Genomic DNA, 102,584 nt, shown 5'->3' with positions numbered 1-102,584 from the left:
AATTCGGACGCGGGGTGGAGCAGCTCGGTAGCTCGTCGGGCTCATAACCCGAAGGTCGTCGGTTCAAATCCGGCCCCCGCAACCAACTCTTTCGTCAGCTTGCGATTGTATAAACAGTCGAAGGCAGACAAACGCCACCAAGCTACTGCTCGGCTTGAGGGTGACAATTCGGACGCGGGGTGGAGCAGCTCGGTAGCTCGTCGGGCTCATAACCCGAAGGTCGTCGGTTCAAATCCGGCCCCCGCAACCAATTTTCTGTACGTTCCCTTCCTGCATTGCCAATCATTGAACAATCCTTCTTGATGCTCGTCACCATCTGGTGATTGCTGCTATTTCTGACGCTTTTTCAAGACCAAAACTGGTCGTATCAACCATTTGTTGGGTATCATCAGGTATCTCTTCATGGATGAGGCACGCGCCTGTGATCACTCCCTTCACCTATCTTCCTCCTGCTATTGAAAGCCGGGATGCCACGCTGGCCGAAGCCCTTGCCCAAGGGCTGCCGTTGCAACTGCTGCTGATCGCCGAAGAGCAGAAGGAGTCCTTGCTTTCGCTCCCCGCCCTTGCGGGTCTCCAGACCCAGCTTGCGCTGGGGAAAAAAGCGCCCTTTACCCTGATGCACGGCAATACCCTGTTGCAGGTGATGTTTGTGACCGGCAGTGTGACGCGGGATCACCGCCTCTATAAACAGATCAGAGGCTGGATTGCTCCTCTTTCTGGGCTCAATGTGGAGCGCCTCGGGCTGCATCTGGAAGGTTTTTCCCCCTCCGAGCGAGTGATGCTGGCCGAAGTGATGCTGTCGGCCCTGCTTGCCGCCAATATTTCGTTGCCCACCAGCAAGCGCCGCAGTGAAAGCAGCTGGAGCTATCAGCAGATCAAGGTTTCACCCGCGGTGGTGCTGGACTTGGCGCGCCTTTACAGCGAAGCGGGGGGCAACGGGCTGGCTCGCCATCTGGCGGTGTTGCCTGCCTCCGAGCTGACGGCTGCCAGCTATCGCGAGTTTGTCAGCAAGCTGGCGCAAGATGAGGGGTGGCAGTGCCATCACTATGATCAGGCGCAGCTGGCCGAGTTGGGGGCGGGGGCGTTTCTGGCAGTTGCTCGTGGCTCGGAAGACAATCAGGGAGCCATGGTCAAGCTCAGCTACTATCCACCCAAGCCGGTGCGCCGCATTGCACTGGTAGGCAAGGGGATCTGTCACGACTCCGGCGGTTACAACCTCAAGGTCTCTGGCAGCATGTATGGCATGCATCTGGACATGGGGGGCAGCGCGGTGGCGCTGGGGGCCCTCTACGCCATCAGCCGAGCTCAGCTACCCTACGAGGTACACTGCTGGTTGGCCATTGCCGAGAACCATATCGGCCCTCACGCCTATCGCCCCGGCGAGGTGGTGACTGCCATCAATGGCACCTCCATCGAGGTGGTCGATACCGATGCCGAAGGGCGAATGGTACTGGCCGATACTCTGGCAATGGCGGTGCAGGATACTCCGGATCTGCTGCTCGATTACGCGACCCTGACAGGGGCCTGCAAACGGGCGCTGGGTAGCCGCTACAGCGGCGTCTTTACCAATCGCAGCGAATGGATGGTATCGCTGGTCAATCTGGGTCAGCGCAGCGGCGAGCGGATCTGGCCCTTCCCGCTTGATGACGATTATGACGACAACATCGAGAGCGAGTGGGCCGATCTGTTGCAATGTGCGCCGGGCAGTTCGCCGGATCACATCGATGCGGCTCGTTTCCTCGCCCACTTCGTGCCCGAGCAGACCCCCTGGCTGCACTTCGACCTGAGCGGTTTTCGCAACAAGGGAGGCAATGGGGTGGTCTCCAGCGAAGTGACCGGCTTCGGCGTGCGTCTCACGCTGGATCTGCTGGCCAGCCCGCTTGGCAGAGTTGGTCGCCAAGCCTCTGAACAATCTGAATGATAACAAGGATTTCTGTGAAACAACCAAGCTATGATTGGGTGCTGTTCGATTTGGATGAAACCCTGCTCGATTTTCCGGTCGCCTCTGCGCTGACGCACACCTTGCAGATCTATGGCGTACAGGCTGATGACGCCAGCATGGCGCAATATCACGCCCTCAACCATGGGCTCTGGCAGCAGTACAACGACGGCGAGATCGATGCAACGGCGTTACAGCAGACCCGCTTCTCCCTCTTTGCCCAGCAGGTTTCCGCCGATCCCATGGCGATGAACAACACCTTTCTGGAGCAAATCATTGCCCTTAGCATGCCTCTTGAAGGGGTGGTCGAGACCCTGCAGCAGCTGCGCAGCAAGGTGCGGATGGGGATCATTACCAATGGTTTCAGCGTGCCTCAGCGGGGGCGGCTCGGCAAACTGGGCTGGAGCGAGTGGTTCGAGCCGCTGGTGATCTCCGACGAGATCCGGGTGACCAAGCCGGCGCCAGCTATTTTCCAGCACACTCTTTCCTTGATGGGGCAGCCGGATCCTGCGCGGGTGCTGATGGTGGGGGATAATCCGAAAACCGATATTGCCGGGGCGGCGGCGCAGGGGCTGGCAACCTGCTGGTACAACCCGGCGCGGCAAGCGGGCGAGTGCGATGCCACACACGAAATCCACCACTTCGCCCACCTTGCCGACATTGTGCTGGGACGCTGATAGCCAAGTTTAACTATCACGTTATCGGTGACCAAAACGTCCTGGCAAGTTGCAACCAGAGCTGTTTGAGTCAGTATTGGGTTTGCTTGAGACTGCAAGGGGAGCATATGCTCCCCTTACTTATGAGTGTTTTCCTGTGAATGCAGGGATCTGAACTGGTAGCGATCGAGGATCTGCTGATAGTCGGGGCTCTGTTTCAATTGATCGATAGCCTGATTGATCCGCTGCAGTTGCGCTTCTGTGGTGCTCTCTTTGCTAAGCATCAGGTGAACCGGTGTCTGTTCGATATGCAGCAGAATATACAGCTTGTCCTGCACGCCATCCTTACCCTGCCACTCCTGCAGTCCGTGGGGATCCAGAATAAACCCCTGGATCCGTCCCCCTTGCAACATCTTCAGCAACTGATCCAGCCGCAGGCGCATCTGCAAACGGGGCTGCAGCTCGGGCCTTGCCATCAACTGGCGGAAGGTATTGCCGTAATCAAAGCCCTTGAGCACCCCGATATGAAAGTCAGGGGTGTTGATCAACTGCTCCAGGGTGGTAATCCCGCGCCAGCGATCGGCATCTTGCCGACGGATGACGATGGCCGTCTCCTCTTCCCGATAGGGGTGGCTGAAGCGGGCATATTGCTGCCGCTCGGCGGTGATATTGGCTGACATGGCCAGTTGAACCGTGCCGAATTTCAGCTCGTGCAACACGCGAGCCCAGGGCATTTCACTGAATTTGGCCTGATAACCGGCCCGCAGGAAGATGGCGTTGAGCAGCTCCACATCCAGTCCGCGGAGCTGTTGCTGTTCATTGCGATAACTGAAGGGCTGCCAGTCGACCCAGCCCACGACCAATGACTCTTGTGCCGTAGCCTGGCAACACAAACACCATAACAACAAGAGTCTGTACACAACGCATACCCTCGAACAGGCTGATACGGTGAGTATTGGACAGGAACGACGGAGTAACCAGTGCTGAGGGTTGAGCGGATGCACAGATGTGCATCCCTCACAGTTCGTGGGCGTGGAATCCCTTGCGATAGCGGGCTTCGCAGCGCGGGCAGCGTTGCAGGGTCGGATCCTGTTCCAGCTGTTCGATGGAAAGCGGCTCTTCACAATCGGAGCAGAGGCCATAGAGGCCGAGATCCATCTGGCAGAGTGCCGCATCGATCCGCTTGAGGCGGGCCACGCTCTGCTCAACCTTCGGCAGATCCAGCCGGCTGGTCAGTTCCACCAGTTGATCCTGCTCGCAGTGACCGACCTGTTCGGCCCACTCGTCACGGCGGCAGGCTTTGAGCTGACCGATCAGCGTTTCTCGTACTTGGGCCCAGTCTGACAGCAGGCGATTACGCCAGACAGTCAACTGTGCTTGCGTCATTTCACACACATTATCCCCCACAGGACAGACGACAGATTCGGGGCAGTATAGGGATCCGATAACTCTATCAAGATGATATGCGTCAAGTTAAACGTGGTTAGCCGTGGCTTTTGGCTGCTTGCAGCAGGGCATCGCGGATCGGATCTGTCTCTTTGAGCACCCGGATCTCCTGAAACAGCTGGTCCGCTTCGGGATATTCCCGCTTGAGATAGCTGAACCACTGTTTGATGCGGCTGGGGTAGTAGTCGGCTTTTTCGCTGGCCAGATCCTGCTCGGTATAGCTCACCATCAACTGCAGCACCTCGGCCCAGCTCATGTGCGGGCAGCCGGTTTTCATCACGTTGGCCAGATTGGGCAGGGAGATGGCGCCGCGCCCGACCATCAGGGCATCGCAACCCGAGACCCTGGCGCAGGCGAGGGCATCTTTGTGATCCCAAATTTCGCCGTTGGCGGTGACGGGGATGGGCAGGGCGCGGCGAATGGCATCCACATACTCCCAGTGGGCGGGTGCCTTGTAGCCTTCGCGCTTGGTGCGGGCATGAACGGCCAGCTCGTTGGCGCCCCCCTGGAAGACCGCCTGGGCGTTCTCCAGATAGAGATCCTTGTCGTCGTAACCGAGGCGAATTTTGGCGCTCACCGGCAGATGGGCGGGCACCGCCTCGCGCACCGCCTTGACGATGCGGTAGATGGTCTCTGGCTCTTTGAGCAGCACCGCACCGCCCTTGCTCTTGTTGACCGTAGGGGCGGGACAGCCGAAGTTGAGATCGACCCCGGGGGAGCCCAGCTCGATGGCGCGCACGGCGTTCTCGGCCAGCCACTCGGGGTGTTGCCCCAGCAGTTGTACTCGCACCGGGGTGCCTGCGCGGGTTTTGCCATCTTGCAGCAGTTCAGGGCAGAGGCGGTAGAACACCTTGGCGGGCAGCAGCTGATCGACGACCCGGATAAACTCGCTCACGCAGAGATCGTAATCATTGACGGAGGTGAGTACCTCCCGCATCAGGTGATCCAGTACCCCCTGCATGGGGGCCAAAATAACGCGCATAACGGCTTTCCGACGAGAGTGGGGAGAAAAAAGAGCGCAGATTGTAGTGGGGTTGCGGCCCGCTGTCAGCACCCGCTCAATCTCTGTTAGGCTAGAGGGAGATAAATCACGCAAGGAGAAGGAATGAAGCGTTGGTGTCTGATGGCGCTCGGGTGGCTGGCATTTGCCACCGGTATTGTGGGCATTGTGCTGCCGCTATTGCCGACTACCCCCTTCATGTTGCTGGCTGCCGCCCTGTTTGCCCGCTCGTCGCCCCGTTTTCATCGCTGGCTGTTGACCCATCCCTGGTTTGGCCCGCCCATCGTGGATTGGCAACAGTATCGCGGCATTCGTCGTCAGGCCAGACGGCGCGCCATTATCTTCATTTTGCTCACCTTTTCGGTGTCGCTGGCGGTGGTGCCACTGCTGTGGGTCAAGGGGTTGCTGGTTATCATAATGGTGATCCTGCTCACCTGGTTAATGCGTCTGCCGGTGCTGGAGCCAGTTGCAATGGTGAAGTGAAGTCCCTAAGCTATTGCAGCAATAATGCTATGGAGTCGGCCTGTCATTTTTGCGTGACAGGCTTTTTTATTTCCCGCAGAAGGGAATTGAGAAAAAATGGCCACCCCTGGGTCAAAAAAATAAGCGGTCAACACATGAATCCGGAAACCCTGAAATTTATCGAAGCAAGCATCAAGACCATTCCCGACTATCCGAAGCCGGGCATTCTGTTTCGTGACATCACCAGCCTGATTGAGAACGCCGAGGCCTTCAAGGCCACCATCGATCTGCTGGCCAATCATTATCGTGATCAAGGGATCACCAAGATTGTTGGCACCGAAGCTCGCGGCTTCATCTTTGGCGCGCCGGTTGCCTATGCCATGGGGCTGGGCTTCGTGCCGGTCCGCAAGCCGGGCAAGCTGCCGCGCGAAGTGATCGAGGAGTCCTATGCCCTCGAGTACGGCACTGACACCCTGCAACTGCACACCGATGCCATCGTACCCGGTGACAAGGTGCTGGTCGTGGACGATTTGCTGGCGACCGGCGGTACCGTCGATGCGACCGTCAAGCTGATCCGCCGTGCCGGTGGTGAAGTTGCCGATGCGGCCTTCATCATCTCCCTGCCGTCTCTGGGGGGCGATGCCCGCCTGACTGCCGCTGGCATCAAGGTGGTCTCACTGGTCGAGCTGGCCGGCGAGTAATGCCTCTTCGGCCCGATCCTCTGCATCGGGCCTGCATTGAACCGGTGCCCTTGCGGGCATCGGTTTGAAAATCAAGCGATCCCTCCCGCTCTCACCGATAGCCGATACAGCCAGCCCGCCATTTGTGTTAGCATCCGGCCTCAATGCCCTGTCTTCCCAGCATGATGGATTTATGAGCTATCAGGTTCTGGCGCGTAAATGGCGCCCCCATACGTTTGAACAAGTGGTAGGCCAGCAACATGTGCTGACCGCCTTGACCAACGCCCTGGATCAGGGACGGCTGCATCACGCCTATCTGCTGAGCGGTACCCGCGGGGTCGGCAAGACCACCATCGCCCGTATTCTGGCCAAGAGCCTCAACTGCGAGCAGGGGATCAGCAGCCACCCGTGTGGCGTCTGCGATACCTGCCGCGAGATCGATCAGGGCAACTTTGTCGACTTGCTGGAGATTGACGCGGCGTCGCGAACCAAGGTGGAAGATACCCGCGAGCTGCTCGACAACGTGCAGTACCGTCCGGCCCGCGGCCGCTTCAAGGTCTACCTCATCGATGAAGTGCACATGTTGTCGCGCCACAGCTTCAACGCGCTGCTGAAAACCCTGGAAGAGCCGCCTCCCTATGTGAAGTTTCTGCTGGCCACCACGGATCCGCAGAAGCTGCCCATTACCATTCTCTCGCGCTGCCTGCAGTTTCATCTGAAGAGTCTGGATCAGACCCAGATCGCCAAGCAGCTCGAATGGGTGCTGGATCAGGAGGGGCAGCCCTTCGAGCCGCGCGCCCTGCTGGCACTGGCCAAAGCCGCTGACGGCAGTATGCGTGATGCCCTGAGCCTGACCGATCAGGCGCTGGCCCACGGGAATGGCAGCGTGCGCCTCGACAGCGTGCTGGCGATGCTGGGCACGCTCGATCACCGCCATCTGCACCAGCTGCTGGAAGCCATTTTGCGGCAAGATGCCCCCGCGACTATGGCCAAGATCACCGAGATCGCCACCCTGGGCCCCGATTTTGATCAGCTCCACGCCGAGCTGGAAGGCTTGCTCCATCGCATCGCCATGGCACAGCTGCTGCCTGCCAGTGTGCAGGAACAGGGGGCGGATGCTGATTCCCTGCTGCAACTGGCCAAGGCGATGAGCCCAGAAGAGGTGCAGCTCTGCTACCAGATTGTGCTGGGTGGCCGTAAAGATCTGCCTTGGGCCCCCGATGGCCGCACCGCGCTGGAGATGACCTGCCTGCGGATGCTCGCCTTCTCCCCAAGGCGCGATGCCCTGCATCCGGCCAGCCTCACTGCGCTGCCCCCGTCACTGACGAGCAATGCCACTCCGGTAGCCTCCTTGCCGGGAAAGCCCCCGGCCGCTGAATCGGCCGCAGTGGCACCGATCAGCGGCGCCGTGCCTGCACCGCTAGCCAGCCCTGTTGCCAGCACGCCTGTTGCTACCAGTGCAGTGCCCGCGGTTGATGTCTCCCTGCCTGCGATGACGGATGACATCGGCAACCCCGCCGACAGCGAGGAGGAGGCGCAAGCCGCCGAGCTGTTCAGTCAGCAGGATGAGTTGCTGCGTGAAGCTGCGGGCATGGGGTATCAACCCGAGCCCGAGTTGCCCCATGCGCAGCCCGATGTGTCTGCGCACTCAGACGCACAGCCCGCAGATGCGGATGATCGAGCGTCTGCCGCAGCCGATACCGACTATTCCCGTGGCGAGCCGCTGACCGCCCCCTTCGAGCCCGCGCTCGCAGCGACAGCAACGCCTGTTGCCGCTGCTGAACCGGTATCAGCGGTATCGAGCATGCAGAGTCTGCTTGGCAAGCGAAATATGTTGCGCAGCCGCCAGCGAGGTCAGGATGCCCCGGCGGCGCCTGCGCCGCGTGCAGTACCAGTTGCGCCAGCTCGCCCTGTTGCGCCCGCTACTGCACCGGCCGTCGCGCAACAGCCTGTCTCTGTCAGCCAACCGGCCGGGCAGGGGATGGCGGCGATGGGTCACGATGATGAGCTGCCACCGGTGGATCTCTATGGCGACGGTTACGAGCCGCTGGGTGACAACGGGGAATACGAGGAGTACCTCAATCAGGGCTTTGCCGAGCAGACTCAGGTGATGAGCCACGCCCCTGTCACGGCACCGGTCCAGCCAACCGATCTGCCACCTTGGGATCTCGACGGGCAGCCGAGCTATCGGCCCGGCGAGCGCAGCGCTGCGGCGCCAGCGGTGATGCCAGCCCCTGCGACCCAGCCGGTGGCGCCCGTTGCTACCATGGCGGTGGCTGCTGCACCCGTGACGCAGAGCGAACCCCCTCAGCCTGTGATGGAGACCATCGACTGGGATGAGCTCGAAAGCGACAGCGAGCCGCAAGAGGGAGAGGCGACTCGCCTTATCCCCTCCTCGCTACTCAATGGTTGCGGTGACGCTTGGGCCGAGTTGATCGCCCACACTCAGGTGGGAGGGCGGCTGCGCCAGCTGGCCATCAACTCGGTGATGACGCGGGAAGGGGACAAGGTACTGCTAACCCTCAAGCCCGAGCAGCGCCATCTGGTGAGCGACAAGGCGCGCGCCGATCTGGCCGAGATCATCGGGCCCGCGCTGGGGCAACCGGTGCAGGTCGAGGTGACGCTTGGTATGGTGCCTGACCAGGAGACCCCCCTCGAGATCGAGCACCGCCTCTATCTCGGGGTGCGCGAGCAGGTGACCCGGGATCTGGAGCAGGATCCCAACGTGCAGTTTTTAGTTCAGCGGTTTGGTGCCGTGCTTCATCACGAGAGCATCGAGCCCCTCAACCGCTAAATTCCGTGGCCGGGAGCTTGCTTCCGGTTGAAAAGCAGTTTGGCTGTCCCCATCTAGGACAGACAAGCCCACAGCCCGGCGCTGGATGCCGGATTTCAAGACGAGAGACGACATATGTTTGGTAAAGGTGGAATGGGGAACCTGATGAAACAGGCCCAACAGATGCAAGAGCGTATGCAGAAGGCGCAGGAGCAGCTGGCTCAGATGGAAGTGACCGGTGAAGCCGGTGCTGGCATGGTCAAGGTCACCATGACCGGTAGCCACAGCGTCCGTCGCATCGAGATCGACCCCTCCCTGATGGAAGATGACAAGGAGCTGCTGGAAGATCTGGTTGCTGCCGCTTGCAACGATGCCGTGCGTCGTGTGGAAGAGCAAAACAAGGCCAAGATGGGCGAACTGACCGGTGGCATGCAACTGCCGCCAGGCTTCAAGATGCCCTTCTAAGACGACTCTCCCCGCGCATTCTTGCTCCCTTGTCGCTAGCCATTCGGGTCACGGCAAGGGAGACGGCCGAGAGACCCAAAGACGCAGCGTTATTGCTCAGGCGATAAGCTGCGTTTTTTTATGGGCGCCATGCTGGCGCGGGCGGGCTCTAACTACCCCTTCTGGGGAGAGGTTGCCACAGCGAAGGCCGATTACGCCATGAAACGCAGCGCCTTGTATAGGCGGCACTATTTGTCGATACCCGCTATCGGATATCCCGGTTTGGCGTGGCCGGGCTGGATCGGCATAATGGCGGCTTGCCGTATCGAGGAGATTGTATGAAATATATCGGAGCCCACGTCAGTGCGGCCGGCGGGGTGGAGAATACCATCGCCCGCGCCCAGGCTATCGGGGCCAACGCGTTTGCCCTCTTTACCAAGAATCAACGTCAGTGGCAGGCCGCCCCCTTGTCGGATGCCACCATCCGCGCCTTCAAGGCGGCCTGTGACAAGGCCGGTTTTCTGCCGGAGCAGATCCTGCCCCACGACAGCTATCTCATCAATCTGGGCCACCCGGATCCCGATGGTCTGGCCAAATCCCGCGATGCGTTTCTCGACGAGATGAAACGCTGCGAGCAGCTGGGGCTCTGTTATCTGAACTTCCACCCCGGTAGCCATCTCAAGCAGATCCCTGAGGCGGCCAGCCTCAAGTTGGTGAGCGAGTCCATCAACTGGGCGCTGGAGCGCAGTGAAGGGGTGACGGCGGTGATTGAGAATACCGCAGGGCAGGGGACCAACCTCGGCTGGTCGTTCGAGCACCTCGCCACCATCATCGAGGGGGTGGAGGACAAGAGCCGGGTCGGGATCTGTTTCGATACCTGCCACGCCTTTGCCGCGGGTTACGATCTGCGCACCGCAGAGAGTTGCGCTGCCGTCTTTGCCGAGTTCGACCGTACGGTGGGTTTTCACTATCTCAAGGGGATGCATATCAACGGCGCCAAGTGTACCTTCGGCAGCCGGGTCGATCGCCACCACAGCTTGCGGGAGGGCAATCTGGGGGAGGCAGTATTCCACCACATCATGAATGATGAGCGCTTCGATCGCATTCCGCTGATCCTCGAGACCATTGACGAGTCCATCTGGGGCGAGGAGATCAGCTGGTTGCGCAGTCTGGCGAAGTGATACTCAGAAGCGAATCAAAGAGAGGGAGCCGTGGCTCCCTCTCTGCTTTTTCCGTCATTGGCGGGCGGGTCTGCCAGCGGCGCTCCGAGCGGGCGTTACTCTGCGCGGCTCACCTCGGCATCCTTCACCTGAGCCCGGCAGAAGTGGATAAAGTGGCGCAGGGAGGTGGAGTGGTACTTCTGCTTGTGCCAGATAAGGGAGAGCTGACGAGGGAAGCGGCGGGAGAGGGGCAGGGCGATCAGCCGCCCATCTGCCAGGCGATCCGAGGCTGCCAGCCGTGAGATAAAGGAGATGCCAAGCCCCTTCTCCACCGCCAGCATCACCGCCTCCAGGGTGTTGAGTTCAAGCCCTGGTTGCCAGCGGGGCAGCTCGGGCTGGATCTGCTGGATAAATTGCTCGCGGCTGCCCGATTGTGCTTCACGCAATACCCAGGTCTCGCCCCCCAGTCGGGAGAGGGAGAGCTCCTTCTTGTTGGCAAGCGGGTGACCGGGTGGGGCCACCACCAGCATCTCGTCCTGCAGCCAGGGTTCGGCGAGAAGGTCGGGGTGGTGGTTCTCCCCCTCGATCAGTGCCATATCCAGCTCGAAGTTGGCCAGCGCATGACAGAGCAGGTGAGTGTTGTTGATGGTCACCTTGGGGGGGAGTCCCAGCTCCTGTTTGCTGCTGGCGAGCAGGGTGGGGAGCAGGTAGTTGCCGATGGTCTGGCTGGCACCAAGGCGAAGCTGGCCGCTCGGCTCGGCATCGGGGCTGAACAGGTTCTCGATATCCTGCATCCGGGTCAGCAGCTCTTCGGCGGCCGGTTGCAGCAGGCGCCCCTCGTTGTTGAGCTGCAATCTGGGGTGAATGCGGTCAAACAGCGGGGTAGAGAGCTGGCGCTCCAGCTCCTGCAGCGACTGGGAGACAGCCCCCTTGCTCAGGCAGAGCTCGTTGGCGGCAAGGCCAAGGTTTCCATAGCGGGCAATGGTGGCGAACACTTTCAGCTGCTGCAGGGTCAGTTTCATCGTGTTTGGTTTTCCTGAATGATTGATTTAATTCATTTAGATATCGTAAACGATAAGGGGCCATTATCCTATCGCCATAGTCATCAATAGAAAGGTGTCATCATGATCGCAAGAACCCGTAAATCACTGGCTGCCGCCCCAACCCCCATGGCGGGTTTGGCGCTGGGCATCGCCAGCCTTGGTTGGTGTTGGGAAAATGCCGGTCACTTCGATGGCCGGATGCAACTGCTGGGTGCCGCCATTGCGGCTGTGCTGCTGGTGATCCTGACCTTCAAGTTTCTGCTTCACCCCCGCCTGCTGTTGCAGGATCTCGCTCACCCCGTAGTCGGCAGTGTGGTACCGACCTATGCCATGGGTACCATGGTGGTCTCCAAAGCGCTGGGTATGATTGCGCCACAAGCGGGCGAGGCCCTCTGGCTGTTTGCCGTGGCGGTTCACCTGCTGTTCCTGGCCACCTTTATCTGGCATCGCGCCAAAGAGTTTGAAATCCACCACATGGTGCCGAGCTGGTTCGTGCCGCCAGTAGGCATCATCGTGGCTGACGTCGCCTTCCCGGGTGGTCAGTTTGCCCCGCTGGCCAACGGTCTGCTCTGGTTCGGGATCATCTGCTACGGCCTGATGCTGCCGCTGATGCTCTATCGCCTGATCTTCAGCCATGAAGTGCCGGATGCCGCCAAACCGACCATCGCCATTCTGGCTGCCCCTGCCAGTCTCTCTCTGGCCGGTTACCTGACCGTCAGCCAGGAGCCGTCACTGCTGCTGGTGGCCGTGCTGTTGGGGATCGCCATCCTGATGACCGGCATCATCTATCTGGCCTTCATCAAACTGCTGCGTCTGCCCTTCTCGCCGGGTTATGCCGCCTTCACCTTCCCGCTGGTGATCGGTGCCACCGCTCTGTTCAAAGTGGCTCATCTGGTTGAAGGGTTTGCGCAAGGCAGTCACTACGTCGAGCAGATCAGACTGCTGGCTCACTTCGAGCTGGGGGTGGCTACTGTCATCGTCGGGTATGTGGCACTGCGTTACCTGATGTTTTTTCTGCCGCAGCGTGATACAGAAATGAACAACGGCATGGCTCGCCAAGGGGCTCACCGATAAACCTTGGTGATGTGACATCGGGAAATGGATAAGCAGTGCGCTCCGAGAGCGACGGGATAAACGACCAGTCATACGATGGATGGACAAAGAGCCTCCACCCTGGTTGTGTAACGAGCAAAATGCCCCGCAGTGCGGGGCATTTTTTTATGGTTTTTTGATGTGGCGCCCGTGGCGGGCTATTTGCCATGGATTTAACTGGTATTACCTGTCAGGACGACTACAATGCAGCACCACTTTTTCGCTCGACCCCAATACATGTCGTCCCAAGATCCCGTATTTGACTCCTCTTTTGAAGCCCGTTTTCTGCATCCCCGCTACTGGTTCAGCTGGCTGGCGCTCGGTGTGCTGATGCTGCTGGCCTTTGTGCCGGTGCGATTGCGCGACCGTTTGGCCGAAGCCTTGGCACCGCTGGTGTTTCGTATCTCGAAAAAACAGATTTATATCGCCAGAACCAATCTGGAGATCTGCTTCCCGGACAAGAGCCCGGAAGAGCGGGATGCCATTGCACTGACCTCGATCCGGGTCGGCCTCAAGAGTCTGTTGGGATTTGGCGAGTTCACCATGCGCAGCCAGCGTTATCTGATGAGCCGGATGCAGGTGATCGGTTGGGAGCATATCGAGGCGGAGCGGGCGGCCGGCCGCCCGGTGATCCTGGTAGTGCCCCATACCTGGCCGGTGGATGCCGCCGGTTACTGCTTCACCCAGCGCGGGGTGCCCATGTGCACCATGATGAAACGGGCGCGCAATCCGGTGTTTGATTGGCACCTCAACCGTGCACGAGCCAAGAACGGTTGCCGCGTCTATGAGCGCAGCGCCGGGATCAAGGCGGTGATCAGGACCATCAAGAGCGGTCGCAGCTTCTTCTATCTGCCGGATCAGGATCATGGCCGCGAGAAGAGCATCTTCGCTCCCTTCTTTGGCTATCCCAAAGCGACCCTGCCTGCCTTGCCCCGTCTGGTGCAGGTCAGTGGCGCCAAGGCGGTGCCGCTGCTCGCCTGCTATGACGAAGCGAACCACTGCTACCGGCTGGAGATTGAGGCACCGTTCGACAACTATCCCACCGAGGATGTGATGGCCGATACCTGTCGTATGAATGACATGGTGCAACAGCAGCTGATGCGCCATCCGGGTCAATACATGTGGTTCCTCAAGATCTTCGATACCCGTGAAGATCAGGAGGGGCTGGATGGCCTCTACGAAGAGGGGATACGCCGGATCCGCAAGGGATTGTCTCCCCACAGCTGACCCAGAATTTGAATTGATTGAAATGGCCCCAGGTGGGCCATTTTTTTATGATAACTCGTCTGATCAGTGCCTTGCAGGCTGATGGCCAGCCTCCCCAGGGTAGAAAAAAATGTCAGGATAACTACAATAACCGTTTGTTTTTGATGACTTGATGGCCGCCATGTCTGCGTTAGATCCGGTATTTGATACCTCATTTCATAGCCGCCTGCTGCATCCCAAATGGTGGGGCAGCTGGTGTGCGCTGGGCCTGCTTTCCCTGCTGGCATTTACCCCCGCGAGACTGAGGGATCGCTTTGCCGATCTGGTCTCACCGACCCTGCTGCGTTTTTCGAAAAAGCAGGCCTATATCGCCGATACCAACCTCAAGATCTGCTTTCCCGAGCTGGATACCGCCGCACGTCAGGCGCTGCTGCTCAAATCGATCCGGGTCGGGCTCAAGACCTTTATGGGCTTTGGCGAGCTCAGTTGGCGCAGCAAGGCGCGGCTGACCCGCCGCATCAAGGTCACCGGCTGGGAGCATGTGCAAGCGGAGCAAGCTGCGGGCCGTCCGGTGATCCTGGTGGTGCCTCATACCTGGGCGGTCGACATGATTGGCCGTTACTTCTCCATGATGGGCATCGAGATGTGCACCATGATGAAGAGCCCGAAAGATCAGGTGTTCGACTGGTACATCAACCGCGAGCGGGCCAAAGCAGGCAAGGTCTATGAGCGCAGCGCCGGCATCAAACCGGCGATCAAGTCGATCCGCGCTGGTGCCAGTTTCTTTTACCTGCCGGATCAGGATCACGGCCGCGACGCGAGCGTGTTTGTTCCCTTCTTTGGCCGCCCCAAGGCAACCCTGCCAGCCTTGCCCAAGCTGGTGAAGCTGACCGGTGCCAGAGCCGTACCCATCTTCGCCAGCTATGACGAGGATGAGGGGCGCTATCTGCTGGAGATCGAGCCGCCGTTTGACCCTTATCCCACCGCCGATCTGCTGGCAGACGTCAACGCCATGAATCGGGTGGTGGAGATGCAGGTGGCGCGCCATCCCGAACAGTACATGTGGTTTCTCAAGATCTTCGAAACCCTGGAGCATCAGGAGGGGGATGACGGCCTCTATGAAGCTGGGATCCAGCGCATTCGTCAGGGTTTGCCGCCCGAACCTTGAAAATTGGCCCGCTTGCGGGCCATTTTTGTTGGGACAGGGGTCTCGCGCTTATGGCCCGCTGCTGGTGGTTTTTAAGGCGAACGGGTGGACAAAAACAGCGCAAACAGGGGATAACAGGGTGTCTTATGAAAGGGAGAGGCAGGTGAGCGTGCGCGGAGCTATCTTCGAGAGCGGAAATAGGGTAAAAGGGCGGCCATGAAAATTCCAAATCGAATCCAACCTCTGGTTGATGACGGCCTGGTCGATGAGGTCGTCAGCCGGTTGATGAGCGGCAAAGAGGCCGACGTCTATGTGGTGCGCTGCGGCGACGAGATCCGCTGCGCCAAAGTCTATAAAGAGGCGTCCAAGCGCAGCTTCAAGCAGGCCGTGGTCTATCAGGAGGGGCGCAAGGTGCGCAACAGCCGCAGCGCTCGCGCTATGGAGAAGGGCTCCAAGTACGGCCGCAAACAGCATGAAGAGGTGTGGCAGAACACCGAGGTCGACGCCCTGTTCAAGCTGGCGGCGGCCGGTGTGCGGGTGCCGCAGCCTTATGTCTGCCTCGATGGCGTCCTCTTGATGGAACTTATCACCGATGAGGATGGCAATGTTGCGCCGCGCCTCAACGATGTGGCACTCACCCCCGAGCAGGCGGTCATCGATCACCACAAAGTGATCCGCTATGTGGTGCGGATGCTCTGCGCCGGTCTTATTCACGGCGATCTTTCTGAGTTCAACGTGCTGGTGGATGAGCAGGGCCCCGTGATCATCGATCTGCCGCAGGTGGTGGATGCCGCCGCCAACAACCAGGCCAAGGCGATGCTGGTGCGGGACGTCAACAACATGCGCAACTACTACGGCATGTATGCCCCCGAACTGCTCAAGACCCGTTATGCCCAGGAGATGTGGGCGCTGTTTGAAGATGGCAAACTCACCCCCGATAGCGAGCTGACCGGTCGCTTTGAAGAGAGCCGCGCCGCCATCGATCTCGATTCGGTGCTGCAGGAGATTGAGAGCGCCGAGGAGGAGGCCTATGCCCGTCAGGCCCGGATGAAGGCGGAGCAGGAAGACAGCTACTAACGGTCTTGCCACGTTCGCAAAAAGAGCGCCTTCGGGGCGCTCTTTTTATTACTGCTGCGGCTATGGTCGGCTGGGGCAGGGGGCTAGCTGATACATCTCCAGCCAGTTGCGATCCCCCGGATGGAAGCGCCGCCCCAGCAACATGCCACCGGCGGCCGTAATGACCTTGCGGGAAGCCAGATTGTCTTGGTCACAGCAGATCAGCACCGGCTCTGCCAGCACCTGTTGTTGCACCCAGCGCAGCAGCATGGTCGCGGCCCCTTCGCCACGGCGAGAGGGGCGGGTTTCGTAACCAATATGACCCAGCCATTGGTGGGTTGCCTTATTGTCACCGTGACGCAGACGCAGGGTGGCGATGATCTCCTCGCCATCCAGGGCAAAATAGGTGATGGTCGGCAGGTATCCACTGGGCAAGTTGCGCCCTTCTGCGTGATCCAGCAGGCTCTGCAGCCAGCCGTCCGGGTCAAATTGCGCCACCTGATAGAGCGGCTGTCCGTCCTCGGCGCATTCGGTGACATAGCGCCGGTAAGCCGGGGCATCTGCCAGCCTGGCCGGTCGGCACTGCAGAGTGAGCACTGCGCTCATGACAGGAGCGCGCAGGGCGGCAGCGGCTGCGGCTCGTTGTGGTGGAGCTCCTGCACGCAGGCCCGTTGCCTCCCAGCCTGTTTGGCGGCGTAAAGGGCCTGATCCGCGCGCAGGTAGGCCGCTTCAAACCCCTCGTCAGGGTGCAGCGAGGTGAGGCCGATGCTGAGGCTGATGGGGCCACCGGCCAGCGCCCGGGTCGCCTCGGCGATCTGCTGTTGCAGGCTGTGACAGTAGTCGGGCAGGTTCTGCGGGTCCACCATCAACAGCAGGGCCAGCTCATCGCCGCCAAGCCGGCCGGCCATGCCCTCAGAAGGCAGGGTATTGGTGATCACCCGACCCACGACCCGCAGCATGGCATCACCGGCGGGGTGGCCGTGGCGGTCGTTGATCTGTTTGAAGTTGTCCAGATCGATCAGCAGCAGCTGGCTAGGGCTTGTCACCTCGCGGGCACGCAGGGCAACCTGGCGTTCGAAATAGTGGCGGCTGAACAGGCCGGTCAGCTCATCCTGATTGGCGCGCCGCTCCAGCGTGCGCTGGGTGGCCAGCAGGGCTTGCTGCTGGCGGGTGTGGACCAGGCTCAGCAGCAGATAACTGCGGGCGATGGTAAAGAGCAGGCTGAGCAGGATCACAGGCCCGAGCAGCGGGTCGGTGAAGGAGTTGGCCGCCAGCTCCGGCTGCCAGAGATGTTTGGCGATCCGCAGTAGTTGCAACAGCAGTTGCAGGCCGAGCAGCAGAATGGCAAAGCGCAGCACCCGATAGACGGGGGCCAGCCGCTGGTAGCGCCAGAGCTGCCAGATAAGCAGCGCAATCTGCAGCGAGAGCACGCCGGAGAGCACGATGATCCGGCTGTGCACATCAAAGAGGGGTTGCTGCAGGGCGGTCAGGGCAAACAGGACGAAACCGCCGAGGGTAACGGCGGGCAGCAGCCAGCCCAGTTGGTCGGCTTCACGGCGAAAGAAGTGGCGCATACCCCGTTCATAGAGCAGGGTGGTCGACATCAACAGCAGATTGGTGCAGAGAATATTGGCAAGGGATGCATTTCCCTCGAAGGGGCGCAGCAGCAGGCAGCAAAAAGCCCCCGCGATAACCAGTTCCCCCGCTGACCAGTAGATCAATGCCCTGATCTGGCGATGGGTGTGCCACATGGCGGCGAAAATGGTGGCGACCCCCACATGTGACAGCGTGACGAACAGCACCAGACTCAACAACTGGGCCGAGGAAAACAGACTTGGCATCAAGGGGCTCTCTGGGAAGTCACCTGTGAACGAACAGGCGATGGGGTATCGCCCGCTGGCAGTCGCCGATCACAACATGAATCCAGCCTATTATCAATTGGTTAAATGGCCGAATGTGCTCACCTCCGACTTCTTGCAGGATGGCGACTGCTGACTCGATTTATCAGCGCACAAGGAGCCATTTTATTGTCTTGTCAGTCAATTTCGCTGCGTGAAAGGTGGTTGTGTTGGCGGCGGGCAGGTCGGGCAGCAACTTGCTCGCCTCCTCACAGGTAAACACCGGGGGATGGTCAAAGCGCTGGTAGGGGATAGCCAGCTGATCCAACAGGGAATAGATTGCCACAAAGACTCCTTTCGTCGGCGAAGAGTGGTCAGAACGGGATGGGCGGGAATAACGACCGGATCGAGCTTACCAGACTCCCGCCTCGCAGCCAGCGTGACGATTGCGAGCAGGCACTGTATGAACGTACAATAGTCCCATTCTCGGACAGCCCCTTTACGCTTCATGACTGCAACCCAGCCCACCGTACCCGCCACCCCGCCCCTCAACGGTTTTATCCTGACCCGCCACGGTCGGGACGTGCGCGGCCGCAACGGGCAGCCTGCCACCACCGAAATCGTGATGTGGCTCTGGAGCGAGCAGGGACCGGTGCGGGTGGTGGTGCCGGGGCAGGAGCCGGTCTTCTTCCTGCCGCAGAGTCATATGGAAGAAGCCGCGGAGCTGTTCAAAGGGGTCGGGGTGAGCGGTCGGTTTCGCCGCCTGCCGATGCACACCTTCGATGGCCGCGCCGTGGTGGGCTGCTACTTTGCGACCCTGAGCGCCTTTCACCGCGCCATCGAGCTGCTGCTCATCCGCGGGCTGGAGCACTTCGAGGCGGATATCCGGCTGCCGGAGCGCTACCTGATGGAGCGTTTCATCACCGCCGGCGTGCGCTTCGAGGGGCGTACCCTCAAGAAAGGGGGCAAGCACGGCTACTGGGAGGTGAACGAGGCGCGCTGCGCACCGCAGGCGGTGACGCCGACCCTCTCCTGGGTGTCGCTGGACGTGGAGTGTGCCATGGATGGGGCGCTGTTCTCGGTCGGTCTTTACAGCGAGCAGGATGCGCGGGTCATCATGATCGGTACGCCGGAGGCCGACGCCGACAGCTGGAGTACCCGGGTCGAATGGGTGACGGACGAGAGCGCCCTGCTGAGTGCGCTGGAGAGCTGGTTCAGTCTGCATGACCCCGACTTGGTGATTGGCTGGAACGTGGTCAATTTTGATTTTCGCCTGCTGCTACGCCGCGCCGAGCTTAACAAGCGGCGGCTGCGGCTCGGGCGGGGTCGTGAGCTGTGCTTCTGGCGCTCGTCACGGGGCGATCCCCAAACCGGCAACGTCATCATTCCCGGGCGCATGGTGCTCGACGGCATCGATACCCTGAAAAGCGCCACCTGGCAGTTGGCCAGCTACAGCCTGGATGCGGTGGCGAGCGAGCTGCTTGGCCGCGGCAAGGATATCGAGGATGTGGCCAACCGGGGCGAGAAGATCACCGAGCTGTTCCACTCCGACAAGGAGGCGCTGGCCCGCTACAACCTGGAAGATTGCAAGCTGGTGTGGGAGATCTTCGACTACTGCCACCTCATTCCCTTTGCCATCGAGCGTGCCTCCCTCACCGGCCTTGAGCTGGACCGGGTAGGGGGCTCGGTGGCGGCGTTTACCAATCTCTATCTGCCGCGGCTCCATCGCGGCGGCTACGTGGCGCCTAATCTGCCGGCCGACGGCGGGCTGGCGAGCCCCGGCGGCTATGTGATGGACTCCAAACCCGGCCTCTATCGCCATGTGCTGGTGCTCGATTTCAAGAGCCTCTATCCCAGCATCATCCGCACCTTCTGCATCGATCCCATGGGGCTCATCGAGGGGCTGCTGCATCCCGAGCACGCCATTCCGGGCTTTCGCGGCGCCCTGTTCTCCCGCGAGCGGCACTTCCTGCCGGATCTCATCGCCACCCTGTGGGCGGCGCGGGATCGGGCCAAGGCCGCCAGCAACAAGGCGCTCTCCCAGGCCATCAAAATCATCATGAACTCCTTCTACGGGGTATTGGGCTCAGGGGGCTGCCGCTTCTACGACCCGAGGCTTGCCTCCTCCATCACCCTGCGCGGTCACGGCATCATGCAGCAGACCCGCGAGTGGATCGAAGGGGAGGGTTTCGAGGTGATCTATGGCGACACCGACTCCACCTTCGTGCACCTCGGCAAGGAGACCAGTCCCGCACAGGCGGACGAGATTGGCCGGCGGCTGGCGAAGATGATCAACGACAACTGGGCTGCGCTGATCAGGCGCGAGTTCAACCTGCCAAGTTATCTCGAGATCCAGTACGAGACCCACTACCGCCGCTTTCTGATGCCCACCATTCGCGGGCTGGAGAAGGGGAGCAAGAAGCGCTATGCGGGGCTGGTTGGCAAGGCCAGTGAGGGGAGTGAACAGCTGGTATTCAAGGGGCTCGAATCGGTGCGCACCGACTGGACCATGCTGGCCAAGCAGTTTCAGACCCGCCTCTATGAGCTGGTGTTTCACGATGAAGATCCCAGCTGCTATGTGCGCACCATGGTCGATGAGACTCGCGCCGGTCGTCACGACGATCTGCTGATTTACCGCAAACGGCTGCGCCAGAAGCTCGAGGAGTATCAGAAGAATGTGCCACCCCATGTGCGGGCGGCGCGGCTGGCCGATGAGGAGAACCTGCGCCGTGGTCTGCCCCAGCGCTATCAGCATCGGGGCGCCATCGCCTATCTGATGACCCTCAATGGCCCAGAGCCGCTGGAGTACCGGCGCAGCGCCATCGATTACGAACACTATATCGACAAGCAGTTGCGGCCGATTGTCGATGCCATCCTGCCGTTTATTGGCGAGTCGTTCGACCGGATCTGTGGTCAGCAGCTGGATCTTTTCTGATTGGTGCAAGTTGGCACTTTACTTCCCATGAATACTGGATAAAAATACAGTTATAAATCATGGAGAAGTTTCCTATGCGTCTTGAAATCATCATCGACAGAAAACATCAGATCCCGACCTCGACCATGGAGGCGCTGCGTCAGGAGCTGCTCAAGCAGCTTGGCGAAAAATTTCCCGACATCCATGTGCGGGTCGCACCGGGCAGTGCCATGGCCCTGACCGTCAGCCGTGCCAGCAAGGAAGACAAAGAGCTGGCCGAAGCCATGGTACAGGAGGTGTGGGAGAACGCCGACAGCTGGATGCCGGAAGAGAACGTCGCCTCCTGATCCCGCACGGTCAGTGGATAACACGGGCGTTGGATAAATGGGCGGCGGATAAACAGGCATGCCCGCTAATGCACTGCTGATACCCATACAACAAAAAACGCAGCCAAATGGCTGCGTTTTTTGTTGGTGATGAGTTCGCGATGGCTTGTCTGGCTCTGGGTTGAGCCATGCCCGTTACAACCCCGCCCAGCTTTTCAGGCTCTGCTGCTGCACCCGGCGATTGGCTTCGCGGATCTCCCCCCTAGCGCGCAGGTCGGCCAGCGCAATGGGCAGTGCGGCGCGGATCTCGTCACTGCTCATTCCGGCTTTGAGGGCCGGGTGATAGGCCATCTTGAGCAGCACATAGTCCAGCCCGGTCAAAAAGCTGTCGATGCTGTTGTCATTGAAGATGGAGGGAAACACCTTGTCCGAGTCGTTGGGCAGCCCCATCACCTGGGTGAACTCCTCCACCACGCAGTCGAGAAAGCGTCCCTTGGCCCGGCTGTAGTCTACCGGAATGATGATGGTGGCACGGCTGATCTCGTGTTTCGCATTGGTTGCGAAGTTGGCAAGGCAGAGCCCCTCCTTGAGCGCCATCTTGACTGATGGATCGCTCCCCATGGTGCGGTTGGCCCAGCTCTTCATCTTGCTGTAGTCGGTCATGATCAGGGTGAGGTTGGGCTTTGCGGCCACCATGCTGATGGGGTGGCCGGTGATGCGGGCCAGATGGGCCGCTTGTACCTTCACCACGTCGGCCTGCAGCGGCTTGTCACCCGACTCGTTGATAAGTTGCAGCCGGATCGGCTGCTGCCAGCGGGCAAAACGGGTCTGCCTGGCTTCGCCATACTCCCGCTCCATGGCGATGGCCATAAAGCTCTCGACCAGATAGCTGTCGTTCTGCCAGCGCTCATCGGCACGGGCGCTGTGGCCTGCTAGCAGAATTAGCAGCGCCAGCAGCCCGTGTGATGCGCGGCGGGGACGGGCAGCGCAACCCAAGTTGGCCATTACCAAAGTGGCAATAAAGCGGGTGGCACCAAAGGGGATGGCGGCAAATGGCATGTTTCCTCCCTGAAACGGTTGTCAGCCTAGCGGTTGGCCTTGTCGATATCGCGCCAGGTGAGCCAGAGCCTGAGATCAAACTCCAGTTGATGATAGTCGGGCTCCATGTGCTGGCAGAGCTGATAGAAGCACTTGTTGTGATCCTTCTCTTTGATGTGGGCCAGCTCGTGCACCACGATCATTTTCAGGAACGGGGGCGGCGCCTCCTTGAACAGGGCGGCGATGCGGATCTCGTTCTTGGCCTTGAGCTTGCTGCCCTGCACCCGGCTGACGTAGGTGTGCAGGCCGAGGGCATCCTTGATCACGTTGATCTTGCCATCGAACACAACCTTTGACAGGGGCGCCGAGCTCTTGAGGTAGCGGTTCTTCAGCTCCATGGTGTAGGCGAGCAGCGCCTTGTCGCTCTGGATCTGGTGGCTCTCCGGGTAGCGTTTGGCCAGCATCTCCCCCAGCTTGCCTGCCGCAATCAGCTGCTGTACCTGTGCCTTGAGAGGGTCGGGATAGCCGCCCAGATAAGTCAGTTCCGCCATGGTGTCACTCGTTACATCAAAAAGAGCGTCATTGTAGTTATCTCGGGCGGGCTTGCCTACTGCGGGCCGCTGCTGCAAGGGGCACTGGCGCAAGAAAAAGGGCGGCCATTGCAACAATGGCCGCCCTGCGGGGCGTATTGACGATCAGCGTCGGCGATAGAGACCCGGATCCACCTCTTCGTAGTGGCTGGTCAGGTATTGATAGAAGGCGAGATGGGAAGGGGGGCTCGGTTTTTTCAGCTCCTCGCTCACCCGATCCGGCTTGGCGATGATGAACTTCGGATTCTGGCGCTGGATATCGGCCAGCACCCGCTCGCGCACGTCATAGGGCGGATTGACGTTGGCAAAGAAGAGGTAGGCGGACGCCGGCTGGCGATCGGTCCAGAGATAATATTGCGGCTGGATACCATCGACCCAGATCTTGTCGCTCGGGACTGTCTCGGCCTTGATGCGATCGACCCGTACCTGCGCGGCCGGATTGAAAGGGCGACCCTTGAGGGTCCCTTCCCAGGCGTTGTTGATCATCAGCAGCAGCATGGCCAGCGTCGCCAGCCAGGGGGTGGCACTGCGCACATCCCAGGCGCGCCAGAGGGGGATGAGGATCAGTACAGGCAGCGCCCACAGCAGGCTGGTGCCGAGCACCTCGTTGACCCGCTCGAGGGACCACTCCTTGGTGCTCCAGCCAAAGGCGAGTTGCTGGGCCAGCAGCCAGCTGGCGGTGAGTACCACCAGCGAGATGCAGAGCAGGCCGATCGCATCAGCTTGTTGTTCGCTGCGATCCAGCAATACCGCCAGCGGTAGCACCGCCAGTTGCAGATAGAGTACGTCGTAGTGATCGAACACATGGCCGGAGACCGAGTTGGCGATCAGGGTAAACAGCACCCCAAACAGGGTCGCCAGCAGGGCGGGCAGATACCACTCCTGACGGCGGCTCAGCATCAGAATGATGAAGGCGGGTAGCAGCATGATAAGGCCGGTGCGCAGCAGGCCGACGGCGCCCACCATGGGCGAGAAACCATTGCCGTAGCTCCCCTCGAAGAAGATGTCGAAGGCGTAGTATTTGAAGGCCGCCAGCAGATCATGTTGCTGGAAGTAGGCGTAAAGCGGGCCGCCAATCAGCGCCAACCCCAGCAGGCTGGAGATGAGCAGCAAGATGGCGTCACGCCACTTTTCGTGCAGACACCAGTGGCAGAACAGCACCAGATACCAGGCCCCCCAAAAGGCGCCGTTGTTGGTGCGCATCCAGGCGACGATGGCGAAGGTAAGGGCCGCCACCAGCGCCGGCCACCAGCGAAATCCCTTGTCCAGCAGCAGGGTAATGAAGGCCCACTGGGCGATGAGGGCGAGGTGGAAGGTCCAGTCCTCGGTCATGTTGCCGTAGTAGTAACGGGTGCCGTAGAGAGCCAGCACCGCCAGCATGGCGCCGAGGCGCGCCTTGAACGAGAGTCCGAGCTGGGCAAAGGCCTGCCAGCTGGCCAGCAGTCCGAGCCAGCAGAGCACCCACTCCAGTGTCCAGATCCCGACAAATCCCCCCATTCGATAACCCAGCGCGTCGAGGGCGAAAATCATCGGCCCCTTGATGTCGATCATGTCGCGATAGAGCACGCCCCCTTCGCTCCACATCTTGCCCATCACCGCGAACAGCGAGGCATCAAAGCCCGGCGCCATGGCGTGGAAGAGCGGGTTGCGCAGACAGAAGAGCAGCGCCAGCAAGGCGGTTAGCAGCACAATGGCTGGCTTGATACCCGGGTTGACGCGAGGGGGAGTGAAACGGATGGAGTGATTCATGAAGTCGCCTGTTCCTGCAGCTGGTCTTGAAAGCGGGCCTATCTTGCCGAGCTAGTGAGTGCGATGCAATGGGGCGGGCCCGTGTGGGGCAAATATTCTCGAAAAAGCCCGGTTCTTGCAGGGAACCGGGCGCTGGCTGCGGCAATATTGGCCGTCAGGGGGATGTGGCAAAGCCATTCCCCCTCTGCATCAATGGATGTACTCAAGCAGGGGCGGCTGCGCTTCCAGTGTCGGCAGGTGACGGGCCCAGCGGATAAAGGCGTCGGCCAGGGTGATGCCGAGCTCCTGATTGTGCTGGGTCAGGGTCCGCGCCAGTGCGGTGTAGCCCTCCTTGCCGGAGGCGGTATAGGCGCTCGATACTCCGCGATAGACCTGTTCGGCATTGACCGCTTGCCACTGGCCGGGGGCGGCTTCCCACTCCAGTCGGGTGATGCGCTGACCCTTGGGCCGATCGGCCTGATAGGTGAATCGCACCCCTGCGGTGTAGGGGAAGCTGCCGTTGCCATTGCCGACCACGCCGTTGTTGGTGGCGTTGTCGATGGCATTCTCCAGCGCTTCCGCCAACTCATGACCGTGCACTCGATAGAGGGTGAGGGGAATGGCAAACGGTAGCAGGCGACCGGCGATATCCGCTTCGCTCAGGGGGCCCGGCTCCAGCGAGCAGCGCACGCCGCCGGCGTTGTGCAGGGCAAAGTCCACCTCGCCTACCTGTTCACGGGCGGCGGTCAGCATGGCGCAGGCCACCAGCGGGGCGAGCAGGCTGCCGTGGGGCAGGGTGGCATCCGGCAGCCGTTGATGGGGCAGTGGCGCCGCCAGGCGGGTGACGATGCGCTGGCTCATGGTCTCAATCTCCGGCCGGTAGCGTTTGGCCAGATGCTGTTCCAGTTGTGGATCCGGCTCGCAGAAGGTGAGCCCGGCAGGTGGTGTGTAGGCAAACGGCCAGGGCTGCCAGGGGAGCCACTCCAGTTGCCCCTGACTTTGCACGACGCGGCCCGCCTCATCGAAGGTGAGCTCGCAGACACCGAGGCAGAGGGCGCTGTGGCCAGCGTGCAAAATGGCCACCCCGTTGTTCATCAGGGGGTAGGTACCTTCGCTTGGCAGACCCAGCGGCGCGAGATCGCCGAGCAGGCTGTGGGTGTGGCCACCGATGATGAGACTGAGCTCGGGGAAGCGCTCGGCCAGCAGCTTGTCCTGATCCAGCCCGAGGTGGCTCAGCAGCACGATATGCTGGATCCCTTCGCGCTTGATCTCCCGCAGCACTTTAGTGAGGGTGTCGGCGACCGCGTGGAAACGGGTGTGGGGATCCGGGTTGGCGATGGCAGCCATTTGGGCGAGGGTGATGCCGAGCAGCGCAAAGGGAACGCCGTCGATCACCCGACGGTGCCAGGGCTGATGGGCGTCGTAGAGGTGGGGAATATCCCACAGTCCGAGGGCTGTGTCGGCAGGCTCCTGACTGTTGTCCAGATTGGCGGCCAGCACCGGAAAATCGAGCTGGCGCAAGAACTCCACCAGCGGGCTGTTGCCCAGATCGAACTCGTGGTTGCCGAGCACCATGGCATCGGGGGCCAGCATGGCGAGCAGGTCGGCGTTGGCGCGCCCTTTGAAGCGGTTGAAATAGAGAGAGCCCTGAAAGGAGTCGCCACCGTGCAGAAACAGAAAACGCTGGCCGGCTGCTGCGGCTTGGGCACGCAGTTGGGTCAGTCGGGTCAGGATCCGGGCATAACCGCCGCACTGGGTGCGCCACTGACTTTCACCGACAGGGGAGAAGCTCATTGGCGCGCCATCGAAGTGGGAGTGGCAATCACTGAAATGGGCAAGTTGAACCGTAATACTCATCTCGGTCCTCCTTAGGGGGAAAATGAGCACCGAGTCTACTGCAAAGGGGGGGGAGGATACCAGCCCGGCAGGGTGCCGGGCTGGTCAATGATCAGGCGGGTACCATGATCTGGGTGGCGACAATCACCACCAGCAGGCCGACGGCGACCGGCATACTGGTGCGCTTGACCACCTCGAACGGCGAGAGCTTGCCCATCCCGGCACAGGCGACCACCACCCCGGAGACCGGAGAAATGGTACGACCCAAGTTGGAGGCTTGCAGCATCGGGATCACCAGATAGGCCGGGTTGATGCCAAGGCTGCTGGCCAGGTTGGGGATCAGTTCCACGAAGGCGTAGAAGGGGGCATTGCCCGAGCCGGTAGTGAAGGCGGCCAGGGTGGTGATCACCACCAGTGACAGCATCATGATCAGGCCGCCCGAACCGAGATCCTGCGCGTGAGCCAGCAGGGTGTCGATAAAGCCGATGGTCATCAGGCCCTGGGCAAAGACACCGGCACCGACCAGCAGCATGACCACACCGGCAAAGGCGTCAGCCATGTTGCGCCAGCAGACCTGCAGACCGTCCAGCAGATCCTTGCCATTGCGGATCCGCACCAGCTCCAGCAGGCTGGCCAGCACCATGCACATGACGATGATGGTGACGATATCCAGCTGCGGACCCCATTTGCCGTCAAACACCAGCACCCCGATGATGGGGGTAAAGGGCAGGATGGCGTAGAAGGCCGGCGCAGTCGTCACCAGATCACCCGGTGCGACCTGCTCGTTGTGCTCACCGGATTTCTGGTCAAGATAACGCTGCCAGAAGAAGTGGGTCACCGCCATGCAGGCGATCGCTACCAGCGAGATGGGCAGGGTCAGCTTGAAGGCAAAATCCAGCAGCGGCATGTTGGCGGCCTGAGCGGCCATCACCACGTCCCCTGAGGTCGGTGCCAGAATGATAGCTGCTGGCGAGGCGCACACGGCCGCAGCCGCGCCACGGGAGATCCCCATGTTGACCATCAGCGGGAACAGGGTGGCCATCAGCAGCACGCCGAGGCCGGTAGCGGAGCTGACCGCCAGCGACATGGCGCAGGCCACCAGATAGGCAGCCACCAGCAGGATATAGGGGGACTTGATGATGCCGAGCGGTTTGCTGGCCAGCTTGACCAGAATGGTGTTGGCGCCGATATGGCTCATGTAGCCGGCGAAGCCGCACAGCACCATGATCAGCATCCCCAGTCCACCGCCACGGTCATTGAGCAGGAAGCGGACGTATTCGAAGATATCGGTTGCGATATAGCCGGTGCTGACCACCTTGCTCGGCAGTACCGGCTTGCCCATCATGGCGGTGATGACCAGCAGCAGCAAGCCGCCGCTCAGCAGCACCCCGGTCGCGGAGTATCCTTTGAAAATGGCACGGCCCACCACCAGGGTGACCAGGGTGCCAACGATGAGTTCCAGCATATGTTGCCTTCTGATTGGATGAGAGTGGAGGGAGTCTATTCCGATAGGGGTAGAGTGGCGACTGGAAACAGGATGTTGTGTGAGCTAAATCAACGTTTAACCCCATGAACAGAATTAAAGAAAGGTAAAGGTACTTTACCCAGCGGGTTTGGCTACCTACCCTTGCCAGCCTTGGTTGTCTTTTGAGGCTTTTATATGGTGTTTGGTGATTTTTTAGGCATTAAACGCTCTATTTTCCTGCTTGCGATGCTATTTTCACCTACTTGCGTGTTTGCGGTAACCAATGACGGTTTTCATCAAACCGGTCCTCATCAGGCGGTCGCCATGCGGCGTCTCATGGCTCCTCACTCTTACGGCGTTCTGGTGGTTGCCGAGGGGAACAGACCCCGTTTTGCCGCGCTGGCATCCAAAACCACGGAAGCAAACTGCCTGGCCCGTCATGCCATCCGGGTAGATGGAGTCGCGCTGCTGGTTACTCCGAGATTCTATGCCAAAGAGGGAAAACGGGGACTTTGCGAGCTGTGGCTCAATGAGGGGGCAGATCAGGACTTTTTTGCCAACCGCCTTAAAAATGATCATTTTATTCAGATAGATGGTCATGACATCAATGTGAAAAACTATCACCTCGACTGGCAGCGCATCAGCCGTCATGCTCAATAAAAATACAGTTTTGGCCTTGTGCCATACTCTGCTCACGCAACCTGTGAGCGTGCTCTGATTTCTGGGCGCATCATTGTATTGCGCCGCCTCGTCGTCACACATAGGCTATACCCGTCATCTGTGTGGCGGTGGGGTTCACCAAGGTTGGTACTCCGCCCGTGCAATCAAGGAAGGTAGTCTGGCATGGTCAGCAAGGTTTATGGAGTAGTGGGGGTCGGGTTGTTGCTGTTGCCCCTGATGAGTCAGGCTCAGCCGAGCCGGCCGCAAGTGGTGCCAGAGTCCCGCATCAATGTCCGTTTTTATGAGGTCAATGCAACCAGTCCGGAGCAGCTTGCCCGGGCGATTGCCCAAAGTGCCCCCAAGGTGAATGGCAAGCCCGTACTCGGCAAGGCGAGTTATCAGGTGGACTGGCAGCTGGATACCGAGCAGTTGCCGGGGCGCTGCCAGCTCAACCGGGTGACGGTGACCACCAACGCCACCGTGTTGCTGCCCCGCTGGCGTCAGAGTGCGAACAGTAACGAGCCTGCCCGCCAGCGCTGGGGGCGGCTGCTATCCAGCATGTTTGACTACGAATCCCGCTTCAAGGAGATGGTGCTGCAAGGGGCCAATCAGGTGGGCGGTGCGATTGCGGGATTACCCGGTCATGCAGATTGTCAGGCACTGCGCTATGCCGCGTGGGCAGCAGGTAGTGGCGAGCTGAGCAAGGTCAAGGGACGGCTCGACGGATTCCAGCGTCAGACAGGTTACGGCGAACAGCTCGGGGTGCACTGGCCCAAGTGAGCGCTATCTCAAGACGCAATATCCAGCATCGCACGATTTGATAAATAGAATGGCCGCCCGATGGGCGGCCATTCTATTTGCTTGCAGAGTCCGGTTCAGACCAGCGCCTTGCCTTTGAGCAGTTTGCGCACCCAGTAACGGGCTGGGTGGAGCGCTTCCAGCAGATCGGCGGCCAGCGGTAGGGGATCGCCGCAGATCTCGCTGGCGAGCAGCTCGCCACAGAGCGGCGCCGAGCAGAGGCCCCGCGAACCGAGCGCCCCCAGCATATAGAGGCCGGGGTGAAGGGGGAGCGGCTGGGCGTTGTGTTGATCATGCTGCAGCTGCGCATAGTGATCCGCCAGACCTTGCAATCTGGCCACTGGCCCTACCACCGGCAGGTGATCCCGACTGGCGCAACGCACCCCCACGCGCGCCTCGTTGCCGCTCACATCCACCTCGGCGGGCCAGGTTTGTTCCGGCAGGCAGGTTTGCAACCGCACCTGATTCTGGGTTTGCTCCTCGGCACGAAACTCAAGGTTGCTCTGGTTGCGGCCATAACTGGCACCAATACAATGTTGATCGTTGTGCATGGGCGTGAGGTAGCCATCGTAGCAGAGCACTGTGTTGAGCTGACTCAAGCTGGCCGTGGTCGGCACATGGCTCACCTGACCGCGCACCGGATAGAGCGGCAGCTCGGCGAAGGGGAGCAGTGCTGGCAACTGGTGACCGGCAGCGACCACCAGATTGGGGGCCTGCCAGTGGCGGCCGTCCTGGCTTTCTACTTGCCAGCCATCGGCCAGCTCGGTAATGGCGCTTACTTGGGTGTGGTACTCCACCTGCAGCAGACCACTGGCTTGTGCTTCTTTGATTGCAGAGCGGGTGAGATCCGCAGGGCAGAGCCAGCCCCCCAGCGTGTAACTGACGCCGCTGTGGCCGCAGGGCAGGCCAACCACCTGCTCTACCTCTGCTGTAGAGAGGGGATGCATCAGCTCGGGTGGGAAGGGGCCCTGGCTCATTTTCGCCAGCTTGGCTGCCGATTTGTCGTCATAGCCGAGCTGGGTCACTCCACATAATTCGAAAGCGATAGGATGGCGTTCGGCCAATGCCAGCAGTCGTTGGCGGGCATAGCCAAAGGCGAGGGAATAGAAGCGTGACAGGGCATCGTGCTCGCCGTTAAGCAGTGGATAGAGCGCGCCCTGGCGATTGCCTGAGGCGCCGGTAGCCGGTTCGCCATCTGCGCACAGCAACGTCACCTTGCGACCCCGCTCCACCAGAGAGAGCGCCGTCATGGCCGAGGCGATGCCGCCGCCGATGATCACTACCTCGCCAGCGCGTCCGGCAGGGCGGGCATACCAGGGGGCGATGGTCTGCTGCGGCTGCTTGTCGGAGCGATCCCCCACCAGCATCTCCCGCTTGCTACCGTGGCCCTTCACCTTCTTCATGGCAAAACCGGCGGCAATCAGGCCGCGACGGACAAAACCGGCACAGGTAAAGGTGGCAATGGAGCAATCGGGACGGGCGAGGCGAGCGAGACCATCAAACAGATCCTGTGTCCACATCTCCGGGTTCTTGGCCGGGGAGAAACCATCCAGATACCAGGCGTCCACCAGACCTTCTGCCCGGTGAGGCACCTGCGGCAGCATATCCTTGATGTCGCCAAACCAGAGATCGAGGCGAATGCGGCCACCCGCAAAATGCATGCGGTGGCAACCGGAAACCGGCAGCGGCCATTGGGCGACAAGATCCTGACTCAAGTGGCCAAGTTCAGGCCAGGCGGCCAGCGCCTTGCGCAGATCGTCTTGGGTCAGGGGGTATTTCTCGAAACTGATGAAGTGCAGACGGGAGCCGTTACCGGATTGGGGCGCCTGTTCCAGGAAGGCTTGCATTGTCGCCAGAAAGTTAAGGCCTGTGCCGAAACCTGTTTCACCTATCACGAAACTGTCACTATCGTGGTGCGAAAATCGCGCAGGCAGCCGGTTTTGCTGCAAAAAGACGTAGCGGGTTTCACCTAGACCGTTATCATTGGAAAAGTACACATCCCCGAAGTCACTGGAGACAGGAGTTCCCGCTTCATTCCAGTCCAATCGGGCATGATGTAAGGATGTTTGACTCACGTTTTCCTCGGCTCGCGTCACAAAATCGCGGGCATTCTACGTGAAAGCAGACCAGTTTGGCAGCCGAAAGCGGGTAGACTTGGCGCCAGTTTTTCCAGACGAGATGAATTAATGAGAAGAGCAGTGATCACCGGTATCGGCGTCATCTCCAGTATCGGCAACAACAAGGAAGAAGTGCTGGCCTCCCTGAAAGCAGGTAAATCCGGCATCACCTATTCCGAGCAGTTCGAGCAGCACAACCTGCGCAGCCGTGTCTGGGGTAACATCAAACTCGATCCGTCTGAACTGATCGACCGTAAAGTCATGCGTTTCATGGGCGACGCTGCGGCCTACGCCTACCTCTCCATGCAGCAGGCCATTGAAGATGCTGGTCTGGCGGAAGATCAGGTCTCCAACGAGCGTACCGGCTTGGTGGTCGGTTCAGGTGGTGCCTCCGGCAAGAACACCTCGGAATCTGTGGACATCGCCCGCGAGAAAGGGGTCAAGCGTGTGGGCCCTTACATGGTGCCGCGCACCATGTCTTCCACCACCTCTGCTTGCCTCGCGACCCCGTTCCAGATCAAGGGTGTCAACTACTCCATCAGCTCCGCCTGCGCCACCTCTGCTCACTGCATCGGTCACGCGCTTGAGCTGATCCAGCTTGGCAAACAGGATGTGGTCTTCGCCGGTGGCGGTGAAGAGCTGGACTGGTCCTCTACCATCCAGTTTGACGCCATGGGCGCCCTCTCCACCAAGTACAACGACACGCCGGAAAAAGCGTCCCGTACCTATGATGCGAACCGCGATGGTTTCGTTATCTCCGGTGGCGGTGGAATTCTGGTGATCGAAGAGCTGGAACATGCGCTGGCCCGTGGTGCTCACATCTATGCCGAGCTGACCGGTTACGGTGCTACCTCCGATGGCTATGACATGGTCGCGCCGAGCGGTGAAGGTGCGGTGCGTTGCATGAAGATGGCAATGCAGGGGGTCGGCAAGGTTGATTACATCAACACCCACGGCACCTCCACTCCGGTGGGTGATACCAAGGAGCTGGAAGCTATCCAGACGCTGTTTGGCGCCAACGGTCCCAAGATCTCTGCCACCAAGGCGATGACCGGCCATGCGCTGGGCGCTGCGGGCGTGCACGAGGCTGTCTACTCCCTGCTGATGATGGAACACGGCTTTATCGCCCCCAGCATCAACATCGAGACTCTGGACGAGAAGGCCGAAGGTCTGCCCATCGTGCGTGAGTACGAAGCGGCCGAACTCAACACCGTCATGTCCAATAGCTTCGGCTTTGGCGGTACCAACGCCTCTCTGGTATTTAGCAAGTTCAAAGGCTGATTATCCGGTTGATATAAAAAAAGCGCCTCAGGGCGCTTTTTTTGTCTTCGGGATCTGCCATCACTCATTGCAGAGCAGAGCAGAGCAGAGCAGAGCAGAGCAGAGCAGAGCAGAGCAGAGCAGAGCAGAGCAGAGCAGAGCAGAGCAGAGCAGAGCAGAGCAGAGCATCGGCCATTGTAGAATAGGAAGAGTGGGTTGGTGGAGATTTCAGCGCAGATGGTGGGGGCGGAGGTGACGCCACACCAATGAGCCTGCTCTACATCTCTCTAGCGGGGTAGATAGCAAGAAGGGAGCCTGAGGCTCCCTTCTTTGTTAGCGGTAATGTGATGGCTGCTGGCTAGAACCAGAAGCCGATGATAAAGGAGCCCGCCAGCGTCAGCATCACGTTGGCCACCGCATAGGTACCTGCGTAGCCAAGCGCCGGAATGGAGCTATTGGCTGCCTCGTTGACCACATCCATCGCCGGGGCACAGGTACGGGCACCTGTGATGGCACCGAGCAGCAGCGCCGGGTTCATCTTGAGCACCCAGACCCCGAACAGGTAACCGACCAGCACCGGCAGGGTGGTGACCAGCATGCCGGAGAAGAGCACTACCGTACCCACCTCGCTGAGGTGGTCGAGGATGCCGCCACCGGCTTTCAGGCCCGTGCTCACCATAAAGACCGCCAGACCAAGATCCTTTGCCAATCTGAGCGCACCGGGCGGCACATAGCCGACCGTCGGGTGGTTGGCCCGCAGATACCCCATCAGAATACCAGCCAACAGCAGGCCGACGGCGTTGCCGAGGCCAAACTCGATCTGACCGAACACCAGCGAAACGGAGCCGATCAGCAGGCCCAGCACGAAGAAGGTGGTGAAAGCCACCAGATCTGTGGTCTGGCTGTGGATGCTGATAAAGCCGATCTTGTTGGCCAGCAGTTTGACCCGCTGTTTCTCGCCACTGATCTGCAGCACGTCGCCCTTTTGCAACATGATGTTGCGATCGAACGGCATCTCGATTTGGGAGCGCACCACCCTGTTGAGGAAGCACCCTTTCTCGGTGAGGTTGAGCTCCACCAGATGGCGGCCGACCACGGAGTCGTTTTTCACCACTATCTCTTCGGTGACGATCTGCAGGTCAAGCAGGTTGCGATCAAACACCTCTTTACCGTTGCGGTAGTTGACGTCCAGCTTCTCGTGGCTCTCGGGATAGCCCACCAAGGCGATCTCGTCCCCTTCCTGAATGACGGCATCGCCATCGGGGCTTGCGAGAATGCCGTTGCGGCGGATCCGCTCTACATAGCAACCGGTATGGGGATAGATGCCGGTCTCTCGCAGGGTACGACCACCGATCCATGCTGCCAGCTCGGGACCAACCCGATAGGCGCGGATGATGGGCAGATAGGTCTTGCGACTCTCGCTGTCGGAGAGACCCCGCTCGCGGGCGATTTTTTGCGCCTCGGTATTGAGGTCGAGGCGTGCCAGCGATGGGAGATAGCGCACCACCAGCATCAGGCCCACCAGACCCACCAGATAGGTCAGGGCGTAGCCGATGCCCATATTGTCGAGCACCGCCTGCATGTCGGTCTGATGGGGCAGGTTGAGAAGACCGCTGCGCAAGGCATCCTGGGCGCCCACCAGCGCCGGGGTCGAGGTGAGGGAACCCGCCAGGATCCCCGCCGCCATGCCCGGCCCCAGATTGAAGAACTTGGCGAGCCCCACCGTCAGCAACAGGGCGGTCAGCAAAATCACCAAGGTCAAGGTGATGTAGTGGATGCCGTCGCGCAGGAAGACGCTGAAGAAGTGAGGGCCCGCCTCGATCCCCACACAGAAGATGAACAGCATAAAGCCGACGTTTTCAGTGGTGGCTGCAAATTCGAAGCCCATCTGGCCGAACAGCAGGGCGGTAAACAGCACACCTATGGTGTTGCCAATCTGAAAGTTGCCAATTCGCACCTTGCCAAGCAGCAGGCCGAAGGCCAATACCACGAACAGCAGCAGGGAGTCGCTTTGATGTAGCAGTGTCACGAAATCTATGGTCATGCCCGGAAAAACCGAGGAAAAAAGTGGGGTCGATATTGTGCCGGATCTATCCCCAATAAAGAAGCGCAAGGGAGCGATTAATCGGACGTTATCGGACGCTATTTGTGGAACCGGCGGCGTGATAGGGAGACAAGCGGATGAAATCTGGCAATTTTTGCTGTAACCGTCGTTGTCAATTAGTGAAATCTGCTGCCCGCGACCGAAGCGCTCTGGCGCAGGACGATTTTTTAGATTCTGCTGTCCGACCGCTTGGCGGGGATCAGTTTCAGCAGATTCAACCGATGGCCGCCATGGTTGGCTGAGGGGCAAATCAGCTTGATATTTACCCGCTCGCCCACGGGGCATGGGTTGGCAAAAAGATGCTTCTGAAAAGTGCCAATAGAGCCTGTCACTAGGTGGTTCCGGAGGGAGCAAAAAAACAGCATAAAATCAGGTTGGCCAGCAAAATGACTCTTCGCCGGGGGCCATCAAGAGCAATCCCGCGTCCTGACAGGGCTTGCTGCACTTACCCACAGAATCTGTGGATAACCCTGTTCATGAAACTTGTTCATCGCCTTGAAAGCCGCGCCAGCACTGGGATGCAAGGGCTGTTCAAAAAATACCGGAAGAAAAATGTTTTTATAAAAATCAAATAGTTAGATGCGACAGGAGAAAACTCTGTCGAGCCAGAACGGGTAACAAAAGGCAGCGTCAGCAGCAAGAAGGATCTTGTGCATTAAAATTGGCAGGAGATGGCACTAAAGTGGATAACTTGCACCGAGATGGTGAGGAATTGGCTCCCCCGACTGGACTTGAACCAGTGACATACGGATTAACAGTCCGCCGTTCTACCGACTGAACTACGGGGGAACATCAGGCAAGGAGGAGCATCATACAGAAGGTGTCCTGGGTGGTCAAGCCATTCGCGGGATGATGGCACGGGTGTACCGCTGCCAAACCCTCGGTTACACTGCTCCTCTGCTGTTTTGTGTCGGGAGTGTTCATGAGCAAATTGTTCAAGTTAGCCAGCCAGTTTCAACCCGCCGGGGATCAGCCCACGGCGATTGCCCAACTGCTGGATGGCATCGAGTCGGGGCTGGCCCACCAGACCCTGCTCGGGGTGACCGGTTCGGGCAAGACCTTCACCATGGCCAACGTCATCGCCACCCTGAACCGCCCGACCATGATCCTGGCTCCCAACAAGACCCTGGCCGCCCAGCTCTATGGCGAGATGAAGGAGTTCTTCCCTGACAACGCGGTGGAGTATTTCGTCTCCTACTACGACTATTACCAGCCCGAAGCCTATGTGCCGACCACCGACACCTTTATAGAGAAGGATGCCTCGATCAACGATCACATCGAGCAGATGCGATTGTCGGCCACCAAGGCGCTGCTGGAGCGGCGCGACGTGGTGATCGTTGCTTCGGTGTCGGCCATCTACGGTCTGGGGGATCCCCAGGCTTATCTGAGCATGATGTTGCACTTGAAAGTGGGGGATGTGATCAACCAGCGGGATATCCTGCGTCGCCTCGCCGAGCTGCAGTACACCCGTAACGACATGGCGTTTCAACGCGGTACTTTCCGGGTACGCGGTGAAGTGATCGACATCTACCCTGCCGAATCGGACAAGCTGGCCCTGCGGGTAGAACTCTTTGATGAAGAGGTGGAGCGCCTCTCCCAGTTCGATCCCCTGACCGGCGCCATCGAGCAGACGGTGGTGCGCTATACCATCTACCCCAAGACCCACTACGCTACCCCGCGCGAGACCATTCTGGGGGCTATCGAGCATATCAAGGAGGAGCTGCGCAGCCGCCGCGAGCAGCTGTTGTCCCTCAACAAGCTGGTTGAAGAGCAGCGCATCAGCCAGCGCACCCAGTTCGACATGGAGATGATGCAGGAGCTGGGTTACTGCTCCGGCATCGAGAACTACAGCCGCTACCTCTCCGGCCGTGCGCCGGGGGAGCCGCCGCCCACCCTGTTTGACTACCTGCCGGGGGATGGCCTGCTCATCATCGACGAGTCCCACGTCACGGTGCCGCAGATTGGCGCCATGTTCAAAGGGGACCGTTCCCGCAAGGAGACCCTGGTGGAGTACGGCTTCCGGCTCCCCTCGGCGCTGGACAACCGGCCGCTCAAGTTCGACGAATTTGAAGCGCTGATGCCGCAGACGGTGTTTGTTTCGGCGACTCCCGGCCCCTACGAGCTGGAGAAGTCCGGCGGCGATGTGGTGCAGCAGGTGGTGCGCCCAACCGGCCTGCTCGATCCGGAGATCGAGGTGCGTCCGGTGACCACGCAGGTGGACGATCTGCTCTCCGAGATCCGCAAGCGGGTCGCCGTCGAGGAGCGGGTGCTGGTTACTACCCTGACCAAGCGGATGGCGGAAGACTTGACCGAGTATCTGGCGGAGCACGACGTCAAGGTGCGCTACCTCCACTCCGATATCGATACGGTCGAGCGGGTGGAGATCATCCGCGATCTGCGCCTTGGCAAGTTCGATGTGCTGGTGGGCATCAACCTGCTGCGGGAAGGTCTCGACATGCCGGAGGTGTCGCTGGTGGCGATTCTGGATGCGGATAAAGAGGGCTTCCTGCGTTCGACCCGCTCGCTGATCCAGACCATCGGCCGGGCGGCGCGTAACCTCAACGGCAAGGTCATTCTCTACGGCGATACCATCACCAACTCGATGAAGGTAGCCATTGAGGAGACCGAGCGGCGCCGCGCCTTGCAGCATGCCCATAACCTCAAGCATGGGATCATCCCCAAAGGGCTCAACAAATCCATTGGCGATGTGATGGACATGGGGGGCAGCCGCACGGCAGGCAAACCAGGCAAGGGGATGCGCAAGGCAGCCGAGCCGCAAGGGGAATACCATGTCCGCTCAGCCAGCGAGATTGCCAAAGAGATCAAGCGGATGGAGGAGCAGATGTTCCAGCATGCCCGGGATCTGGAGTTCGAACAGGCGGCGGCACTGCGGGATCAGATCCAGCGGCTGCGCAGCGAGTTGATCGAATCATGAGCCGCAAACGCTGGCTTGTCTGGCAACGACTTCGTCGTCTCTATCAGGGCTTTCGCCATCCCGGTACCCCCTGGTGGGCGAGAGCCCTGGTGATCCTTATCCTGCTCTATGGCATCAGTCCGGTGGATTTTATCCCCGACGTGGTGCCCTTGCTGGGCTGGTTCGATGATGTGACCCTGCTGCTGGTGTTGCTATGGGGTTGGGAGCGTTGTCTTCCCCCTGCAGTGCGCAGCGATCTGGAACAGGCCTCCTAGTTCACCTTTTCAACACCACGCTCGACATCACTCTGTGCGCTCCCACCCTCGAAGGAAGCGGAAAAACGGTTTCATTTGAAGGTGGGCTCTGCAGGATGAAAAAGAGGCTGGCCGGTGATTGTCGCCCGAATGGCATTGGCGTAGACTCCACGCCGTTCACTTTATGGGTATGGAAAAAATGGATCTGATCCTCTTTGCAATCGACTTTATCCTGCACGTTGACGTGCATTTGAAAGAGCTGTTCGAGAACTATGGCGTCTGGGTTTACGCCATCCTGTTTCTGATCATCTTCTGTGAAACCGGGTTGGTAGTGACGCCGTTCCTGCCGGGTGACTCCCTGCTGTTTGCCGCCGGTGCGCTTACTGTGGGCAGCGTGCTGGACGTCCATACCCTGGCGGCCGTGCTGATCATCGCTGCCGTGCTGGGCAACGTGGTCAACTACACCATTGGTCACTTCTTTGGCGAGCAGCTGTTCCGCAACCCGGACTCCAAAATCTTCCGCCGGGATTATCTGGAGAAGACCCACGCCTTCTATGCCAAGCATGGTGGCAAGACCATCATCATCACCCGCTTCCTGCCAATTGTGCGTACCTTTGCGCCGTTCGTGGCAGGGATGGGGGCCATGACCTATCCGCGCTTCCTGGCGTTCAACCTGGTTGGCGGCCTGCTGTGGGTACTCTCCTTCGTCTATGCTGGCCACTTCTTTGGCAATCTGCCGGTGGTGCGTCATAACTTTACCCTGCTGATCTTCGGCATCATCGGTATCTCCCTGTTGCCCATGGTAATTGGCGCAGTCAAGGCCAAGATGAGCACAGCCAAGGCGTAACCAGAAATACGGTCAGCCAGAACGAGAAAGGGGGAGCCATTATGGCTCCCCCTTTTTATCTCCACGTGGTTATCTCCACGTGGGCATGACACTCAGTTGCAGCAGCGTCCTTTCACCAGATTGCCGATGGCCACCACGGTGAAGACCAACAGGTAAGCGGCGAAGATGACAACCAGCCACTGGGGCATGGAGTAACCGAAGAACTGCCAGGTGATCTGGGCACAATCCCCTTCCGGCATAAATAGCCAGGGAAGCCACTGATCGAGCGGAGCCCAGCTCGGGAAGTCGGCAAACGGGCTGCAGACGTTGAACGGGGAGGGGTTGACCTGATAGTCCACATGCTTGAGGGCCAGCTGGAAGCCGCGGAAGGCACTGTAGCCCCACAGCAACATGGCACTCCAGCGAACATACCACTTATCCGGCGCCACCATGCCGAGCAGACCGGCGGCCAGCACCCCCAGGGTCGCCAACCGTTCGTAAACACACATCACGCACGGGGAGAGGCCCAGCACATGCTGGAAGAAGAGGGCGCACAACTCGAGGAACAGGGCTGATGCTGCCAACAGACCCCAGGCCAGCCGATGGGCGGCAATACGGCGGAGAAACTCGATCATCTCATTGATCTCTCAGAAAAAACAGTGGCTGAATTAGAGCAGAGCGGGGCAGAAAAGAAAAGGGCCCTGAAAGGGCCCTCGGAAACCGTCGCAACGGATTAATGCAGCGCTGGCTGTACCGCTGGCAGCGTACTCTCCATCACCAGCCATCCGTGCTGATAGAACCACTCGGTGGCAGGACCAAGCAGCAATTCGACAGAGAAAAAGCCGATCAGCCCCAGCACCAGGGTGTAGGGCAGCGCCATCCAGACCATGCGGCCATAGGAGAGACGCAGCAGCGGCGCCAATGCCGAAGTGAGCATAAACAGGAAGGCGGCCTGACCATTGGGGGTGGCGACCGACGGCAGGTTGGTACCTGTGTTGATGGCTACCGCCAGCAGATCGAACTGGGCGCGGTCGATGGCACCATTGAGCATGGCCGTCTTCACCTCATTGATGTAGACGGTGCCGACAAAGACGTTGTCACTGACCATGGAGAGCACCCCGTTGGCCAGATAGAAGAGGGCCAGCTGGTTCTCTGGTTTGGCTGCCAGTACCAGCTGGATCACCGGCTTGAACAGCTGCTGATCGATGATGACGGCGACCACGCTGAAGAAGACCGCCAGCAGGGCGGTGAAGGGGAGTGCCTCCTGGAAGGCTTTACCCAGCGAGTGCTCCTCGGTGATCCCGGTCAGGGAGGTGGCCAGCACGATGACCGAGAGGCCAATCAGACCAACGGCAGCCAGGTGCATGGCCAGACCGACGATCAGCCAGACCGCAATCAATGCCTGAACGATCAGCTTGGCCTTGTCTTGCGGGCTGCGTTTTGCCTCTTCGTAGCGGTTGTACTCCTCCATGATGGCACGCACCGTGTCCGGCAGGCGGGCGCCATAGCCAAACCAGCGGAACTGCTCTACCAGCACGCATGTCAGCAGACCGCAGATAAAGACGGGGACGGTCACAGGGGACATACGAATGGCAAATTCAGCGAAGTTCCAGCTGGCTTGCTCGCCGATGATGAGGTTTTGCGGCTCGCCCACCAGAGTGCAGACACCACCCAGCGCGGTACCGATGGCGGCATGCATCATCAGACTGCGCAGGAAGGCGCGAAAATCATCGAGATCCTGGCGATTGAGCTCGGCGACTTCCTTATCATCGGTATGGTCATGGCTGTGACCAAACTCCTTGCCGGACGAGACCTTGTGATAGATAGCGTAAAAGCCGGTGGCGACGCTGATCACCACGGCAATCACGGTCAGGGCATCGAGAAAAGCCGACAGGAAGGCGGAGACCAGACAGAAGGAGAGGGAGAGCAGGATCTTGGAGCGTACGCCGATCAGCAGCTTGGTGAAGACATAGAGCAGCAGCTGCTTCATGAAATAGATGCCTGCCACCATGAACACCAGCAACAGCAGCACTTCGATATTCGCGACCAGCTCGTGCTTGACCTGATCGGCGGAGGTCATGCCGATCAACACGGCTTCGATCGCGAGCAGACCACCCGGTTGCAGGGGGTAGCACTTGAGGGCCATGGCCAGGGTGAAGATAAACTCAACGACCAGTAACCAGCCCGCAATGAAAGGATCAAGGTGGAAGGCAATCGGATTGATCACCAGAAATAGCAAGATGGCGCTTTTATACCACTGTGGTGCATTGCCCAAGAAGTTCTTGGCGAATGCCTGCCCTAGGCTTATTGGCATGATAATGGGTCTCAACTTTGTTGTTAGGATCTGCTTCTATGCAGTCAAGGATGATTCGACCTGTGCCTCCGGATGTTGGCCTTTATCTGTCTGATTCCTCGTGATTTTAATCAAAAAGCGTGACGATTATAAATGATAGCCGATGGATCTCTGCCCATGTGTCTGTTTTATAACCACCTTGTCGGGGTTGGCTGGCTCCCTCGTGGCGATTAGATACATATTCCCAACACTATATTTGCCATATGTGAGCAGAGGACTGACCTTATGCTTGCCAGCCATCATCGCTTTGATATCATTCGTCAGCCTTTTTACGCATTACAACAGAGTCAATTCATGGTTATAAAAGCGCAGAGCCCAGCTGGGTTTGCCGAGGAATACATCATCGAGTCCATCTGGAACAATCGCTTTCCTCCCGGATCTATTCTGCCCGCCGAGCGTGAATTATCCGAGTTGATCGGGGTGACGCGGACGACCTTGCGGGAAGTGCTGCAGCGACTGGCCCGTGATGGCTGGTTGACCATACAGCATGGCAAGCCGACCAAGGTGAACAATTTCTGGGAAACCTCCGGCCTCAATATTCTGGAGACGTTGGCTCGTCTGGATCAGGACAAGGTACCTGATCTGATAGCTCAGCTGCTCTCCGCCCGTACCCACATCTGCACCATCTTTATCCGCGGGGCGATCCGTCACAATCCGGAACAGGCCGCCGAGATCCTGCGTGGCGCCGATGGGGTCGAGAACAACGCACAGGCTTATGCCGAGTTCGATTATCGCCTGCACCACCAGCTGGCGTTTGCTTCCGGCAATCCGATCTACGCTTTGATCCTGAACGGTTTCAAAGGGTTGTACAGCCGGGTTGGCAGCTACTACTTCTCCGACAAGCAGGCCCGCGAGACCGCAGATGCCTACTACAAGACCCTGCTCAATCTGGCGGAGACCAAGAACCACGAAGCCGTGTTCATGACGGTGCGTCAGTATGGTATCGAGTCCGGCAAGCTGTGGACCCGCCTGCGTCAGGACATGCCAAGCGATCTGTGCGACAACTGATCCCTTGCCTGTGCTGTCCAAGAAACGCGCCATCCGGCGCGTTTTTTTATTCTGTCGTGTTTGTGTCTATCCTTGATTGGCGGTGGTAATTGCTTGAACTGCATGGATATTTGGCCAAAAAGCTTGATCCAGCGCAAATGAACCCTGCATTTATCACTTTGGTGGCATAGGACCCAACCGCTGATTGAGGTCAAATGGAGGCATCAAGAGCGGAGCCAATATCCGCCAGAAGGAACACACCTTTCACCGGATGAAGGACACAACAATGAGTCTTCTTGAACACACCATCTGGACAGTACTGGGATATGGGGCCATGCCCTTTATCTTTCTGAGCGGATTCGTGGCGGTGGCAGTGACCTGTTGCATGCTGCTGAACGCGTTCGGGGTACAGTCCGCCGAGAAGTGAGTCGCTTCTCCATGCCGCCAAATGCCAGTCTTCGGACTGGCATTTGTTTTTTGTGTCTTTTAAAGCACTTATCCCGGCAGGGAAGGGGAAATCTTTGGTCAGGATGGTCGAACCTGCCGCCGATTTTGATTACACTGGCGCCCGTATTTCCCACTCACCCTTCTCTTATCAGGTGTTCAAGGTTTTCTATGGCTCTCAAGGCAACCGTATTCAAGGCCCAAATCAGTTTGTCTGATATGGATCGCAATCTGTATCAGGACTTCTCCCTCACGCTGGCGCGCCACCCCTCCGAAACCGATGAGCGGATGATGATCCGGCTGGCGGCCTTTGCCTGGCACGCTGCCGAGCGACTGGAATTCACCAAGGGATTGAGCGCCGATGATGAACCCGAGCTCTGGTGCAAGAACTACTCGGACGAAATAGAGCTCTGGATCGAGCTGGGCCAACCCGATGAAAAACGGCTGAAAAAGGCCTGTAACCGCGCCCGTCAGGTGGTGCTCTACCTCTACGGCGGTCGTGGCACCAGCGTCTGGTGGAAGCAGAACCAGGGCAAGCTGAGCCAGCATGACAACCTCAGCATCATCGAACTCTCCGACAGCCAGACTCTGCCGCTAACCGCCATGGTCGAGCGCACCATGCAGCTCACCTGCACTATCTCCGATGGTCAGCTCTGGGTCAGTAAGGGCGCGCTGGAAGTGACGCTGGATCCGGTGGTGCTGATGGGCAAACCGGCCCGCGAACTGTAACGGACGCCGCCCATGTTCAGCGCCCTGCTCAATATCGTCATCCCGGTGTTCGGTGTGGTCGGGCTCGGCGCCCTCTACGGGCGATTGCGACCGGGTGCTGCGCTCGGTTACGTCAATCGGGCCAATATCGAGCTGTTTACCCCGGCGCTGGTCTTCTCCGCGCTGGTCAAGTATCCGCTGGCGCTGGCGGAGCATATGCCGCTGATTGCTGCGGGGGCACTGGTTATTCTGTTACCCGGTCTGCTGCTCGCACTGCTCAAACTCAAAGGGATTGTGCGGGCAGCGCTGATCTTGCCCGCCATGTTCCGAAATACCGGCAATCTCGGTATCCCCTTGATGGTGCTGGCATTTGGCGAGCAGCAACTGGGGGCCATCGTGATCCTCTTTGTGCTCTCCAATCTGCTGCACTTTTCGGTCGGCATGTTTATCCTCTCGGCCAATACCTCCCGCTGGCTGTGGCTGCGCAGCCCGGTGCTGTGGGCCGCGCTGGCCGGTTTGCTGGTGGCCAACCTGCACATTACGCTGCCGGAATATGTGGTGACCACGGCCTCGCTGCTCGGTCAAATCTCGGTACCTCTGATGCTCTTTGCGCTGGGTATTCGCCTGATGGAGGGGGAGCTCGAGCACCTAGGCCTCGCGCTCAAGTGCAACCTGCTCTATCTGCTGGCGGGGGGATTGTCGCTGCTGCTGGCGATCTGGCTGTTGCCGCTCAAGACGGAGTGGATCCCGCTGTTGATGTTGTCGGTTTCCTTGCCCCCTGCGGTGTTGAATTACATGCTCTGCGAGCAGTATCACTGTCAGCCGGACAAGGTGGCCAGTATCGTGCTCGGCGGCAATGCCCTCTCTGTGCTGGTGATCCCGCTGGCGGTCTGGCTGGCACTTCATCTGCCCGGCTAAGCCAGACTGCATTGGTGCGACTCACTGGCCAATTGCTTGATCGAACCGAGTCACAGTCGTTCGCATCTCATCCTTGCAGGGGAAAGTTAGCCTATCAGGATCAGCAAGCTTTTCCATGCCATCTCTGTCCATCATTGCCTCCGTGATACATCTGTCGTCCCCGTATCCGGCCCTGAGCCCCAGGCCTAACGGCGACAGCTATAGTATGAAAAAGAGCTGACTGACACTGTTTAACCAATGCCAGTAAGGGAAACCGGATGAGCACAAGTGAGCAATCTGAGCCTGTGGGGCAGGCAAAATCGCGCTATGACCCGGCATTGCCTACCGGTTATGACTGGCGCAGACACCGCCGTTTTATCCTCAGTGGCGGTGGTTACAAGGCGGAATGTCGCCGTCGCAACTGGTTTCTGGAGTTGCTCAACCCGGTGCCCTATGTGGTGGTGCGCGACATAGCCATCGGCGGCATCGGTATTCTGGGGGCCATACGGTTGAAAGAGGGGGATGAGCTGGTGATTGCCATTCCCTCTGGCGAGAAACTGCGCGGTCTGGTCGTGAGATCCCAGCCAGACCCACTCTTTCCCAAACTCTATCGCACCGGTATTCGTCTGCATCGTTATCCAACGGCCGAGCTGTTTGCCCGCTGGCAAAGTTACATTCAGCCGCAAGATAAAGCGGATTTCGACCATGAGTGCCAAGTCTTGAAACAGGTACACGGCGCGTGAGCCAGATGCCATTTCAGTGGCTGTTTTCCCCACCTTCAGCATGATTTGTCGATGGATTCCGCAGATCAGCAGGCTTGGCTGTCCCGAGTGGTTTATCTTGCTGCATGTGTTTTCATCTTTATGTTTTTATTGAATTTTATCTGTACCTCGGAAGTTGCGGAGGATGCAAATCATTTTCCCTTTTCGTGATCCCCCCCGAAGTAGTTCCCCCTGATATCCCTTAGTATCTGGCCAGCATGACTCCCTTTAGGGGGAGGATAACAAGAACAAAAAGGAATGATGGATGAGATCCGTGAGCAACCAGTGTCTGTTGATGCAGATCCAGCCGACCATCTTGCGCTTTGCCAAGATGCTGGCGAGTGTGCTGCAGCTTGAGGTCGAAATTGTGGATGCCGATATGGTTCGGGTGGCTGGCACCGGGCCCTATGGCAAGTTCTTCGGACGTCAGCTGGAGGGGGATTCCCGCCTGCTGCGCTATGTGATTGATAACCAGCGGGAGAAGATCGTTACCCACACCAGCGATGATCCCGTGTGTGACGGCTGTACCTGCAAGGAGAGCTGTCGTGAGCGCGCCTTCCTCGGGGTGCCCATCATGGTGGACGAGCGCTGTATCGGGGTGATCAGTCTGGTGGCCTTCAGCGACGAGCAGCAGGCGCGCCTCAACAACAATCTGCAGGATGTGTGTGACTATGTGCGCCATATCTCCACCATCTTTGTGGCCAAGTTGCTCGATTCGCGCGGGCTGTCGGACGGGGTCAACAAGGTGTTCCTCAATCTGATGACCAACATGGATCAGGGTTGCCTGCTGCTCGATGAGAAGAGTCAACTGCTCTACGCCAACGAGGCGGCGCTCCATCATCTGGGTTGCCAGCAGGAACAGCTGCTGGGGCGCGAAGTGGGGATCCGCCCGCTCACTTTCTCCCAACAGGGGCTGAGTGGTCATCTTCAGCACATCATCACCTTTGAGGGTCGTCAGGAGCTGATCATCGGCCAGCTACACCATGTGCAGGGGCAGCAACTCTTTCTGATGGCGTTTCACCAGTCCCATTCCGGTCAGGTGCAGGAGCCGGATCCGGATGTGCGGATCGATCAGCTGATCGGCGAGAGCAAGCCGATGCGCACCCTCAAACGACTGCTGCATCGCATCGCCCAGAGTCCCTCCAGCGTGCTGATTTGCGGCGAGAGCGGCACCGGTAAAGAGGTGGTGGCCCGCGCCGTCCATCGCCTGAGTCCGCGGCAGGACAAGCCGTTCATCGCCATCAACTGCGCCGCCATTCCCGAACAACTGCTGGAGAGCGAGCTGTTTGGCTATGTGAAGGGCTCCTTTACCGGCGCTTCCAGCGGTGGCAAGCAGGGCCTTATTCAGGCGGCCCATCAGGGTACCCTGTTCCTTGACGAGATTGGCGATATGCCGCTCACCATGCAGGCCAAGCTGCTGCGGGTGCTGGAGCTGCGGGAGGTGACCCCCATCGGTGCCAGCCGACCGGTGCCGGTGGATATCCGCATCATCGCCGCCACCCACCAGCATCTCGATCAATACATCGCCGAGGGGAAGTTTCGTGAAGATCTTTACTACCGCATCAACGTCATCCCTCTCAACCTGCCGCCGCTGCGGGAGCGGGAAGGGGACGTGGAGCTGCTGACCCACTACTTCCTCAACCTGCACACCAGCCGCATTGGCATCGTCTATCCCGGTCTGGCGCCCGAGGTGATGGCGCTTCTCAAGGGGTATCGCTGGCCGGGCAACGTGCGCGAGCTCAGCAACCTCATCGAATATCTGGTCAACGTCAGCCAGGCGGGCGAAGTGATTGACGCCAGTCTGCTGCCCCCCAATATCATCCGCAATCAGGAGCCCCATCGTGTCACCGCCCAGTCGATCCCGGTGACCAATCTGGATGCGTCGTTCAATGTCCCTGCCACCGCTCCGCTCGCCGCCACGCCGGAGAAGCTGCCTGAACCCGTTCCGGGTGAGAGCGGCCTTGAGAGCATGGAGAAACAGATGATAGAAGAGACCCTGCAGCGGCTCGGCAACAAGAAACTGGCCGCACAGGCGCTGGGGATTGGGATTGCCACCCTCTATCGCAAGATAAAGAAGTACGAGATTGCCGTTCAGAGCTGAGGCGCTGGCGGCATCTATCCGGCCCGTGTCGTTTATCGGATGGCACGGGTTTTTTATGGGAACAAGGTTCTGCGCCATTGCCGAATTGTGCTGAACGGATTGGCGGGGCAGGGGAGTGGCTGCATGGCAGAATGCAAAAAGCCCGCTCGATGAGCGGGCTTTTTTAATCTGGTGCGTCCTAGTGGATTCGAACCACCGACCCCCACCATGTCAAGGTGATGCTCTAACCAGCTGAGCTAAGGACGCAGGGTGCGCAATGCGACTTTTATTTCTTTATGCAGAAGTGGTGGGTTTAATTGGATTCGAACCAACGACCCCTACCATGTCAAGGTAGTGCTCTAACCAACTGAGCTATAAACCCACATCTGGAATATCTGCAAAGTTTTGAAACTGAATGGTGCGTCCTAGTGGATTCGAACCACCGACCCCCACCATGTCAAGGTGATGCTCTAACCAGCTGAGCTAAGGACGCATAATCAGTGTTCTGCAATGGTGCGTCCTAGTGGATTCGAACCACCGACCCCCACCATGTCAAGGTGGTGCTCTAACCAGCTGAGCTAAGGACGCATCACAGAAAAAGTGGTGGGTTTAATTGGATTCGAACCAACGACCCCTACCATGTCAAGGTAGTGCTCTAACCAACTGAGCTATAAACCCACTTTTTCTTACTTCACTACGCCAGCGCTACTGACGTGGACGGCATACTACCCATGCCCCCCAAGGCTGTCAACAGGCCATATGCACAAAGGAGACTGTTTGCCCAGTTCTTGCGCAGCCTGTTGATTTTGCAGGCTAGTTGTCGCTTGCCAAGCCCTGTTACTGGGCTCGCGACAGGGTAGTGCAGGCTTCCGGAGTGGCAAAACGGCCATAGATGTAGCGCAATCTCGCCCCCAGCATCAGGGCCGCACTGGTGAGGCCGACGATAAAGCCGATCCAGAAACCCTGCGGCCCCATCCGTGGCACCAGCCAGTCGGTGAGACCCAGGATCATGCCGGTGGGCAGCCCCAGTCCCCAGTAGGCGACGATGGTGACGTAGAAGATCGCCTGGGTATCCTTGTAACCGCGCAGTGCGGCGGCCGCGACCACCTGCACCGAGTCGGAGATTTGATAGATGGCGGCGAAGAACAGCAAAATGGCCGCCAGGACGATCACCTGCTGATCATCGGTATAGATGGAGGCGATCTGCTCGCGCAGCAGTACCGTCATGGCGGCAGTGGCAGCAGCTATGGCCATCCCCAGCATCAAGCCGGTGCGAGCCGCCACCCGGGCGTGATGGGGTTGCCCTTCACCGATACTGTGGCCGACCCGGATGGTGACACCCACCCCGATGGAGAGGGGCAGCATAAAGACCAGGCTGGAGAAGTTCAGCGCAATCTGGTGGCTCGCCACCGTCTCGGCACCGAAAGGAGCCAGCATCAGGGCCACCACGGTAAACAGGGTCACCTCGCAGAAGATCGCCATGGCGATGGGGAAACCTAAGCGGAACAAGCGCCAGATCCGGCTGCCGTTGGGGCGAGCCAGCTGGGAGAAGAGCCGGATCTCGGTGAAGTGACGGGAGAGCTTCACATAGAGGATCATCGCCAGCAGCATGGCCCACAGCACGATGGCGGTAGCAACGCCACAGCCGACCCCGCCGAGCTTGGGCATGCCGAAGTGACCGTGAATGAAGATGTAGTTGGCGGGAATATTGACCGCCAGCCCGACAAAGCCGATCACCATGGTGGGCATGGTGTGGGAGAGCCCCTCACTGAAGTTGCGCAGCACCTGGAACATCACGAAGGCGGGCAGGCCCCACAGAATTGCGTGCAGATAACCAGTGATCTTGGCCGCCATTACCGGCTCCACATCCATGAACTGCAACGCCAGCGGGCTGTAATAAAGCGCAATCATTGCCAGCGGGGTGACGATCAGTGCCAGCCAGAAGCCCTGATGAACTGCCGGACGGATTGCCTCCCGTTTACGGGCGCCATTGAGCTGGGAGACGATGGGGGTGAGCGCCATGATGATCCCCTGCACCAGCAGGATCACCGGAAGCCAGAAGCTGGATGCCACCGACACGGCAGCCAGATCGACCGCACTCACCTGACCCGCCATCACGGTATCGACGAAGTTCATGGCGACCTGGGCCACCTGGGCGACCAGAATGGGGCTGGCTAGACGGACGAGCTGCTTCGCCTCGGACCAATAACGTTGCACTGACACCTCCGAGTGGATCAGATAAGAGTAAAAAAGAGCGGAAATCGGGAAGAGCCTTTGCACTTTCGGACGAAAGTGCAAAGGGTGGGGGAGGCATTCTAGCCTGAAATTCAGCCAGGACGAAATAGTTGCCGCCCCGGGGGGCAGGATCAAGCGTCTTCGTGATCGCTGATCAGCAGGTTGGCTGCCGCATAGGCTGCCTGTTCACGCAGTTCGGCGGGCACCCGTTCATCGGCGGCGACCGCATTGAGGGCGCGGATAGTGGCGGCGATGGCCTTCGGCACATAGCCCTGCTCGCCGGAGCCAATCTGGTTATAGGCGATACGGATCGCTTCACAACATTGATATACCTGCATTTCTTTTTCCTTGTTTACCCGGATGTGAACGGCGTCACTATAGCGATCGGACGCAAGCTTGTCAGCCTGTACCCTTGTCTCACCCTCTGCCCGAGGTTAACCTGCCCTTTTTGCCGTAACAGGAGACGAGAGATGTTCACTGGCATAGTGCAGGGGACCGCCGAACTGGTGGCCATCGAGGAGCAACCCAACTTCCGTACCCATGTTATCCGCATGCCAAGCCCGGCATGGGGGGAAGGGCTGGTCCTCGGCGCCTCGGTCGCCCACAACGGCTGCTGCTTGACCGTTACCCGGGTAGAGGGTGAGCTGGTCAGCTTCGATCTGATGCAGGAGACCCTGCGTCTCACCAATCTCGGCCTGTTGCAGGTGGGGGACAAGGTCAATGTGGAGCGGGCAGCCCGCTTTGGCGACGAGATCGGCGGTCATGCCATGTCCGGCCATATCATCGGCATGGCAGAGGTTACCTTGGTGATCGACACCCCCAACAACCGTCAGGTGTGGTATCGCCTTGCTCCCGAGCTGATGAAATATGTACTGACCAAGGGGTATATCGGCATCGACGGCATCAGCCTTACCATCGGCGAGGTGCGCGAGCGCGAGTTCTGCGTTCACCTGATCCCCGAGACCTTGGCTCGCACCAACCTCGGTTGGGTGCGCGCCGGCTGGCCGACCAATATCGAGATCGATCCCCAGACCCAGGCCATCGTCGATACCGTGGAGCGGGTACTGGCGGCACGCGGGGGTCACTGAAAGGAAACGGCTCGGTGTCAATCCCCTCATAAGCAAGGGCCTGCAGTGTGCAGGCCCTTGTTATTTACATGGTGAAAATATCCACTCAACTTTCTATGGCTCGCAGTCACAACATCTGCTCAGCTCTTTGCGACTTGCAGGCAAAACAGATGCTCGGCCTTTTGTGACTCGCAATCAAAACAGTTGCTCGTCATCCGCATCCACAAACAGCTGCAAGCAGTCGCGGGCTTCGTCGCGGTGAAGCCGCAGGTGGATCGGATTGCAACAGGCCATGCAATCTTCGTAAAACTCCTGATCACCCTGGCTGGCATCCAGCTCGACCCGGGTATGGTGGCCGCAGTGGGGGCAGACGATGCGCTTGCTGGTGTACTCGATCATGATAACCTCCTCGGGCCATGAGGCCGCCTATCTACCCTGATTCTAGTCGGGCTGCAGGGGGTTAACCGCGAGCAAACGCACGTTTATGACAGAGATCAAGCCTGAGGGATGGCAAGGTGCAACCGGCTGGAGTGGTCGTGTGCGAGAAGAACAATCTGGTTGAGAATGACCGGTAAAAAGAGGGAAATTGCCAACGGTTGTTTGGCAATCACAGGGGGCAGGAGCCCCCTGCGGGTATGAGAGCGCGAGCGCAACAAGGCGCCGATAGGCGCTACTTGACCCAGCTGGCCAGCATCTCGCTATTGAGTTCGGCCAGCGAGCCGAGCTGGTAGTTGGCGATGGCCAAGCGTGGGTCACCCACTAAAGCGGGGTCCGGCACGATCAGCGCAGTCATGGAGGCCGCCTTGGCCGCCAGCAGACCGGTAAAGCTATCTTCGATGGCCAGACAGTGTACCGGTTCCACCCCCAGCTTTTCGGCGGCGTGGATATAGACATCCGGGTGCGGTTTGCCGAAACGCTCCACCTCTGCGGAGTGCACCGCCATAAAGCGATCGCGAATGCCAAGTTTGCCGAGCACCGCTTCTACCATCGCAAAGGGGGAGGAGGTGGCCAGACCCACTTTCAGGCCGCGGGCTTCGATAAGGTCGAGCGCCTCCAGCACACCGGCTTTGGCCTGACCTTCGGAGAGGATCAGTGCGTTGACCCGATCCAGAATGCGCTGTACCACCTCTTCCTGAGTTGGGCCGCTCCACGGGCGCAGGCGATACCAGTGGGCAACCAGCTGATCGATGCGCACGCCGATGGTCGATTCGCAATCCTCTACCGTGTGGGGGTGACCCAGTTCGGAGAAAACGGCGATCTGGGCCCGTTGCCAAAAGGGTTCCGAGTCGATCAGAACACCATCCATATCGAAGATCACGGCAGCTAACATCTTGTACTCCTGACAAATTTGAAGAGGGGATTATAAGCCTGACGGGCAAATGCAAAAGGGGCATTGCCATGCCCCTTGCGCCCGATCACACCAGCAAACGTTTGTTTCGGTGCGGCGAAAAACAGCGTTTAGAAAATGACCTCGACGCTGGCGGCAACCGCCTTGGCCTGCTCGACCGCCTCGCGGCAATCTTCACCCCGGGCCAGCGCCACGCCAAGACGGCGGCGACCGGCGCTCTCCGGTTTGCCAAACAGCCGCAGCTGGGCGCCCGGCACCAGCGCCAATGCCTCACCAATCCCCTGATAGCGGATATTCTGGCTGTGCCCTTCGCGCAGTACCACGGCGGAGGCACTCGGCCCGTACTGGGTGATGGTGCCGACCGGCAGCCCCAGAATGGCGCGTACGTGCAGGGCGAACTCGGAGAGATCCTGAGAGATCAGGGTCACCATGCCGGTATCGTGGGGGCGGGGGGAGACTTCGCTGAACCACACCTCGTCACCCTTGATGAAGAGCTCGACTCCGAACAGGCCGTAACCGCCGAGGGCCTCGACCACCTTGGCCGCTACCTCTTTGGATCGGGCCAGCGCCAGCTCGCTCATCACCTGCGGCTGCCAGGATTCGCGGTAGTCGCCATCTTCCTGCCGGTGGCCGATAGGGTCGCAGAAGTGAATGCCATCGACGGCGCGTACTGTGAGCAGGGTGATCTCGTACTCGAAGGGAACGAAGCCCTCGACGATCACCTTGCCACGACCGGCGCGGCCGCCTTCCTGGGCGTAGGTCCAGCTCTCATCGAGCTTGGCGAGATCGCGCAGTACACTCTGCCCCTTGCCGGACGAGCTCATCACAGGTTTTACCACGCAGGGCAGGCCGATGGCCTCGACGGCGGCGACAAACTCCTCCTTGCTCTGGGCAAAACGGTAGGGTGAGGTGGGCAGACCCAGGGTCTCGGCGGCGAGGCGACGGATCCCTTCCCGGTTCATAGTGAGCTGGGTAGCGCGGGCGTTGGGCACTACCTTGACCCCCTCTTGCTCAAGGGCAGCCAGGGTATCGGTGGCAATCGCTTCAATCTCGGGGATGATGAGGTCGGGTTTAACCTCGGCAACCAGGGCACGCAGGGCGTTGCCATCGAGCATGTCCAGCACGTGGGCTGAGTGGGCCACCTGCATGGCGGGGGCGTTGGCATAGCGGTCGGCGGCGATCACTTCGATCCCGAACCGTTGCAACTCGATGGCGACCTCCTTGCCAAGTTCGCCGGAGCCCAGCAGCAGGGCACGGGTGGCGCCGGGGCGGGTTGCGGTTCCAAACATACGATCTCTCCTGATGTCGATGGTCATTGTTGATGATCGCTATTACACAAATAGCGGACAAAAAAAGAGGCACGCATGGCGTACCTCAGGAAACGGGTTTGTGAGCGCGTTGCTCCAGATGGGTCAGCAAGGTAATGGCGCCAATAATGATGGCGGCGCCAAGCCACAGACGGCCGGGGGGCGCCCAGCCAAATACCAGCCAGCCTGCCAGCACGTTCATCGGCAGCTTGGCAAAATCGAAAGGCTGCACGAAGGAGGCCTCCGCCACGCTGTAGGCGCGAGCGATGGACATGTGCGCGAGTGCCGACAGAATGCCCGCTGCCGCCAGCAGTAGCCATTGTGGCTCGGTGGGCCACTGCCACTCTGGCAGCGCCAGCATGGCGTTGAACGGGGTACTGAAGATAAGCAGGTAGACCACGATAGTGTGGGATGATTCGTTGGCCGCCTGATAGCGTACCAGCAGGGAGTAGCCCGCCCAGAACAGCGCCGCCGCCACCGGCAGCAGGGAGGCCCAGTTGAATTCGTCAGTCCAGGGGGCGAGGATCAGCATGGCGCCGGCAAAGCCCGCCAGGGTGGCCAGAATGCGGGTGCGGCTCACCTGCTCCTTGAGCAGCAGGGCGGAGCCCAGGGTGGCAAACAGCGGCGAGGTCATCAGCAGGGCGATCCCCTGCCAGATAGGGACGGGGTACGCCAGTGCCCAGAGCCAGAGCTGGATGCCGATCACTGCCAGCAATACCCGCAACAGGTGCAACCGGAACTGATTGGTCATCAGGGATTGGCGCAAGCCATGACGAACCAGCCAGGGCAGCAGGCAGATCAGGGCGATCAGGTATTGATGAAAAGCGACCTGAGTCGATGGGAGGCCAAGCTTGAAGCTGACATACTGGCTCAGGCTGTTGACGGCGGCGAAGCAGAGTCCTGCCACCATCATCCAGACTGCACCGGCCAAAGGAGAGTGCCTGCGCGAGGGTATCATGGGATCCGGGTCGCTGGAAAAAGTGCGGCGGATCATAACGGCAATCGTTTGTTCTGCCAAGGGTTGAAGCGCGGCCGCAGGGTTGGCTGGCGAGGAAGTGGCCTTGCATCAAAAAATTTGAACAAGTTGAGCATCTATTTTCGCTATCAGCAAATAAGCACAATGTTTAGAGTGACCTCCATCGACAGCAACGCTGTTCAACCGACAACCAAATGGAGTTTCACCATGGCCAATATCCTCGTACTCAAATCCAGCATCCTGGGTCAATATTCCCAATCCAACGCCCTGATCGACGGCTTCCTGGCTGACCATCAGGATGATGTCGTAACCGTACGTGATCTGGCTGCCCTCAACCTGCCGGTGCTGGATGGCGAGTTGGCCTCCGGCCTGCGCGGTGGTGACAACCTCAATGAACGGCAACTGGCGGTGATCGCCCAGTCCGACGAGCTGATCGCCGAACTCAAAGCGAGCGACTTGGTGGTGATTGCGGCCCCCATGTACAACTTCAACATCCCGACCCAGCTGAAAAACTGGATCGATCTGGTGGCTCGTGCTGGCGTCACCTTCCGCTATACCGAGACCGGTCCGGTGGGGATGGTTGAAAATACCCGCGCGCTGGTGATCAGCCCTCGCGGCGGCATGCACGTCGGCAGCGCCACCGATCTGGTGACCCCCTACATGCGTACCGTGCTCGGTTTCATCGGCATCAAAGAGGTGGATTTCATCTACGCCGAAGGGATGGGTATGGGTCCGGATGCCCAGAGCAAGGGGATGGAAGCGGCCAAAGCGCAGCTTGAGGCTCTGGCTATCTAAGGGCTCTCTATCCCGTCTGGGGTTATCTCTTCAAGGGGTTGCCCCGCCAGATACAAGAACGCAGCCATCAGGCTGCGTTTTTTTTGGTTAGATATGATTGCGACAGATGCTGCTACAGAGAGTATCGCGGCAAGCGGTCGGTACAGACGTTCCGGCGGAGTCACTACTCCATCATAAAGCGGCGACAACCACGCACCAGCAGCAATGCCACCGCGACCAGCAGGCCAAGCAAGAGGGTGGTCAGCCACTGTTCGGTACTTTGCGGCAAGTGGGGCGTGAATAGGCTGATCATCAACAGGGTGCAGAGCGTGATCAACAGGCTCTGTCGGGTCATCAATATCATGGGGTCATCCTTGGTTTGCTCACCTGAAACGATTTTAATGCCCTCTTGTGACAGGGTGATGTATCCGTGCATCACCCTGTTGGGGCTCTTCAGACCATATCAGGTTTTTACCGCAGAGCCAGCGCCATCACTGGCGCTGTGATCCCGATCCCGCTAGCTCTCTTTATCTGAACTGTTTCTGCGCTGGCTGGTAGTGAAAATCGCCGCTGGCGAGCCGCGCTTCCAGTGCCGCCTGATCGATCTCCTGCGCTTTGCAGAGATCATCCAGATCGTCATAGCGATCACGCAGCTGCATATTGACGACGCTCAGCAGCATGTTGATATCCATGGTGGCGAACTTTTTCAAATCCATGATTATTTCTCCCGATCCAGTGATTGCAGCTGCTCAATGGCGGCGCTGACGCTGTGCAGATGCTGGCGGATCGCCTCGCGGGATTCGCTAGGCAGATAGTCGGTCAGGGTATGTTGCCAGCTGCCCGCTTCACTCTTGAGCTGCAGGAAGAGGGCGAGCCCGGCATTGGTGAGGGAGACCAGGCTGATGCGTTTATCCTGCTCGCTGCTCTCGGTAAAGATGATCCCTTTTTCGACCAGACGGCGGATCTCGCGGGAGATGCGCACCTTGTCCATGCCGCTCGCCTCGACCAGCTCTTTCTGGCTGATGGGGTAGTTGGGGCCGAGCACCATCATCAGGCGCCATTGCGGCACGGTCAGCTGGTAGCGCTGTTCATAAAATTGTTCGAAGGTATCCCGTAGCATCTCGGCGGCATGTACCAACTGATAGGGCGGGTAGTGAGCGAGTAACGCTATGATTTTTGACATATTACACCCTGCTGTGACGGCTGCATCAGATGCAGTTTCTTTTGATACTTTGACATTGATGATACGAAACTCAAGCTGATTTGTCTGACCCGGTTGCGATGAAATGTGCGGTGGCGCACGCCCTCAAGGAAAAACCGGGTCTGACCGACGGGATTTTAAGCCAACGCTGTTCAGCCTTTACGCAACCAGATGAGGGCGCTCTGCTTGAGCCAGGCTTCGCGTGTGTGGATGGCGTAGAGCGCGGCCTCGTCGCGGCTGCCCGCTTGCCAGCTTTGTGGCTCCTGTTTGGGTAGCTTGCGCTGACCCAGCAGGCAGGCCGGAATGTGCGGGTTGGCCTCGATGGAGACCAGCAGATGGGGCTTGGCTGCCTCGGCACCCTCGGTAGCAAAGACCATCAGCGCCTTGTTATAGAGCAACCAGCTGGAGGCTTCATCGAAGCGCACCAGCAGGGCGGCCAACGCCTGCCAATCCCCTTGCAGTGCATAGAGGGTGGAGAGGTTGTAGCGGCAACCCAGCTCATCGGCCATGCAGATTGTCAGCAGCGCCAGATACTCCACTTTGGCCTCGCCCAGCTTGCCAAGGCGCAGCAGGCAGTCGGCGCGGCCGGCTCTGGCGGCCAGCAGAGGACGCAGCTCGGGGGCACTCCAGCCGTGGCCGTCGATTTGCTGCCAGAAGGCTTCATCAAACAGCGGAGTGGCATCGGCGATGATCTTCTCGAACCAGCCGAGGCGGGCCTGATGATCGCGGCAGCTGTCGGCCAGCTCGAACCAGGTCTGCCACTGTTGGGCCTGCTCGCCATTGAGGGCCACATCAGCGTTGGGGGCGGCCTGATACTGGTCGAGGTTGAGCAACTGGTTGAGGGCGGTTTTCATATTCTGGCGCTGTCGTTTGCAGAACTCGACAAAGGGGAGTTCGCTGGCGGCGGCGCTATAGAGCATCTGGGCCATCTGCTTGTCGCGAAACAGGCTCAGCTCGGCGGCCAGACTGAAGCGGTACTGGGTGGTCGGGTCGTTCAAATCCTTCGGCTTGGGCCAGGTGGCAAAACCCATGCTGAAGCCATAACACCATTGACCGAGGGGGTGGCTCTGTTCGAACACCTGTTCGGGGTTATCGCTGGGCAGGCGGCATTGGCTCGGCAGGGCCAGCTGGGCGTCGTCGGCTTGGGATTCCAGCTCGGCAATCAGGTGGTTGAGGGCTTCTGCGCTTTTTTCATCCAACTCGGCATCCTGTTCCAGCAGACCAGCCAGCGGGCGTTGCCAGTCAGGGCTTTCCGGCCCCACCAGACGAGCACAGAGAAAACCGTGCAGGGCTGGGTAGGTCATGTCCTGATCGCTGTGGCTCTGGATCCATTGATTAAGATGGCGGGTACGAGTGGATGGGTTCATCGACAGTTCCTCTGGATTTGAACAGCCGCGAAGTCTACCTAAAAGTGGGGTTATTTGCAGCAAATGGCCGCCTGTTTGGCGATTTAATCACCATTGGCGGATAAGATAGGGGCGAAAGGGCGGCTCGTGGTGGCTTGGGGACTAGGCCGGATCACCGCTCTTGAGGTAACATGCGCGCCCATAGGGGCCATGTTCAGTTGGCCCATCCGGGTAATAAAAAAAGAGAGCACCATGATACAGATTGGCAAGATGAACACCCTCACCGTTGTTGAACTCGAAGACCGTGGCGCCTGGCTTGCGGCCGATGAGTACGGTGAACTGCTGCTGCCCAAGCGTCAACTGCCGGAAGGGGTGAAAGAGGGGGATAGCGTGCAGGTCTTCCTCTATCTGGATGCCGATTGCGAGCCGGTGATCACCACCGACAAGCCATTTGCCATGGTGGACGAATTTGCCGGTCTGAAAGTGGTCAATGCCAACAAGATTGGTGCTTTCCTCGACTGGGGCATGAAAAAGGATCTGTTTGTGCCCAGCCGCGAGCAGAACAAGCCGATGCAGGTGGGCCACGTCTATCTGGTGCGTCTGCAACTGGATAACGAAGGGCGCATGGTCGGCACCAGCCGCATCGAGCGTTTCCTGACCCCGGCCGGCAGCAACTTCAAGGTCGGTGACGAAGTGACCGCGCTGCCGGGGGAGCACTCGCCCCTTGGCATCAAGGTGATCGTCAACGGTCAGTATCCCGGCATGCTGTTCAAGAACGAAGTGTTTGGCCGGGTGATGACCGGTCGGCCGCAAACCGCCTGGGTCAAGCAGGTGCGCGAGGATGGCAAACTGGATCTGACCCTGCAAAAGCCGGGTCTGGCGCGGGTTGATGATGCCGGTGAACGCATTCTGAGCCGGATGAAAAAGCAGGGCGGCAGTCTGGCGGTGGGTGACAAGAGCGAACCCGAGCTCATCTACAAGCTGTTCAGCATGAGCAAGGGCACCTTCAAGAAGGCGATCGGCGGCCTCTACAAGCAAGGCAAGATTGTCATCGAAGATAACGCCATCACTCTGGTGGCCACAGAGACCGACTCGGCAGTGGATAGCGAATAAGATGCCGAGTCCCTGTGTTGGCCTCTGCAAGGCGAAAGACGGGCTTTGCCTTGGTTGTGGCCGCACCTTGACCGAGATCGGCCACTGGTCGGCGATGGATAGCAAGGCCCAGCTGGCGGTGATGGCCGAGCTGAATGGCTCGAAAAGCACCCACCGCTGTCCGGGTTGTGGCGAACCGGCCTATTGCGCCGTATCTGCCGGTCAAACCATCGCCCAGTGCTGGTGCAGCCAGTTGCCGGTATTGCCGATGCAGGAGGCCAGCGCTTGCTGGTGCCGCCGCTGTCTGGCCAAGGCCATCGCGGCGCAGGATTAGCACAGAACAGCAATAAGAGTGCACAGAAACAAGAAAGGCGCCGATGGCGCCTTTTTTATGCCTGCTGCTGGCGATGCCAGCGCACATGCACTTGATCTTCGGTCAACAGACGGGGCAGCAGGAAGGTGGCGAAGATCACCTCAAACTCATCCTGATGATCCAGCAAACCGACCCACACTTCGACCCAGCGCTCCATATCAACCGGCTCACCCAGCTCGGTCGACCAGTCGGCATTGGGCAGGGTCGCCTCCACGGCGCCACGCTGCTCAAACTCCAGGGTGATGTCGACAATTTGTTCGGGGGCCAGCATATCGGCGGCCTGCTCAAGAAACTGATCATAGGCCCATTCGACCAGCTGATCCGGGGTACGCTGTTCCATGAAATCACTCCAGATACATCGAGGTTCGCTACTGTAACAATTATTGGCTGTGGCGGCCAGACCAGTACGCCGGGCGTGGCTGGCCTGTCCAAGTTGCCGTTGGGGGAGTATGGTTAAGGCGCGGATCATCTGGCAGGGAGTAAGGGGATGAAGCAGCGGGGACGGCGGCAACAGATCAAGCGACGGCGCGAGGCCTGGTGGTGGCACTATCTGCCGCTTCACCGCGAGACGGTGGGCGGTCATCTGGGCCCACCGGAGAAACCCGATGAGCCCTGAAGATCAGTCGGCCTGATGCACCCGATTGAGGGTGATCTGACCCAGTTGCCCCATCTGGCGGCGGATCCAGACCGAGCGCTTCTGCACATAGGGTGAAGGGGGCTTGACCCGATAACGCCACGGATTGGGCAGGGCGGCGGCCAGCAGGGATGACTCGTAGCGGGTCAAGCGGCTGGCCGGTTTGCCAAAGTAGGTGCGGGCAGCGGCTTCGGCGCCATAGATGCCGGGGCCGAACTCCACGATATTGAGATAGACCTCGAGAATACGGGCCTTGTCCCAGCCCAGCTCCATCAGCAGGGTAAACCAGGCCTCCAGCCCCTTGCGCAGGAAGCTGCGATCACTCCACATAAAGAGGTTCTTGGCGGTCTGCTGGCTGAGGGTGCTGGCACCGCGCACCCGTTCGCTGTGCTGGTTGTGCTTGAGTGCCGCGTTGATGGCATCCATGTCAAAGCCGTTGTGCTCGGCAAAGCGCTGATCCTCGGCGGCGATCACCGCCAGTTGCAGCTCCTTGGAGATGGACTCCAGATCTACCCATTGATGGCGCACCTGGGTGATCTTGGCGGGCGGAAACAGAGCCCGCTCGATACGCCAGCTCCACATCGGCGGATCGATAAAACGCAGCAAGGCGACCGAGCCGACCGAGCAGAGCAGCCCGGCCAGCGCGATCTTGCCTGCCCACCTCAACACCCGGCGCCCAAGCGATACAGATGGGCGCTCGGGGGCAACGGCAGCAGGGTCTGACTCCCACTGATAGTGGCTGGGATCATCGGGATCCGGAATTATTGGGGCAGCCATTCGATGTGGCAGAACTTCTCGTCAACACGGCGGGAGAGCAGCATGCGGGCAAACAGGTGCTCATACTCTTGTTCTTCGTTGCCAAGGCCGACCCAGATCTCGGCATAGTCGGTGTCGCTCACGGCAAAACCCACGTCCGCTTCCCAGTCATCGGCCGGGTCTGTTTCGGCCAGCAGGCCGCGATCGTTGAACTCCTGATTGAAGCGGGCGATCTCCTGCTCCGGCAGGTTGTCAGAGGCCAGCTCCATAAAGAGTTCGAGGGCGGTATCGAGCAGTTCCTCGACGCTGTGCATTTCGTCATTCATAGACATAAGCGGTCTGTTCCAGAAAAGAGAAAAAGGTGCCGGCGCAGATCACAGCCTGCGGGGCGGCGCTATTCTAGCGGTCGGCAGACCCCTTGGCGAGATGAGGCGAACCGCTGTGACCTGTTTTTGTGCCAATAAAAAACCGGATCCAGTGACAGGATCCGGTCTTCATTGGGGGAAGGGGTCACGCATAGGGCGTCAGCTCATCCCTTCTTGTCATCGGCGAAGGTGATGTTGAGCTCCAGCACCGACAGCTCATCACTCTTCTGATCCAGTTGGACGGTTATCTTCTCCGGATCAATGTTGACGTATTTGCGGATCACATCGAGGATGTCCTGCTTGAGCTGGGGCAGGTAATCCGGCCCCCCTCTGGATGAACGCTCGTGAGCAACAATGATCTGCAACCGCTCTTTGGCCAGTTGTGCGGTGTTCTGTTTCTTGTTGGAACGAAAATAATCCAATAATGACATGTTTAACTCCCGAACAGTCGGCTAAAGAAGCCCTTCTTCTCTTCTTCCAGAAAACGAAATTCCTTGGCATCGCCCAGCAGGCGGGACACCGCATCTTCGTAGGCCTGACCGGCATCGGACTCCTTGTCCAGAATGACCGGTTCGCCGGAGTTGGAGGCGCGCAGCACCGCCTGGGACTCCGGAATCACCCCGAGCAGCGGGATGGCCAGGATCTCCTGCACATCCTGCACGCTCAGCATGTCGCCGCGGTTGACGCGGGTCGGGCAGTAGCGGGTCAGCAGCAGGTGCTCCTTGATGGGGTCTTCGCCACGCTCGGCGCGGCGGGACTTGGAGGCCAGGATGCCAAGGATGCGGTCGGAGTCACGCACGGAAGAGACTTCCGGGTTGGTGGTGACGATCGCTTCATCGGCAAAATAGAGCGCCATCAGCGCGCCCGCCTCGATCCCTGCCGGGGAGTCGCAGACGATGTAATCGAATTTCATCTCCGCCAGTTGATCCAGGATCTTCTCGACCCCCTCACGGGTGAGGGCATCTTTGTCCCGGGTCTGGGAGGCGGGCAGGATAAACAGATTTTCCGAGCGTTTGTCCTTGATCAGCGCCTGATTGAGGTTTGCTTCCCCGTTGATGACGTTGACGAAGTCATACACCACGCGCCGCTCGCAGCCCATGATGAGATCCAGGTTTCTCAGACCGATGTCAAAGTCAATGACCACTGTCTTGTGACCACGCTGGGCTAAGCCGGTGCTCAGGGCCGCACTGGTTGTGGTCTTGCCAACGCCACCTTTACCCGATGTAACGACTATGATTCGCGCCATTCTCGCTTCCTTGTAACTCTATTTGATACGGTCTATTCGGAGTTGTTCGTTGTCCAGCCGGACGTGTACCGGTTGCTGGATCAGGCCTGCCGGCAATGCATCGCTCAGCTGGAATGTGCCCGCGATGGAGAGCAGCTCGGCCTGTAATTGCTGGCAATAGATCCGGGCCTGGGTGTTTCCCCGGGCACCGGCAATGGCTCTGCCACGCAGGGTGCCATAAATATGAATGCTGTCGTCGGCGAGCACTTCAGCTCCCGGACTGACGGACCCCAGCACCACCAGCGAGGTGCCGGCGGCGTAAATTTGCTGGCCGGAACGAACCGGTCCCACATGTACCTTGCTCGGGATCAAGGGAGCGGGTTCGGGCTCGGGAACCACCTCAGGGGCGGCTGGCGCGGGGGCAGGCTCGGGTTCCGGTTCGCTCTTGCGACTCTTGCCCGAGGCCATCACGGCCAGTCCCACCGCCTTGGCGGCCGTCTTCATCTCTTCACTGCGCGCCCCCGTGATGCCGACCAGCACAAATTCTTCGGACTCCACCAGCTCCTTGAGCTGTTCGAAATCGGGAATATGTTCCAGTCGGGAAACATTGATCACCAGCGGTGCGCAATTAAAAAAGTAGGGTGCCTGGGCCACTTTTTCGGCCAACAACTGACGTATCCGCTCAGGCTCGCCATCGCTGATATGCAACACAGAAATAGTGAAGGTGGTCCCTTTCAATTCGTTATCGCGCTCAACCATGAATCTTCCCCGAGGCAGAGATGCTAATCCGTTATTGTTATTCAATTCCTGATGTTATAGTTTGCCCCCATCAGAGGCAATAAACTCGTCGGATTATATCAATTTCCATGTTGTGTGCAGTCTATAAAAGTCGCAAAAAAGCCGAGACCTACCTTTTTGTTGAAAAAAGAGAGGATTTCTCCCGCGTTCCCGAGCCACTGCTGAGCGCATTCGGGCGTCCCGAGCTGGTGCTGATGACCAAGCTGGATCCGGCCAAGCCCTTGGGGCTGGCTGATGTTGGCAAGGTAATGGAGGCGCTGACGACTCAGGGCTTCTACCTGCAGGTGCCGCCGCCTCCCGAGAATTTGCTGGAGCAACACAAGGCCAGCCTGAAAAAACCAGCCTGAATATCCAGCTCCGTTGTGCGTTCTGCCCAGCGGGGCTAATTCTTTGTGACTCTGCATGACGCATTCCGGCCCCGGAGAGGTGGCTTGCGATAATCCCGTGACAGGATCTGGCCAAATTAAACCCTCCCTTTGGTGATATTCACTTTTCGCTGTTTAAATAGAAAGTCAATCTGCTCCCAACACCATATCCTCAACCTTTGCTGGCGCTCACAAAAATAGCGAGTAGCGCGTACTCATATCCTCCATTTCAACGGCTATTGGCCCATTCATCGATTATTTTCAGCCTCTTCCTTGGGCACTTTTTGGGCCTCCACTGCGCGATAAGTTGTCTATCAAATGGGGCGTGAAGAGGGCGGTGATAACGGAGCTAAAACCAGTTTGCGCGATGCGCTGTGGCCAAAATGATGAGCTAACCCCCCTGTTTGTGTGCTTGATTGTTTGCCCTGATCACGAAATTACCACATAGGAGGCAATCAATGTGGCGGCGTGATAATCCGCAGGGTGAGCGGTAACCGCGTCTTGCCAAACAAGGGTATGACCAAAGGGGGGATATTGAGCTGAGGGGGCATCTCGATATCGATTAGTTGTGGAATCGTGACCGGGGCAAGATAGCAGGTACAGGTTTCATGTAGGGGCGTAATGTCCCTTTCTTTCAATGCATTGAGAATAGTTAATCAAGGTATGTAATTAGAGAGGCATTTAGACAAGGCAATCCGCATTGCGATGGCGTAGCAGGGGTATATCAGCGACGCCTTACAGTGAAATGGTCGGTATGCCGGTATAAGTGCCCGGCATCCCATTCGGGCAATAAAAAAGGCGGGATATCCCGCCTTTGTTCAGATGAGGGTCGCAACCCCTATTTATTCGCAGGCAACCTGCATCACCTTGATGGCCAGACCGCCACGGGAGGTTTCACGGTACTTGGAGTCCATGTCCTTGCCGGTGATGTACATGGTCTCGATCACCTTGTCCAGGGAGACGCGCGGCTTGGACGTACGACGCAGGGCCATACGGGAGGCGTTGACTGCCTTCATGGCTGCGATGGCGTTACGCTCGATGCAAGGCACCTGTACCTGACCGGCAACCGGATCACAGGTCAGACCCAGGTTGTGTTCCATGCCGATCTCGGCAGCTTCGCAGACGTGCTCCGGGCTACCGCCCATCAGCTCGGTCAGACCGGCAGCGGCCATGGAGCAGGAGACTCCCACTTCACCCTGACAGCCTACTTCGGCGCCGGAGATGGAGGCGTTCATCTTGTAGAGGATGCCGACGGCACCGGCAGCCAGATAGAAGCGGGTGTACTCGTCGCGGCCAACCGGCTGGATGAACTTGTCGTAGTAAGCCAGTACGGCCGGGATGATACCGGCAGCGCCGTTGGTCGGGGCGGTGACAACGCGGCCACCGGCTGCGTTCTCTTCACTCACGGCCAGAGCGAACATGTTGACCCAGTCAACGATGTTCATCGGGTCGCTCGAGAGGTTCTCGTTGGTGTTGAGCTGACGGTAGAGCGGTGCGGCACGACGGGGTACGCGCAGCGGGCCGGAGAGAACACCTTCGGTACGGCAGCCGCGCTCGATACCTTCACGCATGGTGTTCCAGATCTTGCCGAACTTCTTGTAGATCTCTTCCGGAGTGTTGAAGCACTTCTCGTTTTCCATCATCAGGGCAGAGATGGAGAGACCGGTCTGGCTGCAATGGGCAACCAGCTCAGCGGCGCTCTTGAACGGATAGCGTACGGACATGTCGCCGCTGTCAGCCTTGCCGAAGTTCTCTTCGTCAACGATGAAGCCACCACCGATGGAGTAGTAGGTCTTGCTGTAGACCACTTCATCTTCGATCAGGGCAGTCAGCTTCATGCCGTTTTCGTGCAGCGGCAGGGCTTCGTCGTGGAATACCATGGCGTCACGCGGGAAGCTGACGGTGTGGCAGTGCAGGCCGATCGGCAGGCGCTCGGTCTGTTCAACACGGGAGATAAACTCGGGGATGGCATCGATATCGACATTTTCCGGCAGGTTGCCGGCCAGGCCCATGATGATGGCGGTGTCGGTATGGTGGCCCTTGCCAGTCCAGGAGAGGGAGCCGTAGACATCGACATTGATCCGGGTTACATCGCGGATCTTGCCGCCCGCGCGCAGCTCGTCAACAAACTGTTTGGCCGCTTTCATCGGGCCAACAGTGTGGGAAGAAGAGGGGCCTACACCGATTTTGAAGATATCAAAAACGCTGATCATGTCACTATTACCTCAGGGTAGAAGGGGGCGGCATGCCCACTCACAGAAATTTGGGAGATCCATGGAACGCGCTTGTCAGCGCAGGTCACAGAACCAGATAACCGTAGTGTAACGGCTCCAGACCTAAAAAAAGTTGAAATAGATCTATTTTTGTTGAATCTGAGGCGCGAGTATAAAATTTATTTTTGTGCTTATCCATTTTGTTAAGCGTTTGCCCATAAAAATACCCGGCGATGCCGGGCATTTCGGAACCAAATGGAGTCATTTGCCGTTTTTTAACATTCGGTAATGTTAACGGCGAGGCCGCCACGGGCCGTCTCCTTGTATTTGGTCTTCATGTCGTTGCCGGTCTCCCACATGGTCTTGATCACCTTGTCGAGCGACACCTTGTGCTCGCCGGTGCCGCGCAGGGCGAGGCGGGCGGCATTGATCGCCTTGACCGCCCCCATGGCGTTGCGCTCGATGCAGGGCACCTGCACCAGTCCGCCGATGGGATCGCAGGTGAGGCCGAGATTGTGCTCCATGCCTATTTCGGCGGCGTTCTCCACCATGGCCGGGCTGCCACCCAGCAGTTCGGTCAGCGCGCCAGCCGCCATGGAACAGGCGACTCCCACTTCTCCCTGACAACCCACTTCGGCGCCGGAGAGGGAGGCGTTCTTCTTATATAAGATGCCGATGGCAGCCGCGGTGAGGAAGTAGCGGATCAGCGTCTCGTCATCCACCTTGTGAACGAAACGATCGTAGTAGTGCAGCACGGCGGGGATGATGCCCGCAGCGCCATTGGTGGGGGCGGTGACCACCCTGCCACCGGCGGCGTTCTCTTCATTGACCGCCAGCGCAAAGAGATCGACCCACTCCATCACCATCAGCGGATCCTTGTTGAAGTTGGTCTCGCAGCTTAACTGGCGGAACAGCCCCGGGGCGCGGCGCCGAACCTTGAGGCCGCCCGGCAGCACCCCTTCGCTTTTGCAGCCCCGCTCGACGCAGCCCTGCATCGCCTGCCAGATCTTGCGCAGCCCCGCTTTTATCTGCTCATCGCTGCGAAATACCCGCTCATTGGCCAGGATCAGCCCCGAGATGGAGAGGCCGCTCTCCTGACAGTGGGCCAGCAACTGGGCGCCGCTCTCGAACGGGTAGGGGACAGGGTGCTCGGCATCAGACTTGGCGGCCTCTTCTTTGGCGGTGGCAAAGTGGCTCTCTTCAATGATGAAGCCGCCCCCGATGGAGTAGTAGGTCTGGCTGAAGCGCAGGTTTTCCTCTTTATCAAAGGCCCGCAGAGTCATGCCATTGGTGTGGGCCGGCAGGGTTTTGCGACGGTTGAAGATGATGGCACCGGTGCGTGGAAAATGGCTTGGTTGTTCGCCTGCCAACTGCAGGCTCTGCTCATTTTCCACTTGAGCCAGAATGGCGGGAATCGCATCGATATCGACCGACTCTGGTTCAAAGCCCGACAACCCCAGAATGATCGCCTTGCCAGTGCCGTGTCCTTTGCCGGTCTGGCCCAGCGAGCCGTAACACTCCACTTCGACCCGTGTGATCTGCGGCAGATGGCCTTGCAGCTTGAGCTGCTGAACGAAGGCATAGGAGGCACGCATGGGGCCGACGGTATGGGAAGAGGAGGGGCCAATTCCGATGGAAAACAGGTCAAACACGCTGATCATGACATCAATCCGGTGATGGTTTATGTCTGTTTATTCTAGGATTTTTGACGTGGATGGAAAGCGGGGATGTGCGGTGCTGTGACATGGACACAGATAATGGGGCTGGGGATTGCCCAAGAAGGTTGAAGGGGCTGATCCCCTTCAACCAGCCTGATCAGTCGAGAAATTCGCACAGATAGGCAGTGGGGGTTTTCACTTCCAGTTTGAAGGAGGAGTGACCGGCCACCAGGAAGGATTCACCCTGGCTGTAGGTGTGCCACTCATCTTCATCAGCCAGCTGGATGGTGAGGGCGCCCTTGATCACAGTCATCCGTTCGGGGGCGGCGGTGTTGAACAGGTAGTCACCGGCGTTCATCACCCCGACGGTTGATTTCTCGCCTTTTTGTTCGAAACCGATGGATTTTACATTTCCGTCGAAATACTCGTTAACTTTCAGCATCTTTACATCCCTGTTTGTACGTTTGTGCAGCCAAACTAGCACAATCTTTTGCCAGTTGTCATGGGGGATGAGGTAAAAATCGCCGAGACCGCTTTGAATCTTTACTTTTTCGCAAACTTATTAATAGCCAAGGTTAATGATTTGCTGATTTAAAACAGCAATTAAATGTGAGATAACACGCGCAAACAGGGGAATGGGCAGCCGCTCATTCCCCTGTTTGGTTAATTGCACTGGGAAAAGTGTGAATTTTGCTACATAAAGGAACATATTGTGTTAACTAAAGGACTCATTAAAAACATCGGCTTCCAGGTTGTGGTCGCCATGGTACTGGGCGCAGTTGTCGGCGCGTTCATGGGTGAACAAGCCACCGTGTTTGCACCGCTCGGTACCCTGTTTATCCAGCTGATCAAGATGCTGGTGATCCCGCTGGTGGCGGTTGCCATCCTCTCCGGGGCCGCCAATCTGGGCGCGAGCCCGGCGGCGGGCAAAATCGGTGCAGCGACGCTGGCCTTCTTCCTCGTGACCTCCGCGTTGGCCGTGTTGCTGGCGCTGGTGATGGGGCAGATCTTCAAACCGGGTGTCGGGGTCGATTTCGCTTCCGTCGCCTCCATGTTTGGCGGTGACTACGCCGATAAAGGGGCGCTGCCGGATGCAGTCGCCACCCTGCTTGGCATGATCCCCACCAACGTCTTCAACTCCCTCAACGAAGCGAACATCCTGCAGATCCTGGTGTTCTGCATGTTCCTCGGCATTGCGCTGGCCAAACAACCACGCGAGCGGGCCAAGCCACTGGTCGATGGGCTCAATACCCTGGTGGATGCCTTCGTCTGGATGATCAACAAGGTGATGATCATCGCACCACTCGGGGTGTTCGGTCTGATGGCTGAGGCCATCGGTACCTATGGCTTCGATGTGCTGACCCTGGTGCTCAAGCTGTTCGTGGTCTATGTGGCTGCCATCCTTATCTTCGGCTTTGTGGTCTACCCGCTGCTGGTGATGATGTTCTCCAACACGCCGGTAATGAAGTACCTCTCTGCCATGAAGAAGCCGCAGATCGTGGCCTTCTCCACCGCCTCTTCCATGGCGACCCTGCCGGTCAATATGGAGACCTGCGAACATGATCTGAAAGTGACCAACGCGACCGCCTCCTTCGTGTTGCCGCTGGGGGCCACCATCAACATGAGCGGCAACGCCATCTATTACGGTCTGGTCGCCATCTTTTTCGCGCAGGTTTACAACATCGATCTGAGCGTCGGTGCCTGGGCGGCCATCATTGTGACCTCCACTCTGGGGGCGATCGGCCAGGCCGGTGTGCCGGGCCCAAGCTTCCTGGTGGTTGCCGTGCTGCTGGCGGCCGGGATCCCCATCGAAGGGCTGCCGCTGCTGTTCGCGCTGGATCGTCTGTTCGACATGATCCGCACCTCCCTCAATATCACCGGCGATGCGGCCTGTGCTGTCATTGTTGACCGCTTCAGCCCGGAATATGACCCAGAGCGCTGGAACAAGGCATAATTGCTTTGAGCTGGGCTGAGATATAACAGCCTTAAGCTGACACTGCGTAACGCGAGCCCCTGCCATGATGGCGGGGGCTTTTTTATATCTGCCGGACAAGTATCAGAGCAAAGGTGTGCTCAAGAGATTGCTAACGGATGTAGCTGTGTTGAATGGAGAGTACAGGAGGGGAAAACATCAGTTGTGGGCATGGGCCGTATGGCGTCAACCGGCCTGTTGTAGATGCCGGGGTAGGGGATTGTCAAACGACGGGTAACAAAAAGGGGAGCCTTGCTCCCCTCGGATATGATCTGCTGCTGGTTCTACTCCATCAGGCCATATGGTTAAACCATCCTGGTTACACCCTTGTGGCGAAAGAAACAGCGTCAACGTGATGAAATCATATCTATGTTGACCATCTCGGCATTGTCACTGAAAAGCGCCAGTTGGTGGCGATTAAACAGACATGGCAAAGAAGGTCGGTCCGGATTGATGCCTCTCTATCCGGCTCAGAACTGTGACAGTGAGGGCAGAGAGACAGCAACCAGGGTGAAAAACACCGTGAAAACGGCAGTAACGACAAACTCTTTCATTTTTCTCTCCCTAAGTTGTTGGTTGATGTAGTCAAGATACCATAACAAGGGGGTAAAACAAGGTGTAAGTTGATAAAATAGCTGCTTTATGTGCGTGGTTGGTTGAGATGGCTATTTTTGTCATATTGAGCTGATTTTATCACCAGCTATGGCATGTTAGGCATTCAAGATTCTGTTTTTATGGTTATTTCATTTAAATTCAATTGGTTGGTGAGCTGTTGGCTGGTTTAGTGAAGGGTTTTGTATGGGGCTCAAGTGGCGTTTTATAAGTTTTCACCCTCGTAATAGTGTCATTGATGCCATAAAAAGTGCGCAAGGCAATGATTTGACGATTCCTGACGTAGATAGCCCATCCAAAAGAAGTCTATGGGGAGAGTCTGGTTGCCAACCCTTGTCACACCATCACTTTATCAGTCCAGAGTCTTCGCATTTTTACAGCAATACACTGGGTTCATAGGGAGGAGAGCGGTGCATCGGGGGGATACAGAGTGGCAGCTGGCTGTTTTATTAGCGCCAATTTTCCCGTCGGCCTCGGAATAGACATGGCCACAGCAAGAGTGAGGTGCGCAATAGGCCAGAGGCGTATTCTCTGGCTGGGCTGGGCTGGGCTGGGCTGGGCTGGGCGCGAGTAGCGAGCCGCGTAGCCGGTGCATCTGCGTGAGTAATGTGCTTGCAATATAAAAGCAGCGCCGGAGCATGGTTGGGGAAGATATCTGAGTCCCTTCTACAAGATTGAGATATAAAAAGCGGCGTATGACGAGGAGGCTGAACAAGCTCGATTCAGGGTCGACAGAGCACAGGTCAACGCAATCCGGTTTGCAGTGATAAAACATCCACGACGATACCGGAACTCTGTGCGTAGGCTGATGCCGGTTGGTGTGAGGAGGGGAAGGCTGGTGATCAGTCAGATGGCGCAAGGCTTGGGGATCAGGCAACCCATATGGTGAGGGGCACACAGCGTGCCGATGCACCCGTTTTTGCAAGATATTAAAAAACCCTCCGATGGAGGGTTTTTGTCATCAACAGCCGGTTAAATGCCGCTTGGCTTAGAACAGGGTGGTGGAGAGGTTGTACAGCTCCTGATCGAACGGACGCTTCATGTTCTCGATGCAGTCGATGATGTCGTGGTGTACCAGCTCGTTGCGCTGGATACCGACGCAGCGACCACCGTGACCAGCCAGCAGCTGCTCAACGGCATAAGCACCCATACGGCTGGACATGATACGGTCACGAGCAGTCGGGGCACCGCCACGCTGGATATGACCCAGGATGGTGGCGCGGGTTTCACGACCGGTCAGGGCTTCGATGTCCTTGGCCAGCGCGTTCACGTCGGTAACGTGCTCGCAGATGGTGATGATGGCGTGCTTCTTGCCCTTGGCTTCGCCTTCCTTGATCTGCTTGAGCAGCTTCTCTTTGTCGAAGGCTACTTCCGGCACGATCACATATTCGGCACCACCGGCAACGGCGGCGGACATGGCCAGATCGCCACAGTGGCGGCCCATGATCTCGACCACGGAGATACGGTGGTGGGAGCTGCAGGTGTCGCGCAGGCGGTCGATGGCGTCAACAACCACGTTCAGAGCGGTATCAAAGCCGATGGTGAAGTCGGTACCGGCGATGTCGTTGTCGATGGTGCCCGGCAGGCCGATGCAGGGGAAACCCTCTTCAGTCAGCTTCTTGGCCCCCATGTAGGAGCCGTCACCACCGATGACGACCAGCGCATCGATACCGTGTTTTTTCAGGTTTTCGATCGCTTCGGCGCGCACAGCGGGGTCTTTGAAAGCAGGGAAACGGGCGGAGCCGAGGAAAGTACCACCACGGTTCACCACGTCGGAGACGCTGTGACGCTCCAGCTTGACGATGCGATCCTGGTGCAGGCCGAGGTAGCCATCATAAATACCGTAAACTTCCAGGCCATGATGCAAACCGGCGCGAACCACGGCGCGAATGGCTGCGTTCATACCCGGTGCGTCGCCACCACTGGTCAAAACACCAATACGTTTGATTTGTTTGGTCATGAGTGCCTCTGGATCTGAGTTGTCAAATACGAATGTTTAAATAGACAAGCCACTTTTACTATATCGGCTTTCATATGGGATGCGGGGGCCACCATAGGAAAAGCGATACAAGAGAGGGGACGAGCCCCTCTCTTTGCCGTAATCAGCGATTACTTGGCAGCGCCAGCGATGATCTGGGAGAAGTCGTCCACTTTCAGGGACGCACCACCGACCAGGCCACCGTCGATGTCCGGCTGACCGAACAGGTCGGCAGCAGTGGCGCCAGTGACGGAACCGCCGTACAGGATTTGTACTTTGGCAGCAACGGCGGCATCAAAACCGGCCAGGTACTGACGGATGTGGGCGTGAACGGACTGAGCGATCTCCGGAGTGGCAGTCTTGCCAGTACCGATGGCCCATACCGGCTCGTAAGCGATAACGGCGTTGTTGAAGGAGGCGATGCCGCAACGGTCGATAACAGCTTTCAGCTGGGTCTCAACCACGTTCTTGGTCACGCCGGCTTCGAACTGCTCCAGAGTTTCACCGATGCACAGAACCGGCACCAGGCCGCCTTTCTGGATCGCTTCGTACTTGGCAGCAACCACGTCGTCAGTCTCTGCGTGCAGGGTACGACGCTCGCTGTGGCCGACCAGAGAGTAGGTGCAACCAAAGGCTTTCAGCATAGAGGGGGCGTTTTCGCCGGTGAAGGCACCAGACTCGTGAACGTCAGCGTTCTGGGCACCGTAGGCAATTTTGCTGCCAGCGGTCAGTTGCTCAACCAGACCCAAAAAGATAACCGGCGGGCAGACGGCGACTTGCACAGAAGGATGAGCGGCAGCAGCCGGGGTCAGTCCTTTGATCAGAGCTTCTACAGAAGCTTTGGTGCCGTTCAGTTTCCAGTTACCCATTACCAGGTGCTGTCTCATCTTGTATATCTCCTAGGCATTTGATTGCGCGACATTATATGAATTGAACCGAGCCCAAGATAGCTGACCCGGCGGCAAATGACGTAATTTTTTTTCGCTTTCCTGATCCAAATCAGGAATGAAACGCTTGATCGCTCATTCGTTAACCTGCCCCCGCAAGCGAGCCCACCATACCCCAATCCATTCGTGGATGGCAGCTTCGGAATACATCAGATAACGCCCTTTGGGTAAATAACTGTAGAGGGGCTGGGGTACCTGGCTCTGCTTGGCGGTGTAATCGGTGGGGGCCGGCACGGCATTGAGTCCCTGGCCCTGATAGAGGGCCATGGCACGTGGCAAATGAGTGGCCGAACTGACCAGCGCCACCTCTTTTCCTTTCAGATGGCGGCTGATACTGACCGCTTCATCATGAGTGTCTTTGTTGTTTTCAAACAACGTCATCCGCGAACGGGGAATGCCAAGGCTCTCGGCCATCCGGGCATTGACCTCGGCATTGGAGAGGGTATCCCCCGATACATAGCCGGAGAAAACCAGCTCTGCGTCGGGATAGGCCTCAGCAAGGCGAACCCCTTCGAGGGTGCGGGCCAGGGCGATATTGTTCTGCCAACTGCGCATCGGCACCGCCGGGTCGCTGACATGGCCATTGCCGAGCACCACGATGGCCTCGATGTTGGGATGCTGGCTCACCTCGAATGGCGGGAAGGTCTGCTCCAGCCCGCGGGCCAGTTCATAGCTCACCGGCCGCATCCCCATCAGGGCAACAATAAGCAGCGAGAGAGTGGCCACCAGTTTGCCGGTTTTCTGAAAACGGGTGAACCAGAGCAGTAGCAGGGCGACCAGCAGCAGGGAGAGGGAGAAGGGGAGCGGCATCAACAGTTGACCAAGCCACTTTTTGAGCACAAACACGACAGACACTTCCTTGAGTTTTCAGCAAATTCGGGATGTGACAGAATACCTCTCTTTTTTGGGATGGCCACAACCCTGTGGCGCTAATGTTGAGTTTCTCCTTGAAGCACGATCAGAGTTTTGACGGGCGCGCCGACAAGTTCGCTCGCAACATTTACGACTCCACCAAGGGGCGCATCCGCACCACCATTGTCTGGAGCGACATCGAAGCCTGCCTGGCCCGCCTTGGCAACCGACCGCTGCGCATCCTCGATGCGGGGGGCGGGTTTGGCTATTTCGCCCAGAAGCTGGCGGCCATGGGGCATCAGGTGGAGCTGTGCGATCTGTCAGCAGAAATGCTGGAACTGGCCCGCAGCCAGATCGCCGAGAAGGGACTGGAAGACAAAATCCGTCTCATCCATTGCCCCATTCAGGATCTGAAGCAACACGTGACTGGTACCTTTGATCTGGTGCTCTGCCATGCGGTGCTGGAGTGGCTCGCCGAGCCGCGCCAGACCTTGCTGGGTCTGTTCCCTTTCGTCAATGCCGGGGGCATACTGTCGCTGCTTTTCTACAACCGTCATGGTTTGCTATTCCAGAGCCTGGTGGTGGGCAATTTTGACTATGTGCGCCTTGGCCTTCGCAAGAAGCGGCAGACTGCGCTTACGCCCACCAACCCCCAGTTGCCGGAGCAGGTCTATGACTGGATTGGTCGCGGGGGACTGCGCATCATCGGCAAGACCGGGGTGCGGGTGATCCACGACTATATGCGTCACAAGCAGGATCAGGTGGAGAAGTTCGACGATCTGCTGGCCATGGAGCAGCAATATTGCCGTCAGGAGCCTTTTGTCTCCCTCGGTCGCTATATCCATGTGATGGCCCAGAAGCCGGCCAGTTGATTGCTCGCGGTTCACGTCGATGTGAACCATGTTTTCGATGCTACCGGATGTAGCCGCGCGCACGATTTTGCGCCCAATACAACAACGAGATGACAACATCATGATGAGTACATCCCGTACCCTGCCAGAGCGTTCTTTGCCGGAGCTAGTAGGGTGGGTCAGGCAGGAGGGGTTGGCGTTGAGCCTGCCGACCGACCGGCTGGCCTTTCTGATTGCAATCAAGACCCTGTCCGAAGATGAGTCGGACCTGTCGGAAGCGGCGCTGCACGATGCCTTCGGCTATGTCAGCAGCGCCTTCGGCCAGATGGACGAGACCCTCACCGGTCGCGCCAACAACGCCATCAACGATCTCATTCGCCAGCAGCTGCTGTCGCGCTTCAACACCGACATGGTGGCGGGGGAGAGCCTCTACCGCCTGTCGCGCCTGGGTGTGAGCATCGTCGACTTCTTTATGGATCAGCGTCAGGTTGACTCCATCAAGCTCTCCATTCTGCTCGAGCACCTGGCTGCCGAGCTCGACACCGCCCGCAAGGCGGCGCTTGAAACCAACACCCGCGAGCAGTGGGATGCCGAGGTGCTGCCGCGCCTCACCTTCTCGCTGGAAGAGACCCTGGGGCGGATCGATCTCACCCAGCGCGCCATGGATGAGCAGCAGAATCAGGTCAAGAGCGAGATTGCGGCCCTGCTGACCCAGAACTGGGTCGATGCCATTCACAGCTGCGAAAAGCTGCTGCACGAGACCGGCCAGACCCTGCGCGAGCTGCAGGATACCCTGGATGCTGCCGGCCACCGCCTGCAGGCGGGGCTGCTCAATATTCAGGAAGCGGCGCAGGGGCGCGATGACCTGTTTCACGTCGAGGAGCTGACCCATGCCTTGCAAGGTCGTCTTGACGTCATCACCAGCTGGGGTCAGCAGTGCATCGAGCTCTGGTCCCGCTACGACAGACACGTCCACAAATTTATCCGCAACGCCATCGACATGGACAAGAACCGCGCCTTCAGCCAGCGGCTGCGCGAGTCAATCCGCAATTTCGAGCAACACAACTGGCAGCTGCGGGTGGCCGAAGAGCCCCGTCTGCTGGAGCTGCGCGACGAAACCATCGCTATCCACGAGGAGGAGGTGACCGGTGAGGTGCCCCTCGAGATGGAGTATGTCGAGATGGTGGACATTAACCAGGAGCTGGCCGAGCGCATCGAGCGCTATCTGGCCCGCTACCCCGAGCAGGGCCAGCAGCTGGACTTGGCCGATGTGCTGCGGGAATACCTGCTGGACTACCCGGCTCATGCCCACTTCGATGTGGCGCGTCTTCTGATCGACCAGGCCGTGCGCCTGGGCCATGCCAGCGGCGAGCGCGAGCTGCATCGCCAACCCGCATGGAAACCCATTAACCAAGCTGGATCCAAGGTTCAGGCCTATGTCATTGATCAATACTGAGTTTCCCTTGCCGCTGCGGCTCGCAGAGGCGATTGCCAACCCCTTGTTTCCGCGCATCGACACCGCCTTGCGCTCCGGTCGTCACATCAGTGCCGACGAGTTCGAGCAGCACTCGGCGCTGGTCGAATATCACAGCGAGCTGGAGATCTTCTACGGCCGCTATCAGGTGGAGCTGATCAAGGCGCCGGAAGGCTTCTTCTATCTGCGCCCGCGCCCGAGCTCCGACATCGGCACCACTGTGCTCTCCGAGCTCGATATGCTGGTGGGCAAGGTGCTCTGCTACCTCTACCTGAGCCCGGATCGTCTGGCTTCCGAAGGGGTATTCGCCATGGCCGAGCTGCAGGAGGAGGTGCTGAGCCTCGCCGACGAGAAGCAACTGCTGCGGATGGTCAACAGCCGCTCTGGCGGTACCGATCTCGACAAGAAGAAGTTGCTCGAAAAGATCCGCACCTCCATGCGCCGTCTGCGTCGCCTTGGCATGATCACCGCCCTTGGCAACGGGGATAAATTCCGGGTCAATGAATCGGTGTTCCGTTTTGCCGCGGATGTGCGCTCCGATGAAGATCCGCGCGCCGTCCAGCTGCGGATGATCCAGGAGGGTGAAGCCATCTTCCACGACGACGAAATGCCGAGCAGCGACTCGCTCTTTGATGACATCGAGGCGGATCTCGATGAAGAACAACTGGATCTGGAGGTATAACCGGTGCGAGGCAAGTTCAAATCCCTGACCATGGTCAACTGGAACGGCTTCTTTGCCCGGACCTTCGATCTCGACCAGCTGGTCACTACCCTTTCTGGCGGCAACGGCGCGGGCAAGTCCACCACCATGGCGGCCTTTATCGCGGCGCTCATCCCCGACCAGTCACTGCTCCATTTCCGCAATACCACGGAAGCGGGATCGAGCAGCGCCTCCCGTGACAAGGGGCTCTACGGCAAGCTGCAGCGCGGCCACTGCTATTCCCTGCTGGAAGTGATGAACAGCCGCGAACAGCGGATCTGGGTCGGCGTGCACCTCGAGCAGGTGGCCAACCGTGACAACAAGGTCAACATCACCCCGTTCGCGCTGGTGGATGTGCCGGAGAATCTGGCACCGACCGATCTGCTGCTGGAGAAGCTCGATGGCGGCAAGGGTCGGGTACGCGCCTTTACCGATCTGAAAGGGGCAGCCGCCGAGCTGGGGGCGCTGAAAGTCGCCAAATTCAATACGGTGACCGACTATCACAACTTCATGTTCGAGTTCGGCATCACCCCGAAGAAGCTGCGTGATCAAAAAGATCGCGGCAAGTTCTATCGCCTGATCGAAGCCTCCCTCTACGGCGGCATCTCCTCGTCCATCAGCCGTTCTTTGCGTGAATACCTGCTGCCGGAGAACTCCGGGGTGCGCAAGGCGTTTGCAGACATGGAGGCGGCCATCTATGAAAACCGCCGCACGCTGGAAGCGATCAAGGAGACGCAAGGTCAGCGGGATCTGTTCAAGAACCTGATCACCGAAACCACCCACTATGTGGCGGCTGACTATGTGCGCAACGCCGCCGAGAAGAGCCGCCTCTCCGAGTTGGCCCTCAAAGCGCGCCAGGAGCTGGCCGACAAGCGCCGCATTCTGGCCGAAGAGAAGCAGCGCGCCATCTATCTGGCCGACGAGGTGGAGCAGCTCACCAACCGCGAGAAATTGCTGACCGACGAGCTGGAGTCTGCCTCCGAGCATCTGGCCAAGGTGATGGCGGCCGTCAGTTTGCAGAAGAAGATCGAGATGTACCGTGCCGATCTGGCGGATCTCTCTGACAAATTCGAACAGCAGCAGGCGGTAGTGGAGGAGATCCACGGCCAACTGCTGGAGGTGGAAGAGCGCAAGGAGCTGGCACAGGCCGAGGTAGACAGTCTCAAGACCCAGCTGGCCGACTACCAGCAGGCGCTCGATATCCAGCAGACCCGCGCCATCCAGTACCGTCAGGCGGTGCAGGCTCTCGATGCTGCCCGCGAGCAGTGCGAGCTGCCGGGGCTGACCGCCGAACAGGCGAGCGACACTCTGCACCAGTTCCGCGCCGCCGAGCAGAGCCTCACCAGCCGGGTGCTGGGGGCCGAACAGCAATTGGCGCTGGCCAAGGCGGCGGTGGCCGAGCACGAAGCGGCGCTGGCGCTGTTGCTCAGCATCGCTCCGGAAACAGTACGCGAGGCCGCCTGGCCTACCGCCCAAGCGCTGCTCAAGCGTCACATCGAAGACAAGGCTCGCATCGCCCAGGGGCAGGGGCTGCGCGCCGCGCTGGCTCGCCTAGAGAAAGAGAGCGAAAGCCAGAAGAGTCTCTTCAAGCTGCGTGACGAGCTGCAGCAGGCCTCCGGCCAGCTGATTGCCAGCAGCGATGAGCTGGAGATCTTCCTCGAAGCCCAGCGCACCCGTCAGGAGGAACTCTCCGAGCAGCAGGCGGAGGTGAACCAGCGCCGCGCCAGCCTCGAGCATCAGGGCACCCAGCTGGGCCGTGACATTGCGGAGCTCACCAAGCTGGCGCCGCGCTGGCTGAAATCCTTTGAAAAACTCGAGCAACTGCGCGAGCAGAGCGGTTTGCCGCTCGCCACCGCCGAAGAGCTTTCGGCCGGTATGCAGACAGTGCTCGACAAGGAGCGCGAGTTCGAGCAGGAGAGCAATCGCATCGCGGCCCAGAAACAGGCGCTGGAGCTGCAAATTCGCAACCTGCAGCTGGGGGCTGGCGAGGCGGATCCCCGCCTTGCCCGCATCGCCGAGCAAGTGGGGGGCGTACTGCTCTCCGATGTCTACGACGACATCTCCATCGATGATGCCCCTTACTACTCCGCGCTCTACGGCCCTGCTCGCAGCGCCCTGGTGGTGCTCGACCTCGAAGGTGCCATCGAGCGGCTGAAAAAGCTGGAAGATTGCCCGGAAGATATCTACCTGATTCAGGGCAACCCCGACTCCTTTGACGAGGATCTGGTGGAAGCGGACGAGCTGGGGGACGCCGTGCTGGTGCGCACCAGCAAGCGTCAGGTGCGCTTCTCCCGCTATCCCGAGCTGCCGCTGTTTGGTCGCGCTGCGCGGGAAAAACGGATCGAGCAGCTCGACCTTGAACGCGAATGGCTGATCGAGGGTTACGCCAAGGCTGCGTTTGAGCAGCAGAAGTACCACCGTCTCTACGGTCACTTCCGCGACTTTATCGGTCAGCATCTGGATATCGCCTTCCGCCCCGACCCCGAAGCCGAAGTGCAGGCCAAACAGGCCGAACTGCGCGCCTTGCAAGCAGCCATCGGCGAGTGCGACAAGCAGCTGAGTGATGCCAAAGCGGCCGCCGCTCAGCTGACTCGCCATATCCAGCTGGTGCAGGGGATGCTGCCCTTTGCTCACCTGTTTGCCGAGACTGATCTGGCGGCCCGCCTCGAGGCGGCTCACGCCGATGTGGAAGCCCTGAAACAGGCCGAAGCTTTTATCGCCAAACACGGCAAATCGCTGGAAAAACTGGAAACCATGGTGCAGGTGCTGCGTCAGGATCCGCAGGATCTTGCGGCGCTGCAGGCAGCTTACGATGAGGTGAGCAACCTGCTGGCCGAGCAGAAGCGCCGTTGCTACGCCCTCGATCAGCTGGTGGCCCGTCTGCCGCACTTTGCCTATCAGGATGCACAAGACCTGCTGGGCAAGGCCTCCGAGATGAGCGAGCGACTCAAAGAGAAGCTGAAGGCGGCAGAGCTGGCAGCCCGCACCGCTGGTGAGCAGCACAAGCAGATTGCCCAGCGCCACACCGAGGCGTTGCAGCTGCGCACTGCGCTGAACTCCAGCGTCGAAGCCAAGCGCCAGACCCTGACCGAGTTTGAGCAGGAGCTGGCGGCCATGGGGCTGACCCTCTCTGACGATATGGAAGAGAAGGCGCGCGCCCACAAGAAAGAGATTGAAGAGCTGCTGATCCGCACCCGCTCCCGTCGCACCAGCGCCGAGGCCCAGTTGCAGGTCACCAAGCGCGAGATCGAATCCCTCGGTGGCCGTCTCAAGCTGGAAGGGAAGGATTACTACAGCGCCCGCAAATCCCTGGTGGGTCACAAGGCGAGCTGGTCGCGGGTGGTGCGTCTGGCACGGGAGACCGACGTCGAGAAGCGCCTCAACAAGCGTGAACTGGCTTATCTGGACAGCGACGAGCTGCGCTCCATGTCGGACAAGGCCCTCGGCGCCCTGCGGGTGGCGGTGGCCCACGACGAGGCCCTGCGCGATGCGCTGCGTCTCTCCGAGGGCAATCGCAGCACCGAGCAGAAGGTGGCCTTCTACGTGCAGGTCTACCGTTACCTCAAGGATCGCATCCGCAACGACATCATCCGCTCCGATGATCCGGTCGAAGCGATCGAGGAGATGGAGATCGAGCTGGCGCGTCTGGCAGACGAGCTCAAGCAGCGGGAAACCCATCTGTCGCTCTCCTCTCACGAGGTGGCGGCCAAGATCACCAACATCATCCGCCGCGAGCAGAACCGCATCCGGGTGCTCAACCAGGGCTTGCAGAACATCGCCTTCGGTCTGGTGCGCGGGGTGCGCCTCAACGTCAATATCCGCGAGGCCCACACCCGTCTGCTGACGGCGCTGGCCGACCAAACTGCCATGCACAACGATCTGTTCGCCGACAAGGAGCTCAGCTTCTCCGAGGCGATGGCCAAGCTGTTCCAGCGCCTCAATCCGCAGATCGAGCAGGGAGATCGCAGCTATCAGGTGATGGGCGACGTGCTGCTCGACTATCGCAACTATCTGGAGCTGGAGATCGAGGTGCAGCGCGGTGCCGACGGCTGGCTGCGTGCCGAGAGCGGTGCGCTCTCCACCGGCGAGGCGATCGGTACCGGTCAGGCCATCCTGCTGATGGTGCTGATCAGCTGGGAGGAGGAGTCCCGCCGTCTGCGCGGCAAGGATATCGCCCCCTGCCGCCTGTTGTTCCTCGACGAAGCGGCCCGTCTGGATGGCAAATCCATCGCCACCCTGTTCGAGCTGTGCGAGCGGCAGGATATGCAGCTGCTTATCGCGGCGCCCGAGAACATCAGTCCCGAGAAGGGCACCACCTACAAGCTCATCCGCAAGGTGCAGGGCAAGCACGAGCACGTGCATGTGGTGGGTTTGCGTGGTTTCGGCTTTGCCGATGACAAGCTGATTGCCTGAGAAGTCTCTGGCCCATCCGACACAGGATGACCGGTAACTAGTTGAAAGGGAGGCATTTGCCTCCCTTTTTGCATGGAAGATATGGCAAAGTAGCCGCACCGTCGCTGCTGCCTGACAACAAGGCGAGTAACATGGTGAGTGCCTTGGAGCTATGGCAAGGTGAGAGCTCCCGCCTGCAAGTGTGTCGCCAGCGTCACCGGCTGAATCGAAGAGTAAAAAGTGCGCATAGCGAAAAGAAGAAGAGAGGAGAGGGGAAAGGTGCAACATATCCAGAAAGGGCTGCTGTTATCTCTTTGCCTGCTGCTGGCGGCCTGTAGCAGCCGTTATGACGAGAGTCACGGCGGCAGCTGGCGCGGCTATAGCGAGACCGGTTACGCCAGCTATTATGCCGACCGTTATCATGGCAAAAATACCGCCAGCGGCGAGATCTATCGCAACAACCTCAATAGCGCCGCCCATATGGAATTGCCCTTCGGCTCCATGGTGCGGGTCACCAACCTCGCCAACGGCAAGAGCGTAGTGATCAAGGTCAATGACCGTGGCGCCTTTAAAAAAGGGCGTATTATCGATCTCTCCAAATCGGCTTTTAGCGCCATCGGCAATATTCGCGACGGGATTATCAAGGTAAAAATAGAAATTTTATAAGCTGAAGAGGGTTCATTAATTAATCTAATTAATGAGGGGAGCAACCTCCCCTTCAAAATAAAGTATGATATTGCATTAGGTGACGTTTGTAATAAAGGTCGGATTTAAATTATATTTTTTTGATACTCTTAATGATGCTGAACCCTCGATTAATTGGTGAGCAGCCCAAGCTTTATCTGAAATAGGGTGAAACAAAACAAACTTAGCTAATAATTCCGTAAGTTGTTCTTTGCATATCAAATTATCACCAATAAAATGATAAGATTTTCCGCTATTTAAAATAACACCTTTCAAAGATAAAGACTCAATTACCGAGTGCACAAGCGCTATATTTAACCCTTCTGATTTTATTTTGAAATCGAGCATGGGGATGTGCTTTTTCTCCCCGCTATCTAGAATTACTTCTGAGTTGATAGCTAAGTTCTCATACTGATTGCAATTTAAAAAATCCAATACATCTTTGCTGAGAACATAAATATATTTATTGTTTTTATTGTGATGAATTGCCTCAGAAAGAATTCTAGGTGTAATTTTATTCTCTTTTACACACGTAGTGAAAAATGCCTCCCAGAAAGAGGTTGAATTGTTTTTTTTGTACTCTATGCTGCACTCAATTAAATTTTTTTCATCGAGAGAAAGTGGACCAACTCGATCTTGTACTTTATTGGAAAATGAGAAGCAAAAAAAACGAAAAACTTCTATTTCTGGATGTTTTTTTATCAATGTTTCGATATGTTTGAAAGAAGTCATAACGCCTCTCTAAAGATACATTTTAGGTGGTCTAACATTTTCTTCAATTTTTCTGAAAAATTCATATTTGAATTTCTCATAACGCATACTTCCAATTTTATCTTTAGTGGTAATAATCATACTATCTATCGAGTAGGCTCCACTAGAAGGCAATTCAACAGAGACATGTTCAACAACAATAGCTTTAATAAATGGTACTTGCAGTTCTCTATAGCTAAATATGAGACGACTGTTTCCTTCAATAAGTCTATATTCATTGTGATATTTTTCAACTACTGGTGGGGTAACTAAATATTTAGTACCATCAGCGGTAATAATTGCACACGCCTCGAAATGTTCTATTTTAAACTTGTCAAGTATTCTAATGAATTTAGATATTTGGTTATATTTATATGATTTTACAAATTGAGTCAAAAATTTAACCTTACATATTTCAATATTTTTTAATTGAATATGTACAGAGTTAGACCTATATTGGCGTACATCCTTTAACATTCTGGTTAATTCACCAGTTGGTACTGTTTCTACATAAAACGAGCATGAATTTGTTGCATTTATATCCACAATTTCTTTGAATGCATTCCAGAAACTGTCATGGACGAATTTGTCATGGATCGAGCGATATACCTTACCATATCCGGCAACTTTGCTTTGCTCATTATTATCGTAGTAAGCGATCGATGTGTCAGACTCATGATCTTTCGACTTAAATAGAAAGCAACTGAATGGAATTGATTCAACCTCAAAAAAAGCTACACCTAATTTTTTTAAAAGAACTCTTCTATATTCCTCATGTTCAATTTCGTCAGGATCATCCTTATTTATTTTATTGGTGATGAAAATCACACTTACTTTATTATATATCCAGTCAAGAATTGTTGGGAACAAGGAGTAGACTAATCTTGTATTAGGTAATGAAACTAAAATTTTATCATGATATTGTGGGTCGACCATTACGACGGTGTTTAATATTTGGTCTCGACTGGTTTTTTTCGTAGATTTATATTTATTGGTGATATTTACTGTTTCATAGTCAAAGAAATTTGCCGCAGCTTTTCTTCCAACTTGAATTGTTTCTTCAATTTTTCTATCGGTCAACTCATTGAAAGCAGTTGTTGTGATTGGTAGATCTTTGATTTCAATATGATAAGTATTCGATTGAAATAAATTTTGAATGTGGACGGCGCCATCAATAACTGCACTGGCCATATTTGTTAGATATGACTCGATACATTTAACCTTGTTATATTTATCTGACAAAGTAAAGCATAGTATTTTTTCATAATGTCCTTCCTCATTATTTAATGAAAAAGTTGGAAGGTTACTGACTAATCCACCATCTACATACTTCATGTCAACAGGTTGAAAATAAAATGGGATAGTGCATGAACATCTTACAGCATATGCGACTTTTTCATCAGGTGTATTGGCCGTGCTCCATGTAATTTGATTTTGGTTTTCTACATCAGTTGCTATTACATACAAAGGGAGTTTTAGGTCGCAAAATTTAATTTCCATGCCTCTTTTGTTTAGAAGCTCACCTAAGCGTTCATTGATCCATGATTCAAGTTGACTTGATGAATAGAGTCCTAAATTGAGTATGAAGTTAAAGAGGTTTTTGTATTTCCCTTTAGTGAGGATTTTGCCTGCATGACCTATAGATGTGCCATATTTTTTATACGTTTTATCTACGGGTGCATTGAATTGTGTAAAGTCAGTTGTTATGACCAAGTCATTTAAATAATCAGGAGTTGCTCCGGCTGCTATTAAAGCGGCGAAAATTGAGCCAGCTGATGTACCCGCTAACTCTGAAAAATAAACGCCTCTAGAGCGAGCTTCCTCAAAGGCGCCAATAAATGCAATCGCTTTGCATCCTCCACCTTGAAAAACACCTAGGCTGTTTTTAAAGTGCACAGTTTTTTGGGGGGATTCAGATGCAGAGAGAGTTATTTCCATACGAATGCTCATCTTTTATAACTAATGGACAAAAATAAAGGACATAGTAACACCTGATAATGCTATTTAGCAAAGTAAGTATCGATTATTAGTATGAAACTAATCATAGATCTATATCGAATTTACTCCGTTAGATATGTCAGCCCTGCGGCACCCTGACCCCTTTATCGAGATAGAGGCTACTGTAGTGGGCCCTGTGGGTGACAAACATCACCTGATGGCGGCTGCCGTCGGAGAGGATAATAAAATCCCCCGCCTGAGCGGGGCTCTGCAAGGTGATCTCCTGCTCGGGGGCGGTCAGGCGATCGACATCTTCCTTGAAGGTGAGGGTGTAAGAGTACATATGGCGCTCCACTGCTGGCTCATATCAAACACTCCGTTGAAGGTAGTTGCTGGCATGGGCGCGCGCGGCGCCCGATTGGCGCTGTTAGACCAAATATCAGCGATGAGAACGTACGTGGCTTCAGTCGGGTTGTTCTGCTGAGGTGCGCTTGAGGCGTTTACATCAAGGCCATTGGTATCAAAACGATGGTAAAGGGGCGAAAGGGGGATGAAAAAACCGCCTATTGGCGGTTTTTCTTATGCGATTGGCCCTACTTCAGGGCCTTCTTCAGCTTCTTGATCTTGCCTTCATGCTTGGCAATTTTCTCAAGACGAGCGGCGATCTTCTTCTTGATCTCTTTCTTGCTTGCTTTGGCCATCGGTGGCGCTCCTTTGCAGTGGGGACACATGAGGTGTCAGTGTGGGTCTTCCCTTTGACGTCCCAGAGTGCCACAGGGCTCCTTTGTGAACCAGCACTCAGTTGCTTTAATAGCCAGCTCGCTATAACTGCAAGGGGCTGAGCCAACGCAGCAGTTGCTGGCTTACCTGCGGGCTGCCGAGCAGGGCCATATGGCTGGTGCGATAGACAATCAGGGTATGGGCGGGCAGAAAGGCCAGCTGATGGCGCACCTCGCTGTGCTGGCCGAGGGCGCTGCGTAGCGGCACCAGTCCATCGCCAATCAGCCGGTCGGCCAGCAGGCTGCGCTTGGCGGCAGTGGTCGCGGCGATGGCATAGCAGTTGACGCCGCCGGGCAAGGGGAGTGGCGCGCGTGGGTCCTGTGAGGGGACTGCGGGGTCGGGTGGGGCAACGGCATCGATCACCTTGCCGTGGCGTAAATCCTTGATGCCTGCACTGCGCAGCCGCGCCAGCCTGACGAAGGGTTCGCTGTATGCGGTGGCGGGCAGCAACTGCTCCAGCCAGTGACCGGCATGTTCGAGCGGCGCGCCGTGGTGTGGCGTGCCAATAAAGATCATATTGGCAAGGTGCACAGGCCAGGTGAGCCCGGCCTGGCTGGCATGGTGGCAGGCGCTGCGGGCAACCAGTCCGCCCATGCTGTAGCCCATTATCGTTATCTCTTTTAGCTCTCCCGGCCAGTGGGCGAGCAACTGCTCCAGCAACAGGGCAAGTTGCTGCCCGTTTTGTGAAATGGGCAGGCCCGAGTTGTAGTGCAGGTAAAGAGGCTGATAGCCAAGCGCGTTGGCAAGTTGTTCTCCGTGATTGACCGGCTTGCCTTGGTGTTCGGTCTGCCACTGCAGATCGTTCATGCAGAGGCCATGGATCATCAGCAGCACCCGTCCCTCGCTGGGTAGATCCTCCGGCATTGCTTGCCAATCGAGGGGCTTGCCCTGATAGCGCAGGGTCATGGGGGTGGCGAGGGCATTGTGGTGCTCGACCAGCTTGTCCCCCAATACGCCGTTGAGCGTGGCGATCAGGGCCGCACGTTTCGGGGTTTCGGGGATCTGGTGGGGCGGCGGTGTGGCTGGCAGCCGGCTGAGCAGTTGGTTGACACCACTGCCCAGGGTGTTGGCGGCACCATGTACCCCCTTGTAGACCAGCCCGGTGATCCCGGCTGTTTTTCCCTCATCTCGTCCCTTGAGCCCCATACCGCTCAGTATCGCCTGATGTACCGCTTCGGTAATCTCTACCGCGGCGGGCAGCGCCAGAGTCAGCAGTTGCGCCAGCTCGCGGATATCCGAAAGATGCCAGGAAGAGGATGGCGATGGGTCTGTGGCGTCGGTCATGGCAAGCCCTTGTGAAAGCGGGTATCGCGTTGTCGTGCCGCGAAGAGCGCAGCGTATCTCTATATCAAACCAGCTTGCGCCCTTTGTGGCGGGTTTACCAGTAACGGGCCATGCATGGCGGGGCTGATAAGAACCGCTTGCGAAGCCGGTCACGGTAATGACAGGGAAAATCACCTCTACTTCGTCATATGAAGCCACATGGAGAGGTGATGATGTCGCTGTTTGATGAGGTGCGGGTGCAGGATTTGTGTGCACGGTTGCTCGATAGCCAGAACGGAAAGGGCTGCTCCCTTGAGAGTCGGCATGGCCGCGAGTTGAAGGATCTGTTGCAGGCAGTGGCGGGGATCAAGCCGGTTGGCCGAGGTGCTCATTATGTGTTGACCGACGCGGGGCGGACTTTTCTGACCGGACAACTGGCTCGGGCAGCGCCCCCGGAACAGGACAAGCGTAAGCAGATGCGAAGCCTTGGGATGAGTTTGCCTGCACGGCTCAATCAGGCCTGCTTTTATGCCCTCTGGCATGGGGACAGCAAGCATTCGCGGTCAGCATCCCTTGCCGCGCCACAGCTTGCGGAATTGTCGCTCACGCAGGATGAGGTGATCCGCATCCGTACCCTCGAACCGCTCTCACTGGTCGATCAGCAGGGTCAGCAGCACGATATGACGGCAATGATGGTGCTGCTGGGGGAATTGGCGTTGCCGGAGCGGACTCTGGGCACGCTGACTGCCATCGGCTGGCAAGGGGAGCGGGTCATTACGGTGGAGAATAAGGGGGCCTTTGTCGACTACCCGTTGCAACCCGGGCAACTGCTGCTCTTTGCCCCCGGTCGCAATACTACCCTGGCCAAACAGCTGATCCCGCTGCTGCCTGCGGGCGTGCAGTGGGCCCATTTTGGCGATCTCGATCAACGGGGTATCGATATTGCCATCGAGCTGGCGCGCGAGCTAAATCGACCGGCCATGCTCTGGCTTCCCTGTGAGCTGCAACCTTATCTGGAGCACTATGCCCGCCCTGTTCGCACATTTGCGACGGACTGTGGCAAGGTGCCCTGGCGTGTGACGACGCAGGCTGATCATGTCGATGGCCATGGCACTCCGGCAGGCGTTCCCTGGCTCGATAAACTGATCACAGACGGGACTTGGCTGGAGCAGGAGGTATTGATTCTGGCCCCTCACTGGCGGAGCTGGTCATTGGACGCGATGGGCAATCAGGGGTGAAACGGGGTGCCCGCGCTCCCCGTCATTTCGTGGTCAGCTGCTTACTTGGCGTTGATGGGCCCCTTGGTGCCGGCATCATTATCGACCCAGCCGTCTTCACCCTTGATGCGGCGATCACCCTGAATGGTGTAGATGACCATGCCATCCTTGAACACCAGCGCGCCATCGGATTTCTTGGCATTGACCTTCTTGTCGTTGACCCACACCTGATCCTTGCCATCGATGCGGATATTGGCCACGGTGGCGCCGGTTTGGGGGAAGGTGGCGATCCAGTTGCCCGCATAGGGGCTGGCGCTGGTTGCCGCGGCCGGAGCATTGCCAACACTGGCAGCCGCGTTCTCAGCCTTGGTTTTGTTGATATCGCAGCCATTGAGCTCGCTCACCTGAGTGCAGCCCGAGCGCTCCAGCTTCTGCTCATAGCTCAGATTCAGACCGCCCTCCGCGGCCGGGGCGGCCGCGCCAAATCCCGCCTTGGCATTTTCCGCTTTGGTTTTGTGAATGTCACAGCCTTGCGCCTCGGTGACCTGGGTGCAGCCGGAGTGCTCCAGTTGCTCGGCATATTTGGCGCTGATGGCGTGGGCAGGGGTGATACCGAGCAGGGTCAGGGTGATGAGCAGAGCAGCATTCCTGGACATAGATAATCCCTCAAAGATGTAAGTCATGCAGGTTCATCCGCGCACTTGCGGTCGTGAACGTCGGCCTATCCTGAGCATCCGAGACAGATGCGCAGCTGGCGTATTCACGTTAGCACCTTGGGCCAACCGCGCCCAGCGATGTTGCCGGAAGATAAGGCGAGAGGTGATACGGGAGTGCAGGGGAGGCGAGATGGCCGAGACATTTCTGCAGAAGAGGTCGTAACAAAAGAGCAAGTCGCTGCACAGCATTATCATAATGATAACGACAGCCCCGCTGATATCATTTCAACCCTTGAAACTGACCTTTGATGATAATTCTCACCGATGCCGAGATATCGCCTCTGATTATTATCACTCGGCTATTTTATGGCTTGGCTGATCCGCTCACCTTTTTATTGAATAAACCGCTTAAATAGCCGCTGATTTTGTGGGTGGCATCACACACTTTCGCCATTTATTAATATCTGCCTGCATTTTATTGGTTTGGCACGGTTATTGATTGCCTCATATCGACGCTAACCGACGCGCTCACCCACAACCGGGATGCTGGTGACATCGTGAGTGAAAGGGGAGCTATCCATATCTCATCCAATGATTGGGGCGAACGATGAAAGCAGTTAACGAATTAATCAAAGAGATCAGAGCACTCAAATCCAACCTGCATGAAAAAGATTTTCTGCTGACCTGGGAGCAAACCCCTCAGGAGCTGGAGCTGGTATTGAAACTGGCCGAATCCCTCAAGACCCTGCGCGCCGAAAATATCTGCACCAAACTGTTTAACAGCGGGCTCGGTATCTCGGTTTTCCGCGATAACTCCACCCGAACCCGCTTCTCTTACGCCTCTGCGCTGAACCTGCTCGGTCTGGCCCAGCAGGATCTTGATGAGGGTAAATCCCAGATCGCCCACGGCGAGACCGTCCGTGAAACCGCCAACATGATCTCGTTTTGCGCCGATGCCATCGGCATCCGTGACGACATGTTCCTCGGTGCCGGTAACGCCTATATGCGTGAAGTGGGCGCCGCACTGGATGAAGGATTCGAGAAGGGGGTGTTGCCCCAGCGTCCGGCGCTGGTCAACCTGCAGTGCGACATTGATCACCCGACCCAGTCCATGGCTGATCTCGCCTGGTTGCAGGAGCACTTCGGCAGCCTGGAGAGCCTCAAGGGCAAGAAGATTGCGATGACCTGGGCTTACTCCCCGAGTTACGGCAAGCCGCTCTCCGTGCCGCAGGGCATCATCGGTCTGATGACCCGTTTCGGTATGGACGTGACCCTGGCCCACCCGGAAGGATATGACCTGATCCCTGACGTGATCGAAGTGGCCAAGGAGAATGCCAAGGCCTCCGGCGGCAGCTTCCGTCAGGTCACCTCCATGGAAGAGGCGTTCAAGGATGCCGATATCGTCTATCCCAAGTCCTGGGCCCCCTACAAGGTGATGGAGCAGCGCACCGAGTTGCTGCGTGCCAATGACCACGCTGGCCTCAAGGAGCTGGAGAAACATTGTCTTGAGCAGAACGCCAAGCACAAGGATTGGCACTGCACCGAGGAGATGATGAAGCTTACCAAGGGTGGCGAAGCGCTCTATATGCACTGCCTGCCCGCCGATATTTCCGGCGTCTCCTGCAAAGAGGGCGAAGTAACCGAAGGGGTATTCGAGAAATACCGTATCGCCACTTACAAAGAGGCGAGTTGGAAGCCCTATATTATCGCCGCCATGATCATGGCCCGTAAATTCTCCGCCCCGGCAGAAACCCTGGAAAATCTGATTAAAGAGGCGCAAAAGCGGGTGAAATAAATAACGGCAGGGCAGGGTGAAGATTCATCCTGCCCACACTGTCGAACCCATTATTTTGAGTTTTCTCTCCGTGGTATCTGAATAACGGATCTCCCGGCGAGGCAGCTCTTTGTCAGGTAACGCCTAGTGAGGTAAGCATGTCCCAATTTTCTTTGAAGATGGATATTGCCGATAACCGCTTTTTTACCGCCGAGCCATCTCCGCTGTTTTCTCGCGCCGAAGCACAAAAGGCTCGCGCTTTTCATAAAAAACTGGCCGGTTATGAACCGACCCCATTGTGCGACCTGAAAGATCTGGCTGCCTATATCGGGGTGAAAAATATATTGGTCAAGGACGAGTCAAAGCGCTTTGGCCTCAATGCCTTCAAGATGCTGGGTGGCGTTTATGCCATCGCCAACCTGCTCTGTGAAAAATATGGGGTGGCCATCGAGGATTTCTCCTTCGATCTCATCAAACGCACCATCAAGGAGCCGATGACTTTCGCCACCACCACAGATGGCAATCACGGTCGCGGCGTTGCCTGGGCCGCCAAGCAGGTGGGCCAGCATGCGGTGGTCTACATGCCCAAGGGCTCGGCTCAGGAGCGGGTTGACCACATACTCAACCTCGGTGCCGAGTGCATCGTCACCGACATGAACTACGACGACACCGTGCGCCTGACCATGAAGATGGCCGAAGAGCGCGGTTGGCACATAGTGCAGGACACAGCCTGGGAGGGGTACACCAAGATCCCGACCTGGATCATGCAGGGTTACTCCACCCTGGCCGATGAAGCGGTCGAGCAGATGCAGGGTATGGGCATCAAGCAGCCGACCCACGTGCTGCTGCAGGCCGGGGTCGGGGCGCTGGCGGGCGGGGTGCTCGGTTATCTGGTGGACTGCTTCGGCGCGAAAAACCTGCACAGTATCGTGGTCGAGCCGGATCAGGCCGACTGCATCTACCGCTCCGGCGTGGCGGGGGAGATGGTCAACGTGGGGGGCGATATGCGCACCATCATGGCCGGTCTCGCCTGTGGTGAACCCAATCCGCTCGGCTGGCCGCTGCTCAGAAGCTGCACCACCCAGTTTATCTCCTGCCACGACAAGGTGTCGGCATTGGGCATGCGGGTGCTGGGCAACCCTCTTGGCAATGACCCCCGCATCATCTCCGGTGAGTCCGGCTCGGTTGGTACCGGCGTGCTGGCGGCAGTGCGCCACCACCCGGATCGCGCGGCGCTGATGGAACGTCTGGGGCTGGATAGCAACTCGGTCGTGCTGATCATCAACACCGAAGGGGACACCGATGTGAAGCATTACCGGGAAGTGGTGTGGGAAGGCAAGCATCCTGCCTGCGACTAACTCTCCCGCCAGAGCAGAGACACGAATTGAAGCATTGATCGCGCCTCGCCAACGGGGCGCGGTAACGGGCACAGGGCGCTGCCGACGAACAGGCCGCGCACTCTCAGTTGTTATGGAGAATCACAATGAGCAAGCAAATTCCGTTTGAAATGGTGTTGGAGAAGGCCTACCAGTACAAGGTCGAGATGAGTCAGTTCCTGCGCGACATGATCGCCATCCCGAGCGAGAGCTGCGATGAAGAGCGCGTCGTGCTGCGCATCAAACAGGAGATGGAGAAGGTTGGTTTTGACAAGGTCGAGATCGATCCCATGGGCAACGTGCTGGGCTATATCGGCCACGGCCCGCACCTGATCGCCATGGATGCCCACATCGATACCGTGGGCGTCGGCAACATGGCCAACTGGAAGTTCGACCCCTATGAGGGGATGGAAGATCACGAGATCATCGGTGGTCGCGGCGCCTCCGATCAGGAAGGTGGCATGGCCTCCATGGTCTATGCGGGCAAGATCATCAAGGATCTGGGGCTGGAAGATCAGTACACCCTGTTGGTGACCGGTACCGTGCAGGAGGAGGATTGCGATGGCCTCTGCTGGCAGTACATCATCGAGCAGAGCAAGATCCGCCCCGAGTTTGTGGTCAGTACCGAGCCCACCGACTGCCAGATCTACCGTGGCCAGCGTGGCCGCATGGAGATCCGTGTGGAAGTGCAGGGGGTGAGCTGCCACGGCTCCGCGCCGGAGCGCGGTGACAACGCCATCTTCAAGATGGGCCCGATCCTCGGCGAGCTGCAGGAGCTGAGCCAAAACCTTGGCAACGATGACTTCCTCGGCAAGGGCACCCTGACCGTCTCCGAGATCTTCTTCACTTCGCCAAGCCGCTGCGCCGTGGCGGATAGCTGCGCCGTCTCCATCGACCGTCGTCTGACCTGGGGCGAGACCTGGCAAGGTGCGCTGGATGAGATCCGCGCCCTGCCAGCGGTACAAGCCGCCGGTGCCGAGGTCTCCATGTACCAGTACGACCGTCCGGCCTATACCGGTCTGGTCTATCCGACCGAGTGCTACTTCCCGACCTGGAAGGTGGAAGAGGATCACATCACCGTCAAAACCCTCTCCAAGGCTTATCGCGAGCTGTTCAACAAGGAGCCGGTGGTAGACAAGTGGACCTTCTCGACCAACGGGGTCTCCATCATGGGGCGCCACGGTATTCCGGTCATCGGTTTTGGCCCGGGTAAAGAGCCGGAAGCCCACGCGCCGAACGAGAAGACCTGGAAAGAGCATCTGGTCAAGTGCGCCGCCATGTACGCCGTGATCCCCATGCTCTATCTGGCCGAGCTGGACAAGTAAGGGGGCTGCCGGGTGGTGACTGCCATCGCCGCCCGGCTGTCGCAAGTGTGGCAAGTGCCCCGTCTGTGTTGAGGCGGGGTTTTGCTGTTTGAAGTGATGTTCGAGGTGGTGGGGATGAAACGGCTGATCAAAAACGGTGTGTTGGTCGATGCGCAGGGTGAATATCGTCAGGATCTGCTGATCGAAAACGGGGTGATCCGCGCCCGTGCCGCCGATATCCAGCCCGATGGCGAAACCGAGGTGATCGATGCCAGCGGCTGCTATGTGATGCCGGGTGGCATCGATGTCCACACCCACTTCAACATCGATGTCGGGATTGCCCGCAGTTGCGATGATTTTTTCAGCGGTACCCGTGCCGCCGCCTGTGGTGGCACCACCACCATCATCGACCACATGGGATTTGGCCCGGCTGGGTGCAATCTGCATCACCAGCTGGCCCGCTATCACGATTACGCCGCCGATCAGGCGGTGATCGACTACAGCTTTCACGGCGTGATCCAGCATGTGGATGACGCCATCCTTAATGAGATGGCCGCCATGGTGCAGGAGGAGGGGATCAGCAGCTTCAAGCTCTATCTCACCTACCAGTACAAGCTGGGGGACCATGATGTGCTGCGTGCCTTGGCCCGCCTCAAAGAGGTGGGGGCGCTTGCCACCGTCCATCCCGAGAATGATGCCGCCATCGCGGCGCGCCGGGCGGCCCTATTGGCCGCCGGTCACCATGAGCCCTGGTATCACCCGCAAAGTCGCCCGCTGGAGTGCGAGGCGGAGGCGATCGCCCGGATGATCAACCTGGCGGGGCTCGCGGGCAATGCCCCGCTCTATATCGTTCACCTCTCCAACGGACTGGGGCTGGAGTATCTGAAATTGGCGCGCCGTCAGGGGCAACCGGTCTGGGTGGAGACCTGCCCGCAATATCTGCTTTTGGATGATTCCTGCTACTACCGGGAGAACGGAGTCGACTATCTGCTCAGCCCGCCGCTGCGCTCGCGCCGCGAGCAGGACAAGCTGTGGGTCGGTATCGCTGCTGGCGACATCGACACGGTGGCGACCGATCACTGCAACTTCTCCCACGCCCAGCGCATGACCCTCCCGGGCGGCGATTTCAGCTGCTGTCCCAACGGCTTGCCGGGCGTCGAGAACCGGATGCTGCTGCTGTTTGCCCACGGGGTATTGGGCGGGCGCATCTCGCCGTCCCGCTTTGTGGCCCTCACCAGCGCCAACCCGGCGCGCCTGTTTGGCCTCTGGCCGCGCAAGGGCAACTTGCAAGTGGGGTCTGATGCCGATCTAGTGATCATGGATCCCCGTGGTGACATCCTGATTTCCCATCAACAGTTGCACGACAACGGCGACTACAGCCCATACGAGGGGATGCGCTGTCCCGGCCAGATCAGGATGACCCTCAGTCGCGGCGAGATAGTCGCTCGCGACGGCGAGTTTCTGGGGCGGCGTGGTCACGGCCGTTTTTTGGCCAGAGCGCCCTTTGATCCGGCGTTGGCGCCGGATCTGCACTCGCCTTGTCCCGCGGCTGCAGGCTGACAATCCGTTCGAAACACGCAGAGCAGCAAGGTTATGTGAACAACGAAAGGTGGGCCGGTATTGCGCCGGCTTGTCCCATCACTGGAGATAACAAGATGAAACAGAGAATCGTACTGGCCCTTGGTGGCAATGCGCTGGGCAACAACCTGCCCGAGCAGATGAAGGCGGTGCAGAGCACTGCGGGCACCATTGCCGACCTGATCGCCCAGGGGCATGAGGTGGTGGTGACCCACGGCAACGGCCCGCAGGTGGGGATGATCCAGCAGGCGTTCGAGGTGGCGGCCCGCCATGACCTCAAGGCGCCCCATCTGCCCATGTCGGTTTGCGTGGCCCTGAGTCAGGGTTATATCGGCTATGACCTGCAAAATGCCCTGCGCGAAGCCCTGCTGGAACGCGGCATCCACAAGCCGGTCGCCACTCTGGTGACCCAGGTTGAGGTGGATAAAAACGATCCCGCCTTCCTCGACCCGAGCAAACCCATCGGCGGTTTCTTCAGCAAGGAGGAGGCCGAAGCATTGATGGCCAAGGGCGAGCGGCTCAAAGAGGATGCCGGTCGTGGCTATCGCCGGGTGGTCGCATCCCCCAAACCCGTCGACATCATCGAGAAAGAGACTGTCTCTGCCATGCTGGCCGCCGGTCAGGTGGTGATCACCGTCGGTGGCGGCGGCATCCCTGTGCTGCGGGAGGGCAATCACCTGCGCGGAGCCAGCGCGGTGATCGACAAGGATTGGGCCAGTGCCAAGCTGGCGGAGCTTATCGACGCCGACATGCTGATCATCCTTACCGCGGTAGAGAAAGTGGCCATCAACTTCGGCAAGCCCGATGTGCAGTGGCTCGATCAGCTGAGCGTGGCCGATGCCAACAGCTTTATCGCCCAAGGGCAGTTTGCCAAAGGATCCATGTTGCCCAAGGTGGAGGCGGCGCTCTCGTTTGCCACATCTCTGCCGGGGCGAAAATCCCTGGTCACCTTGCTGGAGAAGGCCGCCGAGGGGATCGCTGGCAAGACCGGTACCGTGATCAGCCTGTAATCATGCGTATTGACCCGCAGGGGCATCCGGCCCCCTGATAGAGTGTGGAGCCTTGGCTCCACACTCAGTTTTATTGGGATGGCTGTGACGGATCATCACTGTCGATCGTGTTCTGCAGGCCAGATGAACCGCTTTGTGGGAGTGGCAATGGGGCTAGTTGGAGTGGCAGCCGGTTTTTGTGGATGGCAGAAACCTGTAGAGGCCGATACCGGCGAGCAAACCAATCATCGCCAGCAGCAGCCAGATGACTGTGGCGGGGCGGCTGCCCGCATCCCCCAACATAAAACCGATGAGCAGGTTGCCAAAGAGCGCCATGCAGCCGCCAGCGCTGGCATAGAAGCCGTAGTAGCTGCCGAGCTGCTCGGGAGGGGCGTATCGGGGTAGTTGGGCGGCAAAGAGCGGGAAGCAGAGAATGGAGCCCAAGGAAAGCAGGGCTACCTGCGTCAACACGCCTGCCGTCGGCCAAGGTGCCAGCAGCGGTAGAGCCAGGTAGCTCAAGCCCATCATCCCGATACCCAACCCCATGGCGAGCGGCACTCCCAGGCGCCTCTCTACCAGACGGGAGGCTGGTAGCTGGAGCAGGACGCCGATCACCGCCGAGAGGGTAAAGACGCCGCCGAGCAGGTGGGTGGCATCCGGCAGACTCTGGATATGGGCGGGCAGGGCGAGATAGAGCTGGTGGAACAGGATCTGGTAGCTGCCCGCCAGCAGGGTAAACACGATAAATGGGCGCTGGCGCACTATCTCTCTCCATTGGCGCAAAATGGCGCCACGCGGACTCTGGTGGCTCACCGGGCGTTTGGGCAGCACCCGGTATTGCAGCACGCCGAGCAGGGCGAACAGACTCGCCGCCAACAAGCCGGTCAGGGTATAGCTCTGCTGGGTCAGTGTCAGTCCAACCAGGGGCCCGAGCAGCATGCCCGCCTCGCTGGCGAGATTGTGCAGGGCAAAGGCGCGCTGACGCTGGCTCGGGTTGTGGCATTCGCTGGCAAGATACGCCTGGGCGCAAGGGGTGAACAGGGCCCCCGCAAAGCCGGTGAGGGCGGCGGCCAGCAGCAGGATGGGCAGGGACTCGGCCCAGCCGAGCAACACGAAGCCTATGGAGCGCACCAGGCAGCCCCAGACGATGGCGGGGTGATAGCCGATGCGATCCCCAAGGGTGCCCCCCAAGAGAAAGAGCCCCTGCTGGCTGAAGACCCGCATCCCCATGACCAGGCCACAGGCCCAACCGGCGAGACCCAGCCCGCTACCCATGTGCTGGGCGAGGAAGGGCATCATCATGTAGAAGCCGAGGTTGAAGGCCAGCCCGTTGGTGATAAGCAGGCGGGCAGCCGGGCTCATGCCCTGCCAGTCCCGCCAGTAGGAGGCGCTGTTCATCTTCGCCACCCGCTAGCGTGTCGGGAGGGGGCCACCGGGGTTGTGCTGCGCTCTGTCATGACGCCTTTCGCACGGTTCTGAGGAAGGGGATGCCGCTCTGATCGTGGCTTATCTCCACCGGTACGTGGTAAAGGCGCTCGATGAGGGCCGCGTCGAGCACCCGGGCGGGGGGGCCGAAGGCCTGTAGATCGCCCCCTGCCAGCACGATCAGCTGATCGGCAAACTGGGCTGCGAGGTTGAGATCGTGCAGCACCACCAGGGTGATCCACTGCTGCTCGCGGGTCTGCTGACACAGGTGCTCCATCAGTTGCATCTGGTGGTGCAGATCCAGGGCGCTGACCGGCTCGTCCAGCATCATGATGCGGGGATCGCGCAGCAGAACCTGGGCGAACAGTACCATCTGTCGCTGGCCGCCGCTTAAGGAGTAGAGGGGGCGATCAGCCAGATGGGCGATGCCGAGCGCCTGCAGGGCGCGACCCGCCGCCAAGATGTCCTCGTCCGCCAGACGCATGGAGAGGCTGTCGAGGCGACCGAGTACCACCACTTCGATGACGCTCAAGTCCAGCTCCAGCTGGATGTTCTGGGGCATGTAGCCAAACTGCTGGCGCCACTTGGCCTGCGTCATCTGGCGGGCACTCTGGCCTCCCAGGCGGATATCGCCGCCATCCGGGGTCAGTTCACCAAACAGGGTGCGCATCAAGGAGGTCTTGCCGGTCCCGTTCGGACCGATGATCACGTGGACCTGACCCGGATGCAGGGTGAGGTTGAGCTCTCGCAGCAGGGTCTGCTGGCCGAGGGAGAGGGTGAGTCGGGATATTTCAAGCACGTTTACGCCCCCTGCCGAGGATCAACCAGATGAAGAAGGGCACGCCAATCAGAGCGGTGACGATGCCGATAGGAAAGAGGGCCCCCGGAATAATGGACTTGGAGAGCACCGAGGCCGCCGAGAGCATGCAGGCGCCGCACAGGGCCGAGAGCGGGATAAGAAAGCGCTGATCTTCCCCCACCAGCATGCGAGCGATATGGGGCGCCACCAGGCCAACGAAGCCGATGACACCGACGAAACTGGTGGCTGTGGCGGTGAGCAGGGCGACCAGTACCAGAGTCTTCATGCGCAGTCTGTCCACGTTGACCCCGAGGCTGCGGGCGCGGGCCTCCCCGAGGCGCAGGCTGGTGAGGGCCCAGGCATCCCGGTAGATGAGCAGGGTGCAGATCAGGGTAACGGCGGTGGTGATGATCAGGGAGTCCCAGGTGGTGCGCATCAGGCTGCCAAACAGCCAGAACAGGATCTGCTGGTTGAGCTCGGGGGAGGAGAGAAACTGCAGCAGGGAGAGCAGGGACTGGAACAGGAACAGCAGGGCGATGCCCGCCAGGATCAGGGTCTGGCTGCTGACATGGCGCATCATGGCCAAGCCAAATAAAAGGCTCGCGGCAAACATGCAGAGGATGAAGGCGCCAGCCGGAATGGCAATCAGAGGAGGGAGCCCAAGACCGCCGGTATAGAGCGCCAGTGCGGCACCGAGCCCCGCTGCGGCAGCGAGCCCCAGGGTGTAGGGGCTGGCCAGCGGATTGTCCAGCAGGGTCTGCATCTGGACGCCGCCAAGGCCCAGCGCAGCACCGACCACCAGCGCCATCAGGGCGATGGGCAGGCGCATGTCATGGACTATGGTGCGGGTCATGGGATCGGCCTGGGCGGGGGCGAGCAGGGCATCGACCACTTCGCCCAGTGGCAGCAGAGAGGGGCCGGTGGCGATGTCGAGCACCAGGGTAATGCACAGTACCAGGGTGAGCAGCAGGAGCCAGTGCCCGCGACGGCGCTCCCGTTGCCGCTGGCGGGCGAGGGTCTGCTGCAGGGCAGCTAAATCATTCATGATGACAATCCTGAAACGGGCGCCATGAGAGGCGCCCACAAGGGTGAAAGAGGGATGAAAAGGGCTCTGCCTAGACAGGCAAAGCCCGAACGACCGGATTCAGTTTGCGTCACCCTGCTTGATGCCCAGCATAAAGGTGCCCTGGGGACGGATGGGCAGATAGCGCTGGTAGAAGCCCTGATAGGTGGCCAGGGGATCGAGATCCTGGAACAGATCCGGGTAGAGGGCCTTGGCCATGAACTCGATGAGCGCGGCATCCATGATGCTGCGGGTGGCGCCGTGATAGACCGCATAGAGGCGACCCTGCTGCACTGCGGGCAGCTCGCTCCAGCCCGGACGGGCGGCAAAACCCTGCAGACGCTGGCGCACGGTCTCAGCCGACACATCCTGGCCGACCTGCATCGCCTCTGTGCTGCTCACGCTCTCGTAGCCCGCCATCAGGATGACCTCGGGTTTGCTCGCCATCAGTTGCTCAGGATGGATGGGGCCCCAGCGCTCGACGAAGGGAGCCGCGACGTTGTTACCCCCGGCCAGCAGGGCCATCGCGCCCCACATGTCCTTGCCATAGGTGTAGCTGTATTCTGCAGGTCCCTTGTCGCCCAGCTCGATATAGACCCGAGGGGGCTGGCGCTTCGCGGCGGCGATGCGGGAGGTGATGATGTCAATCTTGGCCTTGTATTCGTCGGCCATCTGTTGGGCACGAGCTTCCTGACCTGTCACCTTGCCCAGCAGCAAGGTGCTCGCCATGTGGCGCTCCAGGGTCTGGGCGTTGTAGTCGATGACCACCACCGGGATCCCGGCCTGTTCGAAGCGTGGCAGATCCGGGCCAAGGGCCTCATATTGCCACTTCGCCAGGATCAGCAGATCGGGCTTGACCGCCAGGGTCTTCTCGATGGAGAAGCTCTGATCCTGCACATTGCCAAGGTCAGGCACCTTGGCCAGTTGCGGCAGGCTGGCCACATAGAGCGACCAGATGGCGGGGCGGGACTTGACGAACCAGCCACGGGACATGCCCACCAGCCGATCGGCGCCGCCTTCACCGGCCACGGCCAGATAATCCTCGGGATAGAAACCGAGCACGATACGGCTGGCCGGAAGTCTGAGGGAGACCTTGCGGCCCATCACATCTTCTACTTCAACCGGGGGATTTGCCTGCGCCATCCAGCTCATCAGGGCGAGCTGACCGAGCAGCAGCAACTTTGCTAGGGGGTGACGAAACATCTTGTGAAAACCTTGAACGTATTTTGGGGTGAGAAGTATTAGCATTTGCATTTAATGATGGCAATCGATTTTACCAAGGGTCATAAAGGGACGTATATAGCGTGTTGGTCGTTCGAGGCCCACCTTGGCAAGGTTCTTCGCCAACGCCCCTCTTCAGGGGGCGTACACGTTTGGGCTGTCGGCCCCCACAAGAGTAAGATGGTCCTTTTCGTGGCTGGTTAGCCCGGCATGCAGGCGCACAGGCGCCAAAAAGGCAGAGTAATGAGCACAAAGATCAATATGGCGGCGCTGGGGGGACTCGTCCTGCTCACCGCCATCTGGAGTTACAGCTGGATCGTGATGAAGCAGGTGATGCTCTACGCGGGGGCTTTCGAATTCACCGCCCTGCGCTGCCTGTGCGGATCTCTGGTTCTGCTGCTGGTGTTGGCCCTGCGCGGGCGCCGTTATCTCAAACCCACTCCGTTTCGCTATACCCTCGCCATCGCCCTGTTCCAGACCTGCGGCATGGTGGGGTTGGCCCAGTGGGCGCTTATCAGCGGCGGGGCGGGCAAGGTGGCCATTCTGAGTTACACCATGCCGTTCTGGGTGGTGATCTTCGCAGCGCTCTTTCTGGGGGAGCGGATGCGCAAGCTGCACTATCTGGCTGTCGGGGTGGCGGCCTGCGGCCTGCTGCTGGTGATCCAGCCCTGGTTGTTGCATCTTGAGTCCCTCAAGAGTGCGCTGTTGGCGATCCTCTCCGGCATCTGCTGGGGGATCAGCGCCATCATCGCCAAGCGGATGTATGCCCGTCATCCCGGGGTGGATCTGATGTCCCTCACCACCTGGCAGATGATCTACGCAACAGTAGTGATGGCGCTGGTGGCGGCGCTGGTGCCGGAGCGCCCCATCGACTGGCAGCCCTACGTGATGGGGGCGCTGGCTTATAGCGCCATCTTCGCCACCGCCATCGCCTGGAGTCTCTGGCTGTTTGTGCTGAAAAAGCTGCCGGCGGGTATTGCCAGCCTCAGCACCCTGGCGGTGCCGGTAACCGGCGTGCTGCTCTCCTGGTGGCTGCTAGGCGAAAATCCGGGGCCGGTGGAGGGGAGCGGTATCGCCCTTATCGTGCTGGCATTGTTGGTGATCAGTCGCAAGGGCAAACGCTCCATGGTGTCGGTCGCAGGAGAGACCCGCATCAAACACGGCTGAGCCGATTGCTGGCAACGAAATAAAAGGGCCCGCCATCATGGCGGGCCCTTCTGGTTTTAAGAACACTCTCTTATCTGCGCTGGGCAAGATGCATCATGGCTTCCAGCACGGCGCCGCCGATAGCGCGTGCCTTGTCCGATACCGTGGTGGCATCGGCGCGCTCGCCTCTGGGGTCGATATCGCCAATCTTGAAGCCGATCGGGACTTCGATGCCATCGCTGAGCAGACCTCGCACCATGCCAGAGAGCGGCGCGATAATGGGGGCGTCCCCCACGTGAGCGATCACATCCCCCTCCTGCACCAGATCGCCAAGCTTGATAAGGCTCTTCATCACCCCGGGGGCAGGGGCGCGCACAACCCGGCGTGCGGAGTGCCCCTCGATCACTCCGGGAATGCCGGTGTTGGGCTGGGCGGGGCCCTGATAGATGACCCGCCCCAGATGGTGGCCACGGTTGGTCTCGATCACCGCATCGCAGTCGCGCCCCGCCTCAAACCCCGGGCCGAGGGCCACCGTGATGGGGGCCATCTCCTTGTGGGTGCCGAGGTTCTGCTTGGCGAGGATGGCATCCACCAGATAGCGGGGCTTGAGCTCGGCGAGGGTGGCGCAGTCGGGGTCAACCAGCAGCGGAATGATGCCCCGAACCAGCTGCTCGAATGCCTGCTCAACGCTCTCGACCCGCTTGGCGCGCACACCCTCGACACTGGTTTCACCGTCGAACATCCCCTGGGCGAAGGCGACGGTGCGACGGATCACCGTGGGCTTGTCGAGATCCAGCATCACCACCTTGAAGCCGGCATTGTGCAGGCGCAACGCCACTCCCGTGGCGATATCGCCGGAGCCGCGCATCACCACCAGCTGATCCCGCTTGAGGCGAACATCGTCCTGCATCAGCCCACCCGATTTGCCGTTTTTCACCTGCAGCAGCTCGGCGAGGATGCTGATGGCGATCTCCTCGGGGGTTTCGGCACCTATGTTGTAGCCGATGGGGGCGTGCAGCCGCTGCAGTTGTTCCTGGCTCACTCCTTGCTGGCGCAGGGCCTGGGTGAAGGTCTGTACCTTGCGCTTGCTGGCGAGCAGCCCCAAATAGGCGAGGGGGCGGTTGATGAGCCGCTCCAGCGCCTCCTTGTCCTGATGGTTGGTGGCGATGATGACGAAGTTGGCGGGCTCGATGGCCAGCGCCTCGATCACCGCGCTGATGGTATCGGCTTGTTTGAGATGGGTGCCGACGGGGAAGTGATCGGGGTTGAGGCTCCCTTCAAAACAGTCGCCCACATGGATATCAAAACCCAGTGGCGCCGCGGCATGGGCTAGCGCCCGGTTGACGTGACCGGCACCAATGAGCACCAGCCGGGGGCGCAGGCCATAGACATCAATATAGACCGACATGGCGCCGCCACAATCCGACCCGACCGCATGCTCGCCGTTGCGGGCCATCCGGCCGTGGAAGATGCGGGGCTTGCGCTCGGCAATGGCGGCTATCGCTTCCTCGATCACCAGCCGCTCGATCATGCCGCCGCCGATGGTGCCGAGGATCTGGCCATCGGCCATCACCAGCATCTGGGCCTGATGGCGAGGGGTGGAGCCCCGGCTCTCGATGATCTGGGCCATGGCAAAGGGAATGTTCTCCTGTTCCAGTCGGGCTGCGTGTGCAAACAGATTCATAAGGTACCTCTTCTTATCCTTAAACCATCATGGGCGAGGCGGTTGTGCCTCATCCTGAGCGAAGTAACCGAGTGCGAGGCGAATGGGCTGTGGTTCGCGAACCGCCCCCTGCCAGATGGCATGGATCTCGGGGTGGCGGCTATGCAGCTTTATCAATTCAGCCAGCCACGACGCCTCATTTTGATAATCCCCATTGATAAACCAGATCCGGCGCGCTCTGGCCGGGGTGCCCTTGAACAGCCCCTCGGGGTGGGAGATCAGCTGGTGAAACAGGGCCCAGTCGAGGGGGTCACCGGCCTCTATCCCGCACAGGGCCTGAAGCTCTGCCCAGCGGTGGATCTGCTGAGGGTCGGCCTTGGCCCCCACCATGGCGCCGCCCGTCAGGGCGATCACCCAATCACTGCTTTTGGGAATGCAAGGTTCG

94 protein-coding genes, 8 tRNA genes and 1 pseudogene (1 of these 103 cut by a window edge) are annotated in these 102,584 nt (G+C 58.7%); 48 read left to right on the top strand and 55 right to left on the bottom strand.

Going from position 1 to position 102,584, the window contains the following annotated elements; translation table 11 throughout:
• Positions 1–8: 8 nt before the first annotated feature.
• From AB5Y71_RS12420 to yjjG, 4 genes are all read left to right on the top strand, one after another.
• Positions 9–85 (top strand) — tRNA-Met (locus tag AB5Y71_RS12420).
• A gap of 88 nt (positions 86–173) precedes the next feature.
• Positions 174–250, top strand: a tRNA-Met gene (locus AB5Y71_RS12415).
• Positions 251–421: 171 nt separating this feature from the next.
• Positions 422–1,921 carry a leucyl aminopeptidase family protein gene (locus AB5Y71_RS12410; RefSeq protein WP_368171705.1) on the top strand — a complete coding sequence of 500 codons (1,500 nt, stop codon included), beginning with the start codon at positions 422–424 and terminating at the stop codon, positions 1,919–1,921.
• A gap of 14 nt (positions 1,922–1,935) precedes the next feature.
• The gene (yjjG, locus tag AB5Y71_RS12405; protein ID WP_005361017.1) at positions 1,936–2,616 is read left to right on the top strand and encodes a pyrimidine 5'-nucleotidase; all 681 of its coding nucleotides are present in this window, start codon (positions 1,936–1,938) and stop codon (positions 2,614–2,616) included.
• 116 nt (positions 2,617–2,732) lie between these two features.
• On the opposite strand, the gene AB5Y71_RS12400 is transcribed toward yjjG, so the two are convergent.
• From AB5Y71_RS12400 to dusC, 3 genes are all read right to left on the bottom strand, one after another.
• A complete protein-coding gene (locus AB5Y71_RS12400) occupies positions 2,733–3,452 on the bottom strand; it encodes an ABC transporter substrate-binding protein (protein ID WP_159158836.1) in 720 nt (239 codons plus the stop codon).
• 160 nt (positions 3,453–3,612) lie between these two features.
• Entirely contained in the window at positions 3,613–3,981 is a 369-nt protein-coding gene (locus tag AB5Y71_RS12395) for an RNA polymerase-binding protein DksA (RefSeq protein WP_019445807.1), read from the bottom strand.
• Between the two features lie 97 nt (positions 3,982–4,078).
• A complete protein-coding gene (gene dusC / locus AB5Y71_RS12390; RefSeq protein ID WP_323890107.1) occupies positions 4,079–5,023 on the bottom strand; it encodes a tRNA dihydrouridine(16) synthase DusC in 945 nt (314 codons plus the stop codon).
• A gap of 123 nt (positions 5,024–5,146) precedes the next feature.
• On the opposite strand from dusC, the gene AB5Y71_RS12385 reads away from it, so the two are divergent.
• From AB5Y71_RS12385 to nfo, 5 genes are all read left to right on the top strand, one after another.
• On the top strand, positions 5,147–5,524 hold the full coding sequence (locus AB5Y71_RS12385) for a YbaN family protein (protein ID WP_064335934.1): 378 nt from the start codon (positions 5,147–5,149) through the stop codon (positions 5,522–5,524).
• A gap of 134 nt (positions 5,525–5,658) precedes the next feature.
• On the top strand, positions 5,659–6,204 hold the full coding sequence (gene apt / locus AB5Y71_RS12380; RefSeq protein ID WP_005352403.1) for an adenine phosphoribosyltransferase: 546 nt from the start codon (positions 5,659–5,661) through the stop codon (positions 6,202–6,204).
• 172 nt (positions 6,205–6,376) lie between these two features.
• Entirely contained in the window at positions 6,377–8,977 is a 2,601-nt protein-coding gene (gene dnaX / locus AB5Y71_RS12375) for a DNA polymerase III subunit gamma/tau (RefSeq protein ID WP_368171693.1), read from the top strand.
• Positions 8,978–9,091: 114 nt separating this feature from the next.
• Positions 9,092–9,421: a YbaB/EbfC family nucleoid-associated protein gene (locus AB5Y71_RS12370; RefSeq protein ID WP_005333445.1), complete on the top strand. Its 330-nt coding sequence runs from the start codon at positions 9,092–9,094 to the stop codon at positions 9,419–9,421.
• A 317-nt stretch (positions 9,422–9,738) separates the two neighbouring features.
• On the top strand, positions 9,739–10,581 hold the full coding sequence (gene nfo / locus AB5Y71_RS12365; protein ID WP_005352396.1) for a deoxyribonuclease IV: 843 nt from the start codon (positions 9,739–9,741) through the stop codon (positions 10,579–10,581).
• A 95-nt stretch (positions 10,582–10,676) separates the two neighbouring features.
• On the opposite strand, the gene AB5Y71_RS12360 is transcribed toward nfo, so the two are convergent.
• Positions 10,677–11,582, bottom strand: coding sequence for a LysR substrate-binding domain-containing protein (locus tag AB5Y71_RS12360; protein WP_040068074.1), 906 nt, complete (start codon positions 11,580–11,582; stop codon positions 10,677–10,679).
• A gap of 102 nt (positions 11,583–11,684) precedes the next feature.
• Here AB5Y71_RS12360 and AB5Y71_RS12355 point away from each other — a divergent pair, with 102 nt between their 5' ends.
• From AB5Y71_RS12355 to AB5Y71_RS12340, 4 genes are all read left to right on the top strand, one after another.
• Positions 11,685–12,677, top strand: a complete 993-nt coding sequence (locus tag AB5Y71_RS12355) for a TDT family transporter (protein ID WP_005333439.1) — start codon at positions 11,685–11,687, stop codon at positions 12,675–12,677.
• A 255-nt stretch (positions 12,678–12,932) separates the two neighbouring features.
• The gene (gene lpxM / locus AB5Y71_RS12350; RefSeq protein ID WP_139408350.1) at positions 12,933–13,922 is read left to right on the top strand and encodes a lauroyl-Kdo(2)-lipid IV(A) myristoyltransferase; all 990 of its coding nucleotides are present in this window, start codon (positions 12,933–12,935) and stop codon (positions 13,920–13,922) included.
• A 151-nt stretch (positions 13,923–14,073) separates the two neighbouring features.
• On the top strand, positions 14,074–15,069 hold the full coding sequence (locus AB5Y71_RS12345; RefSeq protein WP_368171692.1) for a lauroyl-Kdo(2)-lipid IV(A) myristoyltransferase: 996 nt from the start codon (positions 14,074–14,076) through the stop codon (positions 15,067–15,069).
• A gap of 195 nt (positions 15,070–15,264) precedes the next feature.
• Positions 15,265–16,125: a PA4780 family RIO1-like protein kinase gene (locus AB5Y71_RS12340; RefSeq protein WP_368171691.1), complete on the top strand. Its 861-nt coding sequence runs from the start codon at positions 15,265–15,267 to the stop codon at positions 16,123–16,125.
• A gap of 60 nt (positions 16,126–16,185) precedes the next feature.
• Here the strand turns inward: AB5Y71_RS12340 and AB5Y71_RS12335 are convergent, their stop codons facing one another.
• Both AB5Y71_RS12335 and AB5Y71_RS12330 read right to left on the bottom strand, forming a co-directional pair.
• A complete protein-coding gene (locus tag AB5Y71_RS12335) occupies positions 16,186–16,710 on the bottom strand; it encodes a GNAT family N-acetyltransferase (RefSeq protein ID WP_368171690.1) in 525 nt (174 codons plus the stop codon).
• On the bottom strand, positions 16,707–17,945 hold the full coding sequence (locus tag AB5Y71_RS12330; protein ID WP_368171689.1) for a GGDEF domain-containing protein: 1,239 nt from the start codon (positions 17,943–17,945) through the stop codon (positions 16,707–16,709). The genes AB5Y71_RS12335 and AB5Y71_RS12330 overlap by 4 nt, the downstream gene beginning before the upstream one ends.
• Before the next feature lie 25 nt (positions 17,946–17,970).
• On the opposite strand from AB5Y71_RS12330, the gene AB5Y71_RS12325 reads away from it, so the two are divergent.
• Entirely contained in the window at positions 17,971–18,099 is a 129-nt protein-coding gene (locus tag AB5Y71_RS12325) for a hypothetical protein (protein ID WP_265177983.1), read from the top strand.
• 69 nt (positions 18,100–18,168) lie between these two features.
• On the opposite strand, the pseudogene AB5Y71_RS12320 reads toward AB5Y71_RS12325, so the two are convergent.
• A pseudogene (locus AB5Y71_RS12320) lies at positions 18,169–18,288 on the bottom strand (prolyl-tRNA synthetase associated domain-containing protein); the annotation flags it as partial.
• A gap of 162 nt (positions 18,289–18,450) precedes the next feature.
• Between AB5Y71_RS12320 and AB5Y71_RS12315 the strand changes: the two are divergent.
• Together AB5Y71_RS12315 and AB5Y71_RS12310 are read left to right on the top strand one after the other, a co-directional pair.
• Positions 18,451–20,877, top strand: a complete 2,427-nt coding sequence (locus tag AB5Y71_RS12315) for a DNA polymerase II (RefSeq protein ID WP_368171688.1) — start codon at positions 18,451–18,453, stop codon at positions 20,875–20,877.
• Positions 20,878–20,951: 74 nt separating this feature from the next.
• Complete coding sequence (locus tag AB5Y71_RS12310; RefSeq protein ID WP_005352362.1) at positions 20,952–21,203, top strand: DinI family protein; 252 nt, start codon at positions 20,952–20,954, stop codon at positions 21,201–21,203.
• 174 nt (positions 21,204–21,377) lie between these two features.
• Here AB5Y71_RS12310 and AB5Y71_RS12305 read toward each other — a convergent pair whose 3' ends face one another.
• From AB5Y71_RS12305 to dcuC, 5 genes are all read right to left on the bottom strand, one after another.
• A complete protein-coding gene (locus AB5Y71_RS12305) occupies positions 21,378–22,241 on the bottom strand; it encodes a DUF2927 domain-containing protein (RefSeq protein WP_368171687.1) in 864 nt (287 codons plus the stop codon).
• 26 nt (positions 22,242–22,267) lie between these two features.
• Entirely contained in the window at positions 22,268–22,771 is a 504-nt protein-coding gene (locus tag AB5Y71_RS12300; RefSeq protein WP_368171686.1) for a M48 family metallopeptidase, read from the bottom strand.
• 144 nt (positions 22,772–22,915) lie between these two features.
• Positions 22,916–24,559, bottom strand: coding sequence for a hypothetical protein (locus tag AB5Y71_RS12295; RefSeq protein WP_368171685.1), 1,644 nt, complete (start codon positions 24,557–24,559; stop codon positions 22,916–22,918).
• 189 nt (positions 24,560–24,748) lie between these two features.
• Positions 24,749–26,395 (bottom strand): bifunctional UDP-sugar hydrolase/5'-nucleotidase, encoded by a 1,647-nt coding sequence (locus AB5Y71_RS12290; protein WP_368171684.1) that lies wholly within the window; start codon positions 26,393–26,395, stop codon positions 24,749–24,751.
• Positions 26,396–26,486: 91 nt separating this feature from the next.
• Complete coding sequence (gene dcuC, locus AB5Y71_RS12285) at positions 26,487–27,839, bottom strand: anaerobic C4-dicarboxylate transporter DcuC (RefSeq protein ID WP_368171683.1); 1,353 nt, start codon at positions 27,837–27,839, stop codon at positions 26,487–26,489.
• A 195-nt stretch (positions 27,840–28,034) separates the two neighbouring features.
• Here dcuC and AB5Y71_RS12280 point away from each other — a divergent pair, with 195 nt between their 5' ends.
• A complete protein-coding gene (locus AB5Y71_RS12280; RefSeq protein ID WP_227273746.1) occupies positions 28,035–28,499 on the top strand; it encodes a hypothetical protein in 465 nt (154 codons plus the stop codon).
• A 183-nt stretch (positions 28,500–28,682) separates the two neighbouring features.
• Positions 28,683–29,279, top strand: coding sequence for a DUF922 domain-containing protein (locus tag AB5Y71_RS12275; protein ID WP_064338058.1), 597 nt, complete (start codon positions 28,683–28,685; stop codon positions 29,277–29,279).
• Positions 29,280–29,374: 95 nt separating this feature from the next.
• Here AB5Y71_RS12275 and mnmC read toward each other — a convergent pair whose 3' ends face one another.
• Entirely contained in the window at positions 29,375–31,393 is a 2,019-nt protein-coding gene (gene mnmC, locus AB5Y71_RS12270) for a bifunctional tRNA (5-methylaminomethyl-2-thiouridine)(34)-methyltransferase MnmD/FAD-dependent 5-carboxymethylaminomethyl-2-thiouridine(34) oxidoreductase MnmC (RefSeq protein WP_368171682.1), read from the bottom strand.
• Between the two features lie 90 nt (positions 31,394–31,483).
• Here mnmC and fabB point away from each other — a divergent pair, with 90 nt between their 5' ends.
• A complete protein-coding gene (gene fabB, locus AB5Y71_RS12265) occupies positions 31,484–32,695 on the top strand; it encodes a beta-ketoacyl-ACP synthase I (protein WP_100645761.1) in 1,212 nt (403 codons plus the stop codon).
• A gap of 337 nt (positions 32,696–33,032) precedes the next feature.
• Here the strand turns inward: fabB and AB5Y71_RS12260 are convergent, their stop codons facing one another.
• On the bottom strand, positions 33,033–34,718 hold the full coding sequence (locus AB5Y71_RS12260) for an aspartate:alanine antiporter (protein ID WP_005336899.1): 1,686 nt from the start codon (positions 34,716–34,718) through the stop codon (positions 33,033–33,035).
• A 137-nt stretch (positions 34,719–34,855) separates the two neighbouring features.
• On the opposite strand from AB5Y71_RS12260, the gene AB5Y71_RS12255 reads away from it, so the two are divergent.
• On the top strand, positions 34,856–35,020 hold the full coding sequence (locus tag AB5Y71_RS12255) for a hypothetical protein (RefSeq protein ID WP_213387073.1): 165 nt from the start codon (positions 34,856–34,858) through the stop codon (positions 35,018–35,020).
• 471 nt (positions 35,021–35,491) lie between these two features.
• On the opposite strand, the gene AB5Y71_RS12250 is transcribed toward AB5Y71_RS12255, so the two are convergent.
• Positions 35,492–35,567: transfer RNA gene (locus tag AB5Y71_RS12250), tRNA-Asn, on the bottom strand.
• Positions 35,568–35,700: 133 nt separating this feature from the next.
• Here AB5Y71_RS12250 and uvrB point away from each other — a divergent pair.
• The 3 genes from uvrB (at position 35,701) to AB5Y71_RS12235 (ending at position 38,793) form a co-directional block, all read left to right on the top strand.
• Positions 35,701–37,713: an excinuclease ABC subunit UvrB gene (uvrB, locus tag AB5Y71_RS12245; RefSeq protein ID WP_368171681.1), complete on the top strand. Its 2,013-nt coding sequence runs from the start codon at positions 35,701–35,703 to the stop codon at positions 37,711–37,713.
• Positions 37,710–37,967 (top strand): YkvA family protein, encoded by a 258-nt coding sequence (locus tag AB5Y71_RS12240; protein ID WP_368171680.1) that lies wholly within the window; start codon positions 37,710–37,712, stop codon positions 37,965–37,967. Before uvrB ends, AB5Y71_RS12240 begins: the two co-directional genes overlap by 4 nt.
• Before the next feature lie 178 nt (positions 37,968–38,145).
• Positions 38,146–38,793 (top strand): DedA family protein, encoded by a 648-nt coding sequence (locus AB5Y71_RS12235; RefSeq protein ID WP_041202713.1) that lies wholly within the window; start codon positions 38,146–38,148, stop codon positions 38,791–38,793.
• 92 nt (positions 38,794–38,885) lie between these two features.
• Here AB5Y71_RS12235 and dsbB read toward each other — a convergent pair whose 3' ends face one another.
• Both dsbB and nhaB read right to left on the bottom strand, forming a co-directional pair.
• Positions 38,886–39,407: a disulfide bond formation protein DsbB gene (dsbB, locus tag AB5Y71_RS12230; protein WP_005336895.1), complete on the bottom strand. Its 522-nt coding sequence runs from the start codon at positions 39,405–39,407 to the stop codon at positions 38,886–38,888.
• A gap of 98 nt (positions 39,408–39,505) precedes the next feature.
• The gene (nhaB, locus tag AB5Y71_RS12225) at positions 39,506–41,086 is read right to left on the bottom strand and encodes a Na(+)/H(+) antiporter NhaB (protein WP_120414355.1); all 1,581 of its coding nucleotides are present in this window, start codon (positions 41,084–41,086) and stop codon (positions 39,506–39,508) included.
• 333 nt (positions 41,087–41,419) lie between these two features.
• Here nhaB and fadR point away from each other — a divergent pair, with 333 nt between their 5' ends.
• The 6 genes from fadR (at position 41,420) to AB5Y71_RS12195 (ending at position 47,023) form a co-directional block, all read left to right on the top strand.
• Positions 41,420–42,133, top strand: coding sequence for a fatty acid metabolism transcriptional regulator FadR (gene fadR / locus AB5Y71_RS12220; protein ID WP_026034983.1), 714 nt, complete (start codon positions 41,420–41,422; stop codon positions 42,131–42,133).
• Positions 42,134–42,398: 265 nt separating this feature from the next.
• On the top strand, positions 42,399–42,539 hold the full coding sequence (locus AB5Y71_RS12215) for a TIGR02808 family protein (RefSeq protein WP_005345965.1): 141 nt from the start codon (positions 42,399–42,401) through the stop codon (positions 42,537–42,539).
• 188 nt (positions 42,540–42,727) lie between these two features.
• On the top strand, positions 42,728–43,285 hold the full coding sequence (locus AB5Y71_RS12210) for a YaeQ family protein (RefSeq protein ID WP_368171679.1): 558 nt from the start codon (positions 42,728–42,730) through the stop codon (positions 43,283–43,285).
• A gap of 12 nt (positions 43,286–43,297) precedes the next feature.
• Positions 43,298–44,182 carry an AEC family transporter gene (locus tag AB5Y71_RS12205; RefSeq protein ID WP_368171678.1) on the top strand — a complete coding sequence of 295 codons (885 nt, stop codon included), beginning with the start codon at positions 43,298–43,300 and terminating at the stop codon, positions 44,180–44,182.
• Between the two features lie 257 nt (positions 44,183–44,439).
• Entirely contained in the window at positions 44,440–44,904 is a 465-nt protein-coding gene (locus AB5Y71_RS12200) for a hypothetical protein (protein WP_257124863.1), read from the top strand.
• Between the two features lie 283 nt (positions 44,905–45,187).
• Entirely contained in the window at positions 45,188–47,023 is a 1,836-nt protein-coding gene (locus AB5Y71_RS12195) for a sigma 54-interacting transcriptional regulator (RefSeq protein WP_120414354.1), read from the top strand.
• A 169-nt stretch (positions 47,024–47,192) separates the two neighbouring features.
• On the opposite strand, the gene AB5Y71_RS12190 is transcribed toward AB5Y71_RS12195, so the two are convergent.
• The 7 genes from AB5Y71_RS12190 to AB5Y71_RS12160 all read right to left on the bottom strand — a co-directional run bounded on the left by AB5Y71_RS12190 (position 47,193) and on the right by AB5Y71_RS12160 (position 49,575).
• A tRNA-Val gene (locus AB5Y71_RS12190) sits at positions 47,193–47,269 on the bottom strand.
• 38 nt (positions 47,270–47,307) lie between these two features.
• A tRNA-Val gene (locus tag AB5Y71_RS12185) sits at positions 47,308–47,384 on the bottom strand.
• Positions 47,385–47,418: 34 nt separating this feature from the next.
• A tRNA-Val gene (locus AB5Y71_RS12180) sits at positions 47,419–47,495 on the bottom strand.
• Between the two features lie 18 nt (positions 47,496–47,513).
• Positions 47,514–47,590: transfer RNA gene (locus tag AB5Y71_RS12175), tRNA-Val, on the bottom strand.
• 13 nt (positions 47,591–47,603) lie between these two features.
• Positions 47,604–47,680: transfer RNA gene (locus AB5Y71_RS12170), tRNA-Val, on the bottom strand.
• A 159-nt stretch (positions 47,681–47,839) separates the two neighbouring features.
• On the bottom strand, positions 47,840–49,219 hold the full coding sequence (locus AB5Y71_RS12165) for an MATE family efflux transporter (protein WP_120414353.1): 1,380 nt from the start codon (positions 49,217–49,219) through the stop codon (positions 47,840–47,842).
• A gap of 149 nt (positions 49,220–49,368) precedes the next feature.
• On the bottom strand, positions 49,369–49,575 hold the full coding sequence (locus tag AB5Y71_RS12160) for a YaeP family protein (RefSeq protein WP_113739999.1): 207 nt from the start codon (positions 49,573–49,575) through the stop codon (positions 49,369–49,371).
• Between the two features lie 132 nt (positions 49,576–49,707).
• Between AB5Y71_RS12160 and AB5Y71_RS12155 the strand changes: the two genes are divergently transcribed.
• The gene (locus tag AB5Y71_RS12155; protein WP_368171677.1) at positions 49,708–50,325 is read left to right on the top strand and encodes a riboflavin synthase subunit alpha; all 618 of its coding nucleotides are present in this window, start codon (positions 49,708–49,710) and stop codon (positions 50,323–50,325) included.
• A 174-nt stretch (positions 50,326–50,499) separates the two neighbouring features.
• Here AB5Y71_RS12155 and AB5Y71_RS12150 read toward each other — a convergent pair whose 3' ends face one another.
• From AB5Y71_RS12150 to AB5Y71_RS12135, 4 genes are all read right to left on the bottom strand, one after another.
• A complete protein-coding gene (locus AB5Y71_RS12150) occupies positions 50,500–50,703 on the bottom strand; it encodes a CPXCG motif-containing cysteine-rich protein (protein WP_005336871.1) in 204 nt (67 codons plus the stop codon).
• A gap of 271 nt (positions 50,704–50,974) precedes the next feature.
• Positions 50,975–51,634: a hexitol phosphatase HxpB gene (gene hxpB / locus AB5Y71_RS12145; RefSeq protein ID WP_368171676.1), complete on the bottom strand. Its 660-nt coding sequence runs from the start codon at positions 51,632–51,634 to the stop codon at positions 50,975–50,977.
• Between the two features lie 128 nt (positions 51,635–51,762).
• Positions 51,763–52,941, bottom strand: a complete 1,179-nt coding sequence (purT, locus tag AB5Y71_RS12140; protein WP_368171675.1) for a formate-dependent phosphoribosylglycinamide formyltransferase — start codon at positions 52,939–52,941, stop codon at positions 51,763–51,765.
• An 85-nt stretch (positions 52,942–53,026) separates the two neighbouring features.
• Positions 53,027–53,917, bottom strand: coding sequence for a DMT family transporter (locus AB5Y71_RS12135; RefSeq protein WP_368171704.1), 891 nt, complete (start codon positions 53,915–53,917; stop codon positions 53,027–53,029).
• A gap of 225 nt (positions 53,918–54,142) precedes the next feature.
• Between AB5Y71_RS12135 and AB5Y71_RS12130 the strand changes: the two genes are divergently transcribed.
• Positions 54,143–54,730 carry an FMN-dependent NADH-azoreductase gene (locus AB5Y71_RS12130; RefSeq protein ID WP_005336864.1) on the top strand — a complete coding sequence of 196 codons (588 nt, stop codon included), beginning with the start codon at positions 54,143–54,145 and terminating at the stop codon, positions 54,728–54,730.
• 163 nt (positions 54,731–54,893) lie between these two features.
• Here the strand turns inward: AB5Y71_RS12130 and AB5Y71_RS12125 are convergent, their stop codons facing one another.
• The 4 genes from AB5Y71_RS12125 to AB5Y71_RS12110 all read right to left on the bottom strand — a co-directional run bounded on the left by AB5Y71_RS12125 (position 54,894) and on the right by AB5Y71_RS12110 (position 57,277).
• Complete coding sequence (locus AB5Y71_RS12125) at positions 54,894–55,073, bottom strand: hypothetical protein (protein WP_005336860.1); 180 nt, start codon at positions 55,071–55,073, stop codon at positions 54,894–54,896.
• Positions 55,074–55,236: 163 nt separating this feature from the next.
• On the bottom strand, positions 55,237–55,425 hold the full coding sequence (locus tag AB5Y71_RS12120) for a DUF4250 domain-containing protein (protein ID WP_019445848.1): 189 nt from the start codon (positions 55,423–55,425) through the stop codon (positions 55,237–55,239).
• 2 nt (positions 55,426–55,427) lie between these two features.
• The gene (locus AB5Y71_RS12115; protein ID WP_005336856.1) at positions 55,428–55,892 is read right to left on the bottom strand and encodes a MarR family winged helix-turn-helix transcriptional regulator; all 465 of its coding nucleotides are present in this window, start codon (positions 55,890–55,892) and stop codon (positions 55,428–55,430) included.
• A 170-nt stretch (positions 55,893–56,062) separates the two neighbouring features.
• Entirely contained in the window at positions 56,063–57,277 is a 1,215-nt protein-coding gene (locus AB5Y71_RS12110; RefSeq protein ID WP_368171674.1) for a UPF0149 family protein, read from the bottom strand.
• Positions 57,278–57,508: 231 nt separating this feature from the next.
• Here AB5Y71_RS12110 and AB5Y71_RS12105 point away from each other — a divergent pair, with 231 nt between their 5' ends.
• The gene (locus AB5Y71_RS12105) at positions 57,509–58,369 is read left to right on the top strand and encodes a S1 RNA-binding domain-containing protein (RefSeq protein ID WP_005336853.1); all 861 of its coding nucleotides are present in this window, start codon (positions 57,509–57,511) and stop codon (positions 58,367–58,369) included.
• Position 58,370: 1 nt separating this feature from the next.
• Entirely contained in the window at positions 58,371–58,682 is a 312-nt protein-coding gene (locus tag AB5Y71_RS12100; RefSeq protein ID WP_005360950.1) for a DUF1289 domain-containing protein, read from the top strand.
• Positions 58,683–58,737: 55 nt separating this feature from the next.
• Here AB5Y71_RS12100 and AB5Y71_RS12095 read toward each other — a convergent pair whose 3' ends face one another.
• The gene (locus tag AB5Y71_RS12095) at positions 58,738–59,061 is read right to left on the bottom strand and encodes an HI1450 family dsDNA-mimic protein (RefSeq protein WP_005336851.1); all 324 of its coding nucleotides are present in this window, start codon (positions 59,059–59,061) and stop codon (positions 58,738–58,740) included.
• Between the two features lie 147 nt (positions 59,062–59,208).
• Here AB5Y71_RS12095 and AB5Y71_RS12090 point away from each other — a divergent pair, with 147 nt between their 5' ends.
• Positions 59,209–59,337 carry a hypothetical protein gene (locus AB5Y71_RS12090; protein ID WP_019445852.1) on the top strand — a complete coding sequence of 43 codons (129 nt, stop codon included), beginning with the start codon at positions 59,209–59,211 and terminating at the stop codon, positions 59,335–59,337.
• 3 nt (positions 59,338–59,340) lie between these two features.
• On the opposite strand, the gene mtgA is transcribed toward AB5Y71_RS12090, so the two are convergent.
• The 5 genes from mtgA to minC form a co-directional block, all read right to left on the bottom strand.
• Complete coding sequence (gene mtgA, locus AB5Y71_RS12085) at positions 59,341–60,132, bottom strand: monofunctional biosynthetic peptidoglycan transglycosylase (RefSeq protein WP_368171673.1); 792 nt, start codon at positions 60,130–60,132, stop codon at positions 59,341–59,343.
• Entirely contained in the window at positions 60,117–60,443 is a 327-nt protein-coding gene (locus AB5Y71_RS12080; protein WP_005352317.1) for an HI1450 family dsDNA-mimic protein, read from the bottom strand. Before AB5Y71_RS12080 ends, mtgA begins: the two co-directional genes overlap by 16 nt.
• A gap of 197 nt (positions 60,444–60,640) precedes the next feature.
• Positions 60,641–60,907, bottom strand: a complete 267-nt coding sequence (gene minE, locus AB5Y71_RS12075; protein ID WP_005336848.1) for a cell division topological specificity factor MinE — start codon at positions 60,905–60,907, stop codon at positions 60,641–60,643.
• Between the two features lie 2 nt (positions 60,908–60,909).
• Positions 60,910–61,722, bottom strand: coding sequence for a septum site-determining protein MinD (gene minD / locus AB5Y71_RS12070; protein ID WP_005336847.1), 813 nt, complete (start codon positions 61,720–61,722; stop codon positions 60,910–60,912).
• A gap of 18 nt (positions 61,723–61,740) precedes the next feature.
• The gene (gene minC, locus AB5Y71_RS12065) at positions 61,741–62,460 is read right to left on the bottom strand and encodes a septum site-determining protein MinC (RefSeq protein WP_013723728.1); all 720 of its coding nucleotides are present in this window, start codon (positions 62,458–62,460) and stop codon (positions 61,741–61,743) included.
• Between the two features lie 107 nt (positions 62,461–62,567).
• Here minC and AB5Y71_RS12060 point away from each other — a divergent pair, with 107 nt between their 5' ends.
• Positions 62,568–62,846 carry a YcgL domain-containing protein gene (locus tag AB5Y71_RS12060; protein ID WP_120414344.1) on the top strand — a complete coding sequence of 93 codons (279 nt, stop codon included), beginning with the start codon at positions 62,568–62,570 and terminating at the stop codon, positions 62,844–62,846.
• Positions 62,847–63,706: 860 nt separating this feature from the next.
• Here the strand turns inward: AB5Y71_RS12060 and AB5Y71_RS12055 are convergent.
• The 3 genes from AB5Y71_RS12055 to AB5Y71_RS12045 all read right to left on the bottom strand — a co-directional run bounded on the left by AB5Y71_RS12055 (position 63,707) and on the right by AB5Y71_RS12045 (position 67,177).
• Positions 63,707–65,077, bottom strand: a complete 1,371-nt coding sequence (locus AB5Y71_RS12055; protein WP_005336844.1) for an L-serine ammonia-lyase — start codon at positions 65,075–65,077, stop codon at positions 63,707–63,709.
• A 275-nt stretch (positions 65,078–65,352) separates the two neighbouring features.
• Positions 65,353–66,738: an L-serine ammonia-lyase gene (locus AB5Y71_RS12050; RefSeq protein ID WP_368171672.1), complete on the bottom strand. Its 1,386-nt coding sequence runs from the start codon at positions 66,736–66,738 to the stop codon at positions 65,353–65,355.
• 154 nt (positions 66,739–66,892) lie between these two features.
• On the bottom strand, positions 66,893–67,177 hold the full coding sequence (locus AB5Y71_RS12045; RefSeq protein ID WP_005336842.1) for a pyrimidine/purine nucleoside phosphorylase: 285 nt from the start codon (positions 67,175–67,177) through the stop codon (positions 66,893–66,895).
• Positions 67,178–67,447: 270 nt separating this feature from the next.
• Between AB5Y71_RS12045 and AB5Y71_RS12040 the strand changes: the two genes are divergently transcribed.
• A complete protein-coding gene (locus AB5Y71_RS12040; RefSeq protein ID WP_005360943.1) occupies positions 67,448–68,689 on the top strand; it encodes a dicarboxylate/amino acid:cation symporter in 1,242 nt (413 codons plus the stop codon).
• A 1,618-nt stretch (positions 68,690–70,307) separates the two neighbouring features.
• On the opposite strand, the gene pfkA is transcribed toward AB5Y71_RS12040, so the two are convergent.
• From pfkA to elyC, 3 genes are all read right to left on the bottom strand, one after another.
• Positions 70,308–71,279: a 6-phosphofructokinase gene (gene pfkA, locus AB5Y71_RS12035; RefSeq protein ID WP_005336840.1), complete on the bottom strand. Its 972-nt coding sequence runs from the start codon at positions 71,277–71,279 to the stop codon at positions 70,308–70,310.
• Between the two features lie 149 nt (positions 71,280–71,428).
• Positions 71,429–72,184 (bottom strand): triose-phosphate isomerase, encoded by a 756-nt coding sequence (tpiA, locus tag AB5Y71_RS12030; RefSeq protein WP_005336839.1) that lies wholly within the window; start codon positions 72,182–72,184, stop codon positions 71,429–71,431.
• Positions 72,185–72,319: 135 nt separating this feature from the next.
• A complete protein-coding gene (elyC, locus tag AB5Y71_RS12025; RefSeq protein ID WP_368171671.1) occupies positions 72,320–73,090 on the bottom strand; it encodes an envelope biogenesis factor ElyC in 771 nt (256 codons plus the stop codon).
• 101 nt (positions 73,091–73,191) lie between these two features.
• Here elyC and cmoM point away from each other — a divergent pair, with 101 nt between their 5' ends.
• The 5 genes from cmoM to AB5Y71_RS12000 all read left to right on the top strand — a co-directional run bounded on the left by cmoM (position 73,192) and on the right by AB5Y71_RS12000 (position 81,179).
• On the top strand, positions 73,192–73,968 hold the full coding sequence (gene cmoM, locus AB5Y71_RS12020) for a tRNA uridine 5-oxyacetic acid(34) methyltransferase CmoM (RefSeq protein WP_033113262.1): 777 nt from the start codon (positions 73,192–73,194) through the stop codon (positions 73,966–73,968).
• Between the two features lie 100 nt (positions 73,969–74,068).
• Positions 74,069–75,403, top strand: coding sequence for a chromosome partition protein MukF (gene mukF / locus AB5Y71_RS12015; RefSeq protein ID WP_368171670.1), 1,335 nt, complete (start codon positions 74,069–74,071; stop codon positions 75,401–75,403).
• Positions 75,384–76,103, top strand: coding sequence for a chromosome partition protein MukE (gene mukE, locus AB5Y71_RS12010; protein WP_005345759.1), 720 nt, complete (start codon positions 75,384–75,386; stop codon positions 76,101–76,103). The genes mukF and mukE overlap by 20 nt, the downstream gene beginning before the upstream one ends.
• Positions 76,104–76,106: 3 nt before the next feature.
• Positions 76,107–80,534, top strand: coding sequence for a chromosome partition protein MukB (mukB, locus tag AB5Y71_RS12005; protein WP_236380682.1), 4,428 nt, complete (start codon positions 76,107–76,109; stop codon positions 80,532–80,534).
• Between the two features lie 258 nt (positions 80,535–80,792).
• Entirely contained in the window at positions 80,793–81,179 is a 387-nt protein-coding gene (locus AB5Y71_RS12000) for a septal ring lytic transglycosylase RlpA family protein (RefSeq protein WP_368171669.1), read from the top strand.
• 75 nt (positions 81,180–81,254) lie between these two features.
• Here the strand turns inward: AB5Y71_RS12000 and AB5Y71_RS11995 are convergent, their stop codons facing one another.
• From AB5Y71_RS11995 to AB5Y71_RS11980, 4 genes are all read right to left on the bottom strand, one after another.
• The gene (locus tag AB5Y71_RS11995; RefSeq protein WP_368171668.1) at positions 81,255–81,929 is read right to left on the bottom strand and encodes a hypothetical protein; all 675 of its coding nucleotides are present in this window, start codon (positions 81,927–81,929) and stop codon (positions 81,255–81,257) included.
• 9 nt (positions 81,930–81,938) lie between these two features.
• Entirely contained in the window at positions 81,939–83,885 is a 1,947-nt protein-coding gene (locus AB5Y71_RS11990) for a patatin-like phospholipase family protein (RefSeq protein WP_368171667.1), read from the bottom strand.
• A gap of 139 nt (positions 83,886–84,024) precedes the next feature.
• Positions 84,025–84,228: a hypothetical protein gene (locus AB5Y71_RS11985; RefSeq protein WP_335856855.1), complete on the bottom strand. Its 204-nt coding sequence runs from the start codon at positions 84,226–84,228 to the stop codon at positions 84,025–84,027.
• 479 nt (positions 84,229–84,707) lie between these two features.
• Positions 84,708–85,949 (bottom strand): lipase family alpha/beta hydrolase, encoded by a 1,242-nt coding sequence (locus AB5Y71_RS11980; RefSeq protein WP_368171666.1) that lies wholly within the window; start codon positions 85,947–85,949, stop codon positions 84,708–84,710.
• A 212-nt stretch (positions 85,950–86,161) separates the two neighbouring features.
• On the opposite strand from AB5Y71_RS11980, the gene AB5Y71_RS11975 reads away from it, so the two are divergent.
• A complete protein-coding gene (locus AB5Y71_RS11975; protein WP_368171703.1) occupies positions 86,162–87,166 on the top strand; it encodes a Wadjet anti-phage system protein JetD domain-containing protein in 1,005 nt (334 codons plus the stop codon).
• Positions 87,167–87,207: 41 nt separating this feature from the next.
• Here the strand turns inward: AB5Y71_RS11975 and AB5Y71_RS11970 are convergent, their stop codons facing one another.
• A complete protein-coding gene (locus tag AB5Y71_RS11970; RefSeq protein WP_368171665.1) occupies positions 87,208–87,801 on the bottom strand; it encodes a hypothetical protein in 594 nt (197 codons plus the stop codon).
• 607 nt (positions 87,802–88,408) lie between these two features.
• Between AB5Y71_RS11970 and ygeW the strand changes: the two genes are divergently transcribed.
• From ygeW to arcC, 5 genes are all read left to right on the top strand, one after another.
• Positions 88,409–89,596 (top strand): knotted carbamoyltransferase YgeW, encoded by a 1,188-nt coding sequence (gene ygeW, locus AB5Y71_RS11965; protein ID WP_005336811.1) that lies wholly within the window; start codon positions 88,409–88,411, stop codon positions 89,594–89,596.
• 137 nt (positions 89,597–89,733) lie between these two features.
• Entirely contained in the window at positions 89,734–90,933 is a 1,200-nt protein-coding gene (gene dpaL, locus AB5Y71_RS11960; protein WP_368171664.1) for a diaminopropionate ammonia-lyase, read from the top strand.
• Between the two features lie 125 nt (positions 90,934–91,058).
• On the top strand, positions 91,059–92,276 hold the full coding sequence (locus AB5Y71_RS11955) for a YgeY family selenium metabolism-linked hydrolase (RefSeq protein ID WP_368171663.1): 1,218 nt from the start codon (positions 91,059–91,061) through the stop codon (positions 92,274–92,276).
• A 114-nt stretch (positions 92,277–92,390) separates the two neighbouring features.
• The gene (hydA, locus tag AB5Y71_RS11950) at positions 92,391–93,815 is read left to right on the top strand and encodes a dihydropyrimidinase (protein WP_368171702.1); all 1,425 of its coding nucleotides are present in this window, start codon (positions 92,391–92,393) and stop codon (positions 93,813–93,815) included.
• Positions 93,816–93,910: 95 nt separating this feature from the next.
• Positions 93,911–94,843: a carbamate kinase gene (gene arcC / locus AB5Y71_RS11945; RefSeq protein WP_368171662.1), complete on the top strand. Its 933-nt coding sequence runs from the start codon at positions 93,911–93,913 to the stop codon at positions 94,841–94,843.
• Positions 94,844–94,996: 153 nt separating this feature from the next.
• On the opposite strand, the gene AB5Y71_RS11940 is transcribed toward arcC, so the two are convergent.
• The 4 genes from AB5Y71_RS11940 to AB5Y71_RS11925 all read right to left on the bottom strand — a co-directional run bounded on the left by AB5Y71_RS11940 (position 94,997) and on the right by AB5Y71_RS11925 (position 99,312).
• Positions 94,997–96,220, bottom strand: a complete 1,224-nt coding sequence (locus AB5Y71_RS11940) for an MFS transporter (RefSeq protein WP_257696228.1) — start codon at positions 96,218–96,220, stop codon at positions 94,997–94,999.
• A gap of 55 nt (positions 96,221–96,275) precedes the next feature.
• Positions 96,276–97,046: an ABC transporter ATP-binding protein gene (locus AB5Y71_RS11935; RefSeq protein WP_139461505.1), complete on the bottom strand. Its 771-nt coding sequence runs from the start codon at positions 97,044–97,046 to the stop codon at positions 96,276–96,278.
• Positions 97,039–98,091 (bottom strand): FecCD family ABC transporter permease, encoded by a 1,053-nt coding sequence (locus AB5Y71_RS11930; RefSeq protein WP_368171661.1) that lies wholly within the window; start codon positions 98,089–98,091, stop codon positions 97,039–97,041. The genes AB5Y71_RS11935 and AB5Y71_RS11930 overlap by 8 nt, the downstream gene beginning before the upstream one ends.
• 99 nt (positions 98,092–98,190) lie before the next feature.
• A complete protein-coding gene (locus AB5Y71_RS11925; RefSeq protein ID WP_368171660.1) occupies positions 98,191–99,312 on the bottom strand; it encodes an ABC transporter substrate-binding protein in 1,122 nt (373 codons plus the stop codon).
• Positions 99,313–99,573: 261 nt separating this feature from the next.
• Here AB5Y71_RS11925 and AB5Y71_RS11920 point away from each other — a divergent pair, with 261 nt between their 5' ends.
• Entirely contained in the window at positions 99,574–100,497 is a 924-nt protein-coding gene (locus AB5Y71_RS11920; protein WP_368171659.1) for a DMT family transporter, read from the top strand.
• Between the two features lie 70 nt (positions 100,498–100,567).
• Here AB5Y71_RS11920 and yqeB read toward each other — a convergent pair whose 3' ends face one another.
• Positions 100,568–102,160, bottom strand: coding sequence for a selenium-dependent molybdenum cofactor biosynthesis protein YqeB (gene yqeB / locus AB5Y71_RS11915; protein ID WP_368171658.1), 1,593 nt, complete (start codon positions 102,158–102,160; stop codon positions 100,568–100,570).
• 27 nt (positions 102,161–102,187) lie between these two features.
• Positions 102,188–102,584, bottom strand: partial view of a selenium cofactor biosynthesis protein YqeC gene (yqeC, locus tag AB5Y71_RS11910; RefSeq protein ID WP_368171657.1) — the 3' end only. The gene runs 452 nt beyond the window's last position; 397 of the gene's 849 nt are visible here — the last part of the coding sequence; the start codon falls outside the window, past its right edge; it ends in the stop codon at positions 102,188–102,190.

It is taken from the genome of Aeromonas sp. R9-2, assembly GCF_040908025.1.
GTDB lineage: Bacteria > Pseudomonadota > Gammaproteobacteria > Enterobacterales > Aeromonadaceae > Aeromonas > Aeromonas veronii.
This window is presented reverse-complemented; position numbering and strand designations above follow the sequence as displayed.

Bases quoted from the DNA above. Each gene is read 5' to 3' on its own strand.
- AB5Y71_RS12395 (WP_019445807.1), bottom strand. From the start codon at position 3,981: ATGACGCAAGCACAGTTGACTGTCTGGCGTAATCGCCTGCTGTCAGAC.
- dusC (WP_323890107.1), bottom strand. From the start codon at position 5,023: ATGCGCGTTATTTTGGCCCCCATGCAGGGGGTACTGGATCACCTGATG.
- AB5Y71_RS12385 (WP_064335934.1), top strand. From the start codon at position 5,147: ATGAAGCGTTGGTGTCTGATGGCGCTCGGGTGGCTGGCATTTGCCACC.
- apt (WP_005352403.1), top strand. From the start codon at position 5,659: ATGAATCCGGAAACCCTGAAATTTATCGAAGCAAGCATCAAGACCATT.
- dnaX (WP_368171693.1), top strand. From the start codon at position 6,377: ATGAGCTATCAGGTTCTGGCGCGTAAATGGCGCCCCCATACGTTTGAA.
- AB5Y71_RS12370 (WP_005333445.1), top strand. From the start codon at position 9,092: ATGTTTGGTAAAGGTGGAATGGGGAACCTGATGAAACAGGCCCAACAG.
- nfo (WP_005352396.1), top strand. From the start codon at position 9,739: ATGAAATATATCGGAGCCCACGTCAGTGCGGCCGGCGGGGTGGAGAAT.
- AB5Y71_RS12360 (WP_040068074.1), bottom strand. From the start codon at position 11,582: ATGAAACTGACCCTGCAGCAGCTGAAAGTGTTCGCCACCATTGCCCGC.
- AB5Y71_RS12355 (WP_005333439.1), top strand. From the start codon at position 11,685: ATGATCGCAAGAACCCGTAAATCACTGGCTGCCGCCCCAACCCCCATG.
- lpxM (WP_139408350.1), top strand. From the start codon at position 12,933: ATGTCGTCCCAAGATCCCGTATTTGACTCCTCTTTTGAAGCCCGTTTT.
- AB5Y71_RS12345 (WP_368171692.1), top strand. From the start codon at position 14,074: ATGGCCGCCATGTCTGCGTTAGATCCGGTATTTGATACCTCATTTCAT.
- AB5Y71_RS12340 (WP_368171691.1), top strand. From the start codon at position 15,265: ATGAAAATTCCAAATCGAATCCAACCTCTGGTTGATGACGGCCTGGTC.
- AB5Y71_RS12335 (WP_368171690.1), bottom strand. From the start codon at position 16,710: ATGAGCGCAGTGCTCACTCTGCAGTGCCGACCGGCCAGGCTGGCAGAT.
- AB5Y71_RS12330 (WP_368171689.1), bottom strand. From the start codon at position 17,945: ATGCCAAGTCTGTTTTCCTCGGCCCAGTTGTTGAGTCTGGTGCTGTTC.
- AB5Y71_RS12315 (WP_368171688.1), top strand. From the start codon at position 18,451: ATGACTGCAACCCAGCCCACCGTACCCGCCACCCCGCCCCTCAACGGT.
- AB5Y71_RS12310 (WP_005352362.1), top strand. From the start codon at position 20,952: ATGCGTCTTGAAATCATCATCGACAGAAAACATCAGATCCCGACCTCG.
- AB5Y71_RS12305 (WP_368171687.1), bottom strand. From the start codon at position 22,241: ATGCCATTTGCCGCCATCCCCTTTGGTGCCACCCGCTTTATTGCCACT.
- AB5Y71_RS12300 (WP_368171686.1), bottom strand. From the start codon at position 22,771: ATGGCGGAACTGACTTATCTGGGCGGCTATCCCGACCCTCTCAAGGCA.
- AB5Y71_RS12295 (WP_368171685.1), bottom strand. From the start codon at position 24,559: ATGAATCACTCCATCCGTTTCACTCCCCCTCGCGTCAACCCGGGTATC.
- AB5Y71_RS12290 (WP_368171684.1), bottom strand. From the start codon at position 26,395: ATGAGTATTACGGTTCAACTTGCCCATTTCAGTGATTGCCACTCCCAC.
- dcuC (WP_368171683.1), bottom strand. From the start codon at position 27,839: ATGCTGGAACTCATCGTTGGCACCCTGGTCACCCTGGTGGTGGGCCGT.
- AB5Y71_RS12280 (WP_227273746.1), top strand. From the start codon at position 28,035: ATGGTGTTTGGTGATTTTTTAGGCATTAAACGCTCTATTTTCCTGCTT.
- AB5Y71_RS12275 (WP_064338058.1), top strand. From the start codon at position 28,683: ATGGTCAGCAAGGTTTATGGAGTAGTGGGGGTCGGGTTGTTGCTGTTG.
- fabB (WP_100645761.1), top strand. From the start codon at position 31,484: ATGAGAAGAGCAGTGATCACCGGTATCGGCGTCATCTCCAGTATCGGC.
- AB5Y71_RS12260 (WP_005336899.1), bottom strand. From the start codon at position 34,718: ATGACCATAGATTTCGTGACACTGCTACATCAAAGCGACTCCCTGCTG.
- AB5Y71_RS12255 (WP_213387073.1), top strand. From the start codon at position 34,856: ATGAAATCTGGCAATTTTTGCTGTAACCGTCGTTGTCAATTAGTGAAA.
- uvrB (WP_368171681.1), top strand. From the start codon at position 35,701: ATGAGCAAATTGTTCAAGTTAGCCAGCCAGTTTCAACCCGCCGGGGAT.
- AB5Y71_RS12240 (WP_368171680.1), top strand. From the start codon at position 37,710: ATGAGCCGCAAACGCTGGCTTGTCTGGCAACGACTTCGTCGTCTCTAT.
- AB5Y71_RS12235 (WP_041202713.1), top strand. From the start codon at position 38,146: ATGGATCTGATCCTCTTTGCAATCGACTTTATCCTGCACGTTGACGTG.
- dsbB (WP_005336895.1), bottom strand. From the start codon at position 39,407: ATGATCGAGTTTCTCCGCCGTATTGCCGCCCATCGGCTGGCCTGGGGT.
- nhaB (WP_120414355.1), bottom strand. From the start codon at position 41,086: ATGCCAATAAGCCTAGGGCAGGCATTCGCCAAGAACTTCTTGGGCAAT.
- fadR (WP_026034983.1), top strand. From the start codon at position 41,420: ATGGTTATAAAAGCGCAGAGCCCAGCTGGGTTTGCCGAGGAATACATC.
- AB5Y71_RS12215 (WP_005345965.1), top strand. From the start codon at position 42,399: ATGAGTCTTCTTGAACACACCATCTGGACAGTACTGGGATATGGGGCC.
- AB5Y71_RS12210 (WP_368171679.1), top strand. From the start codon at position 42,728: ATGGCTCTCAAGGCAACCGTATTCAAGGCCCAAATCAGTTTGTCTGAT.
- AB5Y71_RS12205 (WP_368171678.1), top strand. From the start codon at position 43,298: ATGTTCAGCGCCCTGCTCAATATCGTCATCCCGGTGTTCGGTGTGGTC.
- AB5Y71_RS12200 (WP_257124863.1), top strand. From the start codon at position 44,440: ATGAGCACAAGTGAGCAATCTGAGCCTGTGGGGCAGGCAAAATCGCGC.
- AB5Y71_RS12195 (WP_120414354.1), top strand. From the start codon at position 45,188: ATGAGATCCGTGAGCAACCAGTGTCTGTTGATGCAGATCCAGCCGACC.
- AB5Y71_RS12160 (WP_113739999.1), bottom strand. From the start codon at position 49,575: ATGCAGGTATATCAATGTTGTGAAGCGATCCGTATCGCCTATAACCAG.
- AB5Y71_RS12155 (WP_368171677.1), top strand. From the start codon at position 49,708: ATGTTCACTGGCATAGTGCAGGGGACCGCCGAACTGGTGGCCATCGAG.
- AB5Y71_RS12150 (WP_005336871.1), bottom strand. From the start codon at position 50,703: ATGATCGAGTACACCAGCAAGCGCATCGTCTGCCCCCACTGCGGCCAC.
- hxpB (WP_368171676.1), bottom strand. From the start codon at position 51,634: ATGTTAGCTGCCGTGATCTTCGATATGGATGGTGTTCTGATCGACTCG.
- purT (WP_368171675.1), bottom strand. From the start codon at position 52,941: ATGTTTGGAACCGCAACCCGCCCCGGCGCCACCCGTGCCCTGCTGCTG.
- AB5Y71_RS12135 (WP_368171704.1), bottom strand. From the start codon at position 53,917: ATGATACCCTCGCGCAGGCACTCTCCTTTGGCCGGTGCAGTCTGGATG.
- AB5Y71_RS12130 (WP_005336864.1), top strand. From the start codon at position 54,143: ATGGCCAATATCCTCGTACTCAAATCCAGCATCCTGGGTCAATATTCC.
- AB5Y71_RS12125 (WP_005336860.1), bottom strand. From the start codon at position 55,073: ATGATATTGATGACCCGACAGAGCCTGTTGATCACGCTCTGCACCCTG.
- AB5Y71_RS12120 (WP_019445848.1), bottom strand. From the start codon at position 55,425: ATGGATTTGAAAAAGTTCGCCACCATGGATATCAACATGCTGCTGAGC.
- AB5Y71_RS12115 (WP_005336856.1), bottom strand. From the start codon at position 55,892: ATGTCAAAAATCATAGCGTTACTCGCTCACTACCCGCCCTATCAGTTG.
- AB5Y71_RS12110 (WP_368171674.1), bottom strand. From the start codon at position 57,277: ATGAACCCATCCACTCGTACCCGCCATCTTAATCAATGGATCCAGAGC.
- AB5Y71_RS12105 (WP_005336853.1), top strand. From the start codon at position 57,509: ATGATACAGATTGGCAAGATGAACACCCTCACCGTTGTTGAACTCGAA.
- AB5Y71_RS12100 (WP_005360950.1), top strand. From the start codon at position 58,371: ATGCCGAGTCCCTGTGTTGGCCTCTGCAAGGCGAAAGACGGGCTTTGC.
- AB5Y71_RS12095 (WP_005336851.1), bottom strand. From the start codon at position 59,061: ATGGAACAGCGTACCCCGGATCAGCTGGTCGAATGGGCCTATGATCAG.
- AB5Y71_RS12090 (WP_019445852.1), top strand. From the start codon at position 59,209: ATGAAGCAGCGGGGACGGCGGCAACAGATCAAGCGACGGCGCGAGGCC.
- mtgA (WP_368171673.1), bottom strand. From the start codon at position 60,132: ATGGCTGCCCCAATAATTCCGGATCCCGATGATCCCAGCCACTATCAG.
- AB5Y71_RS12080 (WP_005352317.1), bottom strand. From the start codon at position 60,443: ATGTCTATGAATGACGAAATGCACAGCGTCGAGGAACTGCTCGATACC.
- minE (WP_005336848.1), bottom strand. From the start codon at position 60,907: ATGTCATTATTGGATTATTTTCGTTCCAACAAGAAACAGAACACCGCA.
- minD (WP_005336847.1), bottom strand. From the start codon at position 61,722: ATGGCGCGAATCATAGTCGTTACATCGGGTAAAGGTGGCGTTGGCAAG.
- minC (WP_013723728.1), bottom strand. From the start codon at position 62,460: ATGGTTGAGCGCGATAACGAATTGAAAGGGACCACCTTCACTATTTCT.
- AB5Y71_RS12060 (WP_120414344.1), top strand. From the start codon at position 62,568: ATGTTGTGTGCAGTCTATAAAAGTCGCAAAAAAGCCGAGACCTACCTT.
- AB5Y71_RS12055 (WP_005336844.1), bottom strand. From the start codon at position 65,077: ATGATCAGCGTTTTTGATATCTTCAAAATCGGTGTAGGCCCCTCTTCT.
- AB5Y71_RS12050 (WP_368171672.1), bottom strand. From the start codon at position 66,738: ATGATCAGCGTGTTTGACCTGTTTTCCATCGGAATTGGCCCCTCCTCT.
- AB5Y71_RS12045 (WP_005336842.1), bottom strand. From the start codon at position 67,177: ATGCTGAAAGTTAACGAGTATTTCGACGGAAATGTAAAATCCATCGGT.
- pfkA (WP_005336840.1), bottom strand. From the start codon at position 71,279: ATGACCAAACAAATCAAACGTATTGGTGTTTTGACCAGTGGTGGCGAC.
- tpiA (WP_005336839.1), bottom strand. From the start codon at position 72,184: ATGAGACAGCACCTGGTAATGGGTAACTGGAAACTGAACGGCACCAAA.
- mukF (WP_368171670.1), top strand. From the start codon at position 74,069: ATGATGAGTACATCCCGTACCCTGCCAGAGCGTTCTTTGCCGGAGCTA.
- mukE (WP_005345759.1), top strand. From the start codon at position 75,384: ATGTCATTGATCAATACTGAGTTTCCCTTGCCGCTGCGGCTCGCAGAG.
- AB5Y71_RS11995 (WP_368171668.1), bottom strand. From the start codon at position 81,929: ATGACTTCTTTCAAACATATCGAAACATTGATAAAAAAACATCCAGAA.
- AB5Y71_RS11990 (WP_368171667.1), bottom strand. From the start codon at position 83,885: ATGGAAATAACTCTCTCTGCATCTGAATCCCCCCAAAAAACTGTGCAC.
- AB5Y71_RS11985 (WP_335856855.1), bottom strand. From the start codon at position 84,228: ATGTACTCTTACACCCTCACCTTCAAGGAAGATGTCGATCGCCTGACC.
- AB5Y71_RS11980 (WP_368171666.1), bottom strand. From the start codon at position 85,949: ATGACCGACGCCACAGACCCATCGCCATCCTCTTCCTGGCATCTTTCG.
- AB5Y71_RS11975 (WP_368171703.1), top strand. From the start codon at position 86,162: ATGTCGCTGTTTGATGAGGTGCGGGTGCAGGATTTGTGTGCACGGTTG.
- AB5Y71_RS11970 (WP_368171665.1), bottom strand. From the start codon at position 87,801: ATGTCCAGGAATGCTGCTCTGCTCATCACCCTGACCCTGCTCGGTATC.
- ygeW (WP_005336811.1), top strand. From the start codon at position 88,409: ATGAAAGCAGTTAACGAATTAATCAAAGAGATCAGAGCACTCAAATCC.
- dpaL (WP_368171664.1), top strand. From the start codon at position 89,734: ATGTCCCAATTTTCTTTGAAGATGGATATTGCCGATAACCGCTTTTTT.
- AB5Y71_RS11955 (WP_368171663.1), top strand. From the start codon at position 91,059: ATGAGCAAGCAAATTCCGTTTGAAATGGTGTTGGAGAAGGCCTACCAG.
- hydA (WP_368171702.1), top strand. From the start codon at position 92,391: ATGAAACGGCTGATCAAAAACGGTGTGTTGGTCGATGCGCAGGGTGAA.
- arcC (WP_368171662.1), top strand. From the start codon at position 93,911: ATGAAACAGAGAATCGTACTGGCCCTTGGTGGCAATGCGCTGGGCAAC.
- AB5Y71_RS11940 (WP_257696228.1), bottom strand. From the start codon at position 96,220: ATGAACAGCGCCTCCTACTGGCGGGACTGGCAGGGCATGAGCCCGGCT.
- AB5Y71_RS11930 (WP_368171661.1), bottom strand. From the start codon at position 98,091: ATGAATGATTTAGCTGCCCTGCAGCAGACCCTCGCCCGCCAGCGGCAA.
- AB5Y71_RS11925 (WP_368171660.1), bottom strand. From the start codon at position 99,312: ATGTTTCGTCACCCCCTAGCAAAGTTGCTGCTGCTCGGTCAGCTCGCC.
- AB5Y71_RS11920 (WP_368171659.1), top strand. From the start codon at position 99,574: ATGAGCACAAAGATCAATATGGCGGCGCTGGGGGGACTCGTCCTGCTC.
- yqeB (WP_368171658.1), bottom strand. From the start codon at position 102,160: ATGAATCTGTTTGCACACGCAGCCCGACTGGAACAGGAGAACATTCCC.